Annotated in this window: 104 protein-coding genes and 1 tRNA gene (1 of these 105 running past the window's edge); 49 read left to right on the top strand and 56 right to left on the bottom strand. The window is 58.7% G+C overall.

The window, feature by feature from the left end; all coding sequences use genetic code 11:
- The 8 genes from NTD86_RS01600 to rpmE form a co-directional block, all read right to left on the bottom strand.
- A protein-coding gene (locus NTD86_RS01600; protein ID WP_262200389.1) for a lipase family protein crosses the window boundary here: on the bottom strand, positions 1-1,498 show its 5' portion. It extends 689 nt beyond the left edge of the window; 1,498 of the gene's 2,187 nt are visible here — the first part of the coding sequence; its start codon is at positions 1,496-1,498; its stop codon lies off the left edge, out of view.
- Between the two features lie 15 nt (positions 1,499-1,513).
- On the bottom strand, positions 1,514-2,290 hold the full coding sequence (locus NTD86_RS01595) for a hypothetical protein (RefSeq protein WP_262200388.1): 777 nt from the start codon (positions 2,288-2,290) through the stop codon (positions 1,514-1,516).
- The gene (locus tag NTD86_RS01590; RefSeq protein WP_262200387.1) at positions 2,287-3,141 is read right to left on the bottom strand and encodes a DUF4123 domain-containing protein; all 855 of its coding nucleotides are present in this window, start codon (positions 3,139-3,141) and stop codon (positions 2,287-2,289) included. Before NTD86_RS01590 ends, NTD86_RS01595 begins: the two co-directional genes overlap by 4 nt.
- Positions 3,138-5,207: a type VI secretion system tip protein VgrG gene (locus tag NTD86_RS01585; protein ID WP_262200386.1), complete on the bottom strand. Its 2,070-nt coding sequence runs from the start codon at positions 5,205-5,207 to the stop codon at positions 3,138-3,140. Before NTD86_RS01585 ends, NTD86_RS01590 begins: the two co-directional genes overlap by 4 nt.
- Before the next feature lie 167 nt (positions 5,208-5,374).
- On the bottom strand, positions 5,375-6,727 hold the full coding sequence (locus tag NTD86_RS01580; protein ID WP_262200385.1) for a lipase family protein: 1,353 nt from the start codon (positions 6,725-6,727) through the stop codon (positions 5,375-5,377).
- Between the two features lie 205 nt (positions 6,728-6,932).
- A complete protein-coding gene (locus tag NTD86_RS01575; RefSeq protein WP_262200384.1) occupies positions 6,933-8,201 on the bottom strand; it encodes a malic enzyme-like NAD(P)-binding protein in 1,269 nt (422 codons plus the stop codon).
- A 170-nt stretch (positions 8,202-8,371) separates the two neighbouring features.
- Positions 8,372-9,208 carry a thermonuclease family protein gene (locus NTD86_RS01570; RefSeq protein WP_262200383.1) on the bottom strand — a complete coding sequence of 279 codons (837 nt, stop codon included), beginning with the start codon at positions 9,206-9,208 and terminating at the stop codon, positions 8,372-8,374.
- 5 nt (positions 9,209-9,213) lie between these two features.
- Complete coding sequence (gene rpmE, locus NTD86_RS01565; RefSeq protein WP_262200382.1) at positions 9,214-9,438, bottom strand: 50S ribosomal protein L31; 225 nt, start codon at positions 9,436-9,438, stop codon at positions 9,214-9,216.
- A 223-nt stretch (positions 9,439-9,661) separates the two neighbouring features.
- Between rpmE and NTD86_RS01560 the strand changes: the two genes are divergently transcribed.
- From NTD86_RS01560 to NTD86_RS01535, 6 genes are all read left to right on the top strand, one after another.
- Complete coding sequence (locus NTD86_RS01560) at positions 9,662-11,881, top strand: primosomal protein N' (RefSeq protein ID WP_262200381.1); 2,220 nt, start codon at positions 9,662-9,664, stop codon at positions 11,879-11,881.
- A 181-nt stretch (positions 11,882-12,062) separates the two neighbouring features.
- Entirely contained in the window at positions 12,063-13,799 is a 1,737-nt protein-coding gene (gene argS, locus NTD86_RS01555; protein WP_262200380.1) for an arginine--tRNA ligase, read from the top strand.
- A 1-nt stretch (position 13,800) separates the two neighbouring features.
- A complete protein-coding gene (locus tag NTD86_RS01550; RefSeq protein ID WP_262200379.1) occupies positions 13,801-14,496 on the top strand; it encodes an SPOR domain-containing protein in 696 nt (231 codons plus the stop codon).
- A gap of 239 nt (positions 14,497-14,735) precedes the next feature.
- A complete protein-coding gene (gene hslV / locus NTD86_RS01545; RefSeq protein ID WP_262200378.1) occupies positions 14,736-15,266 on the top strand; it encodes an ATP-dependent protease subunit HslV in 531 nt (176 codons plus the stop codon).
- Between the two features lie 69 nt (positions 15,267-15,335).
- Positions 15,336-16,673: an ATP-dependent protease ATPase subunit HslU gene (gene hslU / locus NTD86_RS01540; protein WP_262200376.1), complete on the top strand. Its 1,338-nt coding sequence runs from the start codon at positions 15,336-15,338 to the stop codon at positions 16,671-16,673.
- Between the two features lie 90 nt (positions 16,674-16,763).
- Complete coding sequence (locus NTD86_RS01535; protein ID WP_262200375.1) at positions 16,764-17,141, top strand: DUF971 domain-containing protein; 378 nt, start codon at positions 16,764-16,766, stop codon at positions 17,139-17,141.
- A gap of 143 nt (positions 17,142-17,284) precedes the next feature.
- On the opposite strand, the gene NTD86_RS01530 is transcribed toward NTD86_RS01535, so the two are convergent.
- The 3 genes from NTD86_RS01530 to NTD86_RS01520 form a co-directional block, all read right to left on the bottom strand.
- Positions 17,285-18,172 (bottom strand): phasin family protein, encoded by an 888-nt coding sequence (locus tag NTD86_RS01530; protein ID WP_262200374.1) that lies wholly within the window; start codon positions 18,170-18,172, stop codon positions 17,285-17,287.
- A gap of 196 nt (positions 18,173-18,368) precedes the next feature.
- Complete coding sequence (locus NTD86_RS01525) at positions 18,369-18,659, bottom strand: polyhydroxyalkanoic acid system family protein (protein ID WP_262200373.1); 291 nt, start codon at positions 18,657-18,659, stop codon at positions 18,369-18,371.
- Between the two features lie 398 nt (positions 18,660-19,057).
- Positions 19,058-19,333, bottom strand: a complete 276-nt coding sequence (locus tag NTD86_RS01520; RefSeq protein ID WP_262200372.1) for a polyhydroxyalkanoic acid system family protein — start codon at positions 19,331-19,333, stop codon at positions 19,058-19,060.
- Between the two features lie 110 nt (positions 19,334-19,443).
- Here NTD86_RS01520 and ubiE point away from each other — a divergent pair, with 110 nt between their 5' ends.
- The 10 genes from ubiE (at position 19,444) to NTD86_RS01470 (ending at position 27,276) form a co-directional block, all read left to right on the top strand.
- A complete protein-coding gene (gene ubiE, locus NTD86_RS01515; protein WP_262200371.1) occupies positions 19,444-20,214 on the top strand; it encodes a bifunctional demethylmenaquinone methyltransferase/2-methoxy-6-polyprenyl-1,4-benzoquinol methylase UbiE in 771 nt (256 codons plus the stop codon).
- Entirely contained in the window at positions 20,214-20,837 is a 624-nt protein-coding gene (locus tag NTD86_RS01510; RefSeq protein WP_262200370.1) for an SCP2 domain-containing protein, read from the top strand. Before ubiE ends, NTD86_RS01510 begins: the two co-directional genes overlap by 1 nt.
- On the top strand, positions 20,834-22,441 hold the full coding sequence (gene ubiB, locus NTD86_RS01505) for a ubiquinone biosynthesis regulatory protein kinase UbiB (RefSeq protein WP_262200369.1): 1,608 nt from the start codon (positions 20,834-20,836) through the stop codon (positions 22,439-22,441). The genes NTD86_RS01510 and ubiB overlap by 4 nt, the downstream gene beginning before the upstream one ends.
- Before the next feature lie 61 nt (positions 22,442-22,502).
- Positions 22,503-22,904 (top strand): phosphoribosyl-AMP cyclohydrolase, encoded by a 402-nt coding sequence (gene hisI / locus NTD86_RS01500; RefSeq protein WP_019412272.1) that lies wholly within the window; start codon positions 22,503-22,505, stop codon positions 22,902-22,904.
- A complete protein-coding gene (locus NTD86_RS01495) occupies positions 22,897-23,229 on the top strand; it encodes a phosphoribosyl-ATP diphosphatase (protein ID WP_262200368.1) in 333 nt (110 codons plus the stop codon). Before hisI ends, NTD86_RS01495 begins: the two co-directional genes overlap by 8 nt.
- A 23-nt stretch (positions 23,230-23,252) precedes the next feature.
- Entirely contained in the window at positions 23,253-23,531 is a 279-nt protein-coding gene (locus tag NTD86_RS01490) for a twin-arginine translocase TatA/TatE family subunit (RefSeq protein ID WP_262200367.1), read from the top strand.
- A gap of 10 nt (positions 23,532-23,541) precedes the next feature.
- Positions 23,542-23,985: a Sec-independent protein translocase protein TatB gene (gene tatB / locus NTD86_RS01485; protein WP_262200366.1), complete on the top strand. Its 444-nt coding sequence runs from the start codon at positions 23,542-23,544 to the stop codon at positions 23,983-23,985.
- Positions 23,986-23,989: 4 nt separating this feature from the next.
- On the top strand, positions 23,990-24,802 hold the full coding sequence (gene tatC, locus NTD86_RS01480; RefSeq protein ID WP_262200365.1) for a twin-arginine translocase subunit TatC: 813 nt from the start codon (positions 23,990-23,992) through the stop codon (positions 24,800-24,802).
- Positions 24,799-25,509 carry a 16S rRNA (uracil(1498)-N(3))-methyltransferase gene (locus tag NTD86_RS01475; RefSeq protein ID WP_262200364.1) on the top strand — a complete coding sequence of 237 codons (711 nt, stop codon included), beginning with the start codon at positions 24,799-24,801 and terminating at the stop codon, positions 25,507-25,509. Before tatC ends, NTD86_RS01475 begins: the two co-directional genes overlap by 4 nt.
- Before the next feature lie 201 nt (positions 25,510-25,710).
- Positions 25,711-27,276: a methyl-accepting chemotaxis protein gene (locus NTD86_RS01470; protein ID WP_262200363.1), complete on the top strand. Its 1,566-nt coding sequence runs from the start codon at positions 25,711-25,713 to the stop codon at positions 27,274-27,276.
- Positions 27,277-27,358: 82 nt separating this feature from the next.
- Here the strand turns inward: NTD86_RS01470 and NTD86_RS01465 are convergent, their stop codons facing one another.
- The 18 genes from NTD86_RS01465 to hutC all read right to left on the bottom strand — a co-directional run bounded on the left by NTD86_RS01465 (position 27,359) and on the right by hutC (position 49,488).
- Positions 27,359-28,093 (bottom strand): amino acid ABC transporter ATP-binding protein, encoded by a 735-nt coding sequence (locus NTD86_RS01465; RefSeq protein ID WP_262200362.1) that lies wholly within the window; start codon positions 28,091-28,093, stop codon positions 27,359-27,361.
- On the bottom strand, positions 28,086-29,045 hold the full coding sequence (locus NTD86_RS01460; RefSeq protein WP_410016936.1) for an amino acid ABC transporter permease: 960 nt from the start codon (positions 29,043-29,045) through the stop codon (positions 28,086-28,088). The genes NTD86_RS01465 and NTD86_RS01460 overlap by 8 nt, the downstream gene beginning before the upstream one ends.
- A gap of 147 nt (positions 29,046-29,192) precedes the next feature.
- Positions 29,193-29,990: a transporter substrate-binding domain-containing protein gene (locus NTD86_RS01455; protein ID WP_262200452.1), complete on the bottom strand. Its 798-nt coding sequence runs from the start codon at positions 29,988-29,990 to the stop codon at positions 29,193-29,195.
- A 289-nt stretch (positions 29,991-30,279) separates the two neighbouring features.
- The gene (mdoH, locus tag NTD86_RS01450) at positions 30,280-32,832 is read right to left on the bottom strand and encodes a glucans biosynthesis glucosyltransferase MdoH (RefSeq protein WP_262200360.1); all 2,553 of its coding nucleotides are present in this window, start codon (positions 32,830-32,832) and stop codon (positions 30,280-30,282) included.
- Entirely contained in the window at positions 32,825-34,504 is a 1,680-nt protein-coding gene (locus NTD86_RS01445; RefSeq protein WP_410016935.1) for a glucan biosynthesis protein G, read from the bottom strand. The genes mdoH and NTD86_RS01445 overlap by 8 nt, the downstream gene beginning before the upstream one ends.
- Positions 34,505-34,792: 288 nt before the next feature.
- Positions 34,793-35,230, bottom strand: coding sequence for a D-aminoacyl-tRNA deacylase (dtd, locus tag NTD86_RS01440; RefSeq protein ID WP_262200358.1), 438 nt, complete (start codon positions 35,228-35,230; stop codon positions 34,793-34,795).
- On the bottom strand, positions 35,227-36,198 hold the full coding sequence (gene pip, locus NTD86_RS01435; RefSeq protein WP_262200357.1) for a prolyl aminopeptidase: 972 nt from the start codon (positions 36,196-36,198) through the stop codon (positions 35,227-35,229). The genes dtd and pip overlap by 4 nt, the downstream gene beginning before the upstream one ends.
- Positions 36,199-36,654: 456 nt before the next feature.
- Positions 36,655-37,461 (bottom strand): N-formylglutamate deformylase, encoded by an 807-nt coding sequence (gene hutG / locus NTD86_RS01430; protein WP_262200356.1) that lies wholly within the window; start codon positions 37,459-37,461, stop codon positions 36,655-36,657.
- 11 nt (positions 37,462-37,472) lie between these two features.
- The gene (gene hutI / locus NTD86_RS01425) at positions 37,473-38,672 is read right to left on the bottom strand and encodes an imidazolonepropionase (RefSeq protein ID WP_262200355.1); all 1,200 of its coding nucleotides are present in this window, start codon (positions 38,670-38,672) and stop codon (positions 37,473-37,475) included.
- Between the two features lie 20 nt (positions 38,673-38,692).
- Positions 38,693-40,237 carry a histidine ammonia-lyase gene (hutH, locus tag NTD86_RS01420; protein WP_262200354.1) on the bottom strand — a complete coding sequence of 515 codons (1,545 nt, stop codon included), beginning with the start codon at positions 40,235-40,237 and terminating at the stop codon, positions 38,693-38,695.
- 17 nt (positions 40,238-40,254) lie between these two features.
- On the bottom strand, positions 40,255-41,079 hold the full coding sequence (locus tag NTD86_RS01415; protein ID WP_262200451.1) for a glycine betaine/L-proline ABC transporter ATP-binding protein: 825 nt from the start codon (positions 41,077-41,079) through the stop codon (positions 40,255-40,257).
- A gap of 2 nt (positions 41,080-41,081) precedes the next feature.
- Complete coding sequence (locus tag NTD86_RS01410) at positions 41,082-41,933, bottom strand: ABC transporter permease (protein WP_262200353.1); 852 nt, start codon at positions 41,931-41,933, stop codon at positions 41,082-41,084.
- A gap of 53 nt (positions 41,934-41,986) precedes the next feature.
- Positions 41,987-42,955 (bottom strand): ABC transporter substrate-binding protein, encoded by a 969-nt coding sequence (locus tag NTD86_RS01405; RefSeq protein ID WP_262200352.1) that lies wholly within the window; start codon positions 42,953-42,955, stop codon positions 41,987-41,989.
- Positions 42,956-43,001: 46 nt separating this feature from the next.
- The gene (hutH, locus tag NTD86_RS01400; protein ID WP_262200351.1) at positions 43,002-44,534 is read right to left on the bottom strand and encodes a histidine ammonia-lyase; all 1,533 of its coding nucleotides are present in this window, start codon (positions 44,532-44,534) and stop codon (positions 43,002-43,004) included.
- Positions 44,535-44,596: 62 nt separating this feature from the next.
- Positions 44,597-46,066, bottom strand: a complete 1,470-nt coding sequence (locus NTD86_RS01395; protein ID WP_262200350.1) for a purine-cytosine permease family protein — start codon at positions 46,064-46,066, stop codon at positions 44,597-44,599.
- 136 nt (positions 46,067-46,202) lie between these two features.
- Positions 46,203-47,900, bottom strand: coding sequence for a urocanate hydratase (hutU, locus tag NTD86_RS01390; protein ID WP_262200349.1), 1,698 nt, complete (start codon positions 47,898-47,900; stop codon positions 46,203-46,205).
- Between the two features lie 305 nt (positions 47,901-48,205).
- Positions 48,206-48,781 carry a HutD family protein gene (locus NTD86_RS01385; RefSeq protein WP_262200347.1) on the bottom strand — a complete coding sequence of 192 codons (576 nt, stop codon included), beginning with the start codon at positions 48,779-48,781 and terminating at the stop codon, positions 48,206-48,208.
- Positions 48,778-49,488, bottom strand: coding sequence for a histidine utilization repressor (gene hutC / locus NTD86_RS01380; protein WP_153328128.1), 711 nt, complete (start codon positions 49,486-49,488; stop codon positions 48,778-48,780). The genes NTD86_RS01385 and hutC overlap by 4 nt, the downstream gene beginning before the upstream one ends.
- Positions 49,489-49,633: 145 nt before the next feature.
- Here hutC and NTD86_RS01375 point away from each other — a divergent pair, with 145 nt between their 5' ends.
- Positions 49,634-50,998, top strand: coding sequence for a formimidoylglutamate deiminase (locus tag NTD86_RS01375; RefSeq protein WP_262200346.1), 1,365 nt, complete (start codon positions 49,634-49,636; stop codon positions 50,996-50,998).
- Between the two features lie 75 nt (positions 50,999-51,073).
- On the opposite strand, the gene NTD86_RS01370 is transcribed toward NTD86_RS01375, so the two are convergent.
- On the bottom strand, positions 51,074-53,008 hold the full coding sequence (locus NTD86_RS01370; protein WP_262200345.1) for an ATP-dependent DNA helicase RecQ: 1,935 nt from the start codon (positions 53,006-53,008) through the stop codon (positions 51,074-51,076).
- Between the two features lie 250 nt (positions 53,009-53,258).
- Here NTD86_RS01370 and NTD86_RS01365 point away from each other — a divergent pair, with 250 nt between their 5' ends.
- The gene (locus NTD86_RS01365) at positions 53,259-53,609 is read left to right on the top strand and encodes a DUF1493 family protein (protein WP_262200344.1); all 351 of its coding nucleotides are present in this window, start codon (positions 53,259-53,261) and stop codon (positions 53,607-53,609) included.
- A 64-nt stretch (positions 53,610-53,673) separates the two neighbouring features.
- Here NTD86_RS01365 and NTD86_RS01360 read toward each other — a convergent pair whose 3' ends face one another.
- From NTD86_RS01360 to NTD86_RS01350, 3 genes are all read right to left on the bottom strand, one after another.
- Positions 53,674-55,218, bottom strand: coding sequence for a phosphoenolpyruvate carboxykinase (locus tag NTD86_RS01360; RefSeq protein ID WP_262200343.1), 1,545 nt, complete (start codon positions 55,216-55,218; stop codon positions 53,674-53,676).
- Between the two features lie 179 nt (positions 55,219-55,397).
- Positions 55,398-56,300: an Hsp33 family molecular chaperone HslO gene (gene hslO, locus NTD86_RS01355; protein WP_262200342.1), complete on the bottom strand. Its 903-nt coding sequence runs from the start codon at positions 56,298-56,300 to the stop codon at positions 55,398-55,400.
- 166 nt (positions 56,301-56,466) lie between these two features.
- Complete coding sequence (locus NTD86_RS01350; protein WP_262200341.1) at positions 56,467-56,871, bottom strand: RNA-binding S4 domain-containing protein; 405 nt, start codon at positions 56,869-56,871, stop codon at positions 56,467-56,469.
- 288 nt (positions 56,872-57,159) lie between these two features.
- On the opposite strand from NTD86_RS01350, the gene NTD86_RS01345 reads away from it, so the two are divergent.
- On the top strand, positions 57,160-57,609 hold the full coding sequence (locus NTD86_RS01345; protein WP_173430587.1) for an ATP-dependent zinc protease: 450 nt from the start codon (positions 57,160-57,162) through the stop codon (positions 57,607-57,609).
- Complete coding sequence (gene rimK / locus NTD86_RS01340; RefSeq protein ID WP_262200340.1) at positions 57,606-58,511, top strand: 30S ribosomal protein S6--L-glutamate ligase; 906 nt, start codon at positions 57,606-57,608, stop codon at positions 58,509-58,511. The genes NTD86_RS01345 and rimK overlap by 4 nt, the downstream gene beginning before the upstream one ends.
- 91 nt (positions 58,512-58,602) lie before the next feature.
- On the opposite strand, the gene NTD86_RS01335 is transcribed toward rimK, so the two are convergent.
- Both NTD86_RS01335 and ompR read right to left on the bottom strand, forming a co-directional pair.
- Entirely contained in the window at positions 58,603-59,916 is a 1,314-nt protein-coding gene (locus NTD86_RS01335; RefSeq protein ID WP_262200339.1) for an ATP-binding protein, read from the bottom strand.
- Positions 59,917-60,026: 110 nt separating this feature from the next.
- Positions 60,027-60,767: a two-component system response regulator OmpR gene (ompR, locus tag NTD86_RS01330; protein WP_048386441.1), complete on the bottom strand. Its 741-nt coding sequence runs from the start codon at positions 60,765-60,767 to the stop codon at positions 60,027-60,029.
- A gap of 359 nt (positions 60,768-61,126) precedes the next feature.
- Here ompR and NTD86_RS01325 point away from each other — a divergent pair, with 359 nt between their 5' ends.
- The 3 genes from NTD86_RS01325 (at position 61,127) to gshA (ending at position 65,613) form a co-directional block, all read left to right on the top strand.
- Entirely contained in the window at positions 61,127-63,448 is a 2,322-nt protein-coding gene (locus NTD86_RS01325) for a Tex family protein (RefSeq protein WP_262200338.1), read from the top strand.
- A complete protein-coding gene (locus tag NTD86_RS01320; protein ID WP_262200337.1) occupies positions 63,448-63,831 on the top strand; it encodes a PaaI family thioesterase in 384 nt (127 codons plus the stop codon). Before NTD86_RS01325 ends, NTD86_RS01320 begins: the two co-directional genes overlap by 1 nt.
- A gap of 198 nt (positions 63,832-64,029) precedes the next feature.
- Complete coding sequence (gshA, locus tag NTD86_RS01315) at positions 64,030-65,613, top strand: glutamate--cysteine ligase (protein ID WP_262200336.1); 1,584 nt, start codon at positions 64,030-64,032, stop codon at positions 65,611-65,613.
- Between the two features lie 133 nt (positions 65,614-65,746).
- Here gshA and argA read toward each other — a convergent pair whose 3' ends face one another.
- Positions 65,747-67,045, bottom strand: a complete 1,299-nt coding sequence (gene argA, locus NTD86_RS01310; RefSeq protein ID WP_262200335.1) for an amino-acid N-acetyltransferase — start codon at positions 67,043-67,045, stop codon at positions 65,747-65,749.
- Between the two features lie 137 nt (positions 67,046-67,182).
- Entirely contained in the window at positions 67,183-68,334 is a 1,152-nt protein-coding gene (gene argE / locus NTD86_RS01305) for an acetylornithine deacetylase (protein WP_262200334.1), read from the bottom strand.
- Positions 68,335-68,490: 156 nt separating this feature from the next.
- Between argE and NTD86_RS01300 the strand changes: the two genes are divergently transcribed.
- Positions 68,491-69,879: an inorganic triphosphatase gene (locus NTD86_RS01300; protein ID WP_262200333.1), complete on the top strand. Its 1,389-nt coding sequence runs from the start codon at positions 68,491-68,493 to the stop codon at positions 69,877-69,879.
- Between the two features lie 87 nt (positions 69,880-69,966).
- Here NTD86_RS01300 and NTD86_RS01295 read toward each other — a convergent pair whose 3' ends face one another.
- The 4 genes from NTD86_RS01295 to NTD86_RS01280 form a co-directional block, all read right to left on the bottom strand.
- The gene (locus tag NTD86_RS01295; protein WP_262200332.1) at positions 69,967-70,530 is read right to left on the bottom strand and encodes a lipocalin family protein; all 564 of its coding nucleotides are present in this window, start codon (positions 70,528-70,530) and stop codon (positions 69,967-69,969) included.
- Between the two features lie 22 nt (positions 70,531-70,552).
- Entirely contained in the window at positions 70,553-70,807 is a 255-nt protein-coding gene (gene bamE / locus NTD86_RS01290; RefSeq protein WP_262200331.1) for an outer membrane protein assembly factor BamE, read from the bottom strand.
- Positions 70,808-70,985: 178 nt separating this feature from the next.
- Positions 70,986-71,996 (bottom strand): class 1 fructose-bisphosphatase, encoded by a 1,011-nt coding sequence (locus NTD86_RS01285; protein WP_262200330.1) that lies wholly within the window; start codon positions 71,994-71,996, stop codon positions 70,986-70,988.
- Between the two features lie 221 nt (positions 71,997-72,217).
- The gene (locus NTD86_RS01280; protein WP_262200329.1) at positions 72,218-74,665 is read right to left on the bottom strand and encodes a glycogen/starch/alpha-glucan phosphorylase; all 2,448 of its coding nucleotides are present in this window, start codon (positions 74,663-74,665) and stop codon (positions 72,218-72,220) included.
- A 250-nt stretch (positions 74,666-74,915) separates the two neighbouring features.
- On the opposite strand from NTD86_RS01280, the gene NTD86_RS01275 reads away from it, so the two are divergent.
- Positions 74,916-75,353 carry a YkgJ family cysteine cluster protein gene (locus NTD86_RS01275; RefSeq protein WP_262200450.1) on the top strand — a complete coding sequence of 146 codons (438 nt, stop codon included), beginning with the start codon at positions 74,916-74,918 and terminating at the stop codon, positions 75,351-75,353.
- 209 nt (positions 75,354-75,562) lie between these two features.
- On the opposite strand, the gene typA is transcribed toward NTD86_RS01275, so the two are convergent.
- Together typA and thiI are read right to left on the bottom strand one after the other, a co-directional pair.
- On the bottom strand, positions 75,563-77,383 hold the full coding sequence (gene typA, locus NTD86_RS01270) for a translational GTPase TypA (RefSeq protein ID WP_262200328.1): 1,821 nt from the start codon (positions 77,381-77,383) through the stop codon (positions 75,563-75,565).
- A 139-nt stretch (positions 77,384-77,522) separates the two neighbouring features.
- On the bottom strand, positions 77,523-78,977 hold the full coding sequence (thiI, locus tag NTD86_RS01265) for a tRNA uracil 4-sulfurtransferase ThiI (protein WP_262200327.1): 1,455 nt from the start codon (positions 78,975-78,977) through the stop codon (positions 77,523-77,525).
- A 324-nt stretch (positions 78,978-79,301) separates the two neighbouring features.
- On the opposite strand from thiI, the gene glnA reads away from it, so the two are divergent.
- From glnA to ntrC, 5 genes are all read left to right on the top strand, one after another.
- On the top strand, positions 79,302-80,708 hold the full coding sequence (glnA, locus tag NTD86_RS01260; protein WP_262200326.1) for a type I glutamate--ammonia ligase: 1,407 nt from the start codon (positions 79,302-79,304) through the stop codon (positions 80,706-80,708).
- A 215-nt stretch (positions 80,709-80,923) separates the two neighbouring features.
- Positions 80,924-81,349 (top strand): cupin domain-containing protein, encoded by a 426-nt coding sequence (locus NTD86_RS01255; protein WP_262200325.1) that lies wholly within the window; start codon positions 80,924-80,926, stop codon positions 81,347-81,349.
- A gap of 26 nt (positions 81,350-81,375) precedes the next feature.
- Positions 81,376-81,672 carry a hypothetical protein gene (locus NTD86_RS01250; RefSeq protein WP_262200324.1) on the top strand — a complete coding sequence of 99 codons (297 nt, stop codon included), beginning with the start codon at positions 81,376-81,378 and terminating at the stop codon, positions 81,670-81,672.
- A gap of 224 nt (positions 81,673-81,896) precedes the next feature.
- Entirely contained in the window at positions 81,897-82,982 is a 1,086-nt protein-coding gene (gene glnL / locus NTD86_RS01245) for a nitrogen regulation protein NR(II) (protein WP_262200323.1), read from the top strand.
- Positions 82,979-84,412 carry a nitrogen regulation protein NR(I) gene (ntrC, locus tag NTD86_RS01240; RefSeq protein ID WP_262200322.1) on the top strand — a complete coding sequence of 478 codons (1,434 nt, stop codon included), beginning with the start codon at positions 82,979-82,981 and terminating at the stop codon, positions 84,410-84,412. Before glnL ends, ntrC begins: the two co-directional genes overlap by 4 nt.
- 615 nt (positions 84,413-85,027) lie before the next feature.
- Here the strand turns inward: ntrC and NTD86_RS01235 are convergent.
- Positions 85,028-85,465, bottom strand: coding sequence for a hypothetical protein (locus NTD86_RS01235; RefSeq protein WP_262200321.1), 438 nt, complete (start codon positions 85,463-85,465; stop codon positions 85,028-85,030).
- Between NTD86_RS01235 and trmL the strand changes: the two genes are divergently transcribed.
- The gene (gene trmL, locus NTD86_RS01230) at positions 85,464-85,919 is read left to right on the top strand and encodes a tRNA (uridine(34)/cytosine(34)/5-carboxymethylaminomethyluridine(34)-2'-O)-methyltransferase TrmL (protein WP_048366782.1); all 456 of its coding nucleotides are present in this window, start codon (positions 85,464-85,466) and stop codon (positions 85,917-85,919) included. The two genes, NTD86_RS01235 and trmL, sit on opposite strands and share 2 nt — an antisense overlap.
- A 67-nt stretch (positions 85,920-85,986) precedes the next feature.
- On the opposite strand, the gene secB is transcribed toward trmL, so the two are convergent.
- The 3 genes from secB to NTD86_RS01215 are packed head-to-tail and all read right to left on the bottom strand — an operon-like array spanning position 85,987 to position 87,183.
- Positions 85,987-86,472 (bottom strand): protein-export chaperone SecB, encoded by a 486-nt coding sequence (gene secB / locus NTD86_RS01225; protein WP_262200320.1) that lies wholly within the window; start codon positions 86,470-86,472, stop codon positions 85,987-85,989.
- A 40-nt stretch (positions 86,473-86,512) separates the two neighbouring features.
- Positions 86,513-86,767: a glutaredoxin 3 gene (gene grxC / locus NTD86_RS01220; RefSeq protein WP_262200319.1), complete on the bottom strand. Its 255-nt coding sequence runs from the start codon at positions 86,765-86,767 to the stop codon at positions 86,513-86,515.
- 2 nt (positions 86,768-86,769) lie between these two features.
- Positions 86,770-87,183 (bottom strand): rhodanese-like domain-containing protein, encoded by a 414-nt coding sequence (locus NTD86_RS01215; RefSeq protein WP_262200318.1) that lies wholly within the window; start codon positions 87,181-87,183, stop codon positions 86,770-86,772.
- A 147-nt stretch (positions 87,184-87,330) separates the two neighbouring features.
- Here NTD86_RS01215 and gpmI point away from each other — a divergent pair, with 147 nt between their 5' ends.
- From gpmI to NTD86_RS01195, 4 genes are all read left to right on the top strand, one after another.
- A complete protein-coding gene (gene gpmI / locus NTD86_RS01210) occupies positions 87,331-88,866 on the top strand; it encodes a 2,3-bisphosphoglycerate-independent phosphoglycerate mutase (RefSeq protein WP_262200317.1) in 1,536 nt (511 codons plus the stop codon).
- Between the two features lie 167 nt (positions 88,867-89,033).
- On the top strand, positions 89,034-90,320 hold the full coding sequence (locus tag NTD86_RS01205; protein ID WP_262200316.1) for a murein hydrolase activator EnvC family protein: 1,287 nt from the start codon (positions 89,034-89,036) through the stop codon (positions 90,318-90,320).
- 35 nt (positions 90,321-90,355) lie between these two features.
- On the top strand, positions 90,356-91,672 hold the full coding sequence (locus tag NTD86_RS01200) for a S41 family peptidase (protein WP_262200315.1): 1,317 nt from the start codon (positions 90,356-90,358) through the stop codon (positions 91,670-91,672).
- A 2-nt stretch (positions 91,673-91,674) separates the two neighbouring features.
- Positions 91,675-92,457 (top strand): divergent polysaccharide deacetylase family protein, encoded by a 783-nt coding sequence (locus NTD86_RS01195; protein ID WP_262200314.1) that lies wholly within the window; start codon positions 91,675-91,677, stop codon positions 92,455-92,457.
- 69 nt (positions 92,458-92,526) lie between these two features.
- On the opposite strand, the gene NTD86_RS01190 is transcribed toward NTD86_RS01195, so the two are convergent.
- The 7 genes from NTD86_RS01190 to NTD86_RS01160 form a co-directional block, all read right to left on the bottom strand.
- Positions 92,527-93,282 carry a substrate-binding periplasmic protein gene (locus tag NTD86_RS01190; RefSeq protein WP_262200313.1) on the bottom strand — a complete coding sequence of 252 codons (756 nt, stop codon included), beginning with the start codon at positions 93,280-93,282 and terminating at the stop codon, positions 92,527-92,529.
- A gap of 254 nt (positions 93,283-93,536) precedes the next feature.
- The gene (hisF, locus tag NTD86_RS01185; RefSeq protein WP_262200312.1) at positions 93,537-94,307 is read right to left on the bottom strand and encodes an imidazole glycerol phosphate synthase subunit HisF; all 771 of its coding nucleotides are present in this window, start codon (positions 94,305-94,307) and stop codon (positions 93,537-93,539) included.
- A gap of 10 nt (positions 94,308-94,317) precedes the next feature.
- A complete protein-coding gene (hisA, locus tag NTD86_RS01180; RefSeq protein WP_262200311.1) occupies positions 94,318-95,055 on the bottom strand; it encodes a 1-(5-phosphoribosyl)-5-[(5-phosphoribosylamino)methylideneamino]imidazole-4-carboxamide isomerase in 738 nt (245 codons plus the stop codon).
- Between the two features lie 111 nt (positions 95,056-95,166).
- A complete protein-coding gene (locus tag NTD86_RS01175) occupies positions 95,167-95,427 on the bottom strand; it encodes a DUF2164 domain-containing protein (protein ID WP_262200310.1) in 261 nt (86 codons plus the stop codon).
- Complete coding sequence (gene hisH / locus NTD86_RS01170) at positions 95,427-96,065, bottom strand: imidazole glycerol phosphate synthase subunit HisH (protein WP_262200309.1); 639 nt, start codon at positions 96,063-96,065, stop codon at positions 95,427-95,429. Before hisH ends, NTD86_RS01175 begins: the two co-directional genes overlap by 1 nt.
- Positions 96,065-96,658, bottom strand: a complete 594-nt coding sequence (gene hisB, locus NTD86_RS01165) for an imidazoleglycerol-phosphate dehydratase HisB (RefSeq protein ID WP_262200308.1) — start codon at positions 96,656-96,658, stop codon at positions 96,065-96,067. Before hisB ends, hisH begins: the two co-directional genes overlap by 1 nt.
- 178 nt (positions 96,659-96,836) lie before the next feature.
- Entirely contained in the window at positions 96,837-98,498 is a 1,662-nt protein-coding gene (locus NTD86_RS01160; RefSeq protein ID WP_262200307.1) for an OFA family MFS transporter, read from the bottom strand.
- 295 nt (positions 98,499-98,793) lie between these two features.
- Here NTD86_RS01160 and NTD86_RS01155 point away from each other — a divergent pair, with 295 nt between their 5' ends.
- The 7 genes from NTD86_RS01155 to NTD86_RS01125 all read left to right on the top strand — a co-directional run bounded on the left by NTD86_RS01155 (position 98,794) and on the right by NTD86_RS01125 (position 105,823).
- Positions 98,794-101,013, top strand: coding sequence for an AsmA family protein (locus NTD86_RS01155; RefSeq protein WP_262200306.1), 2,220 nt, complete (start codon positions 98,794-98,796; stop codon positions 101,011-101,013).
- The gene (gene mutY, locus NTD86_RS01150; RefSeq protein ID WP_262200305.1) at positions 101,010-102,077 is read left to right on the top strand and encodes an A/G-specific adenine glycosylase; all 1,068 of its coding nucleotides are present in this window, start codon (positions 101,010-101,012) and stop codon (positions 102,075-102,077) included. Before NTD86_RS01155 ends, mutY begins: the two co-directional genes overlap by 4 nt.
- Positions 102,074-102,346 carry an oxidative damage protection protein gene (locus tag NTD86_RS01145; protein WP_262200304.1) on the top strand — a complete coding sequence of 91 codons (273 nt, stop codon included), beginning with the start codon at positions 102,074-102,076 and terminating at the stop codon, positions 102,344-102,346. Before mutY ends, NTD86_RS01145 begins: the two co-directional genes overlap by 4 nt.
- A gap of 104 nt (positions 102,347-102,450) precedes the next feature.
- Positions 102,451-102,526 (top strand) — tRNA-Phe (locus NTD86_RS01140).
- Between the two features lie 167 nt (positions 102,527-102,693).
- On the top strand, positions 102,694-103,164 hold the full coding sequence (locus NTD86_RS01135) for a hypothetical protein (protein ID WP_262200303.1): 471 nt from the start codon (positions 102,694-102,696) through the stop codon (positions 103,162-103,164).
- 59 nt (positions 103,165-103,223) lie between these two features.
- On the top strand, positions 103,224-104,093 hold the full coding sequence (locus tag NTD86_RS01130; protein WP_262200302.1) for an alpha/beta fold hydrolase: 870 nt from the start codon (positions 103,224-103,226) through the stop codon (positions 104,091-104,093).
- A 689-nt stretch (positions 104,094-104,782) separates the two neighbouring features.
- The gene (locus NTD86_RS01125) at positions 104,783-105,823 is read left to right on the top strand and encodes a YhcG family protein (RefSeq protein ID WP_262200301.1); all 1,041 of its coding nucleotides are present in this window, start codon (positions 104,783-104,785) and stop codon (positions 105,821-105,823) included.
- A 3-nt stretch (positions 105,824-105,826) separates the two neighbouring features.
- On the opposite strand, the gene NTD86_RS01120 is transcribed toward NTD86_RS01125, so the two are convergent.
- Positions 105,827-106,072: a DUF1272 domain-containing protein gene (locus NTD86_RS01120; protein ID WP_262200300.1), complete on the bottom strand. Its 246-nt coding sequence runs from the start codon at positions 106,070-106,072 to the stop codon at positions 105,827-105,829.
- Between the two features lie 170 nt (positions 106,073-106,242).
- Between NTD86_RS01120 and NTD86_RS01115 the strand changes: the two genes are divergently transcribed.
- The gene (locus tag NTD86_RS01115; RefSeq protein ID WP_262200299.1) at positions 106,243-106,848 is read left to right on the top strand and encodes a biliverdin-producing heme oxygenase; all 606 of its coding nucleotides are present in this window, start codon (positions 106,243-106,245) and stop codon (positions 106,846-106,848) included.
- Positions 106,845-109,082, top strand: a complete 2,238-nt coding sequence (locus tag NTD86_RS01110) for an ATP-binding protein (protein ID WP_262200298.1) — start codon at positions 106,845-106,847, stop codon at positions 109,080-109,082. Before NTD86_RS01115 ends, NTD86_RS01110 begins: the two co-directional genes overlap by 4 nt.
- A gap of 81 nt (positions 109,083-109,163) precedes the next feature.
- Here NTD86_RS01110 and gabP read toward each other — a convergent pair whose 3' ends face one another.
- Positions 109,164-110,555 carry a GABA permease gene (gabP, locus tag NTD86_RS01105; protein WP_262200297.1) on the bottom strand — a complete coding sequence of 464 codons (1,392 nt, stop codon included), beginning with the start codon at positions 110,553-110,555 and terminating at the stop codon, positions 109,164-109,166.
- A gap of 548 nt (positions 110,556-111,103) precedes the next feature.
- Here gabP and NTD86_RS01100 point away from each other — a divergent pair.
- The 5 genes from NTD86_RS01100 to NTD86_RS01080 are packed head-to-tail and all read left to right on the top strand — an operon-like array spanning position 111,104 to position 115,335.
- Positions 111,104-111,877, top strand: a complete 774-nt coding sequence (locus NTD86_RS01100) for an ABC transporter ATP-binding protein (protein WP_262200296.1) — start codon at positions 111,104-111,106, stop codon at positions 111,875-111,877.
- A 13-nt stretch (positions 111,878-111,890) separates the two neighbouring features.
- Positions 111,891-112,646 carry a transporter substrate-binding domain-containing protein gene (locus NTD86_RS01095; protein ID WP_262200295.1) on the top strand — a complete coding sequence of 252 codons (756 nt, stop codon included), beginning with the start codon at positions 111,891-111,893 and terminating at the stop codon, positions 112,644-112,646.
- 58 nt (positions 112,647-112,704) lie between these two features.
- Positions 112,705-113,397 (top strand): ABC transporter permease, encoded by a 693-nt coding sequence (locus NTD86_RS01090; RefSeq protein ID WP_262200294.1) that lies wholly within the window; start codon positions 112,705-112,707, stop codon positions 113,395-113,397.
- Positions 113,397-114,089: an ABC transporter permease gene (locus NTD86_RS01085; protein WP_410016932.1), complete on the top strand. Its 693-nt coding sequence runs from the start codon at positions 113,397-113,399 to the stop codon at positions 114,087-114,089. The genes NTD86_RS01090 and NTD86_RS01085 overlap by 1 nt, the downstream gene beginning before the upstream one ends.
- Positions 114,070-115,335 carry an SAM-dependent methyltransferase gene (locus tag NTD86_RS01080; RefSeq protein WP_262200293.1) on the top strand — a complete coding sequence of 422 codons (1,266 nt, stop codon included), beginning with the start codon at positions 114,070-114,072 and terminating at the stop codon, positions 115,333-115,335. Before NTD86_RS01085 ends, NTD86_RS01080 begins: the two co-directional genes overlap by 20 nt.
- The last annotated feature ends 8 nt before the right edge of the window (positions 115,336-115,343 follow it).

Below are 115,343 nucleotides of genomic sequence, written 5' to 3'. Positions count from 1 at the left end.
CGCCGACATTGATCATGCTGGTGATATACGCCGCAAACTCGGCGGGCACTTGCCGGAAACGAATCCCGACGGCGGGCATCGGCTTGCCCGGCTTAATCTTCATCCAGGGTGCAGGCACGCTGGGAACGGGATCGTTGTGATTGACCATCCGGTGATGCACTAAAGACTCGGCGGCCTGGACAAACGTTGCATCGCCTGCGCGAGGGGCGCCGTAGGTGTAGAGCAGGATGTTGTAATCAAAACCTGGTCTGCGTCGTAGCATTTGCGACAGGATTAAAGCGATAGCCCCTCCCAGACTGTGGCCACAAATCAGGAGTTTTTGCCCAGCATGGAATTTATCGAGGTATTTGGTTGCAAAGTCATTGGCTTTCTTCGCAGCCTCATAAAAGCCGCGGTGAACCGCGCCTTTGCCTTCCTCAAACGGTACTTGAAACGCATTAATATCCCTCAGAACATCTGGCCCAATTTCATTGGTGCCGCGAACAGCGAACAATATGATTTCATCGCTATGGGTTGCAAAAGCCTGAGTATCTGTATCGACGGTTTCACCTCGGTCATCCAAAAAGTGGACTTTGACAGGGCTTTCCTGTTCAGGCCCCTTCTGAGGCTGATTCACAGGGTATAGCACAGGGTCAAAAGGCACGACTTCAAAACGCCGGGAGTACGGCACATCCTCATATAGCGGGTAATAGGCCTGAGTCTGCCCAGCATCGACGCGCCCAAGCTGTCGGTATTTGGCCAAGGCATCACCAAACCAGTTACCCGAGCTCGGCACCTCTATAAAGCTGACACTGGCATCGTAAATCGGGTGCTTCTCCGGCGCCTGGCCAAAAGGGCAGTAACTTAATGTGGCCATCAGCGCCAACTGATACAGATTCAACGCGCAAAACTGTGGGTCGGTTGAGAACATGGGGCGCAAGGCACGCAAAGGGCGAACTTGCAGGATCGTATGTCGGCTGCCGAGTATGCAGACGCCTCGAGGGCTGTGCTTGAACATCAACTGCCGGGCGCCCTCGGAAGGCGGGTAATGGCATTCAACTTCCGGCGGCAAATGCGAGACGTGCTCAACCAAATGCCGAACTTCAATTTGATAAAAGTCCGTATCAGTTAGGATAAGTGCTGGGTTGTTGCGTGGGCGACTCCCATCTTTATTGAAATAGCGTGTTTGCTCGGCTCTGACTTGGAGTTCGGTTATTTTAAGGGGGTAGTACTCGCGCTCCAACAAGCCACTATAACGATCATTTAATCCCTGATACATAGAAAGCATTGTTAACCCTATAGGGCCTGCAAAATGATTGTCTACCTCTCCCATTCCGGACGAATCTAGAAATCCGCTATATTTAAAACCCTCAAAATCAACAACTTCATAGGCCAAACCAGCGTAGAGCTTTCCACTATCAAACTCATCAACCAATTGAAAAGTTGTCCGCTTACCTTGTACTGGGCAGCTAAACATACGACCTTTCAAGTCGAGAGCTTGAGCTTTTTCAGACACCATAATCAATCACTCCTTTTATTCAGTACAACCAGGATAAATAGTGCACCGCCTACCATCTGGCATCATGAAATGACTGAATCTCTTAGTATCCCCACGACAAAAAGCATAAGGATCTTCAAAACTTCTCCCCATACATTTTTTCCATCCATTAGAAACTTCCACCCAAGTATCACCGGTCGACGGCCTCTCCTTATCAGCCAAATTAATTTTCATTTTTATTGTCTTACCCGGCAATTGACTCAAGGTATAAAGCGCTACAGGCCCACCCGGCAAGGGAGGGCGAGTTATATTGACACCCTTACAGTTAAGCAACTTTACGATCCGCCGATTCCCACCAACAGTCCGGAATGTCCACCCACACTCCCCATAAAAAGTACTTACACCCGCCCCATCGAAATACTCTCTATCTTTTTCAGTGCCCAATTTTTCTTTAAAGACCAATTGGGCTGCCGACTCACCAAAGTCCCCTCGATCTTTACCGTAGGTTGCATAAACTCTCAACTTGATGTTATACACAACCAACGGACACCCTTTACGCGTCCGACGAATTATTATTTCCGAATTCGGCTTATAGTCTTCCCGCCACCACTCGTTAAACACCGGGGCTTTATTATCTTTGGTCTGGACCGTACAGGTTTCACCCGGTGCAGGCACGTAGTACACCGCCGCTCTATATTTAAAACCCGGCGGCATATCAACACTAAACATAAATGTATTCGGCTCTTTCAAATACCAACCTATTGCCGCCACACTAAAACCAACCAATACCAAACATCCAATAAGCCGCTTCATACTGCCCCTTGCGTCGAACTCAATATCGTTATGTGACTCACGCGCTGGAAATGCTCGGCAGAGTTTTCTTCTGGATGCGGATGCCATTGCACGGGCAATTCGTAGCCGGGAGATTTCAGGCTATGGACTAACAAAAATTCCAATTGCTCTGGCGCATCCCAACCCCAGGCAGTAGCTAGTTCACATTGCTGGCTTAGCCACTGCGAAACCGGTTGTTTCTGTGCAACTAACAAGCAGGCGTGTTGATGGCGATCCATTAAAAAGCGCAGCGCATTTGCTTCGCAGATGGCCGCCCTTTGCGAGTTCGTGGCGGGCACGTTCAGCCAAGGTGCAACGATGGGCAGCGGGTATTCACCTGGCATCGGATTGTCGACGCTCGCCCACTGCTCGCCCTGCCAATAGCACACACTGATGGCTGGTCCTAGATAGGCCGGATGCAGATCCGCTGATAGATGCCCCAGGGCACGGGTGAGCACGCGGTTGTCCTGAAACCGATACAAGGCCCGATTGGGGCTCACACCCACCAGGCAGCGCGCCCGCCAGTGCGCTAGCCATACGGGCAAATCCCCCTGCGCGATACTGGCCAACCACCCCCAATTACGCTCAGGGGCGTGCAGAAGCTCGCTCATGCGCGCAATGTCGGCGCTGTCGAGCACAATCAAAAAGGGACCGGCAGCAGCCAGCTCCGTTACGGGGGTCTGGGTGTACACGCTGCAATAACGGTCGTGGGCGCGATCACTCAACAACGCTGTGCGGGCTTCGCTTTCATGTTGAGCGTCCAGCACCAGGCACACGTCACGGCCTTGGCCGCGCTGCTCATCAATCCATTGACGCGGTATGACAAGGCTCATAGCGAGACGCCCTCAGGCAGACAAGCACCGTTTTGACAGGCTTCGCACACCGGGCAAAAGTCGGTACCCAGTGCTTGCGAGGCGGCCATCAGTGCTTGTTGTGTCGGGGCTATGCCAGCGGGCAACGCTTGCGGGGGTGACAGGGGCTCAGACGCTCCCGGTAACAGCGGCACCGCGGGCAGCCCCGCTATGGGCACACCGCCGGGCAAGATCGGGCAACTGGCATAGATGCCTGCGGCGCTAATCACCAAGTGCTGTCCGCCAGCCATCAGGGTGATGTCGACCCCGCTTTGCATGACTACATTTGCGCCCCCTTTGAGGTGTACATGCACCCCGGCTTCAGCCACCAGCGCGACACCTACTCGGGTATGGCTGCTAAGCGCGACGGTCCGGTGATCGCTGGCGTTGAGCTGAACTTTTCGATCAAGGCCCACCGTGTGATGCTCTTCGGCTTCGAAGAGCGAGACGCTGTTACCCGTAATGGTTTCTTCGCGCTTGCCGTCGATTTGCAGATGGCTGTCGTTTTTGATGTGTTGCTGCAGGTCGCGCTGAGCGTGGAGGTAGATCTGCTCATGACCTTCGCGGTCTTCGATGTGCAATTCATTGTGGCCTCCACCGCCGGGGGTACTACGGCTGCGGAACACGCTTTGGGTTTTGCTGGCCGGCAGTTTGAGCGGTGCCGGGTTGAGGCTGTTGATCAGGCAGGCCGAAATAACCGGCTGATCCGGGTCGCCGTCGAGGTAGACCACCAGCACTTCCATGCCCACACGAGGAATAACCGCCGCGCCGTAATGGTCGCCCGCCCAACTCGATGACACGCGTAGCCAGCAACTGCTTTTATCGTCGTCAATACCGCTGCGATCCCAATGGAATTTAACCCGGACCCGACCGTATTCATCACAGTGGATCTCTTCGCCCGCGGGCCCCGTAACGCGAGCTGTTTGACTGCCCAAGATGCGCGGTTTGGCGAAAATTTCCTGAGGACGGTAAGTCACGTCTTCGGGAGTCACTTGGAACGTGTTGCGATACCCCTGGGTAAAATCGCCCGCCTTCAGGCCTTGCGGGCTGCCGCCCTGCTCCTCCAGCACCTGGGGCTGCTTGCCTTCGTGGTGAACGCTAGTCAGCAGCCAACGAGTATTGAGCGCTGCGTTTGGGTGCCCGACCACCGGCAATAAGTGGCCACTGCTCAGGCTCGGTTGGTCACTGCGCCCATTTGCTTGGCGTTGACCGGTTTGGTGGTGTTCCATCGCGCGCTGACTTTGCTCTTGGCCTTGGGCTAATTCAGTGAAGCGGCCGGGGTAGGTGTAATGCTCAAGGACTCGCCCGCCAAGCAGCGGGGAGCTGTCTGACTCCAGCGTGCGGCCCGCTTTCTGAAAGTCGTAATCACGACGTACCGTACGGCGGCTCCTGATATTTAGACGCAGCTCAAAGTGATTGATCGACGGCTCATCAGCCACCATGCCTGCGCCTTGCACGTACGGCGTTGGATGTTTAAGCGGGGTAAACGCTTGCTGTTTGTCGCCGAAAACCAGCTGATGACCGTCGGGCGAATGCTTAAAGTGGTAGTGAAAACCCTCTTCGAAACACAGGCGCTGAATAAAGCGTAAATCGGACTCGCCGTACTGCACGCAATATTCCCTTGGCGTGTAAGACGAGAGTGAATGGAAGGTGTAGGCATTGCCAAGAATGCCATGCTCTTCGAGGATCACTTCGATGATCTGTTGCACGGTCAAACGCTGAAAAATGCGCTGATTGGTGCGATAGGCCAAATAGGCCAACTGCGGCTCCAGCGTCAGGCGGTAGCGAGCCAGCCGCCTGTCAGCACTGCTGAGGGCAATGCTGGAAATATGCCCATGGACCCCATCCCCCAGCGAATCAAACGCTAAATAAGCAGGCCGGTGCAGCAGCGCCTCAAGGTCCAGATCAAATCGCGTGCTGACCAGCTCAAGATCGAAAGCATAAGGCGTGCTAATGGCTTCTTTGCCGGTAAAGGCAAGTACGTGAAGCTCATGTTCGGCACCGGTGATGTTCAGACTGAAACGTGATGAGCGGTCAAAAGTGGGCATCCGTGACTCCTCAGACACTGAGGGCACGCTTGCGAACACAACCCCCTAGGCAAAGGGGGGGACATTAGCGGACAGAGCTAAAAGCAGATGTAGGATGCTTCTCTAACATCGAAGGGAAATGAGTCGTTTAATTCAAGGTTATTCAAGAGCTTTACAGGGAAAGCCGTTCAGACATGGGCGTCAGCCCCTGCCCTCATCACACAGTCGCCGTAGACCTCAGCCACGTTTGGCACCTTGAACCTCAAATCGTACAAGCGCTGGCGGGTGATGTGGAGCCGGCTCAGCTCGCGCATCAACAGGTTGATCATGCGTTGTTGCTCAAGCGGGTCCGCATACACCGCACTCACCACAGCCTGATAGCAGCTACGCAGTTGCTGCGCGATATGTTCAAACGCTAGGTCAATCGCCTGCACTTCGGTTTCTGCCAACTCGGGTTGTCGAGCCTTCAGCGCAGCCTGTGAACGCTGCAATACATCCCAACTGCTCGCGACATAACTGTCCACGCCCAATGACTTCCAGGGCCCGATTAACGACTCGACCAAGCCGTCGCACTCTGGCCTGTCACGCACATGCTCATACAGCGCGAGGCTCACCGCATGCTGAGTCACAATATCGCTCGCAGGCGCCCACATCAGGTGCGAGCCCTTCTGTCCTGACGTCAGCGGCATGAAGTGGCACAAGGCCCCGTGATGCTGATACAGCTCACCGGTTAAAGCGCTGAGGCCCGCCACAAAAACTCCCAGCTCGGGCACTGCATGATTAAAGCCTAGCGTGGCGTGCCCGTGATATGCCGACAGCCGGGTGTACATCCAACTGCCCGGCAGACTGGGCAGGGGATCGTGATGGTGGACCATCCGTTCATGCACCAGTGACTGCGCCGCCCGAACAAAGGTAGCGTCGCCAGCGCGAGGGGCGCCGTAGGTATAAAGCTGCACGTCACGGTGACGCAGCATCTGGCTCAGAATCAGAGCGATGGCGCCACTCACACCGTGCCCGCACATCAGCACTTTATGGGCCGCGAAACCGTTATTCAGACAGGCACTCACACGCTCATAGATAAGCTTGGCGGCTTGGTAAAAGCCTCGGTGAACGCGGCCTGCGCCCTCCTCAAAGGGTACCGGCTCCAGACCGCCATCCGCCAAAAAGTCCATCGCCGGGCGCCGATCGCGCACGGCAATCAGCAACAGCTCATGGTTGTGGGCCATAACGAGCTGATCGCAGCCCTGCGGCATCTGCTGGAAACGCTGCGAATACTCCACGTCCTGGTACAACGGGCGATAGGCCTGTTGTCCCTGTGCAACGGGCTCAAGGATGCAGCCGCCGTGCGCAGCCACCAAGGCCATTTGGTAGCGGTTCAGGGCACATGGCTGGCCTGCGCCCGACAGCAGGAGGCTTAGGGCCCGCAATGGTTTACCAGACGGACGGCTGATTGCCCCGCGCCCTGTGGCATCCAGGTAATCGTGGTGACGTTTGCCCTGCTCATCGACCAATTGAAGGCGGGTACTCTGGGAAAAGGGCACTGGTGTATGCATATCAGAGGGCGTCATGAAGAAACGTCAAAAAAAGATACGCAGACGCTAACGGAAAGCTGCACTGATTTATGTAGGAATAATCTTGAAATACAGAGGACATGATTGAGAGTGAATCGGACCTTTCAAGAGTCCGACCCAAAACAAAAAGCCCCGACTCTTTCGAGCCGGGGCTTTGTTTTGACGCTACGCGGGCTTAGCCGTTGAAGACGTCATCCACGCTTTTGAGCGGGTAGTGTTTCGGGTACGGCAGGGTGGCCACACCGGTCTCGATGGCGGCTTTGGCCACGGCATCGGAGATCAGGGTGATCAGGCGGGCGTCCATTGGTTTCGGAATGATGTACTCACGACCGAATTCCAGCTTGATGCCGCCATAGGCGTCGCACACTTCTTGTGGTACTGGCAGTTTGGCCAGTTCACGCAGTGCGTTGGCCGCTGCGATTTTCATTTCTTCGTTGATACGCTTGGCACGCACGTCCAAGGCACCACGGAAGATGAACGGGAAGCCCAGCACGTTGTTGACCTGGTTCGGGTAGTCCGAACGGCCAGTGGCCATGATCACGTCGCTGCGTGTGGCGTGAGCCAGTTCCGGGGAGATTTCCGGATCCGGGTTGGAGCACGCAAACACGATCGGGTTGGCTGCCATGGATTTCAGGCCTTCAGCGCTCAGCAGGTTCGGGCCGGACAGGCCCACGAACACGTCGGCACCTTCCAGAGCGTCAGCCAGGGTGCGTTTTTCAGTCGCGTGGGCGAACACTGCCTTGTACTGGTTCAGGTCGTCACGGTCAGAGTGGATCACACCGGAACGGTCGATCATGTAGATGTTTTCGATCTTCGCGCCCATGCTCACCAGCAGTTTCATGCAGGAGATAGCGGCTGCACCTGCGCCCAGGCACACGATCTTGGCTTCTGGCAGGGTTTTGCCAGCGATTTCCAGGGCGTTGATCATACCGGCCGCGGTAACGATCGCGGTACCGTGCTGGTCGTCGTGGAAAACCGGAATATCGCACTGCTCGATCAGAGCACGCTCAATTTCAAAGCACTCAGGGGCCTTGATGTCTTCGAGGTTGATGCCGCCGAAGGTGATGGAAATACGCTTCACGGTGTCGATGAAGGCTTGTGGGCTTTCTGCATCGACTTCGATGTCGAACACATCCACACCGGCAAAGCGCTTGAACAGTACGCCTTTGCCTTCCATGACAGGCTTGGAAGCCAATGGGCCGAGGTTACCCAAGCCCAGAATTGCGGTGCCATCAGAAATTACGGCGACCAGGTTGCCCTTGCCGGTGTATTTGTAGGCCAGCTCAGGATCGCGGGCGATTTCGCGTACTGGCTCGGCTACACCCGGGCTGTATGCCAGCGCGAGATCGCGGGCAGTCGCAGTAGGTTTGGTGAGCTCGACGCTCAGTTTCCCTGGGCGGGGCTGGGCATGATATTCGAGAGCGGCGGTTTTCAAATCAGACATATAGGCATTCCGCTTTTTTTCTGTTGGACGACGGACCGCCGAGCATACGCGTGTCGTAAAGTCCCGACAAGACTGACCAGTCAGCAGTGTCAAGGGCTTTACCCTACGACTTTGGGCCAAGAGCTGCGCACTAGAAGGGCTGAATGTCCACAATATGAATATAAAATTGTCTACAACTTTACATTCGAAACGGTTTTCAGCATCCCAGGATGGGTCAATGACACCATCCAGCGCGCCTGCCCTGTTTTCAAACCACCCCGCCGGGCGCGATCCAGCACCCAGCCGCGCACTTCGACCTGCTGGCCCTGCAAGCGATTGAGTGCTGTCTGATCGAAGTTGTGCAGAGATTCGGGGGCAATGCGCACCACCGCACCGCCCTCCAGATCAAGCCACAGGCCGCCACGATTTCGCTGCACCCGGGTGACCTTGGCACTCAACAGGGCAAAGCCTGAACGACTGATTTGTTGCGGCGCCAACACTGGCGACTGCCGCCACAATCCAAGGCGCCCCATGCGTGCACGCTGTTCAGCGGCCTGCTGGCACGCCAGCAGTTCAACGTTAGGCGCCAGGGCGACTTGAAAACCCAAGCCATCCGCCAGTAACTGTGCTTCGAAATTGCTGCCATTGGCGCCGAAAACATGGGCCAAGGTGCGGCCATAGCGATCTTTCGGTTGCTGGCCCATTAGCAAGCCTACGCGCCCGTCACTTTGCGAAACCAGCGCCAGCAGTCGCTTGCGAGCGGCCTCAGCAAAGGGCTCGTCTGGCTGGCCCTTTTTACCGATTTCCGGGGCGTTGAGGCCGATCAAACGCACGCTGCGGCCATCTTTGAGCCGCAACGAATCACCATCGACCACGCGCTCCACCTGCGCGTAAGTGACCGCGCGCGGCGCAGGGCACAGCTCCTGCGCTTGAGCGGCGCAATACCAAATCGCAGACACAAAAAAGGCGCCCGCAAGGGACGCCTTTTTCGCTAACCCGGTCAGACCCAAAAGCCTGCCCAAGGTCATGCGCCTTACTTGGCCGCTTTTGTAGCGCCGAAAGCACCAAAACGAGTTTTGAAGCGATCAACACGACCGCCAACGTCCAGAGTTTTTTGCTTACCGGTGTAGAACGGGTGGCACTCGTTGCATACGTCAGTACCCAGTGGCTTGCACAGGTTAGAACGAGTTTCGAACTTGTTGCCGCAGCTGCAAGTTACTTCGATCACTTCGTACGCTGGATGGATATCGGCTTTCATGGGGTATTCCTCAGGCTAGCGTGCCGCCACTCAACACCATTGTTGAATACCGCACGTAAATTTAGGGCGGGAATAATACCAGACCTTTATAGAGACGCAAGCACCGGGGGTCGGGTCTTGCTGATTGTCATCCTGGCGTTTTCACCTGCCACAGACCTGCTTCCGGGCGCGTTGTCTGCTAGGCTCCCGGCCATATTGACCGTTCATCATTTGAGAGCCCCGCGTGCCCGACGCCATTTTGCGCCTTGCCCTGCCTTCCCCCCTGCGCCGCCTGTTTGATTACCGGGCGCCGGCGGGTATGCAGCGCAGTCAATTACAGCCAGGCATGCGCTTGCGGGTGCCGTTCGGGCGACGGGAAATGATCGGCATTCTGGTGGAAGTCGCCGATCACAGCGAAGTCCCGGCCGACAAACTCAAGCCGGCCATCGCCTTGCTCGACACCACTGCGCCACTGCCTGCCTCGCTCTTCAAGCTGTGCCTGTGGACATCGCAGTATTACCAGCACAGCCTGGGCGACACGCTGAGCTGGGCGCTGCCTGTGCTGCTGCGACAGGGTGAGCTGGCCGAGACCCGACAAGAACGTTTCTGGCAGATCGCCCCCGGTGCCCGGCTCAACGATCCGCGCATCGCCCGCGCCCCGCGCCAGCGTGAGGCCCTGGCGACCCTCGCGCAGCACCCGCATGGCGTGGCCCACCAGTTACTGAGCAAGTTAAAGCTGAACAAAGACAGCCTCGACCTGTTGCTGGCCAAAGAGCTGGTGACCGTCGAAATCCGCCGTCATGCGCCGACACCGCGCCATGAACATTGGCTGGCTCAGCCCGAGTTGCCGCTCAATGACGAACAACGCGCCGCTTGCGAAGCCATTCGAGCCGGGTTCGACAGCTTCCACGCTTTTTTATTGGCGGGCGTGACAGGCAGCGGCAAGACCGAAGTGTATTTGCAACTGATCCGCGCCACGCTCGAAGCTGGTAAACAGGCTTTGGTGCTGATTCCCGAGATCAACCTGGGGCCGCAAACCCTGGCTCGCTTCGAACAGCGCTTCAATGCCCGCATCGCGCTGGTGCATTCGGCGGTCAATGACCGCGAACGCCTTGAAAGCTGGCTCGCCGCCCGCGACGGCGAGGCCGACATCATTATTGGCACCCGCTCAGCCCTGTTCACCCCGATGAAAAACCCCGGGCTGATCATTATCGACGAGGAACACGACAGCTCTTATAAACAGCAGGAAGGGCTGCGCTATCACGCTCGCGACCTGGCGCTGGTGCGCGCGCGACAAGAAAACATTCCGATCGTGCTCGGCTCGGCCACGCCGTCCCTGGAAAGCCTGCATAACGCCTACACCGGTCGATACGGTTTACTGCGCCTGAACCAACGCGCAGGCGGGGCCAAACAGCCACGTTTCCTGCGTCTGGATGTAAAAAGTCGCCCGCTCGACAGCGGTATTTCCGGCCCGATGCAACAGGCCATCGGACAAACGCTAGCAGCAGGCCAGCAAGTGCTGGTGTTTCTCAACCGTCGCGGTTTCGCGCCCACCCTGCTATGCCACGACTGCGGCTGGATGTCTGAGTGCAAGCGCTGCGATGCACGGATGACCGTCCATCAGCGGTCCGGCGAATTACGCTGCCACCACTGCGGCCACGTCGAACGCGTGCCTCGCAACTGCCCGCAATGCGCCAAGGTCGACCTGCGCCCTGTTGGCGCGGGGACCGAGCGCGCCGAGGAGCGGCTGGCGATCCTGTTCCCCGACTACCCGGTGCTGCGTGTCGACCGCGATAGCACCTCACGCAAAGACGCCATGAGCCAGCTGTTCGCCACCATCCAGAAAGGCCAGCCGTGCATTCTGGTCGGCACCCAAATGCTCGCCAAGGGCCATCACTTTCCACGAGTAACCCTGGTGGCGATTCTGGACGCGGATGGCGGGCTGTTCTCGGGCGATTTCCGCGCCAGCGAACGTATGGCCCAGTTGATCGTACAGGTCGCAGGCCGTGCCGGCCGGGCTGAAGAGCCGGGCAGAGTGATTATCCAGACCCACCTGGCCGACCACCCGTTGCTGATTCAACTGACCGAGCAAGGTTACTTTGCCTTTGCCGAACAAGCCTTGAGCGAACGCCGTGCGGCCGGTTTGCCGCCCTTTGCGCACCTGGCGCTGTTACGGGCCGAAGCGCACAAGCCGGGGCAAGCCGAAGGATTCCTGGATGAAGCCTGCAGCGAGGCCGAGCGCTTGCTGGGCGAGATGAACCTGAGCGGTATCGAACTGCTGGGCCCCGTCCCGGCGCCCATGGAGCGCCGCGCCGGACGCTACCGCGCTCAACTACTTTTACAAGCCAACGCCCGCGCGCCGCTGCATCGGCTGCTGAGCCACTGGCTGCTGATCCTTGAACAAATGCCCAGCGGCAGACAAGTCCGCTGGTCGCTGGATGTCGATCCTGTGGACCTTTACTGATCCACGGCGTGTAGGCGCGAGCTTGTCTCGCGATCTTTTAAACGAAAAAGATCGCGAGACAATCGAGCGTCAACCGGCTGCGCCTACAGGCTTGCAGCTTGAAGCTCCGTTAGCGGACAATACCCAGTTTTTCCACCTGCGCACTGAAGCGCTACCGCGCTTGCGGTCGAAAGAGAAGACCATGAAAGACACCATTCGCCAGCTGATTCAACAAGCCCTCGCTCAACTCGTCACTGAAGGAGTGTTGCCTGAAGGCCTGACGCCAGCGATTCAGGTGGAAAACGCCCGTGACAAGACCCACGGCGACTTCGCCAGTAACATCGCCATGATGCTGGCCAAGCCTGCCGGTATGAAACCACGCGATCTGGCTGAAAAAATCATTGCCGCCCTGCCCGCCGACGAGCAGATCAGCAAGGTTGAAATCGCTGGCCCCGGCTTCCTGAACTTCTTCCAGAACACCCAAGCCCTGGCTGCGCGCCTGGACGCAGCACTGGCCGACCCGAAGCTGGGTGTGCGCAAGGCTGGCCCGATCCAGCGCACGGCAATCGACATGTCCGCGCCTAACCTGGCCAAGGAAATGCACGTAGGCCACCTGCGTTCGACCATTATTGGCGACGGTGTGGCACGGGTGCTGGAGTTTCTGGGTGACGAGGTGATTCGTCAGAACCACGTGGGCGACTGGGGCACGCAATTCGGCATGCTGATGGCCTACCTGGAAGAAAACCCGATCACCAGCGACGAGCTGTCGGACCTCGAGAACTTCTACCGTGCGGCCAAAAAGCGCTTCGACGAGTCCCCGGAATTTGCCGATCGCGCCCGTAGCCTGGTGGTCAAGCTGCAAGCCGGCGACCCGGACTGCCTGGCGCTGTGGACTAAGTTCAAAGACATCTCGTTGTCCCACTGTCAGAAAATCTACGAACTACTGAACGTTAAATTGACCATGGCTGACGTTATGGGCGAAAGCGCCTACAACGATGACCTGATCAACGTCGTCAACGACCTGAAGGCCAAAGGCATGCTGGTCGAAAGCAACGGCGCGCAGTGTGTGTTCCTCGATGAATTCAAGAACGCCGAAGGCGAGCCGCTGCCTGTGATTATCGTCAAGGCCGACGGCGGCTACCTGTATGCCACCACTGACTTGGCCGCCGTGCGCTACCGCAGCGGCGTGCTGAAGGCCGATCGCGCCCTGTACTTCGTGGACCAGCGTCAGGCCCTGCACTTCCAGCAAGTGTTTGCCGTGGCGCGCAAGGCCGGTTTTGTGACCCACCCGATGGAAATGGAACACATGGGCTTCGGCACCATGAACGGCGCCGACGGCCGTCCATTCAAAACCCGCGACGGTGGCACGGTAAAACTGATCGACCTGCTCACCGAAGCCCAGGAACGTGCTTACACCCTGGTGAAAGAGAAGAACCCTGAGCTGGCCGAAGAAGAATTACGCGCCATTGCCAAGGTGGTGGGTATCGACGCGGTGAAATACGCGGACTTGTCCAAGCACCGCGCCAGCGACTACAGCTTCAACTTTGACCAGATGTTGAACTTTGAAGGCAATACTGCACCTTACCTGCTCTATGCCTACACCCGTGTTGCGGGCGTGTTCCGCAAACTGGGCAAGCGCTTTGACGAAGTCCAAGGCCATATCGTCCTGTCGGCACCACAAGAGCAGGAATTGGCCGCTAAACTGGCGCAATTCGGCGAAGTACTGAACAATGTTGCTGAAAAAGGCACACCTCATACACTGTGCACCTATCTGTACGAAGTGGCCGGTCTGTTCTCCAGCTTCTATGAGAACTGCCCGATCCTGAACGCTGAAGACGAAGTCCAAAAACAAAGCCGTCTGCGCCTGGCAGCCTTGGCAGGCCTGACCCTCAAGCAAGGCCTGGAATTGCTGGGCCTGGAAACTCTGGAGCGTATGTAAGTTGGCCGCCAAGAAAAAACCTGCACCCAAGCGAGGCGCCAGCCGGTATCAGGCGCCTGCCAAAAAGCCGATTCCGGGCTGGTTATGGCTAGCCATCGGCCTGACCGTCGGCGCGTTCATCGTGTTTCTGATGAAACTGGAGCCGGGCAAGGGCGATGACGTCAAACGGGTCAAGCAAGAGCCGCAAAAGACTACGCAAGCGGCCGACGCCAACAAGACGGCGCCAAGCCCGACTCAGCCGGTCAAGCCCAAGTACGACTTCTACACGTTGCTGCCCGAGTCGGAAGTGATCGTGCCGCCTGAAGCCGTGCCGGAGAAAACACCCCCGGCACAGCCCACCGCACCTCTGGCGCCAGTGACTCCGGCTGAAGCGGCAAAAATCGACACCGTACGGGCTCAAGCAGCCCTGAACGGCCTCACGCCGCCGCCTGCACCACCGGTCGTTAAAGAAGCACCCACGACGACCCGATTCTTCCTGCAGGCAGGCTCGTTCCGTAAACAGGCCGATGCTGACAAAGTGCGCGCCCAGATCATCCTGCTCGGCCAATCTGCTTCGGTGGAATCGGGCACGGTGAAGGACGAAACCTGGTACCGCGTACTGGTTGGCCCATTCAGCAATCGTGAACAGCTAACGGTGGCTCAAAAGCAACTGGCCGGCGGCGGCTTCAACAATCTGCTGCTGCAACAGCGCCGCTAACACCCGCCGCTCCCGCAGGAACATGAACCCTGCGGGAGCGGACTTACTCGCGATGGCATCACATCGAAATACCTGTTACACCGCGCTGCCTGTATCGCGAGCAAGCCCGCTCCCACCCGCTCAACACGAAATCTCTGACTCCATTCATCTGCATTCCCTCCCTGTGGTTGAAATACTCTCCACAACCCCCATATGTATCTCCATCAGGCATTTTCGCCCCGCTGCGTGGAGATTCTCCCTTGACCACCATCGTTTCAGTTCGCCGCCACGGCAAAGTCGTAATGGCTGGCGACGGCCAGGTTTCCCTTGGCAACACCGTGATGAAAGGCAACGCGAAAAAAGTCCGTCGCCTGTACCACGGCCAGGTCATTGCCGGTTTTGCCGGTGCAACTGCTGATGCATTCACCCTGTTCGAACGTTTTGAAGGCCAACTGGAAAAACACCAGGGCCATCTGGTTCGCGCGGCTGTCGAGTTGGCCAAAGAATGGCGTACCGACCGCTCGCTGAGCCGCCTGGAAGCCATGCTGGCAGTCGCCAACAAGGATGCTTCCTTGATCATCACCGGTAACGGCGACGTAGTTGAGCCAGAAGACGGCTTGATTGCAATGGGTTCGGGCGGTGCATTCGCCCAGGCAGCAGCCCGCGCCCTGCTGCTCAAAACCGACCTGCCAGCCCGCGAGATCGTCGAAACCGCCCTGGGTATTGCTGGCGACATCTGCGTGTTCACCAACCACAACATCACTCTTGAGGAGCAGGACCTCGCTGAATAAGCCTCCTGCCGGGCCAGCCTGCTGGCCCCGTGTGTGCACCTTACTTCAGCTAGAGGAACGCCAATTATTATGTCCATGACTCCCCGCGAAATCGTCCACGAACTCAATCGCCATATCATCGGTCAGGACGACGCCAAACGCGCCGTAGCCATCGCCTTGCGTAACCGCTGGCGCCGCATGCAGCTCCCTGAAGAGCTGCGTGTTGAAGTGACTCCGAAAAACATTCTGATGATCGGCCCCACCGGTGTCGGTAAAACCGAAATCGCCCGTCGTCTGGCCAAGCTGGCCAACGCGCCGTTCATCAAGGTTGAGGCCACCAAGTTCACCGAAGTGGGCTATGTCGGCCGTGACGTTGAGTCGATCATCCGTGATCTGGCCGACGCCGCCATCAAGCTGCTGCGCGAGCAGGAAATCGTTAAAGTCCGCCACCGCGCCGAAGATGCCGCCGAAGAGCGCATCCTCGATGCACTGTTGCCACCTGCCCGCACGTTCGGCGAAGAAGCCGCCGTTTCGTCGTCGGATTCCAACACCCGCCAGCTGTTCCGCAAGCGCCTGCGCGAAGGCCAGCTGGACGACAAAGAAATCGAAATCGAAGTTGCCGACATCGCTGGCGTCGATATTTCCGCGCCACCGGGCATGGAAGAAATGACCAACCAGCTGCAAAGCCTGTTTGCCAACATGGGCAAAGGCAAACGCAAGAGCCGCAAGCTGAAAGTCAAAGAAGCCCTGAAAATGGTGCGTGACGAAGAAGCCAGCCGCCTGGTCAACGACGAAGAACTCAAGGCCAAAGCCCTGGAAGCTGTCGAGCAACACGGCATCGTGTTCATCGATGAAATCGACAAAGTGGCCAAGCGCGGCAACGTTGGCGGCGCCGATGTTTCCCGTGAAGGCGTGCAGCGCGACCTGCTGCCGCTGATCGAAGGCTGCACCGTCAACACCAAGCTGGGCATGGTCAAGACCGACCACATCCTGTTTATTGCCTCCGGTGCGTTCCACCTGAGCAAGCCAAGCGACCTGGTGCCTGAGCTGCAAGGTCGTCTGCCGATCCGTGTCGAACTCAAGGCACTGACCCCGGAAGACTTCGAGCGCATCCTCAGCGAGCCGCACGCTTCGCTGACAGAGCAATACCGCGAACTGCTGAAGACCGAAGGCCTGAACATCGAGTTCCAGCCTGAAGGCATCAAGCGTCTGGCAGAAATTGCCTGGCAGGTTAACGAGAAGACCGAGAACATCGGTGCTCGTCGCCTGCACACGCTGCTGGAGCGCCTGCTCGAAGAAGTGTCTTTCAGTGCCGGTGACATCGCCAGCGCACACGACGCAGAGCCGATTCGCATCGACGCCGAGTACGTAAACAGCCACTTGGGCGAACTGGCCAAGAACGAAGATCTCTCACGCTACATCCTGTAAGACACGCAATACCCTTAGCCGCTGCTGTAGGCTGCGAGAAATCGCAGTCTGCACCAGCGGCTAAATGGTTTGTGTGACACCCAAAAGGTTATGACCATGATCCCCAGCGCCATCAACCTGCAAAAAGCATCAAAGACCCTGACCCTCACCTACCCAAACGGCGAACAATACGTTCTGCCGGCCGAGTTGCTGCGCGTGCATTCGCCGTCCGCAGAAGTGCAGGGCCACGGCAACCCAATCCTTCAATTCGGCAAAATCAATGTCGGTTTGACCAAGGTAGAACCCGCAGGTCAGTACGCCCTGAAGCTGACCTTCGATGACGGTCACGACAGCGGCCTGTTTACCTGGGAATATCTGTATCAACTGGGGGTACGCCAGCAAGAACTGTGGGATGACTACCTGGCCGAACTGAAAAAGGCCGGCAAGTCGCGAGACCCTTCTGAGTCGGTAGTCAAGTTGATGCTCTAAAGCACGGCAACTCGTCAGACGGTTACGAAAGCGAGCTTGTCTCGCGATCTTTTGATCTTGGGCTGACCCTGTAGATCAAAAGATCGCGAGGCAATCGGGCATCGACCGGCTCTTGCTGCAGTTGCAGTGAGGGCCGGTTTAACTTACGAGGTTTTAGGCGGTGTGCCTGGGCTTGGCTCTGTTGCTGCTGCAGGAGCCTTGACCGGCTTTTTAGCCGCCGCCGGTTTTTTCGCAGCAGGTTTGGCCGCCGCAGGTTTCGCAGGGGTGGGTTTACTTGCTGGCGAAGCGTTGGCCGGTGCCTTGGCGGCAGGTTTGGCGGCTGGCTTTGCCGCGGAGCTGGCCGCAGGTTTTGCAACTGCCTTGGTCGCGGGTTTAGCTGCAGGTTTTGCAGCGGCCTTGGTCGCAGGTTTGGCCGCAGGTTTTGCTGCCGCCTTGGCCGCTGGCTGGGTCGCAGGCTTCGCCGCGGCACTTGCTGCTGGCTTGGCAGCAGGCTTGGCGGATGCCGGTTTGCTCGCCGCAGGTTTGGCAGCGGCCTTAACGGCGGGTTTGGCTGCGGTCGCTTTGGCAGGGGCAGCCTTGCTCGCAGGTGCGGTCGCGGTGGCTGTCACTTTTGCCGCTGCAGCTGTCAGCTTTTCAATGTGCTTGGTCAGCAATTCGACTTGAGCATGCAAGGTTTTAACTTCTTCACGACTCGGCACGCCCAAACGAGAGATCGCATTGCTCAGACGCTTGTCGAAAGCCTCCTCCAACTCACTCCACTTTTCCAGCGCCAGGTCTTTTACATCTTCAACGCGAGAGCGGGCAGAAGAAGTCGTTGCCTTGGCTTCGTCAACAACTTTGCTGCCGACACTCTTGGCCAGTTTTTCGGCTTTTTCGCCGTCCTTGACCAAACTGTCGAACAGCTTGCTGCCATCGGCATCAATTTTTGAGTACACGCCCAAACCTGCGAGCCAGATTTTGCGCGAATACTCTTCAACTTTGCCGACCCATGAATGGTTTTCTTGAGTTGCCGTGGTTTTTTTTACAGCCATCGTGTTCCCCTCAATGTTGAGTCGCGACGTCTGCGAACAAGAACGTCGAGTCATCAAGATGAACAAAATGCTCATCTCAATGAGGTTTAGACGTTAACGTTCCATGTTTCAAGGCGTCAATGCTCGACATACCTAAAAACCCTCAACTTAACTGTTGAGGGTTTGGTTCAATAACGCTGCATCTGTGCAGTTAAGGTCAAACACGACCTAATTCACGGTCCAGCGCCTCATGAATTTTGACTTCAATCATGCCTTTGAAAGCACTATAGAAAAAGCTCAAGTTCACATGTACCACTACAGCGTCCTTAAAAATCTCAACCCCACCCGTAACGCCCGTCAGCCCGTGCTTGATACTACCGACCGTGCCCTCCCACTCCTGAGAAAGCGAGTATTCATCGGCCAACTCAGCCACCAGTGCCTTGGCCCTCTTGAGCGCTTCATCCAGTTCCAGCGAATGATCACGCTTGATGTAAATTTCCTTAGCCATCGATGAACTTCCTGTTCAGTGTTAACAATAAATGAAAGATATAAACGGTATATAAGCACCTGCCGCTGCCTTCCTGGCACTGTGCGGTGCTTATGTAAACAGTAGCCCGTCATACACCTTTCATCCGCAACACTTGAAACTACCGAAGAATAAAAAACTTTTAAAAACAATAGCTAAGCTTTATTCGCACACAGGGGCAAAACAGTACCGATACGTTACGTTGACTATTCACACACCCGGTCTGTACGACATGTTTTCGAGCAAAAGTTAGGCAAGCCTGTTTCCAACACCCCATAACCGAGCGTAGATACATTTCGTACAGAGCCTGAACAATAACGACATTAACGCTCAGGGCGCCCGCTCGGCCGATCCGATATCGGCAGAGCGGACAAACCTGATCACGCCAGTGCTTTATCCAGCGAGCGCTCGATTTCCGACTGGATCATGCCGCTCATCGCCGACATCAACATACCCAGCTTCACATCCACCTTCACACTGCTCTCGCCTACTTCCATCACTGCTTCAACGCCGGAGCGCTTCAAGGTGACCTTGTCGCCGGACCACTCAGGGCTCAGCCCGTACTGCGACTCAAGCTTGCCCACCACTTCCCGGGCCTTGACGCGGGCCTGCTCAAGCCCCAGGGCATGGGGGCGCTCAACGCTGATGTTTGCCATTGCTGCTCTCCTTACAAATAAGTCGATCACTATACTTACATTGACCCTCGCCAAGACAAAGTCGGCCACCGGGATTAGAATGGCCAGCATTCTCTTCTGGTGACAGCGATATGACTGATCAGCGCAAAGGCAGCGATGCCGAACCCACCACTCACTTCGGCTTCAAGAACGTGCCGGAAAGCCAAAAGGCGGAAAAAGTCGCCGAGGTCTTCCACTCCGTAGCCGGTAAATATGACCTGATGAACGACGTTCTGTCGGGCGGCATGCACCGTCTGTGGAAGCGTTTCACCATTGAACTGTCGGGTGTACGCCCAGGCAACAAGGTGCTGGACATCGCTGGTGGCACTGGCGACCTGGCGCGCAAGTTCTCGCAACTGGTGGGCCCGACCGGCCACGTGGTGCTGGCCGACATCAACGCTTCGATGCTCAAGGTCGGCCGTGATCGCCTGCTGGACAAGGGCGTGGCCGGTAATATCGAGTTCGTTCAGGCCGACGCCGAGAAGCTGCCTTTCCCGGACAACCATTTCGATTGCGTCACGATTGCCTTTGGCCTGCGTAACGTCACCCACAAGGAAGACGCCCTGCGCTCCATGCTGCGCGTCCTCAAGCCGGGCGGCCGCCTGTTGGTGCTGGAGTTCTCCAAACCGACTAACGCGCTGATGTCCAAAGTGTACGACGCCTACTCGTTCGCCTTTATGCCACTGGTTGGCAAGGTGGTGCTCAACGATGCCGACAGCTATCGCTACCTGGCAGAGTCGATCCGTATGCACCCGAACCAGGAGACGCTGAAGTCGATGATGGTCGAGGCCGGTTTTGACCGTGTGACCTATCACAACATGACCTCAGGCATCGTCGCACTGCACCGCGGCATCAAGCCCTGATGTTGTTGCGCGGCCTTCTCGCCAGCGCCGAAAACGGCGTCAACCGTGTTTTACGGTTGGACAGTACCGCCATGGCGCGCTTGCGCCCTCTGACCGGCAAGGTGATCGCAGTCCATGGCACCAGCCCGACGGTACAGCTGTTTATCCTGCCCAGCGATGAAGGCCTGATGCTGGCCGCGCAGTGGGCGGCCGATGCCGATTGCACCTTGCGTGCCCCGACATCCAACCTGCTGCGCCTGGCCCTGAGCAAAGACAAAAGCGCCGTGCTGCACAGCCCGCAAGTCGAGCTCGAAGGCGACAGTGCCGCACTGATGGAACTGGCGGCCGTGCTGCAAGACCTGGAGCTGGACTGGGAGTACGAACTCTCACGCTGGCTCGGCCCGGTGCCTGCTGCCCTCATCGGCGGTCATCTACGCAGTCGTGCCAACTGGTACCAGCAAGGATTTGTCAGCCTCAATCAGAACCTGGCCGAATACCTGAGCGAAGAAGCCCGCACCTTGGTCGGAGAACGCGAAGCGCAAGCGCGCTTTGAACAAATCGACCAACTCACACTCGACCTGGACCGTCTGGAGGCCCGCGTTGAGCGCCTCAGCCGCTCCCTCAAGCCCAGCGATCACGCATGAAGCTGCTTGCCATACGCCGTTTGTTTCGCATCCAGCGCGTCGTCATTCGCTACCGACTGGATGACCTGCTGTTCGCCCTGCCTCTGCCGTGGTGGCTCTTGTCACTGCGCTATGCCCTGCCGTGGCGTTGGTTCCCGCGTAAAAAACTGGAGCTGAGCCGAGGCGCAGCCTTGCGCCTGGCCTTGCAGGACCTGGGACCGATCTTTATCAAGTTCGGGCAAATTCTCTCGACGCGTCGCGACTTGCTCCCACCGGACATCGCCGACGAGTTGATGCTGCTGCAAGACCGCGTTCCGCCCTTCGACCCGGAACTGGCCGTCAAACTGATCGAATCTCAGTTAGGCGCCAAAATCAGCGACGTCTTCAGCCGCTTTGACATTGAGCCACTGGCCTCCGCCTCGGTGGCTCAGGTTCACGCTGCCAAACTCAAGACCGGTGAAGAAGTGGTGGTCAAGGTGGTGCGCCCAGGCCTGAAGCCGATCATCGGTTCGGACATGGCGTGGCTGTTCATTCTCGCCAAGACCGCCGAACGCCTTAGCGCCGACGCCCGCCTGCTGCACCCGGTGGACGTGGTCAGCGACTACGAAAAGACCATCTACGACGAACTCGACCTGCTGCGCGAGGCGGCCAACGCCAGCCAGTTGCGCCGCAACTTCGAGGGTTCGCCGCTGCTCTACGTGCCGCAGATTTACTGGGACTGGTGCCGCCCCAAAGTGCTGGTCATGGAGCGTATCTACGGGCTGCAAGTGACTGATCTGGCGGCCCTGGCCGATCAACGCACGGACATGAAAATGCTCGCTGAGCGCGGGGTCGAGATTTTCTTCACCCAGGTGTTTCGTGACAGCTTTTTCCATGCCGACATGCACCCCGGCAACATCTTCGTCAGCACGGTCAGCCCGTGGAGCCCGCAATACATTGCCATCGACTGCGGCATCGTCGGCAGCCTGACCCCCGAAGACCAGGACTACCTGGCGCGCAACCTGTTTGCCTTCTTCAAGCGTGATTACCGGCGTGTGGCTCAACTGCACATCGACTCCGGCTGGGTCCCGGCGAACACCAAGCTCAATGAATTCGAAGCCGCCATCCGCACGGTCTGCGAGCCGATTTTCGAGAAGCCGCTCAAAGAAATTTCCTTTGGCCAGGTGCTGATGCGCCTGTTCCAGACGGCGCGACGCTTCAACATGGAAGTCCAGCCGCAATTGGTGTTACTGCAAAAAACCCTGCTCAACATTGAAGGTCTGGGGCGCCAGTTGTATCCCGACCTGGACCTGTGGAGCACTGCGCAGCCGTTCCTTGAGCGCTGGATGCGCGAGCGCGTGAGCCCTAAAACCCTGCTGCGCAACCTGCACAGCCAGGTCGAGCAAATCCCGCACCTGGCGGGCATGACCCGCGATCTGCTGGAGCGCATGTCGCAGCCTCACGCCAAAAATCAGCCGCTGGTGGTGCGCGAATCCCGAGATGGGTGGTTCTTGCGCCTGCTGGGCGCCGGGCACGTGGTGACAGGGGCTTTGCTGGCCACTGTCGGACCACTGGGCAGCATCGGTTACTGGCCAGCGGGTATCCTGCTGGTCGTGGGCCTTTATTTGATCGTGCGCCGATCGTAGGAATTCTGGTCACTCTTGAAAGAGGCTGGCAAACTGTGGCATCGCGAGTGCGGAGTCAAACATGAAAGACTGGCTGGACGAGATCAAATGGGACAACGATGGCTTGGTGCCAGCGATTGCCCAGGACCATAAAACCGGGCGTGTACTGATGATGGCCTGGATGAACCGCGAGGCCTTGAGCCTGACTGCGGCAGAAAACCGTGCCATTTACTGGTCACGCTCGCGTGGCAAACTGTGGCGCAAGGGCGAAGAATCAGGGCACGTGCAAAAACTGCATGAAATGCGTCTGGACTGCGACGCCGACGTGATCATCCTGATGGTTGAGCAAATCGGCGACATCGCCTGCCATACCGGCCGTCAAAGCTGCTTCTACCGCGTTTACGAAAACGCCGAGTGGAAGACCGTTGATCCGGTGCTCAAAGACCCGAATGCCATTTATCACGCAGGCCACTCTCATGACTGACACCCTAAGCCGCGTCGCCAAAGTGCTCGAAGAGCGCAAAGGCGCCACGCCACAAAGCTCCTATGTCGCCAGCCTGTACCACAAGGGCCTGAACAAGATTCTGGAGAAAGTCGGCGAAGAGTCGGTCGAAACCATCATCGCCGCCAAGGATGCTGCCATCAGCGGTGACTGCAGCGATGTGATTTATGAAACGGCTGATTTATGGTTCCACAGCATGATCATGCTGGCCCAACTGGGGCAGCATCCTCAGGCTGTACTGGATGAACTGGAGCGCCGCATCGGCACTTCCGGACACGTGGAAAAAGCCTCCCGGCCTTCCGCTTAAACCCTTTTTTCAAGGAGCACAGCATGGGCATTTTTGACTGGAAACACTGGATCGTCATTCTGGTAGTCGTCGTCCTCGTCTTCGGCACCAAAAAACTGAAAAATCTGGGTACCGACGTGGGCGAGTCGATCAAAGGCTTTCGCAAAGCCATGAACGACGACGAAAAGCCTGCAGAACCTGTGGTTCCTCCTGCGCAGCCAACTGCCGCACCCACACCACACACCACTTCGAACCTGAATGAGCCGCACACCATTGACGTGCAGGCCCAAAAAGTCGAAGAGCCGACCCGCAAAGACGTGTGAGCCAAAACTAATGTTCGGTATCAGCTTCAGTGAACTGCTACTCGTCGGCCTGGTTGCCCTGGTGGTGCTGGGCCCCGAGCGCCTGCCAGGTGCTGCACGCACCGCAGGCCTGTGGATCGGTCGCCTGAAACGCAGTTTCAATGCGATCAAACAGGAAGTTGAACGTGAAATCGGCGCTGACGAAATCCGTCGCCAGTTGCACAACGAACACATCTTGTCGATGGAAGAGGAAGCCAAGAAGATTTTGGCCCCGCTGCAGCCGACAGTGCCTCCCGTGGTCCCGACTGAACCAGCCCCGGTTGCACCCCCTGCCGTAGCGCCCGAAGTCGCTCCTGTCGCGCAGCCACATGCTGATGTGCCAGCACCTTCGGCACCGACCAGCCAAAGCAAGACCGAGTCCGAGCCTGCGCCGCCAGCGCCACACGACCCAACCCTGCCACCGCGAGCCCCTTAAGCGCATGAGCGACTCCTCCAAGCACGAGCAGCCAGAACACGACCAGCCAATGCCGCTGGTCTCGCACCTGACCGAGCTGCGTACTCGTTTGTTGCGCTGTATTGCGGCGATCTTTCTGATCTTCATCGCCCTGTTTGCCTTCACGCAGCAGATCTACACCCTGGTATCCACGCCGCTGCGTGAATACCTGCCAGCGGGTGCCACGATGATCGCCACCGACGTGGCCTCGCCGTTCCTCACGCCGCTCAAGCTGACCATGATGGTCTCGCTGTTCATTGCCATCCCGGTGATCCTGCATCAGGTCTGGGGGTTCATTGCGCCCGGCCTGTACAAGCATGAGAAGCGCATTGCCGTTCCGCTGCTGATCTCCAGCATCATTTTGTTCTACGCGGGTATGGCCTTCGCCTACTTCCTGGTCTTCCCGCTGGTGTTCAAGTTTTTCGCCGCCGCAACCCCCGAAGGCGTGGCGATGATGACCGACATCAGCAGTTACCTTGATTTCGTCATGACCCTGTTCTTTGCCTTTGGCGTGGCCTTTGAAATCCCCGTGGCCGTGGTGCTGCTGGTGTGGATCGGTATCGTCGACGTCAAATACCTGCGCAAGATCCGCCCTTACGTGATCATTGGTTGCTTCGTCGTGGGCATGATCCTGACCCCGCCGGACGTCTTTTCGCAGACGCTGCTGGCCGTCCCGATGTGGATGCTGTTTGAAATCGGCATTCTGTTTGGCAGCCTGATCAGTAAGAACAAGCGCGGCGACGAAGAAGAATCGGCCGACAGCGACACCAACGCCCAACCGCCAGCGCCACACGCGTGAACCTGCTGCTCCTCGAAGAGGCTGATTTCATTGCCGCCGATCGCGTGATCCTGCGTGATCGGCGCCTGACCCACATGCAGGACGTCCACCGTGCCGCGGTGGGCGACACCCTGCGCGTCGGGCGTATTGGCGGGCTGATGGGCAGCGCCGAGCTGGTGCGCCTTGAGGCCAAGGAAGCGGAGCTGGTGATCCTCAACCTCGACCAGCCACCGCCAGAAAAACTCCCGCTGACCCTGTTGCTGGCCCTGCCGCGCCCGAAGATGCTGCGCCGCGTACTGCAAACAGTCGCCTCGATGGGCGTGCCCAGGTTAGTTCTGGTCAACAGTTATCGGGTCGAGAAAAGCTTCTGGCAAACACCGTTTCTGGAGCCCGAAGCCATCCGCGAACAGTTGATCCTGGGGCTCGAGCAAGCTCGCGATAGTGTCTTGCCGCAAGTGATCATCGAAAAGCGCTTCAAGCCGTTTGTCGAAGACCGCCTGCCAGCCATGGTCGAAGGCACCTTGGGGCTGGTCGGTCATCCAGGGGACTACCCGGACTGCCCACGCGGCCTGAGCCAGGCCGTGACACTGGCGATTGGCCCGGAAGGCGGGTGGATCCCTTACGAGATCGACCTGCTGGCCAAGGCCGAGCTGCAACCGGTCCAGCTCGGCGCCCGCATCCTGCGGGTCGAAACCGCCGTCACCGCCCTTCTCGCCCGCCTGTTCTAAGCCCACCGCCTCCTGTAGGAGCGCGCCTGTCTCGCGATCTTTCAGTCATGGCAATAAGCCACTTCTTGCGACCTAGGTCACACATTCGACAAGTGCCCTACAGTTATCTCCTACAGCGCCGATGCGCTGTTAAGCCACGAGCACCGCATAGCAATGGACAACTGTGCGTCGCACGATCCGGGTCAATAAAGGAGCAGCACCATGTACCGTCGGTTAGCCCAACTACTCGGCAATATGAGCGTCAATCGTAAACTCAGCTTAGGTTTTGGCCTGGTATTGGTATTAACCGTACTGATTACAGTGGCTGGCTGGAATGGCCTGTCCTCGGTAATCGAGCGGGGTGACAAGCTGGCCAGTATTTCCAAGATCATCGAGCTGACCAAAGACCTGCGCATTGCACGTCTGGACTATCAAATCACTCACCAGTCAGATGCCCAACATGAAGTGGATGAGCGTCTACGTGAGCTGGAGAGCATTCTGGAGGCCTCGCGCAAGCAACTGAGCATGCCCGAAGACCTGGCATTGGTTGACCAGCAGCTCAGCGCAGCGGCGGAGTACAAACGCGCCTTCAATGACCTGGCTGAAAACAAAAACATCGATCAAGCCCTGGAGCGCATGCACGTGCAGGGCAATAGCCTGATCGAACTGAGCCAAAAACTCTCAGCCCTGCAAACGGCCAAGCGCGACAAAGACAGCCAGCAAGCCAGAACACTCTTAGTCAGTTGTGCGCTGCTGGCCTTTGTCATCGGGATCATTGCCGCCTGGATCATCACCCGTCAGATCGTGGTACCGCTGCAGCGCTCGCTCAAATCCGTTGAGTACATCGCCGCCGGTGACCTGTCCCACGACACCATCACTGATCGCCGCGATGAGCTGGGCCAACTGCAAAAGTCCATCCAGAAGATGACCGAGGGCCTGCGCGAGCTGATTGGCGGGATCCGTGATGGCGTCACCCAGATTGCCAGCGCTGCCGAAGAGTTGTCAGCGGTAACCGAGCAGACCAGCGCCGGGGTTAACAGCCAGAAAGTCGAGACCGACCAGGTGGCTACGGCCATGAACGAAATGGCCGCGACAGTGCAGGAAGTGGCGCGCAATGCCGAAGAAGCCTCTGAGGCGGCGGGTGCGGCCGACCAACAGGCCCATGAAGGCGATAACGTGGTGGCACAGGCCATGGCGCAGATCGAGAAGCTGGCCCTTGAGGTGGCGCATTCCACCGAGGCCATGGACCACCTCAAGCGCGAAAGCGACAAGATTGGCAGCGTGTTGGACGTGATCAAGTCCGTGGCCCAGCAAACCAACCTGCTGGCGCTCAACGCGGCCATCGAGGCGGCACGGGCCGGTGAAGCCGGGCGCGGGTTTGCGGTGGTGGCCGATGAAGTGCGCAGCCTGGCGCAGCGCACCCAGCAGTCGACCGAAGAAATCGAAGAGCTGATAGCCGGCCTGCAAAGCAGCACGCTGCAAGTCTCCAGCAGCATGGACAGCAGCCGCAGCCTGACCGACAGCAGCGTCGAGTTGACCCGTCGCGCGGGCCAGTCGCTGGGCAACATCACCCGCACCGTGTCTGCCATCCAGGGCATGAACCAGCAAATTGCAGCGGCGGCCGAGCAGCAGAGCACCGTGGCTGAAGAGATCAACCGCAGCGTACTGAACGTGCGCGATGTGTCGGATCAAACAGCCGCAGCCAGCGAAGAAACCGCCGCCTCCAGTGTTGAACTGGCGCGACTGGGCACACACCTGCAGACGTTGGTGGGACGATTTAAGGTCTGAACCGCTAGGAGCGAGCTTGTCTCGCGATCTTTTGATGGGTTAAAAGATCGCGAGGCAAGCTCGCTCCTACGGGGTTTGGGTGTTACAGGACTTGGCGCAGAAACGCTTGGGCGCGCAGGTCTTTGGGGGCGTTGAAGAAGTCTTCCGGGGCTGAGTCTTCCAGCAGCTTGCCGTGATCGAAGAACAGCACACGGTTGGCCACTTCGCGGGCAAAGCCCATTTCGTGGGTCACGCAGACCATGGTCATGCCTTCCAGGGCCAGGGTCTTCATCACGTCGAGCACCTCGCCGACCATCTCCGGGTCAAGGGCCGAGGTCGGTTCGTCAAACAACATGACTTTGGGTTCCATCGCCAGCGCCCGGGCAATGGCCACACGCTGTTGCTGGCCGCCCGACAGACGCGACGGGAACTCATTGGCTTTCTGCCCAATCCCTACCTTCTCCAGCAATGCCAAAGCCTTGGCCTCACGCTCGGCCTTGCCGCGCTTGCGCACGACTTTCTGGGCCAGGCAGAGGTTCTCAAGCACGGTCATGTGCGGGAACAGGTTGAAGTGCTGGAACACCATGCCGACTTCACGCCGGTACGCGTTAACGTCGGTTTTCGGGTTGGCCAGGTCCACGCCGTCGATGCTCACCGAACCGGAGTCAAACTGTTCCAGGCCGTTGAGGCAGCGCAAAAAGGTCGACTTGCCGGAGCCGGACGGGCCGATTACCACCAGCACTTCGCCCTTGGCCACCGTGGTGGTGACGTTATCCACTGCCCGTACGATGTGCCCACGGGTGTCGAAGACTTTTACCAGTTCGCGAACTTCAATCACTTTGCGCGAGCCTCCGCTCAAGCCGGCTGGCGAAATGCGACAGCGGCAGGTTGATCAACAAGTACAGGCCCGCCACGCAGAACAGGATTTCAAACGGCGAGAATGAGGTGGTGATGACTTCACGACCACTTTTGAGCAGCTCGGTAATCGCAATCACCGACACCAGCGAGGTGTCTTTGACCAGGCTGATAAATTGCCCGGCCAACGGCGGCAGTACCCGTTTGAACGCTTGTGGCAGCACCACGTAGCGCATCGACTGGCTGGCATTGAGGCCAAGCGAGCGGGCCGCTTCGTTTTGCCCACGGGCGATAGACTGCACGCCCGCGCGGATGATTTCAGCCACGTACGCCCCCGTGAACAGCGACAGCGCGGCAATGGCGGCAAATTCGCGGGACAGGTTGAGCACGGTGCCAATGAAGAAGTAGAAGATAAAGATCTGTACCAGCAACGGTGTACCGCGTACCAGTTCGACGTACAAGGTCGACAGATCACGCAGGGTCGGGTTATTCGACAGTCGGCACAGCCCTGTCACCAGCCCGATCAGCAAGCCCAGCACACCCGACACCAGCGACAGCCAGACGGTGGTCCAAAGCCCCAGCAGCAGCGGCCCTGCAGCCCAATGCCGGGTCACGCCGATCACATCGCCTTCGGCGACATCGTCGCCCTCAGCCAATTGCAGGCTGTTGTCAGCCACGGTCAGACGCTGCTCGGTGCCGTCGTCGCCACGCAGTACCACGTCGGCATTGGCGCCTTTGCGGACCACTTCAAGCACGGTAGAGGTTTCAGCAGCCCGCTGGGCTTCCTCCGCCTGATAGGCGAAATACTGCGGGACTCGGTTCCAGCGCCATTCGTAGGCGATACGCGATGTGGACAAATACATCGCACCCGCCAGACCGATGAGTATCAGCACGGTCAAGACGTGCCAGGGCCACTGGGCTTTCTTTTGTTTGATCACTTTCACTATTTCCGTAGAGGGCAGCACGAACACAGGTCGTAATCGCTGGCGCAGACTGCGATGAAGTCCTTGGGGATTTCAAGGGAACGGATTGCTCCGCCCCCCTTCGCAGCCTTCGGCGGCGACTACGACAGCAAAGCGTGCTTATTCCATGTCTTTGAGCCAAGCGGTGTCTTTGAACCACTTGTCATGGATGCGATCGTAAGTGCCGTCTTCGTGGATCTGGTGCAGGAAGTTATTGATGTAGTTGATGCTGTCGTAGTCGCCTTTCTTCAGGCCAAACGCCAGCGGCTCGTAGGTGAACGGCTTGTCGAGGAACTCCAGCTTGCCGTTGCCGAACTTGTTGACCGCTACAACGTTGTACGGGGCGTCGTAGATAAAGGCGTCAGCCTTGCCGTTCACCACATCCAACACGGCTTCTGGCTCGTTGTCGTAGCCGTGGTACTGGGCTTTGGACATCAGCTTGCGCGCGACGATTTCACCCGTGGTGCCGATTTTGGAGGTCAGGCGGTACTGTGGGTCGTTGAGGTCTTTGTACGATTTGATCTTGTCTGCCAGTTCCTTGCGGATCAGCAGGGTTTGACCCACAACAATGAAGGGCTCGCTGAAGTTAAGACGCAGGTTGCGTTCCTGGGTCAGGGTCATGCCGCTGCCGATCATGTCGAACTTGTCGGTCATGAGGGCCGGGATGATCCCGTCATAGGCCGTGGACACCAGTTCCAGCTTAACGCCCATGGACTTGGCCATGGCTTTGAGCAGGTCCACTTCAAAGCCAATGATCTGGCCGCGTTTGTTGGTCATCTCGAACGGCATGTACGTTGGGTCCATACCGACTTTCAACGTCCCGCGCTTGACCGCGTCGTCAATGGCGCCTGCATGGGCTGCACTCACCGCCACCAGCGCCGTCACGCCGCACAGCAGTTTCGACAGAAATTTCTTCATCATCAACCTCCCCTCAACCGACTCAATAAAGGTGTTGGCCTGCGGCGGGCTTGCTTGATAAAGCCAACAAAGCCGGGCACTCACCCATTCGGGGACGGATGCTAACTCACGGAAGGTTTTGAGACGAGTTTTGCGCGTTAAAAGCACGACGGGCGGGGCGAAGTCAGATCACTGCGTGGGAGCGGGCTTGCTCGCGATACTGGCAACGCGATACATCTGATGGGTTAGGGAAAGGCCATCGCGAGCAAGCCCGCTCCCACAAAAAGCAGGGCGGGTTGCTCGCATCAGGTCACGCCGCTGGCTGCAACGGCAGCATCGGGGCGTGGTTATCGGCCGAAACCGAATCACGCCAGGCCTTGAGCCAGTCTTGGTGGTCTTCGCCCCACACCAGAGCGTGCAGACGTGCCAGCGCCACCGGGTCGCTCAACAACGCCATACGCTCGTTGTTGTTCAGCCCGTTCGGGCCAACCTTGAGCGCTTGACGCACCCGCTCTGCCCGCAGCCATTCGATCGGCTCGGCTTCACGGTGGCGCGACGTCGCCAGGGCGCACGCCAGGGCGTTTTGCTGCGGGTCAACCACGGCCCGTACAAAGCCCTCGTTGAGCGCGTGGTAGCGGTTCTCGTGGGTGTATTCCTCAGTGGCCGACAACTCACGCGGCGGCGCGTATTCCTCAGGAATCAGGAACAGCTTCTCGTCACGCGACTTGAGGCCCGGCTTGACCCGGCTGGAGAGCACCGACACCGGAATCGACAGCATCAGCGAACCCACAATCGGTACCAGCCACCACAGGAAGCTTGGGTTCAACCACAACACCAACGCAGCCCACGCAGCACCCAGCAGGGTTTGCGGGCCATGGCGGCGCACCGCTTCGCTCCACGGCGTGGAGTCGTCGTCACGTTGTGGCGAGTTCCAGGTTGCGGCCCAGCCCAGGAACGCAGCCAGTACGAAACGGGTGTGGAAGATCATGCGCACGGGTGCCAGCAGCATCGAGAACAGCATTTCGAGCAGCATCGACACAGTGACCTTGAACTTGCCGCCGAACTCTTTGGCGCCCTTGGCCCAGATCAGGATGATGCTCAGCAGCTTAGGCAAGAACAGCAGCACGATGGTGGTCGAGAACAGCGCGACCGCCTTGTCCGGGTGCCATTGCGGCCACAGCGGGTAGAGCTGGCGCGGCTCCATGAAGTACTGCGGTTCCATCAGTGTGTTGACCGCCAGCAAGGCCGTCGACAGCAGCAGGAAGAAGAACCACAACGGCGCCGACAGGTAAGACATCACACCGGTCAGGAACACCGCACGGTGTACCGGGTGCATGCCCTTGACCAGGAACAGGCGGAAGTTCATCAGGTTGCCGTGGCACCAGCGACGGTCACGCTTGAGTTCGTCCAGCAAGTTAGGCGGCAGTTCTTCGTAGCTGCCCGGCAAGTCGTAGGCGATCCACACGCCCCAACCGGCACGGCGCATCAACGCGGCCTCAACGAAGTCGTGGGACAGAATCGCCCCCGCAAACGCGCCCTTGCCCGGCAACGGCGCCAGGGCGCAGTGCTCGATAAACGGCTTCATGCGGATGATCGCGTTGTGGCCCCAGTAGTGGGACTCACCCAACTGCCAGAAGTGCAAACCGGCGGTGAACAGCGGGCCGTATACGCGCGTTGCAAACTGCTGCATACGCGCATACAGGGTGTCCATGCCCGAGGCCCGTGGCGCGGTCTGGATGATGCCCGCGTCTGGCGTGGCTTCCATCAAGCGCACCAGGCTGGTGAGGCATTTGCCGCTCATCACGCTGTCGGCGTCGAGTACCACCATGTATTTGTAGTCACCGCCCCAGCGACGGCAAAAGTCGTCGAGGTTGCCGCTTTTACGCTTCACACGACGGCGACGACGGCGGTAGAAAATCCGCCCGAAGCCTTCTGTTTCGCGGCACACATCCAGCCAGGCCTGCTGCTCGGCGACACAAATATCGGGGTCGTTACTGTCACTGAGGACAAAGAAGTCGAAACGGTCCAGATCACCTGTGGCGGCAACCGACTCGTACGTCGCCCGCAAGCCCGCAAACACACGGCTGACGTCTTCGTTACAAATCGGCATCACCAGCGCAGTGCGGGCGTTTTCCGGGATCGGCTCATCACCGGCACTGGCGCCGGAAATGCGGTACTTGTCGTGACCGGTCAGCAGTTCCAGGAAGCCCATCAAGGCGGTCCAGAAACCTGCGGACACCCAGCAGAACAAAATCCCGAACAGAATCAGGATGCTGGTCTGCAAGGCATAGGGCAGTACTTGTTGGGCGGTTTGCAGCAACGGTTGGTGCAGCACTTCATCCAGGTCGACGAATGACCAGCCCTGGTAAGGCATGATGCCTTTCATGTACCAGCCCGCAACGATGGTCTGACCCAGCATCAGCACCAGCAGGATGTAACGACGGATCGAACCCACCGTCCGCCAGCGGGCCTTGGGCAGTACGTGCTCGTCTTTTTTCGGCAGCACAGGGTTGCTACGCCCCGTAAGGCGCCGCCAGCCGCGCACCAGAATATTGGTACGCCATGGCTCGGGCACCACTTTGGTTCGACGAATCGGTGGCGTGGCCTTGAGCATCACCCGGCCTCGGGCATCGAGGGCGAGCATTTCGGCTTCCTCGAGTTCTTCGGCCGTGCTGAGGTTCAGACGCGAGCCCACCGAGGCCTGGGCGGCCTCGGCGGTATCGATGTCAGTGCGCGCCGACAGGCGTTCATGCAACTCGGCAAACGAGGTGCAGCTCGCCAGTTCGGCGCGCTGCTCCTCGCTCAGAGGCAGATGGGCCAGGTACTCGGCAAGCGAGACTGGCTGAGTGTGAGCATTACTCATCGGCAGGCAACTGGTAGCTCCAGGTCTCGGTCAGTACTTTTTCAGTCTTCACCGGCTCTGGCGTGGCTGGGGCAGCGTCGGCAGCCGGGGCTGGAGTGCCTTTGGCGTCCTTGGCTTTTGGTTCTTTCGGCTCTTTCTTCTCGTGCACCTTGGCCGCCACTTTCTCAGCCTTGGCCACGGTGGCAGGCGCCTGCTCAACGTCCTGGACCAGCGCTGCACGCAGCTCGGTGGACTTGCTCGGGTCTTTGACCTTCAAACGCAAGGTCAGACGCCAGCCTTTGGTTTCCGGGTTGTAACGCAGGTTGTTTTCAACCAGATCGGCGTTGTCACCCACGCTCACCTGGCTGCGCACAGGCGCATCGGCAGGCAGTTTGGCCAGCGCCGGGCCTTCGAAGTCCACCAGGTAGGCCACGCTGCCGTCAGGTTGACGGATCAGGTTGGACTGCTTCACGTCACCGGTCGAACGCATGGTCTGCTTGACCCAGGCGCTGTCGGCAGGGTGCAGGGCTGCTTCGTCCAGGGTCCAGTGCAGGCGATAAGCGTAGTCAAACGGCTTGCCTGGCTCTGGCAGTGTGCCCGGGCTCCAGAACGCCACAATGTTGTCGTTGGTTTCATCAGCAGTCGGGATTTCTACCAGATCAACCGAACCCTTGCCCCAATCACCTTGTGGCTCGATCCAGGCGCTTGGACGCTTGTCATAGCGGTCATCCAGGTCTTCGTACTGGCTGAAGTCACGGCCACGTTGCAGCAAGCCAAAGCCGCGCGGGTTTTCGACCGCGAAGTTGCTCACCGACAGGTGTTTCGGGTTGTTCAGCGGGCGCCAGATCCACTCACCGTTACCGGCATGAATCGCCAGGCCCGACGAGTCGTGCAGTTCGTGGCGGTAGTTGAGGACTTTGGACGGCTGGTTCGCACCGAACAGGTACATGCTGGTCAGCGGAGCGATGCCCAGCTTGCCCACTTTGTCACGCAGGTACATTTGCGCCTTTACGTCCACCACGGTGTCGACGCCTGGGCGCAGGATGAAGCGGTAGGCGCCGGTCGCGCGCGGCGAATCCAGCAAGGCGAAGATCACCAGGTGTTTGTCATTTGGTTTTGGACGTTCGATCCAGAACTCAGTGAAGCGCGGGAACTCTTCGCCCGACGGCAGTGCGGTATCAATCGCCATGCCACGCGCCGACAAGCCGTAGGTCTGGCCCTTGCCGATCACGCGGAAGTAGCTCGCGCCCAGCATGGTCATGATTTCGTCTTGCTTGTCTGCCTTGTTGATCGGGTACAACACGCGGAAGCCGGCCCAACCGAGGTTTTCGGTGGCTTTAGGGTCGAACTTGACGTCGCCGAAATCAAAACGACTCGGGTCGTACTTGATCTCTTCAACCTTGTCGGCCGTCACTTCGTTGATTTTCACCGGCGTGTCGAAATGCATGCCCTGGTGATAGAAGGACAGCTTGAACGGGGTCTTGTCCCCCGCCCACTGGGCTTTCTCGCGCTTGAACTGAATCTTCTGATAGTCCGCGAATTTCATGTCACGGAATTCGTTTGGCAGATTGCTGCGCGGCGCTTGGTATTTCTGTTCGGCCAGGGCTTTAGCCTGAACCGCTACGTCATCCAGACTGAATGCCCACAGTTGACCCGCACCGAACAAGCAAAAGAGCGCAGAGCCCGTCACCAGTGCGTTACGTAACCGCTTGGCAGACCGTTTTGGTGCATTTAATGGACTAACAATCACGAGCAACCTCGCCGAAAACAGATGATGAAACCAACGGCCAGCGATCAAAATGCCGGGTTGGCGAGCACTGTTCCGACCGTCGAAGGGAAAAATGATTCCCCAGACGTGTCGGATTAGTGTCTATGGTAGCGCGGGATTATCTAGTAGCCCGCGTGACAACGCATCTATTGTCACTAAGTATTTCTAACGAAAAGTACATGTTTTTGGATGAAAACACGCTTTTTCAAGATTTTAGATCTGTAACAGAAATGTCACAGGGCCATCGTTGACCAAATGCACCTGCATATCGGCTCCAAAACGGCCGGATTGGACCGTCGGATGAAGCCGTTTTGCTTCGGCCAGCACGTGTTCAAACATCGCCTCGGCCATCGCCGGAGGAGCCGCTGTGGAGAAGCTGGGCCGCAGACCACTTTTGGTGTCTGCCGCCAGGGTAAATTGCGACACCAGCAGCAGACCGCCGTCGATGTCCTTGAGCGACAGGTTCATTTTGCCGTCAGCGTCGCTGAACACCCGGTAATTGAGCAGCTTGTGCAGCATCTTGGCGGCATGGGCCGGGGTGTCATCGGGTTCGACGGCCAGCAGCACCAACAAACCTTGATCGATGGAACCGACGACCTCCCCGCCTACCTCTACCCGCGCGCCTGTGACGCGCTGCAGCAAGCCTCTCATGCTTCGTCCTGTGGCAAGTTGAGCAGCCGTCGGGCCATGTCCTCGGTCGCTCGCACCAGAGCATCGGTTATCCCGACCTCAGAGGCCGCGTGGCCAGCGTCACGGATCACTTGCAGCTCGCTGCCCGGCCAGTTCTGATGCAGCTCCCAGGCGTTATCGAGCGGGCAGATCACGTCGTAGCGGCCATGCACGATCACGCCCGGCAAGTGGGCAATCTTGTGCATGTCGCGGATCAGTTGGTCCGGCTCAAGGAACGCGCTATTGGTGAAATAATGGCATTCGATCCGGGCAATCGACAGGGCCCGGTGCGGGTCGCAAAACCGGTCAACCACTTGTGGGTTGGGGCGCAACGTCGCGGTGCGGCCTTCCCAGGTCGACCAGGCCTTGGCGGCGTGCATCTGGGCGATCTGATCATTGCCGGTCAGGCGTTTATGGAAGGCGCTGAGCAGGTCACCTCGTTCCTCCGCCGGGATCGGCGCGATGTAGTCCTGCCAGTAATCCGGGAACAGGCGGCTGGCGCCTGCCTGATAGAACCATTCGATTTCTTGCGCACGGGCCAGAAAGATCCCGCGCAGGATCAGCCCATGGACACGATCCGGGTGGCTTTGCGCGTAAGCCAGCGACAGCGTGGAGCCCCACGAGCCGCCAAACAGCACCCACTTGTCGATGCCCAGGAACAGACGAATCCGCTCCATGTCTGCGACCAGGTCCCACGTGGTGTTGTTATCCAGACTGGCGTGTGGCGTCGAGCGACCGCAGCCGCGCTGGTCGAAGGTAATGATGCGGTACACGCCCGGATCAAAATAACAGCGGCTGTTGGCATCACACCCTGCCCCTGGTCCGCCGTGCACAAAGACCACCGGCAAGCCGTCGGGCGTGCCACTTTCATCGACATACAAGACATGCGGCCCATCAACAGCAAGATCGTGCCGGGCGTAGGGTTTGATCTGCGGGAACAAGGTCTGCATTACACACTCCGCGGGAGGGTTGAGGTCATCCCTGGTGGGGACTTCAAGAAATAGTGCCGTTTGGCATCATAAACCCGATTGGCGGATTGAGCATGGGGTTATAGCGAACAGGCTTTTGCCCTCACCCCAACCCTCTCCCGGAGGGAGAGGGGGCTGACCGAGGTATAATCAGATTCAACGCAAGATCTCACGACCACAAAAAACCAAAACAACCCCCAATCAATCCTCTCTCCCTCCGGGAGAGGGGGCTGACCGAGGTGTAGTCAGATTCAACGCAAGATCTCACGACCACAAAAAACCAAAACAACCCCCAGTCAGTCCCTCTCCCGGAGAGAAAAGGCTGACCGAGGTTTTTCAGATTCAGCGCAGTCACTTGCAGCGCACGTGCTATCTCCAGCAACCCCCAATCAATCCCCTCTCCCTCCGGGAGAGGGTTAGGGTGAGGGGCTTTTGACGTTAGCTCTTGGCGTAGCGCTCTTTACCCCACTCGATCACCCGCGCCAGCAATTGCTTGAGCACCACCTGCGTCGGCGCCGCCAAATCTTCGCGGTAGTTGAAAGGCTCGAACTCTTCCATGTAGGTGCTCTGGGCCAGTTCCAGTTGCACCGCGTGGATATTGTCCGCCGGCTGACCGTAATGCCGGGTGATATGCCCACCCTTGAAGCGCCCGTTCAGCACATGGCTATACGCCGGATGTTCGGCGCATATCGCTTCAAGATCACTGGCCAGCTGCGGTGCGCAGCTCGCACCGTTGAACGTCCCCAGGTTGAAGTCAGGTAAACGCCCCTCAAACAGATGCGGCACGTGCGAGCGGATCGAGTGGGCATCAAACAGCAGCGCATAGCCAAACTCGTCTTTCAGGCGCTGAAGCTCCCGTTGCAAGGTCTGGTGGTAGGGCCTCCAGATTTTTTCCAGGTACGTCGCCCGCTCTTGCGCAGTCGGGACTTGGCCTTCGCGAAATAACGGCACGCCATCAAACAAGGTGGCCGGGAACAACCCGGTCGTCGCGCCCACGTACATCGGCGCGTCGTCTTCAGGGCGATTGAGGTCGATCACGAACCGCGAATACTCGGCCGCCAAGGTGCTGGCTCCCAACTCCTCGGCAAATTGATAAAGCCTGGGGATGTGCCAGTCCGTGTCCGGCAGACTTTGCGCTTCGGGGATCAACCCGGCCTCGACCGCAGGCGTCAGTTTCAACCCCGCATGGGGCATGCTGATCAGTAACGGTACACGGCCTTGTTTGAATGTCAGAACCTTATCCACAGCCTGTTCTCCTAAAGCTCAACGCCGTTGCGCACGACGCGTTTGTCCAGATCTGCACCCAACCAGTACGCAAGGTCTGCCGGGCGATCAATGTTCCAAGCCACAAAATCGGCCACTTTGCCGGGCTCCAGCGAGCCGTGGGTGTCGCCCATGCCCAGAGCCGTCGCGGCGTGCTGGGTCACGCCTGCCAGGGCTTCTTCCGGGGTCATGCGGAACAGGGTGCAGGCCATGTTCAGCATCAGGCGCAGCGACAGCGCAGGCGAGGTGCCGGGGTTGAGGTCGCTGGCAATGGCGATTTTGACCCCGTGTTTACGCAGCGACTCCATGGGTGGCAGTTGGGTTTCGCGCAAAAAGTAGAACGCCCCCGGCAACAACACCGCCACCGTCCCGGATTGGGCCATGGCCACGGCGTCTTCTTCGGTCATGAATTCCAGGTGGTCAGCCGACAACGCCTGATAACGCGCCGCCAGGCTGGAGCCGTGCAGCGACGACAGTTGCTCGGCGTGTAATTTGACCGGCAAGCCCAGTTGCTGCGCCACCTTGAATACCCGCTCGACCTGCGCCGGTGAAAACGCCAGGTATTCGCAGAAGGCGTCAACTGCATCCACCAGCCCCTCGCCTGCCAACGCTGGCAGCATTTCGGTGCAGATGTGCTCGATGTAGTCGTCTGCCCGGTCTTTGTACTCGGGGGGCAAGGCGTGCGCCGCCAAACAAGTGCTGCGCACCGTTACGGGCAGTTCCTGGCCCAAACGGCGAATCACCCGCAAGATCTTGCGCTCGCTCTCCAGACTCAAGCCATAACCGGACTTGATCTCGACACTGGTCACACCGTCGCGCAGCAAACACAGCAAACGCTGACGGGCACTGGCGAACAATTCGTCCTCGCTGGCGGCACGGGTCGCACGCACGGTGCTGGCAATACCACCGCCTGCTGCAGCAATTTCTGCGTAACTCACGCCTTGCAGGCGCTGTTCAAACTCGCCACTGCGATTGCCGCCAAACACCGTGTGGGTGTGGCAGTCGATCAGCCCTGGCGTTACCCAGGCGCCCTCCAAGCCAATGGTCTGATCGTACTCAGCGGGCGGAAGGTGCAGACGCGGGCCGATCCATTCGATGTAGCCATCGCGGGTCACGATAGCGGCGTCCTCAATGATCGAGTACGTGCCATTGGCCATGGTCGCGGCATTGCAGTTTTGCCAAAGCGTTTTCATTGCATCACTCCCTCGATGTCTCAGGCCAGGTAAGGCGCCAGTGACTGCAACGCACGCGGGTCTTTGAGGATCGCCGCGCTCTTGGCGATTTCCGGCGCCAGCCAGCGGTCTTGATCGTAAGGCGCTACGTGTTCGCGCAGTAATTGCCAGGCCACCTGGGTACCCGCGCCAAAGTGTTTGGCCGTATGGAACTCAAAGGCCTGCGCGGCCAGCAAGTACTCGATGGCCAACACTTGCGTGCAGTTTTCCAGCACCTGCAACAGTTTGAGGGCCGCGTTAGTGCCCAGGCTCAGGTGGTCTTCTTGCAGGGCCGAGGTCACGTAGTTGTCGAGCACGGCAGGCTGGGCCAGTTGACGGTTTTGCGCGCACAGCGAGGCGGCGACGTACTGGGTGATCATCATCCCGGAATTGACGCCCGGCTGGCTGACCAAAAATGCAGGCATGTCGCTGACGTGCGGGTTGATCAGACGGTCGAGCCTGCGCTCGGCAATCGAGCCGATCTCGGCCATGGCAATCGCCAGCCCATCGGCCGCCAGCGCGACGGATTGTCCATGCGGGTTGGCCTGGCTCACCACGCGATACGCATCGGGCGTGCCCAGTACCATCGGGTTGTCGTTGACCGAGTTGAGTTCGGTTTCGATCTGCACGATGGCGTGCTTGAGCTGGTCGCGCGCGGCGCCATGCACCTGCGGGATAGAGCGCAAGCTCAGGGCATCCTGGGTGCGCACGCCCTTGCTGCTGGCGATGACTTCGCTGTCGGCCAGCAGGCGGCGTAGCGTGGTGCCCACCTGCTGCATGCCCGCATGGGGCTTGAGCGCGAGGATTTCAGGGTCGAATGCGTCGATCTGACCACGCAGCGCTTCAAAGCTCATGGCACCGGTTACGTCCGCCCAGGCCAGCAAATGCTCGGCATCGGCCAGCGCCAGACAACTGAGGCCGGTCATGCACGGCGTGCCGTTTACCAAGCACAACCCGTCTTTGGCGCCCAGTTGCACCGGGCTCAGGCCTTCGGCATCCAACGCTTGCTGCGCGGGGACGATCTGCCCGCGGTAGCTGACATTTCCCACCCCCAACAGGCCAACGCCAATGTGCGCCATGTGGGTCAAATACCCGACCGAGCCTTGGGACGGCACCTGCGGAGTGATCTGATGGTTGAGCAGCGCCAGCAGCGCTTCGACCACTTGGCGATGCAGGCCGGATTTGCCCTGGCTGTATTGAATGACCGCCGCGCAGATGATCGCGCGGGTCTGTTCATTGCTCAGCGCCGGCCCCACGCCACAGGCATGGCTGAGCAAGGTGTTACGCGACAGCGCACTCAATTGCTCGTGCTGCAGCGACACGTTGCTCAAGCCGCCCAGGCCGGTGTTGATGCCATAGGCACGTTCGCCGCTGTGCACAATGCGCTGCACGATGGCCTGCGCGTTATCGACCCGCGCCCAGGCCTGGGCCGACAACTCCAGCCGCGCGCCATGCCGGGCAACCGCCACCACGTCTTGCCAGCGCAGGCGGGCGTTGTCGATGATCACGGGATCGATCACCACTGCTTGGTTGTGTACGTTACTCATCGCTCACCTTTCTAAAGCTAAACCGCCACGGCGCGGCGTTGAACAAAACGGTCAACATAATCATCGGCCGGGGAATGAAGAATGTCTTTGGGCGTACCGACCTGAATCAGTCGCCCGTCCTTGAGAATCGCAATCCGGTTGCCGATCCGCACCGCTTCATCCAGGTCGTGGGTGATGAAGACGATGGTCTTGTGCAGGGTCTTTTGCAGCTCCAGCAACTGGTCCTGCATCTCGGCACGAATCAACGGGTCGAGGGCACTGAACGCCTCGTCCATCAGGATAATGTCGGTGTCGGCGGCCAAAGCGCGGGCCAGCCCGACACGCTGGCGCATGCCGCCCGACAGTTGGTGCGGGTATTTGTTTTCGTAGCCCTTCAGGCCCACGGTGTTGATCCAGTGCAAGGCCCGCTCGGCGCACAGGGCTTTGCTTTCGCCGCGCACTTTGAGGCCGTAGGCGACGTTGTCGAGCACGCTTTTGTGCGGCAACAAACCAAAACTCTGGAACACCATGCTGATTTTATGGCGGCGGAAGTCGCGCAAGGCTTCCATGTCGTACTGCAGGATGTCCTGGCCGTCGACCAGGATCACGCCGCTGGTGGGGTCGATCAAGCGGTTGAAGTGACGCACCAGCGTCGACTTGCCAGAGCCCGACAACCCCATGATGACGAAAATCTCGCCCGTGCCGATGCTCAGCGACAGGTCATTGACCCCCACCACGCAGCCAGTCTGGGCCAGCACCTGGTCTTTGGTTTTTTGCTGTTGGATCAAGGCCAGCGCCTCTTTGGCGCGGCTGCCAAAAATCTTGAACACGTTTTTGACTTCGATTTTTGCAGGCGTCGTCATGTTCATTTGCTCACCTCATGCCGTGGTCGGCCATACGCCTGGGTAATGCGGTCGATCACCACCGCCAGAATCACGATGGCCAGCCCGGCCTCCAGCCCTTTGCCGACGTTGAGCGTCTGGATGCCCACCAGCACGTCCTCGCCCAAGCCTCGTGCGCCAATCATCGAGGCGATCACTACCATCGACAGCGCCATCATTGTGGTCTGGTTGATACCGGCCATGATGCTCGGCATCGCCAGTGGCAGTTGCACGCCGAACAGTTGCTGCCAGCGGTTGGCACCAAAGGCATTGATGGCTTCCATGACTTCGCTGTCGACCTGGCGGATCCCCAGGTCGGTCAGGCGAATCAGCGGGGGCGCAGCGTAGATCACGGTGGCGAAAATCGCCGGCACTTTGCCCAGGCCAAACAGCATCAGCACCGGGATCAGGTACACGAAACTCGGCATGGTTTGCATGATGTCGAGCACCGGCATCAGTACCGCGCGCAAACGATTGCTACGCGCGGCCAGAATGCCCAGCGGGATGCCGATCAGCACCGAGATCAACGTGGCCACCAGCATCAATGCCAGGGTTTGCATCAGCTTGTCCCACAAGCCAACGGCCCCCACCAAAAACAGCAGGCCGACAATCACTGCCGTGGTCATGGCCTTGCGCGTTGCGTGCCAGGTAATGCCCGCGACGATGGCCAGCACCAGCCACCACGGCGCCATGCGCAGCACGGTTTCTAAATTGACGATGGCCCACAGCAACGTGTCGGAAATATGCCGGAACACATCGCCATAGTTGGCCACCAGCGAGTCAACCCAACCGTTGACCCAGTCCGCTACAGAAAATGTAAAACGCTCGGGAAACATAAAGACTCTCGATCAAATGAAAGGGACGTTATCCACAGCTACAGCGTCCGCTCTCATAGCGCCGCTTCGATTTTTTTGGCGGCGTCTTCATCGACCCAGGCGTGCCAGACTTCCGGGTGCTGCTTGAGGAACTCTTTGGCCAGTTTTGGTGAGTCGATGCGTTCTTTGCTCATGCGGGCCAGGTTCTGGTTGAGCAGATCGATCGGCAGGTTGACCTTCTCCAGCACAGCGACCAGTTCCGGGGCCTGCTCGCTGAAGGTTTTAGAGACGCCCACTTTGATGTCTACGTGCTTGTCGACACCGGGTTTTTCATCCAGCTTGACCAGGTCAACGCTGCCCAACAGCGGGGTCGGTGACCAGTAATAGAACAGGATCGGCTCGCCGCGCCGGTAGCTCGACAGCACGGCCGCATCGAGGGCCGGGCCGGTGCCTGGGCGGAAGTTGGTGTAGGTGGTGTCCAGGCCATAATCCTTGAGCATTTCGGTGTTATCCAGCTCACAGGTCCAACCCGCCGGGCAGTTGTAGAAGCGGCCCTTGCTCGGCTCTTCCTGGTCTTTGAACACCGAGGCGTACTGCGCCAGGTCGGCGATTGACTTGAGGTTCGGTGCCGAGGCTTTGATCTTGCGGCTCTCATCACCTTCGATCACGTAGCGCGGCACATACCAGCCTTCAACAGCGCCCACCACCGGCGCACCCACGCCTACCACTTTCCCGGCCTTCTCTGCCTTGATCCAGACGTTGCTGCGGCCCACCCATTCTTCGGCAAACACTTGAATGTCGTTGCTGCTCAGGGCGTTTTCCATGGCGATGGAGTTGCCCGGCAAGCTGTCGGTTTTACAGCCGTAGCCTTTTTCCAGCACAAACTGCATCAGGTCTGTGAAGAGCATGCCGCTCTCCCAGTTGAGCCCGGCAAATTTCACCGGTTTGCCTGATTCACACCAGGTGGCCGCCTGGGCAGTACCTGCAGCAACCAACACGCTGAGGGAAAGTAATGGAGTCAGTAGAGTCTTGTAGATTTTCATTGTGTGACACTCCTAATCATTAATGGCCAATGCGGGTATTCGACGCCTACACGCTCGGCAGGGTATGGCGCACGATCAGTTCATTGAGGCACCGCGACGCCAGTAGTTGCTGGGCGGCGTCGATGTCGGGCGCGAAGAAGCGGTCTTTTTCATAAAACGCCACTTTGCTGCGCAGTGTGGTGCGGGCGATTTCGAGTTTTGGGGAGGTTTTGAGGCCATTACGCAGGTCCAGGCCCTGGCACGCCGCCAGCCATTCCACGGCGAGCACGCCGCGAACGTTTTCAGCCATGTCCCACAGGCGCTTGCCCGCCGCCGGAGCCATCGACACGTGGTCTTCCTGGTTGGCCGAGGTGGGAATGCTGTCGACGCTGTGCGGGTGCGCCAGCGCCTTGTTCTCGCTGGCCAACGCGGCCGCGGTCACTTGGGCGATCATAAAGCCAGAATTGACGCCGCCGTTGGCCACCAGAAACGGCGGCAACTGCGACATGTGTTTGTCCATCATCAACGAGATACGGCGCTCGCTCAGGGCGCCGATTTCGGCTATCGCCAAGGCGATATTGTCGGCAGCCATGGCGACTGGCTCGGCGTGGAAGTTACCCCCCGAGATCACATCCCCCTGCTCGGCAAACACCAGCGGGTTGTCCGACACGGCGTTGGCTTCAATGCTCAACACCTCGGCCGCCTGACGGAACTGGGTCAGGCATGCGCCCATTACTTGTGGCTGACAACGCAAGGAATACGGGTCTTGCACCTTGTCGCAGTTTTTGTGTGACTCGGACACTTCGCTGCTCGCGCCCAGCAGGTCGCGGTACAGCGCGGCGGCATCGATTTGCCCGCGCTGGCCCCGCGCGGCATGAATACGCGCATCAAACGGTGAACGCGACCCCAACACCGCCTCAACCGTCAGGCTGCCGCAGGCAATGGCGGCGGCAAACACGTCTTCGCCTTCAAACAGCCCGCGCAACGCGAATGCGGTCGACACCTGAGTGCCATTGAGCAAGGCCAGGCCCTCTTTGGCCGCCAGCGTCAGCGGTTGCAGACCGGCATGTTTGAGCGCCGTTTTCGCGTTCAGCCACTCGCCTTTGTAGCGTGCCTTGCCTTCACCCAGCAGCACCAGCGACATATGGGCCAACGGCGCCAGATCACCCGATGCGCCCACCGACCCTTTGAGCGGAATATGCGGATACACCTGGGCATTGATCAACGCGATCAAGGCATCGATCACCACCCGCCGAATCCCCGAATAGCCGCGGCTCAGGCTGTTCACCTTGAGCACCATGATCAGGCGCACCAAGTCATCGCTGAGCGGCTCACCGACACCCGCAGCATGTGACAACACCAGCGAACGCTGGAGGTTTTCCAGGTCTTCGCTGGCGATTTTTGTCGAAGCCAGCAAACCAAACCCGGTGTTGATGCCGTAAATGGTGCGGTGCTCGGCGAGGATCTGCTCCACACACGACACACTCGCATCAATCTGTTCCGAAGCGCTGTCGTCCAGACTGAGGCTCACCGGCTGCTGATAAATGTCACGCAGTTGGGCAAGGTTCAGTTGGCCGGGTATCAGGTTTAAACGGTTCACATTGATGCTCCTTGAAAGGGTCTTGTCTGCCAGCTGTTGTTATCCGTGTTAAGCCATGCAGACTAGATCGGTGTTGGCACCGCAGGCGGTACAGTGGCCGGTGTTTCGGGCGCTGGGCGCTCATCCGGCAGGATCAAGTGGCCGGGCACCGGGCGTGGCCATTTTTTAGCCGCCCAGTAATACAAGACGGCTGGCACGACCAGGCCGATGATCCATGAAATATCCGTGCCGCCGAGGCTGTCGACCAGCGGGCCGGTGTAGAAGTGAGTTGAGAGGAAAGGCATCTGGATCAGTACACCAATCACGTAGACGCTCAGGCCGATCACGTTCCAGCGGCCATAGCGGCCTTGCGGATCTGACAGCGCCGGGATGTCGTAGCGTTCTTTGGTGATGCAGTAGAAATCCACCAGATTGATCGCGCTCCAGGGCGTGAAAAATGCCAGCAGAAACAGGATGAAGGCCGAGAAGTCCTTGAGAAACGAGTCTTTGCCCAGCAACGCCAGCGTGGTTGCGATCACCACCATCGCGAAGATGTACAACAGGCGCACGCCACTGGGGATCCGCCGGCTGCCGCGAAAGCCGCTGACGATGGTGGCCACCGACATAAAACTGCCGTAGGCATTAAGCGTAGTGATCGTCACCTTGCCGAATGCCACGGCGAAATACAGCAGCGCCGCCACAATGCCGGTGCCGCCCAGGCCCACGATAAATGACACTTCGTGATGGGCAAATTGCGAACCGGCCAAGGCTGCCGCCAATACCCCGAACACCATGGCGGTTTGCGCGCCAATCACCGAACCCAGGCCAATCGCCCAAAAGGTGTGGGTCGCAGAGGTATTGTTCGGCAGGTAGCGCGAGTAGTCCGCCACATACGGGCCGAACGCGATTTGCCATGAAGCCGACAGCGAGATCGCCAGCAAAAAGCTGCTGATCGAAAAATGTTTGTTCGCCAGCAATGCGCCAATGTCATTGCCAGCCAGCAGTTTGTAAAACAGATAGACGAAGGCCAGCACCCCCAATGCACTGGCAAGGCGGCCGATGCCGTGGATCACCCGGTAACCGAAGATGGTCAGGATCACGATAAAACCGGCGAAGACAACGATGCCCATCCAGTCATCCACGTGCAGCAACTGAGCCACCGCTTGCCCAGCCAGTAATGAACCGCTGGCCGAAAAGCCGATGTACATCAGGCACACCAGCACCAGCGGCACCACAGCGCCATACACACCAAATTGCACACGGCTGCTGATCATTTGCGGCAAGCCCAATTGCGGGCCTTGAGCACCGTGCAAGGCCATGACGGCACCACCGAGCACCTGCCCGATAAACAGGCCTATCAGTGACCAGAACACATCGCCGCCCAACACCACCGCCAGCGCCCCCGTGACAATCGCCGTGATTTGCAGGTTGGCTCCCAACCACAGCGTGAACTGGCTGAACAGCCGACCGTGCCGCTCTGACGCGGGGATGTAGTCGATCGAGCGTTTTTCGATCAAGGGTGTAGCGCCTGCACGATCATCATTAACAGCCATGGGTCCCACCTCAGATAAAGGAAAACCGGGAGTGCGCTTGCTGAAATTCCACATTCATGTGCAGGAGCGAGCTTGCCTCGCGATCTTTTTGGTCTTTTAAAAGACCGCGAGACGAGCTCGCTCCTACAGAACGGGGTTAGCCGTTAACCATCGGCAGGTTCAGGCCCTGTTCGTTGGCGCAGTCGATGGCGATCTGGTAACCCGCATCGGCATGGCGCATCACGCCAGTGGCCGGGTCGTTGTGCAAGACGCGCGCGATGCGCTCGGCCGCTTCGTCGGTGCCGTCACACACAATCACCATGCCCGAGTGCTGCGAGAAGCCCATGCCAACGCCGCCACCATGGTGCAGCGATACCCAGGTCGCGCCGCTCGCGGTGTTGAGCAAGGCGTTGAGCAGCGGCCAGTCGGAAACGGCGTCGGAGCCGTCCTGCATCGATTCGGTTTCACGGTTCGGGCTGGATACCGAGCCGGAGTCCAGGTGGTCACGACCGATCACGATTGGTGCTTTCAGCTCGCCGCTGCGCACCATTTCGTTGAACGCCAGGCCCAGCTTGGCGCGCTGGCCCAAGCCCACCCAGCAAATACGCGCCGGCAAACCCTGGAAGCTGATGCGCTCACGGGCCATGTCCAGCCAGTTGTGCAAATGGTCGTCGTCAGGGATCAGCTCCTTGACCTTGGCGTCGGTTTTGTAGATGTCTTCTGCATCCCCCGACAGCGCCGCCCAACGGAACGGACCGATACCGCGGCAGAACAACGGGCGGATGTACGCCGGGACAAACCCGGGGAAGTCGAAGGCATTTTCAACGCCCACTTCTTTGGCCATCTGACGGATGTTGTTGCCGTAATCGAAGGTTGGAATACCGGCTTTCTGGAACGCCAGCATGGCTTCAACGTGTTCGCCCATCGAAGCTTTCGCGGCTTTGACCGCGCCCGCAGGATCGGTCACGGCGCGGTCACGGTACTGCTCCCAAGTCCAGCCTTTTGGCAGGTAGCCATTGAGCGGGTCGTGGGCGCTGGTCTGGTCGGTGACCATGTCCGGGCGGATACCACGGCGCACCATTTCTGGCAGCAGTTCGGCCGCGTTGCCGCACAGGGCGATGGAAATCGCCTTGCCTTCTGCGGTGTATTTGGCGATGCGCGCCAGGGCGTCATCCAGGTCGGTGGCTTGCTCGTCGACATAACGCGTGGCCAGACGGAAATCGATACGGCTCTGTTGGCATTCGATATTCAGCGAGCACGCGCCCGCCAGGGTTGCCGCCAGCGGTTGTGCGCCGCCCATGCCGCCCAGGCCTGCAGTGAGCACCCATTTGCCGACCAGGCTACCGTTGTAATGCTGACGACCGGCCTCAACGAAGGTTTCGTATGTGCCCTGCACGATGCCTTGGCTGCCGATGTAGATCCAGCTGCCGGCGGTCATCTGGCCGTACATGGCCAGGCCTTTGGCGTCGAGTTCGTTGAAGTGTTCCCATGTGGCCCAATGCGGCACCAGGTTGGAGTTGGCGATCAATACCCGTGGCGCGTTGCTGTGGGTTTTGAACACACCCACCGGCTTGCCCGACTGCACCAGCAGCGTTTCGTCGTCGTTGAGATTGGTCAGGCTTTCAACGATTTTGTCGTAGCACTCCCAGTTACGCGCCGCTCGCCCAATACCGCCATACACCACCAGCTCAGTCGGGTTCTCGGCCACTTGCGGGTCGAGGTTGTTCATCAGCATTCGCAACGGAGCTTCAGTCATCCAGCTTTTGGCCGTGAGCTGGGTGCCACGGGCAGCGCGGATTTCACCGTCGCGATGACGGGTGAACGCAGCAGGCGATTTAGGGGTAGTTGAAGTCACGGGTAACTCCTCAGTGTTGGGCAGGTGCACACTTATGTACTTGTACATACAAGCATATGCAAGTAAGCGGCCAACGTGAGTTTGCTGTCAATTAAAACATCGCGCAGTTTTTTCAAAGGCCCGGAAATAAAGGCGTTGAGGCACGCAAGAGGTTTGCGTACGCGTGCAGCAGAGAGCGTAATGGGGTGTTACTTGAAGGGCGTTATGCTTCTTTTTGGGGCGTTAGGTAACAAGATGGGGCGCGTGGGAGCGGGCTTGCCTCGCGATCTTTTGATCGTCTAAAAGATCGCGAGACAAGCTTGCTCCTACAGATTGACGCTCAGTTCAATCACGCAGCTGCGGCCGGTGATGGCGATTTCCAGCAGTTGCTGATTGGCACTCAGTTGCAGGCAATCGTAGCGGCCCAATTGTTCGTGCCGAGTGTTACCCACGCGTACTTCAACGTGTTCATCAGCACCCAACACCAGCACAGTCTGCGCCGAAGTGAAGAGTCGACCACCCGCTTCCAGCCATTGCAGGCGGGCCCTGTAACGCTGCGGGGCGTAGATCAGGTTGAAGTCGCGGATCGGCCCGTCGATCAACGTGCAACTGACGTCACTCGCCCCGTTAAAGGCGAAGGCATCAAACGGTAACAGCGCACGGCTCTGCTCGCCGTCGACATGCAAGTGCATGCCCTCGCCTTGCAATACCGTGATGACTCGCTGGTAACCCTCAAAGCGCGAAAAACCGCCTGATTCGCCAATGTCAGCAATCGACAGGCGCCAGCCAAAACCCTCGAGGCCTTCACCGGTATCGCGGGTAATTTCTTCAGTACTGCCACCGCCGTTTTTCCAGGGCATACGAGGGTAATCGGCGGCACGTAAAACGCTGAGCTCACTCATTTGCTGAAACGTCCTTCCAGGCGATGACGGGAACCGGGGTGAATCAGACGAGCGGCAGTCACTGGTTGGCGGCCCGACCACGTGCGGCGGCGGATCAACAGGCACGGCTCGCTGGCCTCAATTTGCAGCAGCTTGCACTCTTTGGGGTCAGCCAGGATGGCTTCGACCACGTGCTCACCTTCCGTCAGCGGGGCGACCTGAGACAGATAGGCGTAAGGCGTTTGCCGAGTGAAGTCTTGCTTGAGGTAGTCCGGGGCGACGAGCGCGTTAACGAAGCGGTCCTCAATTTGCACGGGTATACCGTTTTCGTAATGCACGATGAGCGAATGAAAAACTTTTTGCCCTTCACGCATGTCGAGTACGGCGGCGCGCTCGGAACCGGCCAGTTCTTCGGCCAGGCTGATCACTTTGCAGGTGTGCTTATGACCACGGGCGGCGATTTCGTCGGCGATGTTGTTGACTTCAAACAGCGCGGATTGCGTTTTAGGCTCGGCCACGAAGGTGCCAACACCCTGCATGCGCACCAGCAAGCCGTCTGCGGTCATTTCACGCAGCGCCCGGTTGATGGTCATGCGGCTGAAGCCCAGTTGGCTGACCAGTTCGCTTTCCGAGGGCACGCGGTAATGCGGCGGCCAGTTTCCGCTCTCGATCTGCTGAGTGATCATCTGTTTGACACGGGCGTAAAGCGGGGCTGGACTATCGCCCATGTGGGCGGCCAGCGGGGGCACGACAGGCGGAGTCGACACAGGCAATCCTTGTTCATGAGTTAAGGGGCGTAGCTTGCCGGAGTTTACCGGGCAGGCAAACGTCTGTATATGTATATACAAATTTCTACGATGGGGTGCCGAACCGATGTCCGTCTTCTTCGCCGAACGTGCGCTGTTACCCACAGGCTGGGCTACCAATGTCCGCATTGAGGTCGGGGCCGACGGCTTTCTGACCCGTATTCAAGCCAATGCTGACGCTCAAGGCGCACAACGCCTGAACGGACCCGTGTTGCCAGGCATGCCGAACCTGCACTCCCATGCGTTTCAGCGGGCCATGGCCGGGCTGGCCGAAGTCGCGGGCAACCCCAACGACAGCTTCTGGACGTGGCGTGACCTGATGTACCGGCTGGTCGGTAAAATCAGCCCCGAGCAGTTAGGCATCATTGCCCGCCAGTTGTACATCGAAATGCTCAAGGCCGGGTACACCTCGGTGGCAGAGTTCCACTATGTGCATCACGACCTGTCGGGTCAGCCCTACGCCAACCCCGCCGAACTGGCGCTGCGGATCAGCGAGGCGGCCCGTTCAACCGGCATCGGCCTGACCTTGCTGCCGGTGCTCTACAGCCACTCCGGTTTTGGTGGCCAGGCCCCGAATGACGGCCAGCGCCGTTTTATCAACAGCACCGAGCAATACCTGACCTTGCAGCAGCAGTTAAAACCATTGTTGGCACAACAGCCTGCGCAACACTTGGGCCTGTGTTTTCACTCGCTGCGGGCCGTTACGCCCGAACAGATCCACGAGGTGCTAAGCGCCAGCGACACGACTTGCCCGGTGCATATTCATATCGCCGAGCAGCAAAAAGAAGTCGACGACTGCCTGGCCTGGAGTGGCAAACGCCCGATCCAGTGGCTGTATGACAACGTTGATGTCGATGCCCGCTGGTGTCTGGTACACGCCACCCACGCAACGGCAGATGAGGTGCAACTCATGGCCCAAAGCCAGGCCGTGGCCGGGCTGTGCCTGACCACGGAAGCCAACTTGGGCGATGGCATTTTCCCGGCAGTGGACTACCTCGCGCAAAACGGCCGCATGGGCATTGGTTCGGACAGCCATGTGTCATTGAGCGTGGTTGAGGAGTTGCGCTGGCTGGAATACGGCCAGCGACTGCGTGATCAGCGGCGCAACCGGATGTATCGCAGCGACCAGCCAATGGTCGGGCGTACGCTCTACGATGCGGCTGTGGCGGGTGGCGCCCAGGCGATGGGCCAACCGGTGGCCGGTTTGGCCGTGGGTCAGCGGGCCGATTGGCTGGTGCTCGACGGCAACGACCCTTATCTTGCCACCGCGCAGGACGATGCGATTCTTAACCGCTGGTTGTTTGCCGGTGGTGATCGCCAGGTCCGCGACGTGGTGGTGAATGGCCAATGGGTGGTGCGTGACGGTCGCCATGCCGATGAAGAAGCCAGCAGCCGGGATTTCATCCGCGTGTTGCGCGAACTGTTGGGGTAAGCCCCAATTACCTGTTGAAGCGAGGTAGCCCTGCGACCCTTTGATCTTGTAAAAGATCGCAAGGCAAGCTCGCTCCTACACGGGTAGATGCTGTGTAGCCCACTCTCGCACGTCGGCATACGGATAGTTTTCCAGGGCGGCAAAGCCTGGAATCGCCCGCGCCTTGATCTTGGTGAATAGCGGGACGCTGATGCCGCATAGAAACCGGGTCAGGCGCTCGGGCGGTGGATAACTTCCTGTGTACTCCTGATGCTTGTGGATAAAAGCACCGCACAACGCGTCAAAGTGTTTATCCACAAGCGGCTCCAGCGGTGGCGGTTCCGGCAGGCGCGCAACTTGCCCGGCACAGACCGAACAATGTCCGCACTGCTGCGGAGCCTGATCATCGCCAAAGTATTGCGCCAGCCGATAACTCAGGCAGGTTTCACTGGCGAACAACCCCAGCATTGCGTGGATACGTGCCATTTCGCTGCGCTCATGGGCGGTGAAGTATTGGTGTAGTTCACAGCTCAGCGCAGGTGCATCAAAATCAGCCACTAGTACGCCATAGACCTCGGTCATTTGCTTGCTTTCAAGTTCGATCCAGCCCTTCTCCTGACAATAATCCAGCGCCTTGACCACCCGATTGCGTTCCGCCTGGTGCTGCTCGTACAGGGTGTCAAAGTTCACCGTGGCCCACGTTCGGGCACGGCTGGAGGTCTGGATAATCGCCGCTACAAACTGTCGGCGCTCGCCTTCGAACTTGGCCAGCAACGCGTCAGGCTCAATGAGGCATTTGAAGCGATACTCGGCAAAAAAGGCGTAACGCGGGGCAATCAGCCCACGCAGTTCCAATTGCACCAACAGGGTTTTGAGGGGCAATTGGCGGATGTTGCTCTGATCGGACAGCGGCAACAGCATGAACTCCCACTGGCCCTCGGCAAGCGCAGCGCTTAGCTCGTGCAGCACACGCTCGATACCTTCGAGCTCTGGCGTATCGCCATACACAAAGTTTTCCAGCACGTTGAGGCTGTCGCGATTGGCCAGCACCAGGCACTCGGACGTTTCGCCATCGCGACCGGCGCGGCCGATCTCCTGGCTGTAGTTTTCTATCGACTTGGGCAGGTCGAAATGCACCACGTTGCGAATATCGCTCTTATCGATGCCCATGCCGAAGGCGATGGTGGCGACGATGCAATTGAGCTGGCCGGCCATGAACTGGCGCTGGATGCTTTCTCGTTGGTCGTGAGGCAACCCTGCGTGGTAAGCGGTGGCGCTGATTCCGTGCTGGCTGAGGTGCTGAGCGATCTGCTCGGCGGTTTTTTGCAGGGTGACGTAGACGATACTCGGCTGGCCACTGCGCTCGCCCATCCACTGCACCAATCGCTGGCGTTTGGCCGCGCCGGTAACCGGTTCGACCCACAGATCAAGGTTCGCGCGGTAAAAGCCGGTGGTGATGACATCCTCGTCGGCAATCGCAAATTTGCGCTGCATATCAACGATAACGTCAGGGGTGGCCGTGGCCGTCAGCAGCAATGCTTGTGGGATGTTGAACTGGTGCTGGTAGTCCGGCAGCTTCAAATAATCCGGACGAAAGTTATGCCCCCACTCAGAAATGCAGTGCGCCTCGTCCACCACCAGCAGCGAAATCGGGACCCGCTGCAAAAAGTTTCGAAAGCGCTCGTTCTTCAGGCGCTCGACCGACACCATCAGGATCTTCAATTCACCCGCCTTGGCCCGGGCCATGACGGCACTGGCGTCCTCACGGCTTTGCACCGAGTCGATACTGGCGGCGGCAATACCATGGCGCTGTAAAAACGCCAGCTGATCCTGCATCAGCGCCAGGAGCGGCGACACCACCAGTGTCAAATGTGGCAGCAACACGGCGGGCAACTGGTAACACAACGACTTGCCCGACCCCGTCGGAAAAATCGCTGCCGCCGAGCGCCCTGCCAGCACCGCACTGATTGCTGCCTCTTGGCCGTTGCGAAACTGTGGATAACCAAAAACCTGTTCCAGGGTGTTGTGCATCACTGTCACTCCATTGACCGCTGCAAAGGGCTGAACCGTAACCTAGGGTCTGCAGCGAATCGAGAAAAGGTCGGGGGCAAATTGAGAGGGGATGATACAGGGTTGGGCGCTGGCCGCTGGCCAGAGCATTTACGGCCACTGTCACCCTCAGGCGTCCACCGGAAGCCTGGGTACATCGATTTCTTATTTGGTTTATGGTGCTGGCGATGCACCAGAAGAACTGTCTTGACTATCCCACGGACTTTTTGTCATGAAATTCGCCGCCACCCTCCCCGACACGCCAGCCCTACGGGAGCTGATGCAGTTGCTGCATGAAGAAATCGGTTTGCCCGAGAACAAGACCATCAGCCTCAAGACCTCGATCAACCTCGACCTTGGCTGCAATGGCAGCGATGCCCAACAGTTGATGGAAACCCTTGAGGAGCGCTTCGGGCTTGAATTGGCCGATTACGATGCGTATCGCTACTTCCACCCGGCAGGCAACGATCCGCACTTCAAGCGCAGTGCCAAGGGCCGGGGCGACAAGGTGCCGTTGACCATCGGCATGCTGTATCAAGCCATCACGCTCGGGCATTGGGATACAGAAACGCTGGAAGCCTGAAGCCCGTGCATAAAAAAACCGCCCTTTCAGGCGGTTTTTTGTAGATCAATTCGCTAACCGATGCTTAGAGCTTCGGGCCAGCAGCCTTGATCGCGTCGCTGACGTCGAACTTCTTGAAGTTCTCGACGAACAGGCCAGCCAGGGCTTTGGCCGCTTCGTCGTAGGCCGCTTTGTCAGCCCAGGTGTTACGTGGGTTCAGCAGGCCAGCGTCAACACCCGGAACGGCCAATGGCACGTCGAGGTTGATGGTGTCCAGGTGCTCGGTTTCTGCGCCGATCAGAGCACCGCTCTGGATCGCTGCAATCACGCCACGGGTGGTCGGGATGTTGAAACGCTTGCCAACGCCGTAGCCGCCGCCAGTCCAGCCGGTGTTAACCAGGTAAACCTTGGAGCCGAAACCGCGGATGCGCTTGATCAGCAGCTCTGCGTATTCACCAGCAGGACGTGGGAAGAATGGCGCGCCGAAGCAGGTAGAGAAGGTCGACTTGATGCCAGCGCCCGAACCCATTTCAGTCGAACCGACCAGTGCGGTGTAGCCCGACAGGAAGTGGTAAGCCGCTTGCTCTTCGCTGAGGATCGACACTGGTGGCAGTACGCCGGTCAGGTCGCAGGTCAGGAAGATCACAGCGTTTGGCTCGCCACCGAGGTTTTTCGGTGCGCGTTTTTCGATCAGTTCACGCGGGTAAGCCGCACGGCTGTTTTGCGTCAGGCTGTCGTCTGCGTAGTCCGGTTTTTTGGTCTCTGGATCGAGAACAACGTTTTCCAGAACCGCGCCGTGCTGGATGGCTTTCCAGATCACCGGCTCGTTTTTCTCGGACAGGTCGATGCACTTGGCATAGCAACCGCCTTCGATGTTGAACACTACGCCCACGCCCCAGCCGTGTTCGTCGTCACCGATCAGGTAACGGCTTTCGTCAGCCGACAGGGTGGTTTTACCAGTGCCCGACAGGCCGAAGAACAGGGTCACGTCGCCCTCTTCGCCCATGTTGGCCGCACAGTGCATCGGCAGAACGTCAACAGCTGGCAGCAGGAAGTTCTGAACCGAGAACAGGGCTTTTTTCATTTCGCCGGCGTAACGCATGCCTGCGATCAAGACTTTCTTGGCAGCAAAGTTGATGATCACGCAACCGTCGGAGTTGGTGCCATCACGCTCTGGCTCGCACACAAAGTTAGGCGCGTTGAGGATTTGCCACTCGTCCTTGCCCGCTGGGTTGTACTGCTCAGGGTTGATGAACAGGCAACGGCCAAACAGGTTGTGCCATGCAGTTTCAGTGGTCATTTTGACCGGCAGGTAGTGCGCCGGATCAGAACCTACATGAACGTGGGAGACGAAACGCTCGCGCTCACCAACATAAGCCGAAACACGGTCCCACAGCGCGTCGAACTTGTCGGCCGGGAACTTGCGGTTGATCGGGCCCCAGGCGATTGCGTCCTGAGTGGTCGGCTCTTCAACAATGAAGCGGTCTGCTGGCGAACGTCCAGTGCGGTGGCCCGTTTTAACAACCAGTGCACCGTTGTCGGCAAGCTCGCCTTCACCACGGTTCAGGGCTTCTTTTACCAGATCGTCGATGCTCAGATCGGTGTACACGGCGTTATTAGCTTGCGTCATGAGGTTCCCCGTCGGCCATTGGCCGAGTGCGCCAAACGTTTTGTAGTAGAAAAATTTGCACTACTACCGCGAAAAAAGTGGGCCGGATTATGCCAGAAAAGCCCAAAAAGAGTAGGGCCCACCTGTCAGAACCGCGCAAGAACGGTATTTGACAGGTGTTTCACCTGCGCTGAAACGTTTTAGTGATGAGTCTTGGAAGGCGACTGAACACCGGCACCGGAGAATAATTGATCAACATCAGCAGCATCAAAAAGGTATTGAGCGTTGCAGAACTGGCAATCGATCTCGATATGCCCGCCATGCTCGGCCACCAGATTGAGCGCATCTTCATGGCCCAGGCTGGTCAGCGCATTGCCTGAACGCTCACGCGAGCAGCTGCATTTGAACTCAATGGCCAGAGGGTCGTACACGCGCACGGTCTCTTCGTGATACAGGCGATGCAAAATGGTTTCGTTATCCAGACCCAACAGCTCTTCGGTCTTGAGCGTATCGCCCAGCATCAGCAGTTTGTTCCAGCTGTCGACGCGCTCGTCTTCGTCTTCGATGACGTCGGCAGGCAGTTGCTGCAAGAACATACCGCGCGCGCGCACGCCATCAGCGCCCAACCAGAAACGGGTCGGTACTTGTTCAGACATGACGAAGTAGTTGGTGAAGCAGTCAGCCAAGGTGTCGCCATTGAGGTCGACAATGCCCTGGTAACGCTGACCCACCGTCGGATCAATGGTGATGGCCAGCACGCCGTTAGGCAGCAGGTCGGCCAAGGTGGCATCGGCTGCAATCTGGTCGGCTTCAAAACGGGCCAGGCCACGGATTTCGCGGTCGCTGGTGCACTCGATCATCAACAAAGGCACCGGGCCTTCGGAGCGCGCTTGCAGGCTGAGCAGACCATCTACTTTTTGGTTGCCCACCAACAACGCCGCCGCTGCCATCAACTCGCCCAGCAGTTGCTGGACCGGCTGAGGATAAGCATGTTTGGCCAACACATCCGCGTAGCTGTGCTCCAGCGAAGCGAGCTCGCCGCGGGCATCGCTGGTGTCAAACATGAAGCGTTGTGTGGCATCTTTTTTGAGTAAATCGGACATAAGAATAGAGTTCTGAATTGATTACTTGATATAGGTGGGGGCTTTAACAGGCCGCTGGCTAATGACCCTATATGGCGTTTCACAGGGTAAGTTACAAGTCATGCGTGTACAGACACGACGCACGGCAAATGGACGACTGGAAACGATGTGCCCCGAATGGTCGGTGCTACAAGTCGCCAACATCATGCAACTGATGCAGTTGGCGACGTTGTTTTTTGGTCGGTTTACCCTCGGTGGTGATGCCCATCGCGCCGGCCTTGCGCAACGCTGCCGCATTTTCGCGCTTGGCGATGCTGTGTTCGGTTTCAGCGTACAAGGTTTGGGCTTGCGGGGCGCCACCGCGCACCACTGATAGGGCTTTGACTTGCACAGTGCGCTCTTCGAGCCCTACCCGTATTTGCAGTTCATCCCCCACTCGCGGCTCTTTGCTGGGCTTGCAACGCTCGCCACGGCAGTGCACCTTGCCACTCTCAATGGCCGCCTTGGCCAGTGCGCGAGTTTTGTAGAAGCGTGCTGCCCATAACCACTTGTCCAAACGGACTTTGTCGTCCTCTTCTTGTTTCTGCGCCATCGGAAACCCCCGTCATTTAAATTCACAGAACTGTACTACTACTTTTGATGATCCAAGGAAGGAATACGCCCGATAGAATGCCCACCTGGCAAAACGGCTGTTGAAAACGATAGCGCGCGCCCGTAGGAAAACTGTCGCCATTTGCCAGCTATTCTGCGTGAATACCGCCTGTGGCTTTCAAATCGGCTTTCGTCGATTGTTTGACCTGCAGGGCCTTCCCTGCGGCCTGAATACGTTAATCGCTGGTTATCTATATTGAAGACATTTGATCATTTGACCGTTGTCGGTCTGCGTGAGTGGGTGGCGCTTCCCGATCTGGGCGTCGCGGGCTTGCGCGCAAAAATCGACACCGGCGCCAGTACCTCCAGCTTGCATGCCACTGAAATCGAGCCTTTTGAGCGCGATGGTGTCGAGTGGGTACGTTTCAATGCCCATTTGGGCACATTGGTACAACTGCGCCACCGCCGCTGCGAAGCGCCGCTGGTGGCTATAAAAACCATTAAAAGCTCAAACGGTCACACGCAGGTGCGTTATGTGATCCGCACGGACCTGGCCCTGGGCGATCATGTCTGGCAGGTTGAATTCACCCTCGCCTGCCGCAAATCGATGCGCTACCGCCTGTTACTGGGCTCAAAAGCGCTGGTGGACGGCCAGTTGGTCGTCAATCCTGGCCAAAAATACGTTCAAGACAAGCCGGTATTTCCGGTCACCACTACCTCCTCCAAAGGTGCTGCATGAAGATCGCTGTGCTGTCGCGCAACCCGCGTCTGTATTCCACTCGTCGCCTGGTCGAGGCCGGGACCGAACGAGGCCATCAGATGGTGGTGATCGATACCTTGCGCGCCTATATGAACATTGCCAGCCATAAGCCGCAGATCCACTACCGCGGTAAGCCATTGGAAGGCTTTGATGCGGTTATCCCGCGTATCGGTGCGTCTGTTACGTTCTATGGCTGCGCCGTGTTGCGCCAGTTCGAAATGATGGGGGTGTTCCCGCTCAATGAGTCGGTGGCCATCGCCCGCTCACGGGACAAATTACGCTCGCTGCAATTGCTGTCACGTCGCGGTCTGGGTTTGCCGGTGACCGGTTTTGCCCACTCCCCGGATGACATCCCGGACCTGATCGAGATGGTCAACGGCGCTCCGCTGGTGATCAAGGTACTCGAGGGCACCCAAGGCATCGGCGTGGTGCTGTGTGAAACCGCCACGGCGGCTGAATCGGTGATTGAAGCTTTCATGGGCCTCAAGCAAAACATCATGGTGCAGGAGTACATCAAGGAAGCCGGCGGGGCCGATATTCGCTGCTTCGTGGTGGGCGACAAGGTGATTGCCGCCATGAAGCGTCAGGCCAAACCGGGGGAATTCCGCTCCAACCTGCACCGCGGTGGCAGCGCCAGCCTGATCAAGATCACCCCAGAGGAGCGCATGACCGCCATTCGTGCGGCCAAAGTCATGGGGTTGAGCGTGGCAGGGGTCGATATTCTGCGCTCCAACCACGGTCCGCTGGTGCTGGAGGTCAACTCATCGCCGGGTCTTGAAGGGATCGAAACCACCACGGGCAAGAATGTGGCGGGGATCATCATCGAGCATCTGGAAAAAAACAGCGGCCCGAACCTGACGCGGACTAAAGGAAAAGGTTAACCGCACCCAAAACGTGTAGGAGCGGGCTTGTCTTGCGATCTTTGAAGGATCAAAAGATCGCGAGACAAGCTCGCTCCTACACGGTGTGCAGTTAAACGGCGCCGCGCGGGAGCATCAGGCCCAGCGGCAGTCGTACTCTGGCTTCCAGACCACCACCGGCACGGTTACGCAATTCGACATTGCCGCCGTGCATGGAGGCGATCCGTTTAACAATCGCCAGGCCCAGGCCAGTGCCTTTACCGCCACGGGCACGGTCCCCGCGAATGAACGGGTTGAAGATGTCTTCAAGCTCGGAAGGATCAATGCCCGCGCCACGGTCCATTACACTCAGTACCACGTAAGGCGCGCTGCTATCGCCCGACACGTAGGCCGCCACTTCAACGTCATCGCCCGCATGGTGCAAGGCGTTGCCAATCAGATTGTTGAGCAGGCGTTTCATCGATACTCGACGCAGGGCAAACGGCTGGATCGGCTGCAAGCGCAGGCGCACCTGGTCTTCGTTCTGGTTATACGGCGCCACGACTTCACGGATCAGCTCACACAAGTCCACTTCTTCGACTGGCTCATCACGACCGTCCCGGATAAAGGCCAGGAACTGATCGAGAATGGCGTCCATGTCTTCAATGTCGCGCACCATGTCGTCTGTCAGGTCGTTGTGGTTGCCCATCAACTCCAGGGACAAGCGCAAACGCGTCAGCGGGGTTCGAAGGTCATGGGACACACCGGCCAGCATCAGCTCCCGCTCACGGCCTGCCTGTTCCACGTCTTCTGCCATTTGGTTGAACGCGCTGTAAACCTCGGTCATTTCGCTCGGTGTGTCGCTGATCGGCAGCCGCACACTGCGCCCCTGCCCCAACTGCCTGGCCGCATAGACCAGGCGCTTGAGTGGCTGATTGAGTTGACTGACGAAAATCCAGGCCGACGCTGTGGATAACAAACCAATGGCCAGGAACCAGCCCAGCACACTCCAGATTTTTTGCCCACGCAGCGGGTGCGGATACAACGGCACCTTCAACCAGCCATCGCCCAGGCTCGGCGCACGAACCCAGAGCGCGGGAGGCGAGTGCATGCGCAAGCGAACTTCGGTGTCGGCGCCCAGCTCGGCCTGCATCTGACGCTCGTAGATCTCGCTGTACGGCCAGTGTTGCTCGCCTTCGGGCACGCCACCGCCAACCACACGAGTGAGCGTTGCGGCATCGGCAATCTTGGCCCGGTTCTCTTCATCTGCCGCCCAATAGGCACGCAGCACCAGGCCCACACCATGACTGTATTGACGGTCGACCAGCATGTCTTCGTTCATCAACAGATAAACCAGGGTCAATGCCTTGGAGAACAGCACAACGATGAGCACCAGCCAAAGGGTGCGCGAGAAAAAACTTTGGGGGAACCACAGTGGGGTTTTCATAGATGGCGCTTTATACGTTGCAGGAACGAGTACCAGGACCCGCAAGATAATGGATCGCGAGCCACTCAGCGGCCAAGGGCCACTGGCGACTCGCGCCTATAAAGGCTCCATCACTTGGTTGCGTTGCCATCCGGCACGAACACATAACCCACGCCCCAGACAGTCTGGATGTAGCGGGGCTTGGAAGGGTCTGGCTCGATCATGCGGCGCAGGCGGGATATCTGAACGTCGATCGAGCGCTCCAGTGCATCCCATTCACGACCACGAGCCAGGTTCATCAGCTTGTCACGGGTCAAGGGCTCACGGGCGTGCATGACCAAGGCCTTGAGTACGGCGAACTCACCGGTGGTGAGCATGTGCACTTCATCGCCACGCTTGAGTTCGCGCGTGGCCAGGGACAACTCGTAATCACCAAAAGTGACGCTTTCGTCTTCGCTGCCCGGCGCGCCCGGCACAGGCGCGGACTGACGACGCAACACGGCGCGTACGCGGGCCATGAGCTCGTCAGGGTTGAACGGTTTGGCCAGATAGTCATCAGCGCCCAGTTCCAGGCCCTTGATACGGCTCAGTTCATCGCCCTTGGCGGTCAGCATGATGATCGGCACCCGATTGCCTGCGGCTCGCAGACGACGGCACGCAGACAGCCCGTCTTCACCGGGCAGCATCAGGTCCAGAACAACAAGGTTAAATACCTCACGAGCCAGCAAACGGTCCATTTGCTCGACGTTCGGCACAGCGCGGGCGCGGTAGCCCTTGCTGACGAAGAAACGCTCCAGCAGGCTGCTCAGCCCTGGATCGTCATCAACGATGAGAATTTTTTCGCCTTCAGCCGGTTGTGCAATGCTGCTCATTAGATACTCCTGTGATCTCGGCGCGCATTATGGCTTAGCTGCTGTTATACGCATCGTGTGCATTGTTAGCAGATTTTTCCTTCGCGGCTAGTGCACCGAGTATAGCCGGTGCAGCGGGCAATCCCCTGAATCCGGGAACGCTGGTTATAATGCGCCGCCTTTTGTGTCAGGCAATCTCGGTTTTTTTAAACATTGCGCCAGGATTTATTTTTTCAATACCTGCCGTAATGTGCTGATTTCACGGGTCAACAGGCTGCCCTTTTGGCTCAGGTAGCGGCGCCCTCCGGGCCGCTCAACCAGTCTCGCAAGCCTTACAGCCCGGGCCTGCGAGCCTGCATCACAATTTGTCAGGTGGTTTTATGGACAGCATCAACAGCCGCATCGCCGAAGAACTTGGCGTGCGCCCGCAGCAGGTCGAAGCGGCCGTCGCTCTTCTGGATGAAGGCTCCACCGTACCCTTCATCTCTCGCTACCGTAAGGAAGTGACAGGCAGCCTGGATGACACCCAGTTACGTCATCTGGAAGAACGCTTGCGCTACCTGCGTGAACTCGACGAACGGCGCATCAGCATCCTGGCCAGCATCGAAGAACAAGGCAAGTTGACGCCTGAACTGGCCCGCGACATCAAACTCGCCGATACCAAGACCCGCCTCGAAGACTTGTACCTGCCCTACAAGCAAAAGCGCCGCACCAAAGGCCAGATTGCCCTGGAAGCCGGCCTCGGCGAGTTGGCTGACGGCCTGTTCAACGACCCAAGTCTGACCCCGGAAACCGAAGCGGCCCGCTTTGTCGACACCGAAAAAGGGGTGGCAGACGTCAAGGCCGCCCTTGATGGCGCCAAGTACATCCTCATGGAGCGCTTTGCCGAAGACGCCAGCCTGCTGGACAAACTGCGCAGCTTTCTGAAGCAGGAAGCCACCCTCAGCGCCCGCGTCATTGCCGGCAAAGAAGAGGAAGGCGCCAAGTTCCGCGACTACTTTGAACACGACGAACCGCTCAAGAGCATGCCGTCGCACCGCGCGCTGGCGATTTTTCGAGGGCGTAACGAAGGCATTCTCAGCTCTTCGCTCAAAGTGGGTGAAGAACTGCCCGGCACGATGCACCCCGGCGAAATGATGATTGCCCAGCGCTTCGGCCTGGAAAACCAGAACCGGCCGGCCGACAAATGGCTGGGGGAAGTGGTGCGCTGGACCTGGAAGGTCAAGCTCTATACCCACCTTGAAACCGACCTGCTGGGTGAGCTGCGCGACGCGGCCGAGACCGAAGCGATCAACGTCTTTGCCCACAACCTGCACGACCTGCTGCTGGCCGCCCCGGCCGGACCGCGCGCGACCCTGGGCCTGGACCCGGGCCTGCGTACCGGCTGCAAGATTGCCGTGGTCGACGCCACCGGCAAACTGCTGGAGCACGCCACCGTGTACCCCCACGCGCCGCACAACAAATGGGACCAGACCATCTCGGTGATGGCTGCCCTGTGCGCCAAACACTCGGTCGAGCTGATCGCCATCGGCAACGGCACCGCCAGCCGCGAAAGCGACAAGCTGGTGCTTGATCTGATCAAAAAATACCCAGCCCTGAGAGTCACTAAAGTGATGGTGTCCGAAGCCGGTGCGTCGGTGTATTCGGCCTCCGAACTGGCCGCCAAGGAGTTCCCGGACCTCGACGTGTCGATCCGTGGCGCCGTGTCGATTGCCCGCCGTCTGCAAGACCCGCTGGCCGAGCTGGTAAAAATCGATCCAAAATCTATCGGTGTCGGCCAGTACCAGCACGACGTGTCCCAGCTCAAACTGGCACGCGGCCTGGATGCTGTGGTCGAAGACTGCGTAAACGCCGTGGGCGTGGACGTGAACACCGCTTCGGTCGCGCTGCTGGCTCGCATCTCCGGCCTGAACGCCACTCTGGCGCAAAATATCGTGGCTCACCGCGATGAAAACGGCGCATTCAAAACCCGCGCGGCGCTGAAAAAAGTTAGCCGCCTGGGCGAAAAAACCTTCGAGCAAGCGGCTGGATTCTTGCGCGTGATGAACGGCGAAAACCCGCTCGATGCCTCAGCCGTTCACCCAGAGGCCTACCCGCTGGTCAAGCGCATTGCCTCGGACACCGAGCGCGATATTCGCTCGCTGATTGGCGACGCAGGCTTCCTCAAGCGTCTGGACCCGAAAAAATTCACCGATGAGACTTTCGGCCTCCCGACCGTCACCGACATCCTGCAAGAGCTGGAAAAACCCGGTCGCGACCCGCGTCCCGAGTTCAAGACCGCCGAGTTCCAGGAAGGTGTCGAAGACCTCAAGGACCTGCAACTGGGAATGATCCTGGAAGGTGTTGTCACCAACGTCACGAACTTCGGTGCTTTCGTCGATATCGGCGTGCATCAGGACGGCTTGGTGCATATCTCGGCACTTTCCGAGAAGTTCATCAAAGATCCGCGTGAAGCGGTAAAAGCCGGTGACGTGGTCAAAGTCAAAGTCATGGAAGTCGACATCCCGCGCAAACGCGTTGGTCTGTCGATGCGCATGAGCGATACCCCCGGCGAGAAAATCGACGGCGCTCGCGGTGCACGTCCGGGCTCGGCCCCACGCCAGCAATCGTCCGCGCCGCGCAAGGAGTCGGTCGCCGCAGCCCCGGCCAACAACGCAATGGCTTCGCTGTTTGCCAATGCCAAACAGCTGAAGAAACGCTGATGGCACTGCCCGAGGGCTTGACCCAGAGCGCGTTCAGCACGTTGATCGGCTGTCGTGTGGAGTCTGTGGAAGACGGCGTGGCGCACGTTGCGCTAAGCCTGGAACCGCAGTTGCGCAATCGCGGTGGCAAGATGCACGGCGGGGTCATTTTCAGCCTGGTCGACATCACCATGGGCCTGGCGTGTTCCGGCGCCCATGGTTTTGACCGCCAGAGCGTGACCATCGAGTGCAAAATCAACTATCTGCGATCTGTTTCTGACGGCGACGTGTTGTGCATCGCCAAAGTCATTCACCCCGGCCGGCGTACGCTTGTCGTCGAAGCGGACGTCATGCAAGGCGACAAACTCGTCGCTAAAGCACAAGGCACGTTCGCTGTCCTGTAGCGGTCTACCTGTAATCTGAGTTAATTTCGGCACTACGAATGTAGTGCCGAAATGCGCTCGGAGCGCCGAAATACCGAAACAGGGACGGGGCTGAGCATTACCCTACAAAGCCAGGCGACCACGCCGGTATAACTTCACCCTTGTAGACCGTCCTGACCACCCCCATATTGGGGCGACTGACGCGTGAAGGAATCTAACTTGAGCGAACTTCTTAACCGCCGCCTGAACTTGATCGGCGAGCGCACTCACCTCTCTTTGCTCGAGCAGTGCCTGCATGGTATCGAGCGCGAATGCCTGCGCGTAACAGCCGATGCCCGACTGGCGCAGACCCCGCATCCAGAAGAGCTGGGCTCGGCCCTGACCAACGACCAGATCACCACTGACTATTCCGAGTCGCTGCTGGAATTCATCACCCCGGCCCTGCCCGATCCTGCGGACACGCTGGCCAGCCTCGACAAGATTCACCGTTTTGCCTACAGCAAACTCGGCAACGAGTTCCTGTGGAGCCCTTCGATGCCGTGCCCGTTGCCGGCGGAAGAAGACATCCCGATTGCCTATTACGGCACGTCCAACATCGGCCAGCTCAAGTATGTGTACCGCAAGGGCCTGGCCCTGCGTTACGGCAAGACCATGCAATGCATCGCCGGGATCCACTACAACTTCTCCCTGCCCGAGGCCCTGTGGCCCGTGCTCAAGCAGGCTGAAGGCTTTGTCGGCACCGACCGCGATTATCAGTCAAGCGCCTACATCGCGCTGATTCGTAACTTCCGTCGCTACAGCTGGTTGCTGATGTACCTGTTCGGTGCTTCGCCGGCGCTGGATGCAGGCTTCTTGCGTGGCCGTTCGCACCAACTGGAACAACTCGACCCCGAGACCCTGTACCTGCCCTACGCCACCAGCCTGCGCATGAGCGACCTGGGTTACCAGAGCAACGCTCAAGCGGGCTTGACGCCGTGCTACAACAACCTCGACAGCTACACCGACAGCCTGCGCACGGCCGTGGCCACGCCTTACGCGCCGTATGTTGAAATCGGCACGCACAAAGATGGCGAATGGGTGCAACTGAACACCAACATTCTGCAAATCGAAAACGAGTACTACTCCAACATCCGTCCCAAGCGCGTGACCTACACCGGCGAACGTCCGATCCAGGCCTTGATCGCGCGTGGTGTGCAATACGTAGAAGTGCGACTGCTGGATATCAACCCGTTCCTGCCAGTGGGCATCGACCTGACAGAAGCCCGCTTCCTGGACGCCTTCCTGCTGTACTGCGCGCTGGAAGAAAGCCCACAGCTGGGCAACACCGAATGCGGCAACTGCACGTCCAACTTCCTGAGCGTGGTCAAGGAAGGACGTCGTCCAGGCCTGCAACTGCAGCGTCATGGCGAGGCAGTCGAGTTGAAGGAATGGGCTGCAGAACTGCTGGAGAAAATCGCACCCGTGGCGGCATTGCTGGACAAAACCCACGGCAACGACGTACACAGCAAAGCGCTGGACGATCAGTTTGCCAAGGTTGCCGACGTGTCCCTGACCCCGTCGGCCAAAGTCCTGGCCAGCATGACCGAACACAAGGAAAGCTTCGCCCAGTTCTCCATGCGCCAAAGCCTGAGCCACGCCGAGTACTTCCGCAGCCAGCCGTTGAGCGCTGAAGACCAAGCTGCATTTGAAGACAAAGCCCGCCAGTCACTGCTCGAGCAAGCCGAGACCGAGAAAATCGAAGAGGGTGATTTCGACCTGTTCGTGGCGTCGTATCAGGCAAGTATTTTGGCGATCAGTAACTAAGGCGACCGGTCCGGCGCGCAGGGTTTACGACTGCTGCGCAGCCGGACGTAGCCTCGCAAGGCTCGTCAACTGCTACGCGAGGCACACCCCTGTAGGAGCGAGCTTGCCTCGCGATCTTTTGATTTGCCGAGTTTCACAGCGCCTTTTCAAAGATCTTGGAGTTGCGCTGGAAGTTGTACAGCGAGGCTCGTGCCGCAGGCAGGCGTTCGACGCTGCTCGGCTCAAAGCCGCGCTCGCGGAACCAGTGCGCGGTACGGGTCGTGAGAACGAACAAGGTTTTCAGCCCTTGCGCCCGCGCACGGCTTTCAATGCGCTCCAGCAGTTCATCACCCCGACGACCATGGCGATACTCCGGGTTGACCGCCAGGCACGCCAGTTCACCCGCGTCCGAGTCGGCAATCTGATACAGCGCCGCGCAGGCGATGATCATGCCTTCGCGCTCAACCACGCTGAACTGCTCGATCTCACGTTCCAGCACTTCACGTGAACGGCGCACCAGGATGCCCTGTTCTTCCAGCGGGCTGATCAATTCCAGCAGGCCACCCACGTCTTCAATCGCCGCTTCACGGGTGACTTCAAATTGCTCCTGGGCCACCAAGGTGCCGCCGCCGTGGCGGGTAAACAGTTCGGTCAGCAGCGCGCCATCTTCGGCGTAGCTGACGATGTGACTGCGGGCCACGCCACCGCTGCAGGCCTCGGCAGCCGCTTCGAGCAATTCCGCCTGATAGTCGCTGCCCAGCCGTTTCATGTGCGCGGGAATTTGCTGTGGGCGCAATTCGCGCACCAGCCGCCCTTCTTCATCAAGCAAGCCGGACTCAGCGCCAAACAGCAGCAGTTTGTCCGCCCCCAGGTCGATGGCGGCGCGAGTGGCGACGTCTTCGCAGGCCAGGTTGAAGGTTTCGCCTGTGGGCGAGTAGCCCAACGGCGACAGCAACACGATGGAGCGCTCGTCCAGCAAGCGGTTGATACCCTTGCGGTCGACCCGGCGCACTTCGCCGGTATGGTGGTAGTCCACGCCATCGAGCACTCCAATTGGCCGCGCGGTGACCAGATTGCCGCTAGCGACGCGCAACCGCGAGCCCTGCATCGGTGATGAGGCCATGTCCATGGACAGGCGTGCTTCAATCGCGATCCGCAGTTGGCCCACGGCGTCGATTACGCACTCTAGTGTGGGCGCATCAGTGATGCGCATGCCCTTGTGGTAATGCGGCATCAGGCCGCGGGCTTCAAGGCGACTTTCAATTTGCGGGCGAGAGCCGTGAACCAGCACCAGACGCACGCCCAAACTGTGCAGCAGCACCAGGTCGTGGACGATGTTGCCGAAGTTGGGGTGGGCGACGCCGTCGCCAGGGAGCATGACGACAAAGGTGCAATCGCGGTGAGCATTGATGTAAGGGGAAGCATGACGCAGCCAGTTAACGTAATCGTGCATAACCAAAGCCTGTAAGAAATGAGCCGCCTAAAGAGGGCAAAAACAGCAAACGCACAGCAGGCTGATAGTTATCGTCGAAACAAACTTGGCAACACGCGTGCTCTCCTTGTGTGTATACGGGTTGGGCCTGCAGCCATTTACTGGGCCGGGGTCAGGCAATAATGTTCGATCAGTTGGCTTAATAGACGCACTGTCGGCTGCAAACGTGACATTTCAAGGTGTTCGCCCGGCTGATGCGCACAAGTAATGTCGCCCGGGCCCAGCACGATGGTCTCGCAGCCAAGTTGTTGAAGATAAGGCGCTTCGGTGCCAAACGCTACTGCTTCGGCGCGATGCCCGGTAAGACGCTCGGCCACGCGCACCAGTTCGCTGTCAGCGGCCTGCTCAAAGGGAGCGACGCCTGCAGCCAGCGGGGCGAAGTCGATCTTGACCTGATGGCGCTCGGCAAGCGGGTCCAGTTTGCTGCGGATAATCGAACGCAAGACATTCGGGTCCATGCCCGGCAACGGCCGCAGGTCGAATTCCAGCGAGCATTGACCGCAGATCCGGTTCGGATTGTCGCCGCCATGGATGCAGCCAAAGTTCAGCGTAGGTTGCGGCACGCTGAACTGCGGATTGCGGTATTCATTCAGCCATTGCTGCCGCAACCCTTTGAGCTCGGTAATCGCGTCATGCATGGCGTCCAGCGCGCTGTGGCCCAGGCTCGGGTCAGAGGAGTGACCGCTGCGCCCCAGAATGTCGATGCGTTCCATCATCACGCCCTTGTGCATGCGGATCGGCTTGAGCCCGGTGGGCTCGCCGATCACCGCTGCACGGCCCAGCGGCCGCCCAGCCTCAACCAGCGCCCGCGCGCCGGCCATAGAGGTTTCTTCATCGCACGTGGCGAGAATCAGCAACGGCTGTTTGAACGGCTGGTCCAGCAGCGGCCGCACCGCTTCGATGATCAAAGCGAAAAAGCCCTTCATGTCGCAACTGCCAAGGCCTACCCAGCGATTGTCCACTTCCGTCAGCTTGAGCGGATCGGTCTGCCACAACGCATCATCGTAAGGCACCGTGTCACTGTGCCCTGCCAGCACCAGCCCACCGGGACCACTGCCAAAACTGGCAAGCAAGTTGAACTTGCCAGGGCTGACAGGCTGAATTTCGCAGTTAAACCCCAACTCGCCGAGCCAGGTGGCCAGCAGGTCGATCACGGCACGGTTGGATTGATCCAGGTGAGGCTGAGTACAACTGACTGACGGTATGGCGATCAATGCAGCGAATTGCTCTTTGAGAGACGGTAAGGGCATGCGCTGGCTTCCTGTTGGCTGGGCGAGGCCCATCATAGAGCCATCCGCGCTACAGAATAAACCCGCGCGACGCGCCAGGGCGGCGAGTCCTGTACACTGCACGGCCTTGGCAGCCACTCTTTCCCCGGCTGCGCACCGTTCCTGGATTTTCCGGCCATGCAGAAAGAAACCGAAATCAAGCTCCGCGTCAGCCGAGAAACCCTCGCCGCCTTGCGCGAGCACCCTTTGCTGAAAAAACGCAACAAAAGTGGCTGGGAAAGCCGTGAATTGTTGAACCAGTACTTCGACACGCCTGAGCGCGATCTGGCCAAGGCCAAGGTTGCCCTGCGCCTGCGCCGCGACGGTGAAGAGGTGATTCAAACCCTCAAGACCCGTGGCCAAAGCATTGCCGGGCTGTCGGAGCGCAATGAATACGACTGGCACTTGCCCAAAGCCAAGCTCGACATCAAGAAGCTCGAAGGCGACTGCTGGCCTGAGCAACTGGCCGAGCTGGACAAAAAAACCCTGAAGCCGATCTTCACCACTGATTTCGTTCGCGAACGCGCTGAAATCTCCTGGGGCCGTGGCAAAACCAAGGTGGTGATCGAAGCCGCGCTGGACCTGGGCCATGTGATTGCCGGCAAGCAGAAAGAAGAAATCTGCGAGTTGGAACTCGAGCTGCGCGAAGGCGAGCCGGCTGCGTTGCTGGAACTGGCCGCCGAGCTGGCAGAAAAACTGCCGTTGATGCCCTGCGACATCAGCAAGGCCGAGCGCGGCTATCGCCTGTTCGACGCCAACAGCTATTCGGTCAACCTGCCCGCCCCCCAGCTGACCCCGGAAACGCCACTGGACGATGCTTTTGCCGCCCTGGCCTGGCACCTGCTGGGCAGCAGCCAGCGTCTGGCCGAGCAATATCGTTTCAATGGCCACTGGCGCTTGCTGCAAGACTGGCTGCAACAGCTGATCGACCTGCGTGCGCTGGTCAGCAGCCTTGGCCAGGCCGCCCCGCGTCAGTCGACTCACGCGTTACGTGCCGAACTGGATGCCTTGCTCGAAGACTGGCGCCCGATTGTGCAAGTCGGCCAGGACGATGAGGACGTGCGTAAGGCTGCCCCTGAGCAGTTTCTCGAAGAGCTGCAAGACCCGCGCTGGGGTCAGTTCTCACTGAACACCTCGCGCTGGCTGATGGCGCGCAGCTGGACCATCGACCGCGGCACCACCCGTGGCAACCGTCAGGGCGCTGCGCAATTGGCAAGCTGGCTGCCACGCCTGCTGTCGGACGAAGCCATTGCACTGCGTCTGAACCGTTACCAGCAACAGCCCGAAGACCTGGCCGAGCAACTGCCGCGCATCGAGCGCATTCAGGCCTGGTTGCGTCTGGCTCGCGGTGTGCTGGAGATCCCGGAAGTGGACCGTTTGTATGGCGAGATGAACAAGCTGCAGGAGTTGGCCAACTTGCCCATCACTGACGACGCCGAAAGCAACGACCTGTTGCTCAACGCACGCAAGCAGCAAACCATCGCCGTGTACCAGAACCGCGCCTGGAAGACCTTGCTGCGGGCCTAAGCCCTAGAACCCTGTAGGAGCGAGCTCGTCTCGCGATCTTTTAGGAGATCAAAAGATCGCGAGGCAAGCTCGCTCCTACGCAGGGATTTACTCTTTTGGCATGTCCGCGTCAGGCGTTCGCCAGATCAGACGCGTGGTGTCATAACCCTGCTGCTGCGCTTTGCTAAGCAGTTCGTCGCGGGTCTGCTGATCGATCTGCGGCTTGCGCGAGAGCAACCACAAGTAGCGACGATCCGGGTTGCCGACCAGCGCGGTGCTATAGCCGTCGCCCAGGTACAACACCCAGTAATCGCCCTTGGTGGCGCCCGGCAAAAGCCTGGAGAACCAGTTATCAAACTCGACCCACAGCTTGTCGGTTTTGCCCGGCACTTGCGGGCTGGCTGTTCCTTTGGCTTCTTCCCATTTGCCTTGGGCCGTTCGGCAACGGTTGAGCACCGCTACATTGCCATCGGGCTTGAGCGTGTACTCCGCCTGGGATTGCGCGCAGTTGCGCTGGAAAAACATCGGCAAGCGCGCCTGCTCATACCATGTGCCCTGATAGCGCTTTAAATCGACGCTTTCGACAGTATTCGGCGCCAGCGTGTCAGTGCTGGACGTCGAACACCCCGCCAGTACCCACGCAGCCCCGAGGCAGACTAAAAGACGTCTCATCGCAAACGCTCCTTTCTGAGTCTTATTTCAGGCCCTGGCCCGAGAACATGAGCACTTTGTCACCGGCGTATTGCACGCTGATAAAGCTGTTTTTGTCGCCCCACGTGCAACTCGACATGCCCATCGCACCGGAACAGTCAGTCGGATTACCGAGCAGTTTTTCGACTTCAGCCTTGGACATGCCCGACGAGAGTTTGGCGTAGTTTTCTTGATTGACCTTGCTGCACGCCGCCAGCAGCACACAGAACGACAACAATGCCAAAGAACGCAACTTCATGAAAAAGCTCCTGAATAAAAGAATCGGCATCGCTGCCTGCTGCAAGCTTAGAAGAGAAAAGCGCAGGCGGGTTCCCTGACCCAGAAACGACTGTAGGAGCGAGCTCACCTCGCGATCTTTTAAACAGTCAAAAGATCGCGAGACAAGCTCGCTCCTACAGTGGGGTGCGGCTATGTTTTTACGCTTTGTGGTACGAGGTGATGCGCGCCACTTCTTCTTTGGAACCCAGGAACACCGCTACACGCTGGTGCAGGCCTTCTGGCTTGATGTCGAGGATACGCTGGTGGCCGTCAGTCGACGCGCCGCCCGCCTGTTCCACCAGGAACGACATCGGGTTGGCTTCGTACATCAGGCGCAGTTTGCCCGGCTTGGACGGCTCACGGCTGTCACGCGGGTACATGAACAGACCACCGCGGGTCAGGATGCGGTGTACGTCGGCAACCATCGCGGCCACCCAACGCATGTTGTAGTTCTTGTTCAGCGGGCCTTCTTCACCTGCCAACAGTTCGTCAACATAGCGCTGTACCGGGGCTTCCCAGTGACGCTGGTTGGACATGTTGATGGCGAATTCCTGAGTGGTTTCAGGGATGCTGATGTTTTCGTGGGTCAGGACGAAGCTGCCCATTTCGCGGTCCAGGGTGAAGCCTTTTACGCCGTCGCCCAGGGTCAGTACCAGCATGGTCTGCGGGCCATAGATGGCATAACCGGCAGCGACTTGCTGAGTGCCTGGCTGCAGGAAGGCGTTTTCATTCAGCGCTTCGTTCTGGCTCAGGTATTCGTTCGGGCAACGCAGTACCGAGAAGATCGTGCCGACCGGGGCGTTGATGTCGATGTTCGACGAGCCGTCCAGCGGGTCAAAAACCAACAGGTAGGCGCCTTTCGGGTATTTGCCCGGGATCTGGTAGGCATTGTCCATTTCTTCGGACGCCATGCCGGCCAGGTGACCGCCCCACTCGTTGGCTTCGAGCAGGATTTCGTTAGAAATCACGTCGAGTTTCTTCTGCACTTCACCTTGCACGTTTTCAGTGCCCATGCTGCCCAGAACACCGCCCAGGGCGCCTTTGGACACGGCATGGCTGATCTCTTTGCAAGCACGCGCCACCACTTCGATGAGGAAACGCAAATCAGCAGGGGTGTTGTTGCTACGGGTCTGCTCGATCAGATAGCGACTCAGGGTAACGCGGGACATGTAAGGCTCCGAACAATGGGGAGGGGTCGAAAAAACCCGCGCAGTTTAACGCGTGTTGCCGTGCAAATCTTCTAATCAGACTCAGAACCGACGGAGAGAGGGTTGCTGAACCCTTAAATCAACTGAAAAACCTGGGCTCGCTACCAAACTCAACGAGCCAGGCAACCCGTAGCAGTTGCCTGGCCAAGCTCGACAACTGCTACGAGGGTTAGGTGCTGTGCCTACAACGCCTTCCAGATGTCTGTCGCGTACTCACGAATGGTCCGGTCCGATGAGAACCAGCCGGCGCGCGCGGTGTTGAGCACTGCCTTGCGCCACCATTCATCCTGGTTGTGCCACAGCTGTTCAACCCGCATCTGCGCATCCCAATAGGCATCAAAGTCGGCGCACACCAAAAAGCGATCGTACTCAATGAGGGCGTCGACAAAACCGGTGTATCGCGCCGGATCGTCATGGGAAAACACCCCGCCACGTATGGCCTGCAAGACATCATTGAGCCGGTGCGAGGCGGCCACATCGGGCGCCGCATGGAACTCGCCATTGAGCTTGCGGGCTTCGACCTGTTCGGAGGTCAGGCCGAAAATGAACATGTTTTGCGCACCGATCCGCTCACTCATCTCGACGTTCGCGCCGTCCATCGTGCCGATGGTCAACGCACCATTGAGCGCAAACTTCATGTTGCTGGTGCCGGATGCCTCGTAGCCTGCGGTGGAGATCTGCTCGGACAAGTCGGCCGCCGGGATGATGTTTTCGGCCAGGCTGACGTTGTAGTTGGGGATAAATACCACTTTGAGCAGGCCGCGCACCGTCGGGTCGCTGTTAATCGTGCGGGCAATGTCGTTGGCCAGCTTAATAATGAGTTTGGCCTGTGTATAACTGGCGGCCGCCTTGCCGGCGAAGATCTTGACCCGTGGCACCCAGTTATTACTCGGCTCCGCGCGAATCGCCTGGTACAACGCAACGGTGTGCAGCAGGTTGAGCAACTGGCGCTTGTACTCGTGAATCCGCTTGATCTGCACATCGAACATCGCCTCAGGGCTGACCACCACGCCCAGCCGCTCGTAGATCAGCGCCGCCAACGTGCATTTACTCTGCAAGCGCTGCTCGGCAAATTGCTTGCGGAAATCAGCGCGTTCGGCAAACGGCTCGAGCTTGATCAGTTTGTGCTCGGTTTCATCCAGCACATCCTCGCCCAGCGCATTGATCAGCATCGCAGTCAGCGGCGGGTTGGCCTGGAACAGCCAGCGGCGCAAGGTCACACCGTTGGTTTTGTTGTTGATACGGTCGGGGTAGAGCTTGTGCAGTTCGGCAAAAACAGTGCTGCGCATCAACTGCGTGTGCAACGCGGAAACGCCGTTGACACTGTGCGACCCCAGAAACGCCAGATTACCCATGCGCACCCGTCGGCCGTTGTCTTCTTCGATCAGCGAGACAGCGCGCAGCACGCCAAAATCATGGATGCCTTTTTCCCGGAGCTGGTCGATGTGGTACCCGTTGATCAGGTAAATGATCTGCATGTGACGGGGCAGCAAGCGCTCCATCAAGCCGACCGGCCAGGTCTCCAGCGCCTCGGGCAGCAAGGTGTGGTTGGTGTACGACAGCGTGTCGACGGTGACCTGCCACGCGGTGTGCCACTCGATGCCGTGTTCATCGACCAGGATGCGCATCAGCTCGGCCACGGCGATTGAAGGGTGAGTATCGTTGAGCTGGATCGAGACGTGCTCGGCCAGATTGAGCAGGGTGTCGTGCACATTCAGGTGGCGCCGCAACAAGTCCTGCAACGAGGCCGAGACAAAGAAAAACTCCTGACGCAAACGCAGCTCCTGACCAGCCTCGTTGCTGTCTGCCGGGTAGAGCACGCGTGAGATGCTTTCTGCGCGCACCACTTCGGCCACAGCCCCAAGGTGGTCGCCAGCGTTGAAGCGCCCCAGGTTCAAATCGTGCAGCGCCCTGGCCCTCCACAACCGCAAGGTGTTGACGCTGGCCCCGCGCCAACCCACCACCGGCGTGTCATAGGCAATGGCGCGGACCGTTTCGCTGGGCCACCAGATTTGCCGTGACAGGCCTTGGTCATCTTGCCGGGTTTCAACGGAACCGCCGAAGCCCACGGAGTACAACACCTCGGCACGCTCAAACTCCCAAGGGTTGCCGAAGTCGAGCCAGTTTTCAGTTTGCTCCTGCTGCCAGCCATCGACGATGCTCTGGCGGAACAACCCGTGCTCGTAACGGATGCCATACCCGTGAGCGGCAACGCCCAGGGTCGACATGCTTTCCATAAAGCACGCCGCCAGACGGCCCAAACCGCCGTTGCCCAGGGCCGCATCGGGCTCCAGCAGGCGGATGCGCTCCAGGTCGACGCCCAACTCGGTCAACGCCTCACGCGCGACTTCGAGCAAACCCAGGTTGCTCAGGCTGTCGTACAACAAACGACCGATCAGAAACTCCAGTGACAGGTAGTACACCCGCTTCTGGTCCTTGCGGTAAATCTGCCGGGTATGGTCCATCCAGTGCTCGACCATATGGTCGCGGGCGGCCAGTGCAATGGCTTCAAACCAGTCATGGTCAAACGCGTGATCCGGGTCTTTACCCACCGCGTAAGTCAGTTTGGCTAGTACGGCGTCACGAAAAGCCGTTACCTGCGCGTCACGAACAAGCGGTTCCTGGGGCATCGATACAACCTCTGGCGAGATGGAGCGATTAAAAGGACGAGTGGTTTGAGCCTAGTTCGACCCATGGAACGCGCGTTGATTCGGACTTTTTTTTTGCGAAAAACAGACGAAGTGAACAACGCCCCAAAACGATGCGCTGCGCAGGACCAATGCCTGAAGGCACACTTTGTACAAAAAACCGGCCAATGGTGATTCACTCTGGCATCAACCCCGGTATGATCGCGCGCCCTGATGCACGCTGGAATACACCCTGATGAAGTCCAACCTGATTGCTGCCGCGGAAATCGACCGTCTCGATACCTGGGCCAAATACTCCGCGCCCATGTGCGGCTCCTGCATTTCCAGCTGCTGCACCTTGCCCGTCGAGGTCAAGATCAAAGACTTGATCCGCATTGGTCTGGTGGATGAGTTCGAGCTGGGCGACCCGCCGAAAAACATCGCCAAGCGCCTGCAAAAAGAAGGGATCGTGGAGCGTTTCAATCAAAAGTCAGGGATCTTCACCCTGCAGCGTATGAGCAATAACGATTGCCTGTACCTGGATCGCAAATCGCGCATGTGCACCATCTACGACAAGCGCCCGGACACCTGCCGCAACCACCCACGCGTGGGCCCGCGCCCGGGTTATTGCGCGTACGTGCCCAAAGCGGTCGAGCGTAAAAACAGCAGTGAGCGGTTGATGGATTTTTAAAGCAGCCCTCACCCCAATCCTCTCCCGGAGGGCAAGGGCGCTTGACCGAGTCGCCTGCAAGATCGTTGATTGCCTGAACACCGCAAATCGGCCCCCTCTCTCTCGGTAGAGGGCTAGGTGAGGGGTCAGCCGTTACACAAAACCCGGACATAAAAAAACGCCCCCGACCGCAAGGCCGGGGGCGTTTTTGTAACCGCTAACTAAGTGACTTAGTTTTTGGCCTTTTTAGCAGCGCGGGTACGCTCGCCTTCGTCCAGGATCTTCTTGCGAAGACGGATGGACTTAGGCGTTACTTCGCACAGCTCGTCGTCCTGGATGAATTCCAGCGCTTGTTCCAGAGTGAAGCGAACAGGCGGAACCAGAGCGATGGTTTCGTCTTTACCCGAAGCACGCATGTTATCGAGCTTCTTGCCTTTGGTTGGGTTAACACCCAGGTCGTTGTCACGGCTGTTCAGACCAACGATCTGACCGTTGTAGATCTCTTGACCGTGCTCAACGAACAGCTTGCCACGTGCCTGCAGAGTCTCCAGGGAGTAGGTCAGTGCCTTGCCGGTTTCAACCGAAACCAGTACGCCGTTCTGACGGCCGGACATGTGGCCCGACTTCATTGGCGCGTAGCGGTCGAAGATCGAGGTCAGGATGCCTGCACCGTTGGTCAGGGTCAGGAACTGGTTACGGAAACCGATCAGACCACGAGCCGGGATGTTGTACTCCAGGCGTACACGGCCCTTGCCATCCGGAACCATGTTGCTCAGGTCGCCTTTACGCAGACCCATTTCTTCCATCACCTTGCCCTGGGATTCTTCAGGGATGTCGATGGTCACGTTTTCGAACGGTTCCTGCTTCACGCCGTCAACTTCACGGATGATCACTTCAGGACGGCCAACGCCCATTTCGAAACCTTCACGACGCATGGTTTCGATCAGTACCGACAGGTGCAGCTCACCACGGCCGGATACCTTGAACTTGTCAGCCGAGTCGCCTTCTTCAACGCGCAAAGCAACGTTGTACAGCAGCTCTTTGTCCAGACGCTCCTTGATGTTACGGGAGGTCACGAACTTGCCTTCTTTACCGCAGAAAGGCGAGTCGTTTACCTGGAAGGTCATGGAAACGGTTGGCTCGTCAACGGTCAGCGGCTTCATCGCTTCAACAGCGGTCGGGTCGCACAGGGTGTCGGAGATGAACAGTTCGTCGAAGCCGCTGATGCATACGATGTCGCCAGCTGCTGCTTCTTCAACGTCTACACGGTGCAGACCGTGGTGACCCATCAGTTTCAGGATACGGCCGTTGCGGCGCTTGCCGTCAACGTCGATAGCCACAACTGGAGTGTTCGGCTTGACGCGACCACGGGCGATACGGCCAACACCGATCACACCCAGGAAGCTGTTGTAGTCCAGAGCCGAGATTTGCATCTGGAACGGACCGTCACGGTCAACGCTTGGCGCTGGTACGTTGTCGACGATCGACTGGTACAGCGGGGTCATGTCTTCAGCCATGTCGGTGTGGTCCAGACCGGCAATACCGTTCAGGGCCGAGGCGTAGACGACTTTGAAGTCCAGCTGTTCTTCGGTAGCACCCAGGTTGTCGAACAGGTCGAAGATCTGGTCCAGAACCCAATCAGGACGCGCGCCCGGACGGTCAACCTTGTTGATAACCACGATTGGACGCAGGCCGGCTTCGAAGGCCTTCTTGGTCACGAAACGGGTTTGCGGCATAGGGCCGTCTTGAGCGTCAACCAGCAGCAGAACGGAGTCAACCATCGACATTACGCGTTCTACTTCGCCGCCGAAGTCGGCGTGGCCCGGGGTGTCCACGATGTTGATGTGGTAGCCGTTCCAGTTGATGGCGGTGTTTTTCGCCAGAATGGTAATGCCGCGCTCTTTTTCCTGGTCGTTGGAGTCCATCACGCGCTCGTCGTTGAGCTCGTTGCGCTCCAGAGTGCCGGATTGACGCAGGAGTTTGTCTACCAGGGTGGTTTTACCATGGTCAACGTGGGCGATGATGGCGATGTTGCGTAGATTTTCGATCACTTGTGTATCTCGATCAGAGGATTCGGTGTGCTGACAGGTCGTGGCAGCGATTAACAGTAGAGTCAGGCCTTGCCGTTACAACTTGACGATGGCGTCGGGGGGCCGGTGACGCAGGCCACAGGCAAACAGCCCCGGGCTCTTAGCTCGGTCGATAAACGCGCACATTGGCATGTCCCTCACTGAGCAAATGGTGAGCATGCAGGCGACTCATCACGCCTTTGTCGCAATACAACAGGTACTGACGGGTGTCATCCAGTTCCTTGAAGCGGCTGTTCAATGCATAGAACGGCAACGCTTGTACTTCGATGCCAGCCAGTTCCAGCGGCTGATCTTCCTGAGCATCCGGGTGACGGATGTCGATGACGATCTGGCCCGCCAGTACTTCGCTGACTTCTTCGACTTGCAAGTCCTGGCCCAATTCATCGATCACCCGATCAATCGGCACCAGTTTGGCCCGCTCGAGCGCACGCTCAAGCACGGCCATATCAAATTCTTTCTCTTCGTGCTCCACGCGGTGACGCTTGGCGTGGGTCTTGGGGTTGACCGAAATCACCCCGCAATATTCAGGCATGTGCTTGGCAAAATCGGCGGTGCCGATCTCGGTAGCCTGATCAATGATGTCTTGCTTGTGGCTGGCGATCAGCGGACGCAAGACCAGTTTTTCAGTCACGCAGTCGATGACCGAAAGGTTGGGCAACGTCTGGCTGGAAACCTGGGAGATCGCCTCACCGGTGACCAGCGCATCAATGTCGAGGCGGTCCGCAATGCGGGACGCAGCACGCAACATCATACGCTTCAAAATGACGCCCATATGACTGTTGTCGACTTTGCCGAGAATTTCACCCAGCACTTCTTCGAACGGCACGCTCACAAACAGCACGCGCTGGGAGCTGCCGTACTTCTTCCAGATGTAGTGCGCGACTTCCATCACGCCCAATTCGTGGGCACGTCCGCCCAGGTTGAAGAAGCAGAAGTGGCTCATCAGGCCGCGACGCATCACCTGGTAGGCCGCCACGGTGGAATCGAAACCGCCGGACATCAGCACCAGCGTCTGCTCCAGCGAGCCCAGCGGGAAGCCGCCGATGCTGTCGTGCTGGCTGTGAATCACAAATAACCGTTGGTCGCGAATTTCGAAACGAACTTCGATTTCCGGTTTTTTCAGGTCAATGCCGGCTGCCCCGCATTCACGGCGCAGCTTGCTGCCGACGTACTTTTCGACTTCCATCGAGGTGAACGGGTGCTTGCCGCCGCGCTTGCAGCGCACAGAAAAGATCTTCCCGGCCAACACATCGCCGTAGTGCAGCTTGCACTTCTCGACGATGTCATCGAAGTCGCCCAACGGGTACTCATCGACCTGCAGAAAATGCGCGATACCCGGCATGCAGCTCAGGCGCTCGGTCATCTCCTTCAAGGCTTTGGGGTCGCTCACACGGGTTTGCAACTCAATGTTGTCCCACACGCCTGTCACTACCACAGCCGGGTCCAGATCACGGAGCACAGCACGGATGTTTTTAGCCAATTGACGGACGAAACGCATCCGAACCGGGCGGCTCTTGATAGTGATCTCGGGGAAGACTTTAACAATTAGTTTCATGAAAACAGCGCGCGAGCAGCCTGCCAAAAAAGGGGGGCGCGGATTATAGCGGAAATTGCTCAAGGTTTAACCAGTTATCGTACAAACGGTTTTCATCGCACCAAAATGGAACATAAAGCATCTATTTCGCTTCATTTGAGTGCGATTAGCAGCGTCAATCGCTAGTCTTGAGCCCTGCCCTGCTTGAGATTGGGGCAAGTCGGGGCGCTGGCATGCAATTTGCTCCCTTGTGAGGCAGGTTGCCTTGGCAGAGTATTCGCGCCGGCATCAACCACTTTTTAAGGGCTACTCCACTACCAGCCCTAAGCCACCCCGGAGGACACTATGTCGAAGTCGGTTCAACTCATCAAAGATCATGACGTCAAATGGATTGATCTGCGCTTCACTGACACCAAGGGCACTCAACATCACGTGACCATGCCGGCCCGTGATGCGTTGGACGAAGACTTCTTCACCGACGGCAAAATGTTCGACGGTTCCTCCATTTCTGGCTGGAAAGGCATCGAAGCGTCCGACATGATCCTGCTGCCAGACGACAGCACAGCCGTTCTGGACCCGTTCACCGAGCAGCCAACTCTGATCCTGGTGTGCGACATCATCGAGCCTTCGAGCATGCAGGGCTACGACCGTGACCCACGTGCAATCGCCAAGCGCGCTGAAGAGCACCTGAAAGCCACCGGTATCGGCGACACCGTTTTCGCCGGCCCGGAGCCAGAGTTCTTCATTTTTGACTCGGTGAAATTCAAGTCGGACATTTCTGGCTCGATGTTCAAAATCTACTCCGAGCAAGGCTCCTGGATGTCCGACCAGGACGTCGAAGGCGGCAACAAAGGTCACCGTCCAGGCGTCAAAGGCGGCTACTTCCCAGTGCCACCGTTCGACCATGACCACGAAATCCGTACCTCCATGTGCAGCGCACTGGAAGAAATGGGCCTGACCGTTGAAGTTCACCATCACGAAGTGGCGACTGCTGGCCAGAACGAAATCGGCGTCAAGTTCAACACCCTGGTGAAGAAAGCCGACGAAACCCAGACCCTGAAATACGTCGTGCACAACGTTGCCGATGCCTACGGCCGCACCGCTACCTTCATGCCGAAGCCACTGTACGGCGATAACGGTTCGGGTATGCACGTACACATGTCCATCTGGAAAGATGGCAAGAACACCTTCGCAGGTGAAGGCTATGCCGGCCTGTCCGACACCGCCCTGTACTTCATCGGCGGTATCATCAAGCACGGTAAGGCCCTGAACGGCTTCACCAACCCGTCAACCAACTCCTACAAGCGTCTGGTTCCAGGCTTTGAAGCACCGGTAATGCTGGCTTACTCGGCTCGCAACCGTTCCGCTTCGATCCGTATTCCTTACGTGTCCAGCCCTAAAGCTCGCCGTATCGAAGCACGTTTCCCGGATCCGTCTTCCAACCCATACCTGTGCTTCGCAGCACTGCTGATGGCAGGCCTGGACGGTATCCAGAACAAGATCCACCCTGGCGATGCCGCTGACAAAAACCTGTATGACCTGCCGCCAGAAGAGGCCAAGCAGATCCCACAAGTGTGCGGCAGCCTGAAAGAAGCCCTGGAAGAGCTGGACAAAGGTCGTGCGTTCCTGACCAAAGGCGGCGTTTTCAGCGACGACTTCATCGACGCTTACATCGCCCTGAAAAGCGAAGAAGAAATCAAAGTACGTACCTTCGTACACCCACTGGAATACGAGCTGTACTACAGCTGCTAATCCAGATTCACCCGCGCTAGCGGCGTGATGTGAAAGGCCTCCTTCGGGAGGCCTTTTTTATTGGGCGGGCACTCCACCCTCACCGCTCGAACTTTACTTTTCACCTGCAATTTTCTTCCTTTTCGCAACGAATAAGAGGCCGCATCCGACATTAACGCTCTGGACCAGTCCGTAGGCTGCCCATTCCTACTTCTCACTAATGGTCTACTCCGATAATGCAGAAAGTATTGAGTGCCGTATTCGCCAGCCTGTTTCTCACTGGATGCGTGAACACACCTGCTGTATCCGACCCTCCCGCCCCAACGGCTATAGAAAGACACGTACTGGTGCAAAGCAGTGCATCTTGGGACGGCGCCCCCTATAAGCCCTACCCTGAAGGCGGCCCGGAACTGTCCGTGCTTAAAATCTCGCTGCCCGCCAACAGCGCATTGCCTTGGCACTCGCACCCGATCCCCAATGCGGCCTATGTCTTGAAAGGCGAAATCACCATTGAACTCGAAGGCGGGAGAAGCCAGGTGTTCAAAGAGGGTGAAGTCTTCCCCGAGGTCGTCGACACCCGCCACCGCGGTAAAACGGGCTCGCAACCTACCGAATTGCTGATTTTCTATGCCGGTAGCGAAGGCATTCCCTTGCAGCACTAACCTGAACGCTGATGGCGAAAAGACCTATGCGCACCTACTGTTTATGGCTGCTGCTTTTCGCCCATCAGACCTGCGCACAGGTCTATCGCCACACCGCGCCCAACGGCACGGTGACCTTCAGCAACACCGCCATGACAGGCTCTGACGCGACCCTGGTGCGCTCACAAACACCCAACCGGATCGACACGTTCAAACAGCCAGGCAAACCCGAGTCGACAGACCAGCTGCTGCCCGAACAAGAGCCCGCCGGCAGCTTCCCCTCTGCCACATCCCCGCCTCATCCCTCCGCAAACCCGAACACACGGGCTTTTGAGAGAAACTGAATCCATCCAACCAAGTTGCACTATATTGGTGCAAGCACTGCACGATGACTCAGATACCAGCCCACTTTGGTTCAAAACGCGTGATTGACTGAGCAACTACGCTCTCTGGACGAGCTCCAAGTCCTTATTTCAGGCAATTAGCGCTTCTTTTCGGAGCCTTGGTTTGGTTTTTGCATTTTCCTTGCACCAGCGCCTCACCCGCGCACGCAACCCGGGATCGGCCCATGACCATCAGTGATGCCCTGCACCGACTACTACTCGACAACCTGACCACCGCCACCTTGTTACTCAATGACGACCTGCGTCTTGAATACATGAACCCGGCGGCGGAAATGCTGCTGGCCATCAGTGGGCAGCGCAGCCATGGGCAATTCATCAGCGAACTGTTCACCGAAACCACCGAGGCCCTGCAATCGCTGCGTCTGGCGGTTGAGCAGGCTCACCCGTTTACCAAGCGCGAAGCGTTGTTGACCTCGGCAACCGGCCAGACCCTGACCGTGGATTACGCCGTCACACCCATCTTGAGCACAGCGGGCACCATGTTGCTGCTCGAGGTTCATCCTCGTGACCGCCTGCTGCGTATCACCAAGGAGGAAGCGCAGCTGTCCAAACAGGAAACCAGCAAGATGCTGGTTCGTGGCCTGGCTCACGAAATCAAGAACCCGCTGGGCGGTATTCGCGGTGCGGCCCAATTGCTGGCCCGCCAACTGCCCGACGAAAACCTGCGCGATTACACCAACGTCATCATCGAAGAGGCCGACCGCCTGCGTAATCTGGTCGATCGCATGCTGGGCTCGAACAAACTGCCTTCGCTGGCCATGACCAATGTGCACGAAGTGCTGGAACGCGTCTGCAACCTGGTCGACGCCGAGACTCAGGGTGACGTCACCCTGGTACGCGATTACGACCCGAGCCTGCCTGACCTGTTGATCGACCGTGAACAAATGATCCAGGCCGTACTCAATATCGTGCGCAACGCAATGCAGGCTATCAGCAGTAAGAACGAGCTTCGTCTGGGCCGCATTACCTTGCGTACCCGCGCCATGCGTCAATTCACCATTGGCCATGTGCGCCATCGATTGGTGACTAAAATTGAAATCATCGACAACGGCCCGGGGATTCCGCCTGAGTTGCAGGACACCCTATTTTTCCCGATGGTCAGCGGCCGCCCGGATGGTACCGGGCTGGGCCTTGCCATCACCCAGAACATCATCAGTCAGCACCAGGGATTGATCGAGTGTGAAAGCCAACCGGGCCACACACTCTTCTCGATCTTTCTACCACTTGAACAAGGAACCGCATCGACATGAGCCGAAGTGAAACCGTGTGGATCGTCGACGACGACCGTTCAATCCGTTGGGTCCTGGAGAAAGCCTTGCAACAAGAAGGCATGACCACGCAGAGCTTCGACAGCGCCGATGGGGTAATGAGCCGTCTGGCTCGTCAGCAGCCTGACGTGATCATTTCTGACATTCGCATGCCGGGCGCCAGCGGCCTGGACCTGCTGGCCAAGATTCGCGCGCAGCACCCACGCCTGCCTGTGATCATCATGACCGCTCATTCCGACCTGGACAGCGCTGTCGCCTCTTATCAGGGCGGCGCGTTTGAATACCTGCCCAAGCCGTTTGACGTGGATGAGGCTGTGTCGCTGGTTAAACGCGCCAACCAGCATGCCCAGGAGCAACAAGGCCTGGCCGAGGCACCCGCAGCGGCTCCCACACCCGAGATCATTGGCGAAGCGCCAGCGATGCAAGAGGTGTTTCGCGCCATTGGTCGCCTCAGTCACTCCAACATCACCGTGCTGATCAACGGCGAATCCGGGACCGGTAAAGAACTGGTTGCCCACGCCTTGCATCGCCACAGCCCGCGGGCGGCTTCGCCTTTCATTGCGCTGAACATGGCAGCGATCCCCAAGGACCTGATGGAGTCCGAGCTGTTCGGCCACGAAAAAGGTGCCTTCACCGGGGCGGCCAACCTGCGTCGCGGGCGCTTTGAACAAGCCGACGGCGGCACGTTGTTCCTCGACGAGATCGGTGACATGCCAGCCGACACCCAAACGCGCTTGCTGCGGGTGTTGGCGGACGGCGAGTTTTACCGTGTGGGCGGGCATATCCCGGTCAAGGTCGACGTACGCATCATTGCCGCGACCCACCAGAACCTCGAAACCCTGGTGCAGGCCGGTAAATTCCGTGAAGACTTGTTCCACCGCCTGAACGTGATCCGCATCCACATTCCGCGTCTGTCCGATCGTCGCGAAGACATCCCGACCCTGGCCCGGCACTTTCTCAGTAGCGCGGCGCAAGAGCTGTCTGTGGAGCCCAAACTGCTGAAAACCGAAACCGAGCAGTACCTGAGAAACCTGCCGTGGCCGGGTAACGTGCGCCAGTTGGAAAACACCTGCCGCTGGATCACCGTCATGGCGTCGGGCCGCGAAGTGCATATCAGCGACTTGCCCCCTGAGCTGCTGAACCTGCATCAAGACGCGTCTCCGGTGACGAACTGGGAGCAAGCCTTGCGTCAATGGGCCGATCAGGCGCTGGGCCGCGGCCAGACAAACCTGCTCGACAGCGCGGTGCCAACCTTTGAGCGCATCATGATCGAGACCGCGCTCAAGCATACGGCGGGCCGTCGCCGTGATGCTGCCGTGCTGCTGGGCTGGGGCCGCAACACTTTGACCCGCAAGATCAAAGAACTGGGCATGAAGATCGACGGCGACGAGGATGACGGCGACGACGCTTAACGCCGTTCTCTGTGGGAGGGACCGCGCTGTCGCGCAGCAAACAGGCCGCCGAGTGTCTTCAGCATCCCCCAATCGGTTCCCTCTCCTTCGGGAGAGGGCTCTTAGATTAAGATCAACAGCTCGCGAGGCAAGCTCCTACAGAGCATTAGGAAACGGTCACTTATTTTGGGTTTCGTCGAACGGCTGCTCCTACACGTTTTGAACCCCGCACCACGGGTATGCATCTCGCCCCACTTCTGTGCACTGAACTAACCCAAGCACCTGAGCTACTCCGCACAACACACCCGCCTCACATTCAAAAGCCCCGGATTCCGGGGCTTTTGCGTGCATGCAAAGAAAATAACAGCAAAAAAACAAAACTGGCACGCGCCCTGCAATAACCCTGATACCTAAGCAACACCGGTTTAGGGGACCTTGGTACAGGCAGGCCAAGACTCCCCACTTTTACACCGCAGCCTTGATGCCCTCTGCATCAACGCGCACAACGCTTTTAGGGATCCTGGTACAGGCAGGCCTGGACTCCCTTCTTTTACACCCTTGCCTTGATGCCTTGCGCATCAACGCAAACAACGCTTTTGGGAACCCGGTACAGGCAGGCTGGAATTCCCTCTTTTATTACTCTTGCAGGTTCACCTGCAGTCGCCAGCGCCCTTCCTGTGGCGCACCGGCCCAGTCGCCCTTGAGGGGGCGGGCCGCCACCAAGGTCAGCATCAAGCCCGCATCGGTGCGACGCACTCGCCAGTTCACATCACGCCCCTTCAACTTAAGCTGACCCTGTTGCGGTACGCCCTTGGCCGCAAACAACAAGCCCAACGTTCCGTCCACCCACTCACCGTGCAGCTGGGGTTCGTGGTTGAACCACACCACCAGACCCTGCGCTTGAACCTCGATCTGTTGCAGTTCCGTGGGCTCAGGTGCCGTCAGACGGCCAATCATCATCCCGACCATCACACCGACGATCACTAAAGAACCTAAAACCCGTGGCCATAGTTTCGGCCTTGGGTCCTCTTCAGGCGTAGAATGCTGCCCATCTTTATATTCGGAGCCGTGCATGTTTCACGTCATCCTTTTTCAACCAGAAATTCCGCCGAATACCGGCAACATTATCAGGCTCTGCGCCAACAGCGGCTGCCACCTGCACTTGATCGAGCCTATCGGTTTTGAGCTGGACGACAAGCGCTTGCGCCGCGCCGGCCTGGATTATCACGAATACGCGCCACTCAAGCGCCATGCCGACCTGGCCAGTTGCCTGGAAAGCCTGGGCCATCCGCGCCTGTTCGCGTTTACCACCAAAGGCTCGCGGCCGTTCCACGACGTGCAGTTTGCCGAAGGCGATGCCTTTATATTCGGCCCTGAAAGCCGTGGCTTGCCGCCTGAAGTGCTCGACGCACAAGACAGCGATCACCGTCTGCGCCTGCCCATGCGTGAAGGCTGCCGCAGCCTGAACCTGTCCAACACCGTGGCGGTGGCCGTTTACGAAGCCTGGCGCCAGTTGGGGTTTAAATAGCAGCGGATACAGCGTTGCCCATAAAAAAAGCGCCATTCAGGCGCTTTTTTTATAGGCGGGGCGCTGTTTACTGAACAGTCGCGCTGCCTTCTTCCTGCATGCGCTGCAGCTCTTGGGCGTACAGAGCATCGAAGTTCACCGGAGCCAGCATCAACGCCGGGAACGAACCACGAACCACCAGGCTGTCCAGGGTTTCGCGGGCATACGGGAACAGCAGGTTCGGGCAGAACGCACCCAGAGTGTGGCTCATCGAACCTTGATCAAGGTTTTTGATCAGGAAGATGCCGGCCTGTTGAACTTCAGCAATAAAGGCCACTTCTTCGCCGTTTTTCACGGTGACCGACAGGGTCAGAACCACTTCGTAGAAGTCGCCTTCCAGTGGCTTTTGACGGGTATTGAGGTCCAGAGCAACACTCGGCTCCCACTGCTGACGGAAGATGGCCGGGCTTTTCGGCGCTTCAAACGACAGGTCACGTACATAAATACGCTGCAGGGAGAATTGTGGAGCAGTGTCTTCATCGCTAGCAGCAGCGGTGTTCTGTTGGTCAGTCATCACAGGTCCTTGATAATCATGGGGCTTTAGAGAATGAGAGTCAGACGTTCAGCAGCGCATCCAATTTACCTGCGCGTTCCAGCGCAAACAGGTCATCGCACCCACCCACATGGCGGTCGCCGATCCAGATTTGCGGGACCGAGGTACGACCTGCCTTGTGAGCCATTTCGGCACGAACTTGAGGCTTGCCGTCGACCTTGATTTCCTCAAAGTCGACTTCTTTACTGGTCAGCAGCTGTTTGGCTCGAATGCAGTAAGGGCAATAGTCGCTGGAATAAACGATGACCTTGGACATAGTTACTTCACCACTGGGAGGTTATCTGCACGCCAGCTGGCAATACCACCGGACAGCTTGGCGGCGTTGTAGCCCGCTTTCAACAGTTCGCGAGCGTGAGTGCCGGAGTGCTGGCCAGCCGCATCCACCAGGATCAGGGTCTTGCCCTTGTGCTTGTCCAGCTCGGCAATGCGCGCCATCAGTTTGTCTTGCGGAATGTTCAGCGCACCCACAATGTGGCCGGCAGCAAAGTCTTTGGCCGGACGAATATCAATCACCACGCCTTCGTCGCGATTGACCAGGCCGGTCAGTTCGCCGGTGCTGATGCTGCGTCCGCCGCGGCTCACCTCGTGGGCGATCAACAACGCCAACAAGATGACAAACGCGCCAACGAGCAGATAGTGAGAAGTGGCAAATGCAATCAGGTGATCAACCATCAGAAGGTTCCAGGGCGTGAAAATGTGGGCCAGTATACACAGCCGCCATGGCCCGCCAAACCCCGCCCGGCGGTGACGCCACATGAACTTCGCTTTAAACTGCGCGTCTTCTTCATACTTCTATTAAACACGCCGCGAGTGGGATCTATGACTACCACGCCTAAACCTCTGATCCTGATCATCCTGGATGGCTTCGGTCACAGTGAAAGTCACGATTACAACGCCGTCTATTCGGCCAAGAAACCCGTCCTCGATCGTCTCTGGGCGAGTATGCCGAACGGCCTGATCTCCGGCTCAGGCATGGATGTCGGGCTGCCGGACGGCCAAATGGGCAACTCTGAGGTTGGCCACATGAACCTCGGCGCTGGCCGCGTGGTTTATCAGGATTTCACCCGCGTGACCAAGTCGATCCGCGACGGTGAGTTCTTTGAGAACCCAACCATCTGCGCAGCCGTGGATAAAGCCGTCGGTGCGGGCAAGGCCGTGCACATCATGGGCCTGCTGTCGGATGGCGGCGTTCACAGCCACCAGGATCACCTGATCGCAATGGCCGAGCTGGCCGTCAAACGCGGCGCTGAAAAAATCTACCTGCACGCCTTCCTCGATGGCCGTGACACACCGCCTAAAAGCGCGGCGTCATCGATTGAGCTGCTGGACACCACCTTCAAGACGCTGGGCAAAGGCCGCATCGCCAGCCTGATCGGCCGCTACTTCGCCATGGACCGCGACAACCGTTGGGACCGCGTGGCGCAAGCCTACAACCTGATCGTCGACGGCAAAGGCGAATTCAACGCCGCCACCGCGCAAGAAGGCCTTGAAGCCGCCTATGCCCGCGGCGAGAGCGATGAGTTTGTCAAAGCCACCACCGTTGGCGAGCCGGTCAAGGTTGAAGACGGCGACGCCGTGGTCTTCATGAACTTCCGTGCCGACCGCGCCCGTGAGCTGACCCGCGTGTTTGTGGAAGACGGTTTTAAAGAATTCGAACGTGCGCGCCAGCCGAAATTGGCCGGCTTTGTCATGCTGACCCAATACGCCGCCAGCATCCCGGCCCCTAGCGCCTTTGCACCGGGCAGCCTGGAAAACGTGCTGGGCGACTACCTGGCGAAAAACGGCAAGACCCAACTGCGCATCGCCGAAACCGAGAAATACGCCCACGTAACGTTCTTCTTCTCGGGTGGCCGCGAAGAGCCGTTCCCGGGTGAGGAGCGCATTCTGGTGCCGTCGCCAAAAGTCGCGACCTACGACCTGCAACCAGAAATGAGCGCGCCCGAAGTCACCGACAACATCGTCGATGCCATCGAAAATCAGCGCTACGACGTGATCGTGGTCAACTACGCCAACGGCGACATGGTCGGCCACAGTGGTGTGTTCGACGCCGCCGTCAAAGCCGTTGAATGTCTGGACACCTGCGTAGGGCGCATCGTTGAAGCGCTGGACAAGGTGGGAGGCGAAGCCCTGATCACCGCCGACCACGGTAACGTCGAGCAGATGGAAGACGAGTGCACCGGCCAGGCGCACACCGCTCACACCTGCGAGCCGGTTCCGTTCATCTATGTCGGCAAGCGTTCGCTCAAAGTTCGCGAAGGCGGTGTATTGGCTGACGTCGCACCGACCATGCTCAAGCTGCTGGGCTTGCCTCAGCCTGCCGAAATGACCGGCACCAGCATCCTGGTCGACGCCTAAGCAACGGCCTTGTGCAGGAGCACGCTTGCCTCGCGATCTTTTAAAAGATCAAAAGATCGCAAAGCAAGCGCGCTCCTGCAGGCCACAATTTCACCTTCATCCATTCCTTATAGACAACGTTGGCGGGCATACTAGGCCGTCTCGTTCCTCCAGGTGTCGCCCGCCCCATGCTTCGCGCCCTTACAGCCCTGACCCTCGCATGCCTGCTCCAACCGGCGTTTGCCGACGAGCGCGCACAAACTCAACAGCAGTTGGACGCCACGCGTCAGGACATCGTCGAGCTGAAAAAAATGCTCGGCCAGCTTCAGGAAGAGAAATCCGGAGCACAAAAGGACCTGCGCAGCACCGAAACTGAAATCGGCAAACTGGAAAAGCAGGTGGAGGCCCTGCAAAAAGAACTAAAAAAGAGTGAAGGCGAGCTGCTGCGCCTTGATAGTGAGAAGAAAAAACTCAACAGCGCAAAAATTGAACAGCAACGTCTGATCGCCATTCAGGCCCGTGCCGCGTATCAGGGCGGTCGTCAGGAATACCTCAAACTGTTGCTCAACCAGCAAAACCCCGAGAAGTTCGCCCGAACTCTCACGTATTACGACTACCTGAGCCAGGCCCGTCTGGCCCAACTCAAGGGGTTCAACGAAACCCTGCGCCAATTGGCCAACGTCGAAGCCGACATCAACCAGCAACAGGCGCAACTGCTGACGCAAAAAAGCAGCCTGGACAGCCAGCGCGCCGAACTCGACAAAGTCCGAGCCCAACGCCAGCAAGTCCTGACCAAGATCAACAACGACGTCAAAAATCGCGATCAAAAGTTACAAGCTCGCGAGCAGGATCAGGCAGATCTGGCTAAAGTCCTCAAGACCATTGAAGAAACCCTCGCCCGTCAGGCCCGTGAAGCCGAAGAGGCGCGGCAAAAAGCCCTGATTGCGCAGCAGGAAGCCGAGAAAAAACGCCAGCGCGAGGCTGAATCGGTCGCTACCGACGCCCCGCGCAAGCCCGTCAAGTCGACCCCAGGTGCCTTGGTTTCAAGTGCAGGCGTCTCTTATGGCGGACCTTTTTCTCAGGCACGAGGCAAACTTCCTTGGCCGGTTGATGGTCGATTGCTTGCTCGCTTCGGTGAAAGCCGTGGCGATGATGGCCGGACCAAGTGGGACGGCGTGATGATCAGCGCCAATGCGGGCACCCAGGTGCATGCGGTGCACGGCGGTCGTGTGGTGTTTGCCGACTGGCTGCGCGGTGCTGGGCAACTGGTCATTCTGGACCACGGTAATGGTTTCTTAAGCTTGTATGGCCACAATCAGACATTGCTCAAGTCGGCTGGAGACATTGTGAAAGCTGGCGATGTGATTTCCACCGTGGGCAACAGCGGCGGGCAAGCCACACCCGCGCTGTACTTTGCTATTCGTCAGCAGGGCCGCCCCAGCGACCCTGCACAATGGTGCCGCACTCAAGGATGAGTTCATCACCTTTAATACGTAGGAGTTCGTTCAACATGCCGCACTTGTCCCGCCTCAACTCGCTGGCCCTGACGATCGCTCTGGTGATTGGCTCACCACTGGCATTGGCTGCCCAGCCAGTCGCTCAGCCTGCGGCGCCCGCCGCCAGTGCCAAGGCACCGCTGCCGCTGGAAGAGCTGCGTACATTTGCCGAGGTCATGGACCGCATCAAGGCCGCGTATGTTGAACCGGTAGACGACAAGACCCTGCTGGAGAACGCCATCAAGGGCATGCTCAGCAACCTTGACCCGCACTCCGCGTATCTGGGGCCAGAAGACTTCGCTGAATTGCAGGAAAGCACCAGCGGCGAGTTCGGCGGCCTGGGCATCGAAGTCGGGTCCGAAGACGGCAATATCAAAATCGTCTCGCCCATCGATGACACTCCCGCCAGCAAGGCCGGCATTCAGGCTGGCGACTTTATCGTCAAGATCAATGGCCAGCCTACCAACGGCCTGACCATGACCGAAGCTGTGGACAAAATGCGCGGCAAGGTCGGCCAGAAGATCACCCTGACCCTGGTCCGCGGTGGCGGTGCGCCGTTCGACGTGACGCTGACCCGCGCCAACATCCAAGTCAAGAGCGTCAAGGCGCAACTGCTCGAAGACGGCTACGGCTACATCCGCATCACCCAGTTCCAGGTCAAGACCGGCGAAGAAGTCGCCGCGGCGCTGGCCAAACTGCGCAAAGAGAACGGCAACAAGAAGCTTAAGGGCATCATCCTGGACCTGCGCAACAACCCTGGCGGCGTGCTGCAATCGGCGGTTGAAGTGGTCGACCATTTCATCAAGAAAGGCCTGATCGTCTACACCAAGGGCCGCCTGCCCAACTCCGAGCTGCGCTTCTCGGCCACCGGCAAGGATTTGAGCGAGGCCGTGCCGCTGGTGGTACTGATCAACGGTGGCAGCGCCTCGGCGTCGGAAATCGTCGCCGGCGCCCTGCAGGACCAAAAACGCGGCGTGGTCATGGGTACTCCAAGCTTCGGCAAAGGCTCGGTACAAACCGTCTTGCCGCTGAACAACGACCGCGCGCTGAAGATCACCACCGCGCTCTACTACACCCCGAATGGTCGCTCCATCCAGGCCCAGGGGATCGTGCCAGACATCGAAGTGAGCCGTGCCAAGATCACCCGCGAGCAAGACAACGAGTACTACAAAGAGGCCGACCTGCAAGGTCACCTCGGCAATGGCAACGGCGGTGCCGACAAACCCACCGGTTCGGGCCCCAAAGCCAAACCAATGCCGCAGGACGATGACTATCAGTTGAGCCAGGCCTTGAGCCTGCTCAAGGGCCTGAGCATCACACGCGGCAATTGACGGTGCGTTTCTGGTCGCTCGTCGCCCTGCTCTGCTGCCTGTCCGGTGCCGCCCACGCGGCGCCTGACAGCCCGCCAGCGACTCCACGCAAGGCCTACCTCACCCTGATCATCGACGATCTGGGGCAAAACCTGCCCCGTGATCGTCGCGTACTGGCCTTCCCGGGGCCTGTCACCACGGCGATCATGCCCGATACACCGCACGCCGCCGAGTTCGCCCGCGAGGCGCACAAAGCCGGCAAAATCGTCATCCTGCACATGCCCATGGACCCGGCCACCGGACCTTTTGCCTGGCATCCCGATTTACCCCTGGACGAACTGGCCAAGCGCCTGGACGCCGCCTTCAAGGCCGTGCCCTACACCAGCGGCATCAACAACCACGAAGGCAGCCGCATGACCGCCCAGCCCCAGGCCATGGCCTGGCTGATGGGTGAACTGCAACAGCGTCACAAGTTCTTCGTCGACAGCCGCACCAGCGCGCAGACCGTCGCCGCGGCCCAAGCGCAAAAGATCGGCCTGGCCAGCGTGTCGCGTGACGTGTTCCTCGACAACGTGCGCACCGAAGAAGCCATCACCCAGCAGCTCAACACCGCGATCAGACACGCGCGCACCCACGGCTCGGTGGTCATGATCGGCCACCCCTACCCGCAAACCCTGGCTGTGCTGGAGCGCGAACTGCCCAAGCTGCAAGCCCAGGGCATCGACTGGATCGATATCAAACAAATGATCGGCGTGCGCAGCAACCAGGCGATGGATGCGCATGGCAAGAATGGGGTTTACCGCTGAGTCATCCCTGCAGGAGCGAGCTTTTAAGATCAAAAGATCGCGAGGCAAGCTCCTACAAAGGGATTGGGGTTAGAGGTAGCGGGCGCGGATCTTGTCCAGCGCACCCTCGGCCTTGAGCTGGTCCAGTGCGGTTTGCAGCTTGGTCACAACGGCGTCAGGCACTTCTTTATTCAAGGCCAGATACAACTCGGCCTGATTAAAACGCAGCACCGTCTTGAACCCTGAAATACCGACCTGCCTGGCCAAGAACTGGCCGGCTGGATCCCCCGTGGCCCAGAGGTCAATTTGCCCGGACTGCAGCCTTCTTGCGTTGTCCTGGTCGCGCAGTACGATCACCGGGGTAAACCCCTGCTTTTCCAGGGACAGGGCGATCACATCGCCCTTGTAAGCGCCTATCCGGTACGGCCGCGCCTGCTCCAGCGAGGTCAATTCGATCGGGCTATTGGCCCGTGCCAGCAGCACCCAATCGTCCGGGCCCAGTGGGCCGACCCACTTGAACAGGTGCTCACGGTCAGGCACCCGGGCGGTCACAAAAACCCCGAAGTTGGGGTTATCCAGCGCCAGGTTGTAGATACGCTGCCAAGGGAAGCGCAGGGTCATGCTGTAGTCGATATCGGCGCGCTTGAACGTCTCGCGCAGAATATCGACGGCAATGCCTTCAAGATTCTGATTCTGCGCGAAATTCTTGCCGTTTTTAGCCATGTTGTATGGCGGAAAGTTTTCAGTCAGCAACACCAGTGACGGATGTTCAGCCTGAGCTGCAAACACACTACTGGCCAGCAACATCATGCAACTGGCAAGTAAGTAACAAAGACGCTTAAACATAACGTTTACCCAAATCCATGGTGAACAAAGAGTGCCGTGGGCTTGCCACGCTGTCCAGTCGCCGTTGGCCTGATGGCTAATGGCTGCTGCCACTGCTTGCATTAACGCTTGCCAATAAACGCTGAAAATACCCGCGCAACCCAATGCCGTGGTCACGGCTTTATCAATATAAAGACGACCCGACGAAGGCATTGAGGAGGGATCAGCAGTGAAGCATTCAGCGCCCGTTGCGGGCGCTGAAAGGGGCGGCGCTGTTAACGCACCACAATCCCGCGCTCAGCCATATAGGCCTTGGCCTCTGGCACGGTGTATTCGCCAAAGTGGAAAATACTCGCGGCCAGTACGGCGCTGGCATGGCCTTCAAGGATGCCATCCGCCAGATGTTGCAGGTTGCCGACGCCACCGGACGCGATGACCGGAATGCCCAGCGCGTCGCTGATCGCACGGGTCACGCCCAGGTCAAAGCCGCTTTTCATGCCGTCCTGATCCATGCTGGTCAGCAGGATCTCACCGGCGCCCAGACCTTCCATCTTCTTCGCCCACTCGACCGCATCGAGCCCGGTCGGCTTGCGCCCGCCGTGGGTGAAGATTTCCCAGCGCGGGGTTTCACCCGGCTGTGAGACTTTCTTGGCATCAATCGCCACCACGATGCACTGCGAGCCGAAGTGCTGCGCTGCTTCACCCACAAACTCAGGGTTGAACACCGCTGCGGTATTGATGGACACCTTGTCGGCACCGGCATTGAGCAGGTTGCGGATGTCTTGAATGCAGCGCACGCCGCCGCCCACGGTCAGCGGGATAAACACCTGGCTGGCCATGCGCTCAACGGTATGCAGCGTGGTGTCGCGGCCATCGACGCTGGCAGTGATGTCGAGAAAGGTAATCTCGTCAGCACCTTGCTCGTCATACCGACGAGCGATTTCTACCGGGTCACCCGCATCGCGGATGTTCTCGAATTTAACGCCCTTCACAACCCGGCCGTTGTCCACGTCCAGGCAAGGGATGATGCGTTTGGCCAGCGCCATGCGGTTCTCCTCAGCCCTTGTAGCTGTCGCAGAAGGCTTGCGCCTCAGCCACATCCAGCGTGCCTTCATAAATGGCGCGGCCCGTGATGGCGCCCACGATGCCCGGCGCCTTGGCGTCCAGCAGGGCCTTGATATCGCCCAGGTTGTGGATACCGCCCGACGCGATCACCGGGATGCTCGTGGCCGCAGCCAGGGCGGCGGTGAACTCCACGTTGCAGCCCTGCATCATGCCGTCTTTGGCGATGTCGGTATAAACGATGGCCGACACGCCGTCTGCTTCAAAGCGCTTGGCCAGGTCGATGACCTGTACGTTGCTGACTTCAGCCCAGCCGTCAGTAGCCACAAAGCCATCTTGTGCATCCATGCCGACAATGATTTTGCCGGGGAAGGCACGGCACGCTTGCGCCACGAACTCAGGGTTCTTGACCGCTTTGGTGCCCAGAATCACGTAGCTCACGCCCGCCTTGACGTAATGTTCGATGGTTTCCAGCGAGCGAATGCCGCCACCAATCTGGATCGGCAGGTGCGGGTAACGCTTGGCGATGGCGGTCACCACCTCGCCATTGACCGGCTGGCCTTCAAAGGCGCCGTTCAGGTCAACCAGATGCAGACGACGGCAACCGCCTTCTACCCATTTGGCGGCCATGCTCACCGGGTCATCGGAGAACACCGTGGAATCTTCCATACGGCCCTGGCGCAGACGTACACAGGCACCGTCTTTAAGATCGATAGCGGGAATAATTAGCATGCTTTCTCCTACGTCGTAAGAGCTGCAAGTTTTGAGCTACAAGCGGCAAGAAAAGCGGAACGCGGTCTCGCTTCTACTGTTGCGGCTTGTTGCTTGAGGCTTTCAGCTGACTCAATTCTTTTCAAGTGCCCACAGATCGCTTTCGATGCTCTCGAACCTCTCTTTGAGGTGCGCCTGCACATCGAAAATCGCCCGGTTGTAGTAATGCGGCGCGATTTCGCGAGTGAACAGCTCAAGGATTTCGGCCGCCTCAAACGAACCCAGGTCCAGTTCGAAGCGGTCTTCCATAAAGCGTTTAATTTTGCTGGTAGCTTCGCTCTCTTGCTCTGGGGTGAGCGTGAGAATCGGCGCCTTCGGCTTACGGGCGGCCATTACCAACGCCCGTCCCAGGCCACGAAGTTTTCCAGCAACTGCAGGCCGTGGGTGTGGCTCTTCTCGGGATGGAACTGCACCGCGAAACGCGACCCTTCGGCCAGCGCGGCGGCGAAGTCGACACCGTAATGCCCGCCACCGACCACCTGGCGAGGGTTGCCCGCCTCGATGTAGTAGCTGTGCACAAAGTAGAAGCGCGCCAGGTCCGGGATGCTGTGCCACAGCGGGTGATCGACCTTCTGCTGCACTTCGTTCCAGCCCATGTGCGGCACTTTGAGGTGCTCGCCGTTTTCGTGCAGGTCCTTGCCGAAGAACTTCACCTGCCCCGGGAACAGCCCGATGCAGTCCACACCGCCGTTCTCTTCGCTGCTGTCGAGCAGGGCTTGCATGCCCACACAGATCCCGAGGAACGGACGGTCCTGGCTGACTTCACGCACCAGCGTGTCGAAACCCAGGCGACGGATTTCAGCCATGCAGTCGCGAATCGCGCCCACACCCGGAAACACCACACGGTCGGCTTCGCGAATCACGTTGGCATCGCTGGTAATCAGCACCCGACCGGCGCCAACGTGCTCCAGCGCCTTGGCCACCGAGTGCAAATTGCCCATGCCGTAATCGATAACCGCCACTGTCTGCATCAGAGCACGCCCTTGGTCGATGGCATTTGCCCGGCCATGCGCTCATCAAGCGTAATCGCCATGCGCAGCGCGCGGCCGAAAGCCTTGAATACGGTTTCGATCTGGTGGTGGGTGTTGGTGCCGCGCAGGTTGTCGATGTGCAGTGTCACGTTGGCGTGGTTCACAAAGCCCTGGAAGAACTCCTGGAACAGGTCAACGTCGAAACCGCCGACGGTGGCACGGGTGTACGGAACATGCATTTGCAGGCCAGGACGGCCCGAAAAGTCGATGACCACGCGTGACAGCGCTTCATCCAGCGGGACATAAGCGTGACCGTAGCGGGTCATGCCTTTTTTGTCGCCAACGGCCTGACTGAAGGCTTTACCCAAGGTAATGCCAACGTCCTCGACGGTATGGTGATCGTCGATATGCAGGTCGCCTTTGCACTCGATGTCCAGGTCGATCAGCCCGTGTCGGGCGATCTGGTCGAGCATGTGCTCAAGAAAAGGCACACCGATATCAAATCGGGCCTTACCGGTACCATCCAAGTTGATCGAGGCTTTGATCTGGGTTTCCAGAGTATCGCGCTCGACTGACGCCTTACGTTCGGCCATCACCAGCTCCGCAAAATCATTGGGCGAAAAAGGTGGCCATTATAGGCACGGGTCAGGCAAACAGAAACATGGAAGGGGATGAGCGTACGTAAAACACTGTAGGAGCGAGCGTGCCTCTCGATCTTTTGATCTTTAAAGATCGCAAGGCACGCTCGCACCTACAGATTAACCACGGATGTTAGTGAAACAGCACCGCCGTCTTCTGGACTGTGACCCATACGCCCCACAGCAGGGGAATGCCCACCGCCAGCCAGGCGGCAATGGTTAACGGCCGGCTGCCCGGCGCGGCTTCCCACTCCAGCGAAGTCGTGGTGCTCGTGCCTTTGTCATGCCCCAGCGCCTGCTCGGCCGCCAGTTGTGCGTCGGTCATGAAGTACTTGTCGGCCACCGGGCGCACCAGCAGGTTGCAGATAAAGCCCAACACCAGCAGGCCCGCAAGGATGTACAACGTGATGTCGTAGGCCGCCGCGCGCGGCACCCCGATGCTCAACTGATACTCACGCAGATAGTTGACCAGCACAGGCCCCAGCACGCCCGCTGCCGCCCAGGCGGTCAGCAGACGACCGTGGATTGCCCCGACCATTTGTGTCCCGAACAGGTCCGCCAGGTAAGCCGGCACCGTGGCAAAACCGCCGCCGTACATCGACAAAATGATGCAAAACGCCGCCACAAACAGCGACACGTTGCCCAGATGCCCCAGGTTGGGAACCATGGCGTACAACGCAAACCCCAGCGCGAAGAACACAAAATAGGTGTTTTTACGCCCCAGGTAATCCGAGAACGATGCCCAGAAGAACCGTCCGCCAATGTTGAACAAGCTCAGCAAGCCAGTGAACCCGGCGGCGATGATCGCAATCTGGCCCAGTTGCGCAGCGTCGAGCTGGCTGAACGACAGGTCGTTGCCCAACAACTTGCCGGCAAATACCTCCTGCAACAACGGCGAGGCCATGCCCAAAATGCCGATACCGGCCGACACGTTCAGGCACAACACCAGCCACACCAAGGCGAACTGCGGTGTTTTCCAGGCCACGCTCACGTGCACATGGCGCTTGGTGATCATCGAGTTGGCCACTTTGTTAGGCGAGGGTGTCCAGCCTGCGGGCTTCCAGCCGGTCGGCGGCACACGATACGACAAGGCACCGCCAATCATGAACACGAAGTAAATCGCCGCCATTGCCACAAAGCTTTGCCACACGCCCACACCATCCGGCCCGGCGAAATGCCCCATCAATGCGGTGGCCAGTGGTGCGCCCACCATGGCCCCGCCGCCGAAGCCCATGATCGCCATGCCAGTGGCCATGCCGCGTTTGTCCGGGAACCACTTGATCAGTGTCGACACAGGTGAAATGTAACCCAGGCCCAGGCCGATACCGCCGATCACCCCCGACCCCAGCCACATCAGCCAGATTTGGTGGGTATAGATGCCCAGTGCCGAGATCAGCAAGCCGCCGCACCAGCACAACGCCGACACAACGCCCGCTTTGCGTGGCCCGGCATGTTCCAGCCAACCGCCCCACACGGCTGCCGAACAGCCCAGAAAGATGAAGAACAAGGTATAAATCCAGCCGAGCATCGAGATCGGCCAGTCACATTGCGATGAAAACACCTGCGCGATAAAACTCATGTCCGGCGCACAAACCACCGGTTCGCTGATCCCTACCGCCTTGGACAACGGCAGCCAGAACACGGAAAAACCGTACGCCATGCCGATGCACAAGTGAATGGCCAACGCGGCAGGTGGAACCAGCCAACGATTGAAGCCAGGTTTTGCGATGATGCGTTCTTTGGACAAAAACGCAGGCTGCGAGGCAGGGCTGCCCGCCACAGTACTGGTTGTCATTGTTATCTCCCCCATGGATGAAATGTTTCCCAGGTACGCTCAACCCCCGACTTTTGGCGCGGTGAAGCACACAGCCGTTTTGAAGGGTTCAGATCAAGGCGAGACACAGCGCCTTGGAAGGCCTGGAAAACGGGCGGAGATTACCATTTGAGCGTAGGTCAAAGCCCACACTGATGCGGTCTTTAATCAGCAAACTGTTCTGACACTATCCACGCCCCAGTCAGCCTTCGCGTGGCGCTATACTCAGCGGCTAAATTTGAAACTCACCTCCCAACAGACTTACAAGGACTCGCCCATGAAAGCGTTCGGCAAAATCCTGGGTCTGGTGGTTCTCGGATTGTTGCTGATCATCGTGGCGCTGGGCTTTGCCCTGAGCCACCTGTTCGATCCCAACGATTACAAAGACGAGATCCGTCAGATAGCCCGTGACAAAGCCCACATTGAGCTGACTCTCAATGGCGACATCGGCTGGAGCCTCTTCCCGTGGCTTGGCCTGGAACTGCACGACGCCAGCGTGGCGACCCTGACAGCCCCCGATCAGCCGTTTGCCGACCTGCAAATGCTGGGTCTGTCGGTACGCGTCCTGCCGCTGCTGCGCAAAGAAGTGCAAATGAGCGACGTTCGGGTCGAAGGCCTGAACCTGCACCTGACCCGCGATAAAGACGGTCGCGGCAACTGGGAAGACATTGGCAAGCCAGCGCCAGACGCTGCCGGCAAAGGGACCGTTGCAACGGACGGTACCAAACCTGCCAGCCCCCCTTCGGAGGCTACCAGCCAGCCGATCAAGCTCGACATCGACAGCCTGACCGTGAACAACGCTCGCGTTGAATACAGCGATGAGCAAACCGGTAAGCAATTCAGCGCCGAGAGTATCCAACTGAGCACCGGCCCGGTTCACGAAGCCACCAGCATCCCGGTCAAATTGACCGCCTTTTTGGGCAGCAACCAGCCTGTGATGCGGGTCAAGACCGAGCTCGACGGCAAGCTGCGCTTTGACCGCGTGCTCAAGCGCTATCAGTTCGAAGACATGAAAATTCTGGGCGAAGCCTCGGGTGAGCCGCTGCAAGGCAAAACCGTAAACTTCTCCGCTTCGGGCCAACTGTTGGTGGATCTGGCTGCGAACGTCGCCGAATGGAGCAGCCTCAAGATTTCTGCCAACCAGCTGCGCGCCCTCGGTGAACTCAAGGCCAACAGCCTCGACAAAACCCCGCAAATCAGCGGCGGCCTGTCGATTGCCCAGCTCGACCTGGCCAAATTCCTCGACAGCATCGGCCAGACCCTGCCCGCCATGGCGCCAGGCAGCCTGAGCAAGTTCGAACTGGTCACCCAACTCACGGGCACACCCAACAGCGTGAGCTTTGACGACCTCAAGCTGAGTCTCGACGACAGCACCTTCAGCGGCCGCATCGCCGTAGAAGACTTCGCCAAGCAAGCCCTGCGTATTCAGCTCAAAGGCGACACGTTCGATGCCGATCGCTACCTGCCGCCTAAATCGGCCGAGGCCAACGGCGCCAAAGCCGCACGCCAGGCTGAAGTCAAAGGCAGCGAAGACAGTGCCCTGGCCGGATCAGGCGACAGCCCGCTGCCAGATGCGCCGACCAAAAGCGGTTGGAGCACGAGCAAGCTGATCCCCGTTGCCCACCTCAAAACCCTGGACCTGGACGCCGACATCAGCTTTGGTCAACTGACCCTCAGCAAACTGCCGATTCAGAATGCTGCGCTCAAGGCCACCAGCAAGGCCGGTGTGCTGACCCTTGAGAACCTGAGCGGCAGCCTCTTCAAAGGCACCTTTGCCGCCAACGGCAGCCTGGATGTGCAGCCGATCTTGCCGCTGGTCAAGCTGCAAACCCGCATCAGCAACGTGCCGGTTGAGAAAATCCTCCAAAGCCAGGGCCAGAACTCACCTGTGACTGGCCTGTTGACCCTCAACAGCAACATCACCGCGAGCGGCAATAGCCAGAGCGCGCTGATTCAAAGCCTCAACGGCACCGCCAGTTTCGCCCTCAACAATGGCGTGCTGCTCAACGCCAACATTGAACAGCAACTGTGCAAAGCCATCTCCACCCTCAACCGCAAAACCCTGAGCGGCGCTCCGCTGGGCAAAGACACGCCATTCAACGAGCTCAAGGGCAGCCTGGTGTTCCGTAACGGCGTGGCCAGCAACCAGGACCTGGTTGTGCGCATCCCTGGCCTGAGCGTCAAAGGCGATGGCGACATCGACCTGCGCGTACTGGGCATGGACTACCGCATCGGTATCACCATCGAAGGCGACACCCGCCCCATGCCGGACCCGGCTTGCCAGGTGGGCAAGAACTTCGTCGGCATTGCGTTGCCATTGCGCTGCCGTGGCCCGCTGGAACTGGGCGCCAAGGCCTGCCGCCTGGATAAAGAAGGCTTGGGCAAGGTCGCCGTCAAAGCCGCCGGCAACAAATTGAGCGAGAAAATTGAAGAGAAACTCGGTGACAAAGTCAGCCCTGAACTCAAGGACGCGCTCAAAGGGCTGTTCAAACGATGAGAGATGAGCAGTTCGCCAGTGCCGTGCTGGATTGGTACGACCGCCACGGCCGCCACGATTTGCCCTGGCAACAGGGCATAACCCCTTACCGGGTGTGGGTGTCGGAAATCATGTTGCAACAGACTCAGGTCAGCACCGTGCTCAACTACTTCGACCGGTTCATGGCTTCACTGCCAACGGTCGAAGCCCTGGCCGCAGCCCCTGAAGACGAAGTACTGCATTTGTGGACCGGCCTGGGTTACTACACCCGCGCCCGCAACTTGCAAAAAACCGCGAAAATCGTCGTCGAGCAGTACGGCGGCGAATTCCCGCGTGACCTAGAAAAACTGGTGGAACTGCCTGGCATCGGCCTGTCCACCGCCGGCGCGATTGCCAGCCTGAGCATGGGCCTGCGCGCACCGATCCTCGACGGCAACGTCAAACGCGTGCTGGCGCGCTTTACCGCGCAAGAAGGCTACCCGGGCGAACCTAAAGTGGCCAAACAGCTGTGGGCCACCGCAGAGCGCTTTACACCCTACGAACGCGTCAACGCCTACACCCAGGCGATGATGGACATGGGCGCCACGCTGTGTACCCGCAGCAAGCCCAGCTGTCTGTTGTGCCCGCTGGAAACCCACTGCGAAGCGCACATGCTCGGCCTGGAGACCCGCTACCCGGTCCCCAAGCCGCGCAAGACCATCCCGCAAAAGCGCACGTTGATGCCGTTGCTGACCAACGCCCAAGGCGAAATTCTGCTCTACCGCCGCCCATCGACCGGTATATGGGGCGGCCTGTGGAGCCTGCCCGAGCTAGACGACTTCACCGACATTGAGTCCCTGGCGCAGCAACATTCACTGGCAGTGGGCGCGCAACACGAACTGCCAGGTCTGATCCACACCTTCAGCCATTTCCAACTGGCCATCGAACCCTGGTTGATCCACGTCCAGGAGTCTGGCCATCACGTGGCCGAGGCTGACTGGCTCTGGTATAACCTCGCCACCCCGCCTCGCCTGGGCCTTGCTGCCCCGGTGAAGAAGCTGCTCAAACGCGCAGCCGACCTAATACACGCAGGAGAGTCCTCATGACCCGCACCATCATCTGCCGCAAATACAAAGAAGAACTGCCCGCCCTCGAACGCGCGCCCTTCCCTGGCGCCAAAGGCCAGGACATTTTTGACCACGTCTCGGCCAAAGCCTGGGCAGACTGGCAAAAACACCAGACATTGCTGATCAACGAGAAGCGTTTGAACATGATGAACGCCGACGATCGAAAATATTTGCAGGGCGAGATGGATAAGTTCTTCAGCGGTGAAGAATATGCCAAAGCAGAAGGCTACGTTCCGCCGAGCGAATAAACCCCGGTTTTAAAGGGTTTGGTCCGTAAGCGACGGTAATAATTAAAATTTTTTGAAAAAAGTGTTTGACGGATCCTCGGAAAAAGCTTCTAATGCGCCCCGTTGCCCAGATAGCTCAGTCGGTAGAGCAGGGGATTGAAAATCCCCGTGTCGGCGGTTCGATTCCGTCTCTGGGCACCACATTCAGCATTGATGTGGTGTTCACACCACCTCAAAGCAAACAAAAAACCCGCCTAGTGCGGGTTTTTTGTTGCGCGCGATTTTTATCCGTAAGCGCCACCTCTCTTGGCGATTGCAAAGAGATGAGGTTCAATCCTCTCTTCAGCCTGCAAGGACACACCCTTTCAATGTCATCGCCTAAAAAACAGCAAAAGCATGCGCAGCGGGCCAAGTCCAAAGCCAAGCAGAATCGCATCGGCAAGCCGGCCAAGACGTCGGCGACCAGCCTGATCGACCACCCGTTCGATGACGTCAAGATCGACCTGAGTACGTTCAACTTCCAGGACATCCTCGACAACGGCTTTGACCCGGCTGATTACGATGATTTGTTCCAGGTCATGAAGTCTGCCGAAGCCATCAATCTGCAAACGATGTGCACGGTGTTCTTGCAATACCCGGTGCTGGAGTTGGTGATCTCGGAAGAGGAAGAAGAGCCGGCTACGGATTTCCTGATGGGCTTGTTGATCGAGTACCGCATCGCCATCCATGGTGACGACGAGGACAGTGCCGTGGCCTGGATTGAATCCCCGGCGTTCCAGAAGGCTTATGTCGACGCCTCAGGCGTGTTGCAAGAGCGCAACGCCCGGAGCGCGCACTGACCGCAGCGCTGACTCCACCTGTCAGCCGGGCATTTTCCGAGCCCGCGGCTGACGGTTACGTGCTGGGCGGTATTGAGTGGCGCCATGCGACGCCTGACCCCGCCCGCGCGGTGGTGATCATCAACGCCGCGACGTCGGTACGCTGCAACTACTACTCACGCTTTGCCGATTATCTGTTCAGCCATGGGCTGGATGTGATGGTGTTTGACTACCGTGGCATCGGTGCGTCCCGGACCGGGTCGTTACGCGGATTCAAGGCCTCCTGGTCGGATTGGGGCACACTCGACTTTGAGGCGCTGCTCAAGCGCGCACAGCGCGAATTCCCAGGCCAGCCGATCGATGTGGTTGGGCACAGCTTTGGCGGCTGTGCAGCGGGGCTGGGAGCGTCTGGTGCGGTGATACGGCATGTGGTCACGGTGGGCGCGCAATTTGCGCACTGGCGCGACTATGCGCCTGACCAGCGCTGGCAGATGCTCGCCAAATGGCATGTGGCGATGCCGCTGCTGACGCGGCTGTGTGGCTACTTTCCGGGTAAGCGCCTGGGCTGGCTGGAAGACACGCCAGCAGGCGTGGTTAACGACTGGTGCGGCCTGGGCACGCGCTACGAACGGCTGCCCAGTGCACGCATGCTGGCAGCCCTGCCCTTTACGTTGGTAACGGCCAAAACCCTGGCCATCAGCCTCAGCGACGATCCTTTCGGCACGGTCGATGCCACTGAACGCTTGCTGAGCCATTTCAGCGCCAGCCCGCGTACGCACTTGCGCATAGACCCACAAGAAATCGGCGAAGCGGCCATTGGGCATTTCGCGTTTTTCCATAGCCGGTTTCAGGGCACGTTGTGGCCGATTGCGTTGCAATGGTTGCTGCAGGGGGAATTGGCGGCGGGGATGCCGGGGCGGGTGTGCTCCTTTAAAGCGCCCTCACCCTAGCCCTCTCCCGGAGGGAGAGGGGACTGACCGCGTTGTCTTTGGGATTCAGTGAACGACTTTCTGGCCGAAAAAGATCCACAGCAACCCCCAATCAGTTCCCTCTCACGTAGAGAGGGAATTGACCGCGTTGTCTTTGGGATTTGGCAAACGACTTTCTGGCCGAAAAAGATCCACAGCAACCCCCAATCAATTCCCTCTCACGTAGAGAGGGAATTGACCGCGTTGTCTTTGGGATTTGGCGAAGGACTTTCTGGCCGAAAAAGATCCACAGCAACCCCCAATCAGTTCCCTCTCCCTCCGGGAGAGGGTTAGGGTGAGGGGCTTTTGACTCTACCGACAGCCTGAACTATCACTTTATGGCGGCTGGGCACGGGAGGCTTCGTGCCTGCCGGGTTCCGTTTACCCCGCCGCTCACTCGACGCCCATCAAGCCTTTCTGTTGTGTCACGCCCTGCGCGCGGATAAAGCGACGATCGACTCGCTGATCCTTGACGCGTAAACACCCGCCCTGCCTCTACGAGCGAATCCCAGGATCAAAAGATCGCGAGACAAGCTCGCTCCTACAGAGGTAGTCGCCAATCTAATATTTTCACCGTCAAATCAAAGAGATATCCCACAAAAAACCAACAGCTAATACGAATTGGCAGTGACATCCTCATTGGCTCTTTAGGTCAATGCGCGGCAATAACAATGAATCCTCCGCTACCTGTCCCTTGCGACTCCGATTTAGCGCCCCTGCTGTGTTCTTTGGGTGAACTGATTCGCCAGGCACGGCAAAAGGCCCTGCGCGTTGTTGATACGCTGCAAGTGCACACCTGCTGGCACATGGGCCGGCATATCATCGAATACGAACAAGCCGGGGCTGCCCGCGCCGCCTATGGCAAGCAACTGCTACCAACGCTGGCCAAAGCCCTGACACGCGAGTTTGGAAAAGGCTTTGATACGTCCAACCTTCGCTACATGCGGCTTTTCTATCAGGCCTTTCCAAAGTGTGACGCACTGCGTCACGAATTGAGCTGGACCCATTACCGCACACTGTTACGCGTTGAAAACGACAGCGCACGCCAGTGGTACATGAACGAATGCGCCGCGCTTAATTGGTCGACCCGCGCGCTTGAGCGCCAGATCGGTACGCTTTACTACGAACGGTTGTTGGTCAGCCAGGACCGCACAGCAGTCAAGCAAGAAGCCGCTGCCAACGTGGCGCCGCTGAATAAAAGCCCACGTGAATTTGTGCGCGACCCGGTACTGCTGGAATTTTTGGGTATGCCCACCGTTACCGGGCTTTTTGAGACAGGGTTGGAGCAAGCCTTGATCGATCACCTGCAAGGCTTTTTGCTGGAGCTCGGTAAAGGCTTTGCTTTCGTTGCCCGCCAGCAGCGCATCAGCACCGAGAGCAAAGACTTTTACGTCGACCTGGTGTTCTACAACTACTTGCTCAAATGCTTTGTGATCTTTGATTTGAAACGCGGCGAGTTGACCCATCAGGACATTGGCCAGATGGATATGTACGTGCGCCTGTATGACGACCTCAAGCGCGGTGCCGAAGATTGCCCGACGGTGGGCATCATTTTGTGCGCACAAAAAGATGCCTCGGTGGTGCGCTACTCGGTACTCAATGGCAATGAGCAACTGTTTGCCAGCAAATACACGCTTATTTTGCCGACCGAGGACGAACTTCGCGCCGAGCTCGACCGCGAGCAAGCGCTGATCGAGGCCTCTAGCGCTTAAACCTCACCGGGCAAAACACCCGTCAGGCTTGTACACCCGTGCTGCTGACGGCGGGTTGTTTGTGAGTTTGCTCGCGGGGCGGCGTGGGCGCGGCAACAATTCACCCTCGCAGTTAGGGCAAATTCCACCCAGTTTCTGCTCAACACATGTCGCACAAAACGTACATTCGAACGAGCAGATCCTGGCTTGGGCGGAGTCTGCCGGCAGGTCGAAATCACAACATTCGCAACTGGGGCGTAGTTCGAGCATGAGTACCTCTCTGTCGACAAAAAAAACGTTCCTGTGTGCAGTTAAGACGCTTCTTACAAAAAACCAACTGCTAACCTGCTAGCAAATTAATTGCACTTTTTACACTCGGTGCATTCAAACAATCATGAGCGCCTATTCATAAGCGCACACAGAGAGCCCCGAAACACCGCATGCCACATGACATTTCTACCCCGCCTCTCCCTTCGGTCCTGGCCGAGCTACGTTCTGGCACTCACACCTTGCATGTCGCACTTGAAAAACGCCTGCCGTTTTTCTCGGATAGCCTTGATTTGGGGCTCTACACACGTTTACTGGCAGCCTATTACGGGTTCTATCAGGCGATAGAAGAGGCACTGAAACACAGTGCATGGATCCCGCCAGGCTTTGATCTGCACGCCAGGCTCAAGACCCCCGCGCTGGAGCAGGATCTCCAGGCCCTGAACATCGATACCCGCGCACTGGCGCGATGCGAGACCCTGCCGGCACTGACCAGCCAGGGCCGCGTGCTCGGGGTGTTGTATGTACTTGAAGGGGCGACCTTGGGCGGCAATGTGCTGCGTAAACGAATCGCCGAACACCTGGGCCTGGAAGCCCGCAACGGGTGCGCTTTTCTTTACGTGTATGGCGAAGCCACCGGCCGCAACTGGAAGTCTTTTCTGGAATATCTGAGCGGCGTTTCGCTGGATGCCCAAGGACGCACAGAAGCCGTTGACGCTGCCTGTTCCACTTTTAGCTGTTTCGAGCGCTGGCTCGAACGCCAGGAGGTGTTGTTATGAACCCGCTGGACACTGAAACCTTTGAAACGTTGCTAGCCAACTGCGCCGACGAACCAATTCGCTTTCCCGGCGCCATCCAGCCCCACGGAGTATTGCTGACGCTGTCCGAGCCGGACCTGCATATCCAGCAAATCAGTGCCAACGTCGAGTCCCTGTTCGGCCTTTCACCCGCTGCGCTGTTGAATCAGCCCCTGTCGATGCTGACCGGCCCGCAAGCAGCGGCCACTGTCGATCAAGCCGCGCGCCTGGCCGGGCACCTTGATGTCCCGCCGCTGGAGCTGCAACTGCAGGGCGTTCACTACGAAGGGTTGCTGCACCGCGACCACGACCTGCTGATTCTGGAACTTGAATTAAAACCCGGTGAGGCCGCGTTGGTGGGCACCATGGCCAAGATCCGCAATCTGAGCCGCGTGCTGCAAAGCCTGCAGGCCGCCAAGACGCTGCCTGCGCTGTACGACATTTGTGTCAAAGAGATTCAGGCACTGACCGGCTATGACCGGGTGCTGATTTACCGCTTTCAAGAAGAAGGCCACGGCCAGGTGATTGCCGAAGCGTCGTCACCGTCGATGGAGCTGTTCAAGGGCATGTTCTTCCCCGCCTCTGACATCCCGGAGCAAGCGCGAGAGCTGTATCGCACGCATTGGCTGCGCATCATCCCCAATGCCGACTACACACCGGTTGAGCTGGTGCCACGCTTACGCCCTGACACGCAGCAACCGCTGGATCTGAGCGGGGCAACGCTACGCAGCGTGTCGCCGATTCATTGCCAATACATGAAGAACATGGGCGTGCTGTCGTCCATGAGTATTTCGTTGATGGATGGCGAGCGTCTGTGGGGCTTGATCAGTTGCGGCCACCGCACGCCGCTGCATGTGCCTCACGAGTTGCGCATGGCGTGCCAGACCATTGGCCAGGTACTGTCGCTGCAAATCAGCGCCTTGCAAACCCTGGAGATCAACCGCCAGCGTGAAGCGAAAATGGAGGCATTGGTCCGCCTCAACAACGCTATGGTGCAGGGCCCCGATAACGTGTTCGATGGCTTGGCCCAAGAACACAAAGTGCTCATGGAACTGACACAAGCCAGCGGCGTGGCCATCCTGGAAGACAACGTGCTGCACCGCTATGGCCAATGCCCCAAGCCCGAGCAGATTCGTGACCTGTACCAGTGGCTCAAGCACAGCGACGCGCCGGTGTTTTCCACCCATAACCTCTCGCAGCTATATGCCCCTGCACAGGCCTACAAGGACACTGCCAGCGGCCTGTTGGCCATGAGCCTGCCCAAGCCTGTCGACAATGCCGTGCTGTGGTTTCGTACCGAGGTCAAAGAAAGCATTCCCTGGAGCGGCGACCCCAGAAAGCCGCTCAACCTGGAGCCGAGCGCATCAGGCATGCGCCTGAGCCCTCGCACCTCGTTCGAGTTGTGGAAAGTCGAGATGGACGGCATTTCGACCAAATGGAGCCACGGTGACCTGTTCGCCGCCAACGACCTGAGACGCTCAGCGCTGGAAAACGATCTGGCCCGCCAGGTGCATCGCGAGCAGCAAGCGGTGCGTGCGCGCGACGAACTGGTGGCCGTGGTGTCCCATGACTTGCGCAACCCCATGACGATCATCTCGATGCTCTGCGGGATGATGCAAAAAACCTTCAGCAGCGACGGCTCACATGCGTCCCGGCGCATCACCACGGCCATCGACACCATGCAGCAGGCCAGCAGCCGCATGAACATCCTGCTGGAAGACCTGCTCGACACATCCAAGATCGAAGCCGGCCGCTACACCATCTCGGCACAAGCCCTGGACGTGACGCAGATTTTTGAGGAAGCGCTGTCCTTGCTGATGCCACTGGCGACGGAAAAGGCCGTTGAGCTGAGCTTTCATGCAGAGCCTGACCTGCGCATCCACGCCGACCCGGAACGCTTGTTCCAGGTGCTGTCCAACTTGATCAGCAACGCGATCAAGTTCACTCCGGCGCAGGGCAAGATCGTCGTAGCGGCCCTGTCCAACGGTGATGACATTGTGTTCAGCGTGCGCGACTCGGGCAAAGGCATCCCCGCCGATCAACTGCCGCATATCTTCGATCGCTACTGGACGGCCAAAGAAGGCAACACCTCTGGCACGGGCCTCGGGCTGTATATCTCCCAAGGCATCATCAACGCCCACGGCGGCCAACTGCTGGCCGAAAGCACCGTGGGTGAAGGCAGCGAATTCCGCTTCACAGTGCCTAAAATCGACTAGCTTTCAACCACAACAAAAAAGGCCGCCCTCTGAGCAGAGGGCGGCCTTTATTTTGGACATAACTGTACGGCCGTCCTGGCCTCAGTTAAGTACCGATGCCCCCGTTTTCTCGGCGCTGCGACGACGTGTGACCAGCAGGCCCGCCGCCACGACCAGGATGCTCAGCAAGCCGGTGGCCATGATTTCGGCCTGGTGCTCTGGCTGGAACAGCATGATGGTCAAAATGGCCACGATGAACACGATCACCGCCCAGGTCAGGCCCGGGAACAGCCACATTTTGAACTCGATTTTCTCGCCCTTTTCGGTGCGTTTTTTGCGCATGCGCAATTGCGACACCGCGATCACCAGGTACACCAGCAGCGCGATGGCGCCGGAGCTGGCGAGCAGGAACTCGAACACCGCCGCGGGCGCTACATAGTTGGCGAACACCGCCACGAAGGCTGCGCCGGTGGACATCATGACCGCCCAGTAAGGGGTGCCGCTGGCATTGGTGCGCTTGGCAGCCGCCGGTGCGTCACCGCGTTTGCTCAGGGAGAAAAGCATCCGCGAAGCGGTATACAGCGCCGAGTTCAGGCAGCTGGTCACAGCGATCAACACCACGATATCCACGATCAACTTGGCATTCGGGATACCCATGCTGACGAGTGCAGTCTGGTAGGAACCGACGCTGGCCAGGCTTGGATCATTCCAAGGCACCAGAGCCACTACGATGAAGATCGACACCAGGTAGAACAAGCCAATCCGCCAGATCACCGAGTTGGTGGCCTTGGTGATTTGCTTGCTTGGGTCTTTGGATTCCGCCGCCGCGATGGTGACGATTTCAGTGCCCATGAACGAGAACATGGTGGTCAGCATGGCCGCCAACACGGCGCCGATGCCGTTGGGCATAAAGCCGACGGTGTCGACCAGATGCGAAACGCCGCTGACACCGCTGGTCGGCAGTACGCCGAAGATCGCCAGCGCGCCCAACACAATGAAGCCCACGATCGCCAGCACTTTGATCAGCGCAAACCAGAACTCGAACTCGCCGTAGTTCTTGACGCTGAACAGGTTGGTGATGGTCAGCAGCAAGGTGATGACCAGGGTAAATACCCAGATCTCCACGCCCGGGAACCAGGCATGCAGAATGGTACCTGCCGCCACCGCTTCCAGTGGGATAACCAGCACCCAGAACCACCAGTACAACCAACCGATAGTGAAACCGGCCCAGTGCCCGATGGCACGGTCGGCGTAGGTGGAAAACGAACCGGTGTCCGGCGAGGCAACGGCCATTTCGGCCAGCATGCGCATCACCAACACCACTAACGTACCCGCTGCGGCGTAGGCCAGCAGCACGGCAGGACCCGCCTGGGCGATCGCGTGCCCCGAGCCGACGAACAAGCCGGCACCGATGACCCCCGCGATAGACAGCATGGTCACATGCCGCGGCTTGAGCCCTTGCTCCAGGCCGTTAGAGGTTTGTGTATTGCTCATTGGGACTACCTTTGCAGTGAAAGCCATTCCGAGCGCCTCATTTATTACCTTCGTAAAAAGTAACCAACGGGGCGTTTAGAATTATTTACGCAATAACTGAGCCAAAATGTGACAGGTGCACGGTTTCCGCGGGCTGCAAGGCAATTGCGGAGAATTTGTAACCTGTTGAGAGTAATGGCTTTTTGCTTATTTGTTACCGTAACACTCAGTTACAGGCTACGTCGCGCACCAAAAAAAACCAAATCTACTCACGCAGCCCCAAACCGGTGCGCATGAATGACCTTTAGTAGGTTCGTGCTTCCAACAGAGGGCCAAAACTGGCAACATCGCGACCTTTTTTACGCGACACCTGTCTGGCCGAACGGCACAATACGGGGCTTGGTTGTTGTCGGCGCGACAGTCTTCTATCGCGATGCGACAAACAAACACCCTCTTGCCTTTTGTGCTGGTGGTGCGGCTGGTTGCCTTGGCAACCCTATGCTAGCTTGGCCCTCGCCAGGAAGGCCGCCCAATAGCAGGATCGCACCCGAACACAATGAGGACCGCACATGGCTTTGGCCACGCCCGCGCTTGAAATCCGCAATTTGCATAAACGCTACGGCGAGCTTGAGGTACTCAAAGGTATCTCGCTGACCGCACGCGACGGCGACGTGATCTCGATCCTGGGTTCTTCCGGTTCCGGCAAATCCACTCTGCTGCGCTGTATCAACCTGTTGGAAAATCCGCACGAGGGTCAGATCCTCGTGGCTGGCGAAGAGCTCAAACTCAAGAAAGCCAAGACCGGCGAGCTGGTTGCCGCCGATGGCAAACAGATTAATCGCATGCGCAGCGAACTGGGTTTTGTGTTTCAAAACTTTAATCTGTGGCCGCACATGACCATCCTCGATAACGTCATCGAGGCACCACGCCGCGTGCTGGGCCAGAGCAAGGCCGAAGCCATCGAAGTGGCAGAAGCGCTACTGGCCAAGGTAGGCATCGCGCAAAAGCGCCATGCCTACCCTTCGGAGTTGTCCGGTGGCCAGCAGCAACGTGCCGCCATCGCCCGCACGCTGGCCATGCAACCTAAAGTCATTCTGTTCGATGAGCCCACCTCGGCACTTGACCCAGAAATGGTCCAGGAAGTACTTAGTGTGATCCGCGCGCTCGCCGAAGAAGGCCGCACTATGCTCATGGTCACCCACGAAATGGGCTTTGCCCGTCAGGTGTCCAGTGAAGTCGTGTTTTTGCACCAAGGCCTGATCGAAGAGCAAGGATCGCCTGACCAGGTGTTCGACAACCCGGTCTCAGCGCGCTGCAAACAATTCATGTCCAGCAATCGCTAACGGAGCAATACGAATGCAGAACTATAAAAAACTTCTCCTGGCTGCTGCCGCCACCCTGGTGTTCAGTGCTAATGCCTTGGCTGTTGATAAGTACACCGTGGGGATCGAAGGGGCTTACCCTCCGTTCAACAACAAGAACGCCAGCGGTGAAGTCGTGGGTTTCGACCCTGATATCGCCATGGCCCTGTGCGCAAAAATGAAGGCTGATTGCACCATCGTGACCTCGGACTGGGACGGCATCATTCCGTCGCTGATCGCCGGCAAGTTCGACTTCGTGGTGTCGTCGCAATCGATCACCCCGGAGCGCCTGGAAGCGGTCGACTTCACCAACCCGTACTACTCCAACAAGCAGCAGTTCATCGCGCCTAAAAATGTCGATTTCAAAACCGACAAGGCTGACCTCAAGGGCAAGACCATCGGTACCCAGCGTGCCACTCAGGCTGCAACCTGGCTGGAAGACAACCTGGGCAGCGACATCACGCTCAAGCTCTATGACACTCAGGAGAACGCCTACGCTGACCTGGTTGCCGGTCGTGTCGACGCCCTGCTGGCTGACAAGTACGCCAACTTTGACTGGCTCAAGAGCAAAGACGGCCAGCCTTACGAGTTCAAGGGCGAGCCTGTAAACGATGACGACAAAGTCGGCATCTCGCTGAAAAAAGGCAACACCGTACTCAAAGACAAATTGAACGGTGCGCTTAAAGAAATCGTTGACGACGGCACCTACAAAAAGATCAACGACAAGTACTTCCCGTTCAGCATTTACTGACCTGCCTGACCGGCGCGCCGCAAGGCTGCGCCGGTCCCTAGCAAAGCCTGCCTAACCCATGACTATCGACTTATACGGATTCGGTCCGGCGCTTGCCGCTGGTGCACTGATGACCGTCAAACTGGCACTCACTGCGCTGTGTCTGGGCCTGGTGCTCGGCCTGCTTGGTGCATTGGCCAAAACTTCGCCGTACAAGCCGCTCAAATGGCTTGGCGGTACATATTCCACACTGGTTCGCGGCGTTCCCGAACTGCTATGGGTGTTGCTGATTTACTTCGGCAGCGTCAATGCGGTGCGTGCCTTGGGCGAGTTTTTTGGTATCCCCAACCTCACGCTCAGCGCCTTTGCCGCGGGCGTTATTGCGCTTGGCCTGTGCTTTGGCGCGTATGCGACCGAAGTGTTTCGTGGCGCCATCCTGGCCATCCCCAAGGGCCATCGCGAAGCGGGCCTGGCATTGGGCCTGTCCAAACCGCGTATTTTCACCAAGCTGGTGCTGCCACAAATGTGGCGGATCGCCCTCCCCGGTCTGGGCAACTTATTCATGATCCTGATGAAAGACACCGCGCTGGTCTCGGTCATCGGGCTGGAAGAAATCATGCGTCAGGCACAAAACGCCGTGACCTTCGCCAAACACCCTTTCACCTTCTACATGGTGGCAGCCGTGATGTACCTGGGCCTGACGGTATTGGCCATGGGCACGATGCATGTGCTTGAAAAACGCGCCGCACGCGGCTTCGTGAGGAGAACGTAATGCTGGTGTGGGAACTCTTCATCAAGTGGCTGCCCAAGCTGATCCAGGGCGCGACCCTGACGCTGGAACTGACGGCCCTGTCGGTACTCGCCGGCTTGATCGTGGCCATTCCGCTGGGCATCGCCCGCTCCTCCAAGCTGTGGTACGTGCGTTCATTGCCTTATGGCTACATCTTTTTCTTTCGCGGGACGCCGCTGCTGATCCAGTTGTTTCTGGTCTATTACGGGCTGGGGCAGTTTGAAACGGTACGTGAGAGCGTGTTTTGGCCGTACTTGCGCGATCCATTCTGGTGCGCGGTGCTGACCATGACGCTGCACACCGCTGCGTACATTGCCGAGATCCTGCGCGGTGCGATCCAGGCAATTCCGCCAGGTGAAATCGAAGCCGCCCGTGCCTTGGGGATGTCACGCGGCAAAACCCTGTTGCACATCATACTGCCGCGCGCCGCCCGCATCGGCCTGCCCGCCTACAGCAACGAAGTGATCCTGATGCTCAAGGCCAGCTCGCTGGCGAGTACCGTGACCTTGCTGGAACTGACCGGCATGACCCGCACCATCATTGCCCGCAACTACCAGACGGTGGACATGTTCCTGATCGCCGGGGTGATCTACCTGCTCATGTCGTTCGTGCTGATTCAGGGTTTCAAACTGCTGGAGCGCTGGTTGCGCGTCGATGCCTGCCAAGGCCGTTAACCTCAAGGGCGAGGCGCTGCTCGCCCGCTTTGAGGCGCTGGATACGTTTATACGTGAACACCAGCACCTGTGGCGCCCACGGCCGTTCACGCACCTGAACCTGCCGTGGGAAGCCCGACATCCCGAACTGTCCCACTGGTTGCGCCAGCGTTCGCTACAAGACGCCGAGGCCAGCCACAACCAGCCGCAGTGGCTGGACGCACCCGCACCTTTTACCGAATGGGCCGCCACCTCATTGGCCCTCTGTGCCCTTGAGCGCTTGCCTATACAGCCCCTTGCGCCTATCACCTCGCGCTTGCAGGTGGACGTGCCGGGACGCAAATGGCAGCAAATCGAAGCGTTTGCTCAAAGCCTGAGCTTTCAACACACACCGACGCACTGGCTGGACTGGTGCTCGGGCAAAGGGCACTTGGGCCGTCGGCTTTTGATTGCCGAGCAGCAACTGACATGTCTGGAATACGACCCGGCGCTGGTCGAGGCCGGCCAGGTGCTGAGCCAGCGTCATCACCTTAACGCCCGGCATGTGCAGCAGGACGTGTTGGCGGCTGAGGCTGCGCTTGAGTTGCAACCCGGCATGACTCCTGTGGCCTTGCATGCCTGCGGCGATTTGCATGTTCGCCTGCTGCAACTGGCCAGCGACGCGGGCTGTGCACAACTGGCGGTTTCGCCGTGCTGCTACAACCGCATCAGCGCGCCGCACTATCAAGCGTTATCCACAGCGGCTTTGGCATCGCCTTTGGTGTTATCGCGGGAAGACTTGAGCTTGCCGATGAGCGAAACCGTGACCGCGGGCAGCCGTGTGCGGCGTCAGCGTGATGAATCGATGGCGCGGCGCTTGGGGTTTGATCTGCTGCAGCGTCGATTGCGCCAGTGTGACGACTACTTATCCACACCCTCGTTGCCCAGTGCCTGGTTGAGCAAGCCATTTGCCCAGTTTTGCGAAGACTTGGCGGCGCTGAAAAACTTATCCACAACCGGCACCGAAGACTGGGAAGCGCTGGAAGCGGCGGGTTGGCAACGCTTGGCGCAGGTCCGCAACCTGGAACTGGTGCGCGGGCTTTTTCGCCGCCCGCTGGAGTTGTGGCTGGTCCTGGACCGGGCTATGTACTTGCAAGAGCGCGGTTATGAGGTGCAGGTTGGCGAGTTTTGCGACAGTCATCTGACGCCACGTAATGTCATGGTGATTGCGCAGCGCACACCCCCCCTGTTGGGGGGGGGGGGGGGGGGGGGGTTTTTTTTTTTTTAAATATAAGG

The organism is Pseudomonas sp. 7P_10.2_Bac1 (genome assembly GCF_025465935.1).
In the GTDB taxonomy this organism is placed as follows: Bacteria; Pseudomonadota; Gammaproteobacteria; order Pseudomonadales; family Pseudomonadaceae; genus Aquipseudomonas.
Note: the sequence above shows the minus strand (reverse complement) of the source record. Positions and strands in the feature narration are given on the sequence as shown.

What these genes read in the sequence shown, in the direction of transcription:
- NTD86_RS01595 (WP_262200388.1), bottom strand. Translation starts at nt 2,290, where the DNA reads ATGAAGCGGCTTATTGGATGTTTGGTATTGGTTGGTTTTAGTGTGGCG.
- NTD86_RS01590 (WP_262200387.1), bottom strand. Translation starts at nt 3,141, where the DNA reads ATGAGCCTTGTCATACCGCGTCAATGGATTGATGAGCAGCGCGGCCAA.
- NTD86_RS01585 (WP_262200386.1), bottom strand. Translation starts at nt 5,207, where the DNA reads ATGCCCACTTTTGACCGCTCATCACGTTTCAGTCTGAACATCACCGGT.
- NTD86_RS01575 (WP_262200384.1), bottom strand. Translation starts at nt 8,201, where the DNA reads ATGTCTGATTTGAAAACCGCCGCTCTCGAATATCATGCCCAGCCCCGC.
- NTD86_RS01570 (WP_262200383.1), bottom strand. Translation starts at nt 9,208, where the DNA reads ATGACCTTGGGCAGGCTTTTGGGTCTGACCGGGTTAGCGAAAAAGGCG.
- rpmE (WP_262200382.1), bottom strand. Translation starts at nt 9,438, where the DNA reads ATGAAAGCCGATATCCATCCAGCGTACGAAGTGATCGAAGTAACTTGC.
- argS (WP_262200380.1), top strand. Translation starts at nt 12,063, where the DNA reads ATGAAAGACACCATTCGCCAGCTGATTCAACAAGCCCTCGCTCAACTC.
- hslU (WP_262200376.1), top strand. Translation starts at nt 15,336, where the DNA reads ATGTCCATGACTCCCCGCGAAATCGTCCACGAACTCAATCGCCATATC.
- NTD86_RS01535 (WP_262200375.1), top strand. Translation starts at nt 16,764, where the DNA reads ATGACCATGATCCCCAGCGCCATCAACCTGCAAAAAGCATCAAAGACC.
- NTD86_RS01530 (WP_262200374.1), bottom strand. Translation starts at nt 18,172, where the DNA reads ATGGCTGTAAAAAAAACCACGGCAACTCAAGAAAACCATTCATGGGTC.
- NTD86_RS01525 (WP_262200373.1), bottom strand. Translation starts at nt 18,659, where the DNA reads ATGGCTAAGGAAATTTACATCAAGCGTGATCATTCGCTGGAACTGGAT.
- NTD86_RS01520 (WP_262200372.1), bottom strand. Translation starts at nt 19,333, where the DNA reads ATGGCAAACATCAGCGTTGAGCGCCCCCATGCCCTGGGGCTTGAGCAG.
- ubiE (WP_262200371.1), top strand. Translation starts at nt 19,444, where the DNA reads ATGACTGATCAGCGCAAAGGCAGCGATGCCGAACCCACCACTCACTTC.
- NTD86_RS01510 (WP_262200370.1), top strand. Translation starts at nt 20,214, where the DNA reads ATGTTGTTGCGCGGCCTTCTCGCCAGCGCCGAAAACGGCGTCAACCGT.
- ubiB (WP_262200369.1), top strand. Translation starts at nt 20,834, where the DNA reads ATGAAGCTGCTTGCCATACGCCGTTTGTTTCGCATCCAGCGCGTCGTC.
- hisI (WP_019412272.1), top strand. Translation starts at nt 22,503, where the DNA reads ATGAAAGACTGGCTGGACGAGATCAAATGGGACAACGATGGCTTGGTG.
- NTD86_RS01495 (WP_262200368.1), top strand. Translation starts at nt 22,897, where the DNA reads ATGACTGACACCCTAAGCCGCGTCGCCAAAGTGCTCGAAGAGCGCAAA.
- NTD86_RS01490 (WP_262200367.1), top strand. Translation starts at nt 23,253, where the DNA reads ATGGGCATTTTTGACTGGAAACACTGGATCGTCATTCTGGTAGTCGTC.
- tatB (WP_262200366.1), top strand. Translation starts at nt 23,542, where the DNA reads ATGTTCGGTATCAGCTTCAGTGAACTGCTACTCGTCGGCCTGGTTGCC.
- tatC (WP_262200365.1), top strand. Translation starts at nt 23,990, where the DNA reads ATGAGCGACTCCTCCAAGCACGAGCAGCCAGAACACGACCAGCCAATG.
- NTD86_RS01470 (WP_262200363.1), top strand. Translation starts at nt 25,711, where the DNA reads ATGTACCGTCGGTTAGCCCAACTACTCGGCAATATGAGCGTCAATCGT.
- NTD86_RS01455 (WP_262200452.1), bottom strand. Translation starts at nt 29,990, where the DNA reads ATGAAGAAATTTCTGTCGAAACTGCTGTGCGGCGTGACGGCGCTGGTG.
- mdoH (WP_262200360.1), bottom strand. Translation starts at nt 32,832, where the DNA reads ATGAGTAATGCTCACACTCAGCCAGTCTCGCTTGCCGAGTACCTGGCC.
- dtd (WP_262200358.1), bottom strand. Translation starts at nt 35,230, where the DNA reads ATGAGAGGCTTGCTGCAGCGCGTCACAGGCGCGCGGGTAGAGGTAGGC.
- pip (WP_262200357.1), bottom strand. Translation starts at nt 36,198, where the DNA reads ATGCAGACCTTGTTCCCGCAGATCAAACCCTACGCCCGGCACGATCTT.
- hutI (WP_262200355.1), bottom strand. Translation starts at nt 38,672, where the DNA reads ATGAAAACGCTTTGGCAAAACTGCAATGCCGCGACCATGGCCAATGGC.
- hutH (WP_262200354.1), bottom strand. Translation starts at nt 40,237, where the DNA reads ATGAGTAACGTACACAACCAAGCAGTGGTGATCGATCCCGTGATCATC.
- NTD86_RS01415 (WP_262200451.1), bottom strand. Translation starts at nt 41,079, where the DNA reads ATGACGACGCCTGCAAAAATCGAAGTCAAAAACGTGTTCAAGATTTTT.
- NTD86_RS01410 (WP_262200353.1), bottom strand. Translation starts at nt 41,933, where the DNA reads ATGTTTCCCGAGCGTTTTACATTTTCTGTAGCGGACTGGGTCAACGGT.
- NTD86_RS01405 (WP_262200352.1), bottom strand. Translation starts at nt 42,955, where the DNA reads ATGAAAATCTACAAGACTCTACTGACTCCATTACTTTCCCTCAGCGTG.
- NTD86_RS01395 (WP_262200350.1), bottom strand. Translation starts at nt 46,066, where the DNA reads ATGGCTGTTAATGATGATCGTGCAGGCGCTACACCCTTGATCGAAAAA.
- NTD86_RS01385 (WP_262200347.1), bottom strand. Translation starts at nt 48,781, where the DNA reads ATGAGTGAGCTCAGCGTTTTACGTGCCGCCGATTACCCTCGTATGCCC.
- hutC (WP_153328128.1), bottom strand. Translation starts at nt 49,488, where the DNA reads ATGGGCGATAGTCCAGCCCCGCTTTACGCCCGTGTCAAACAGATGATC.
- NTD86_RS01375 (WP_262200346.1), top strand. Translation starts at nt 49,634, where the DNA reads ATGTCCGTCTTCTTCGCCGAACGTGCGCTGTTACCCACAGGCTGGGCT.
- NTD86_RS01370 (WP_262200345.1), bottom strand. Translation starts at nt 53,008, where the DNA reads ATGCACAACACCCTGGAACAGGTTTTTGGTTATCCACAGTTTCGCAAC.
- NTD86_RS01365 (WP_262200344.1), top strand. Translation starts at nt 53,259, where the DNA reads ATGAAATTCGCCGCCACCCTCCCCGACACGCCAGCCCTACGGGAGCTG.
- NTD86_RS01360 (WP_262200343.1), bottom strand. Translation starts at nt 55,218, where the DNA reads ATGACGCAAGCTAATAACGCCGTGTACACCGATCTGAGCATCGACGAT.
- hslO (WP_262200342.1), bottom strand. Translation starts at nt 56,300, where the DNA reads ATGTCCGATTTACTCAAAAAAGATGCCACACAACGCTTCATGTTTGAC.
- NTD86_RS01350 (WP_262200341.1), bottom strand. Translation starts at nt 56,871, where the DNA reads ATGGCGCAGAAACAAGAAGAGGACGACAAAGTCCGTTTGGACAAGTGG.
- rimK (WP_262200340.1), top strand. Translation starts at nt 57,606, where the DNA reads ATGAAGATCGCTGTGCTGTCGCGCAACCCGCGTCTGTATTCCACTCGT.
- NTD86_RS01335 (WP_262200339.1), bottom strand. Translation starts at nt 59,916, where the DNA reads ATGAAAACCCCACTGTGGTTCCCCCAAAGTTTTTTCTCGCGCACCCTT.
- ompR (WP_048386441.1), bottom strand. Translation starts at nt 60,767, where the DNA reads ATGAGCAGCATTGCACAACCGGCTGAAGGCGAAAAAATTCTCATCGTT.
- NTD86_RS01325 (WP_262200338.1), top strand. Translation starts at nt 61,127, where the DNA reads ATGGACAGCATCAACAGCCGCATCGCCGAAGAACTTGGCGTGCGCCCG.
- NTD86_RS01320 (WP_262200337.1), top strand. Translation starts at nt 63,448, where the DNA reads ATGGCACTGCCCGAGGGCTTGACCCAGAGCGCGTTCAGCACGTTGATC.
- argA (WP_262200335.1), bottom strand. Translation starts at nt 67,045, where the DNA reads ATGCACGATTACGTTAACTGGCTGCGTCATGCTTCCCCTTACATCAAT.
- argE (WP_262200334.1), bottom strand. Translation starts at nt 68,334, where the DNA reads ATGCCCTTACCGTCTCTCAAAGAGCAATTCGCTGCATTGATCGCCATA.
- NTD86_RS01300 (WP_262200333.1), top strand. Translation starts at nt 68,491, where the DNA reads ATGCAGAAAGAAACCGAAATCAAGCTCCGCGTCAGCCGAGAAACCCTC.
- NTD86_RS01295 (WP_262200332.1), bottom strand. Translation starts at nt 70,530, where the DNA reads ATGAGACGTCTTTTAGTCTGCCTCGGGGCTGCGTGGGTACTGGCGGGG.
- bamE (WP_262200331.1), bottom strand. Translation starts at nt 70,807, where the DNA reads ATGAAGTTGCGTTCTTTGGCATTGTTGTCGTTCTGTGTGCTGCTGGCG.
- NTD86_RS01285 (WP_262200330.1), bottom strand. Translation starts at nt 71,996, where the DNA reads ATGTCCCGCGTTACCCTGAGTCGCTATCTGATCGAGCAGACCCGTAGC.
- NTD86_RS01280 (WP_262200329.1), bottom strand. Translation starts at nt 74,665, where the DNA reads ATGCCCCAGGAACCGCTTGTTCGTGACGCGCAGGTAACGGCTTTTCGT.
- thiI (WP_262200327.1), bottom strand. Translation starts at nt 78,977, where the DNA reads ATGAAACTAATTGTTAAAGTCTTCCCCGAGATCACTATCAAGAGCCGC.
- glnA (WP_262200326.1), top strand. Translation starts at nt 79,302, where the DNA reads ATGTCGAAGTCGGTTCAACTCATCAAAGATCATGACGTCAAATGGATT.
- NTD86_RS01255 (WP_262200325.1), top strand. Translation starts at nt 80,924, where the DNA reads ATGCAGAAAGTATTGAGTGCCGTATTCGCCAGCCTGTTTCTCACTGGA.
- NTD86_RS01250 (WP_262200324.1), top strand. Translation starts at nt 81,376, where the DNA reads ATGCGCACCTACTGTTTATGGCTGCTGCTTTTCGCCCATCAGACCTGC.
- glnL (WP_262200323.1), top strand. Translation starts at nt 81,897, where the DNA reads ATGACCATCAGTGATGCCCTGCACCGACTACTACTCGACAACCTGACC.
- ntrC (WP_262200322.1), top strand. Translation starts at nt 82,979, where the DNA reads ATGAGCCGAAGTGAAACCGTGTGGATCGTCGACGACGACCGTTCAATC.
- trmL (WP_048366782.1), top strand. Translation starts at nt 85,464, where the DNA reads ATGTTTCACGTCATCCTTTTTCAACCAGAAATTCCGCCGAATACCGGC.
- NTD86_RS01235 (WP_262200321.1), bottom strand. Translation starts at nt 85,465, where the DNA reads ATGCACGGCTCCGAATATAAAGATGGGCAGCATTCTACGCCTGAAGAG.
- secB (WP_262200320.1), bottom strand. Translation starts at nt 86,472, where the DNA reads ATGACTGACCAACAGAACACCGCTGCTGCTAGCGATGAAGACACTGCT.
- grxC (WP_262200319.1), bottom strand. Translation starts at nt 86,767, where the DNA reads ATGTCCAAGGTCATCGTTTATTCCAGCGACTATTGCCCTTACTGCATT.
- NTD86_RS01215 (WP_262200318.1), bottom strand. Translation starts at nt 87,183, where the DNA reads ATGGTTGATCACCTGATTGCATTTGCCACTTCTCACTATCTGCTCGTT.
- gpmI (WP_262200317.1), top strand. Translation starts at nt 87,331, where the DNA reads ATGACTACCACGCCTAAACCTCTGATCCTGATCATCCTGGATGGCTTC.
- NTD86_RS01205 (WP_262200316.1), top strand. Translation starts at nt 89,034, where the DNA reads ATGCTTCGCGCCCTTACAGCCCTGACCCTCGCATGCCTGCTCCAACCG.
- NTD86_RS01200 (WP_262200315.1), top strand. Translation starts at nt 90,356, where the DNA reads ATGCCGCACTTGTCCCGCCTCAACTCGCTGGCCCTGACGATCGCTCTG.
- NTD86_RS01190 (WP_262200313.1), bottom strand. Translation starts at nt 93,282, where the DNA reads ATGTTTAAGCGTCTTTGTTACTTACTTGCCAGTTGCATGATGTTGCTG.
- hisF (WP_262200312.1), bottom strand. Translation starts at nt 94,307, where the DNA reads ATGGCGCTGGCCAAACGCATCATCCCTTGCCTGGACGTGGACAACGGC.
- hisA (WP_262200311.1), bottom strand. Translation starts at nt 95,055, where the DNA reads ATGCTAATTATTCCCGCTATCGATCTTAAAGACGGTGCCTGTGTACGT.
- NTD86_RS01175 (WP_262200310.1), bottom strand. Translation starts at nt 95,427, where the DNA reads ATGGCCGCCCGTAAGCCGAAGGCGCCGATTCTCACGCTCACCCCAGAG.
- hisH (WP_262200309.1), bottom strand. Translation starts at nt 96,065, where the DNA reads ATGCAGACAGTGGCGGTTATCGATTACGGCATGGGCAATTTGCACTCG.
- hisB (WP_262200308.1), bottom strand. Translation starts at nt 96,658, where the DNA reads ATGGCCGAACGTAAGGCGTCAGTCGAGCGCGATACTCTGGAAACCCAG.
- NTD86_RS01160 (WP_262200307.1), bottom strand. Translation starts at nt 98,498, where the DNA reads ATGACAACCAGTACTGTGGCGGGCAGCCCTGCCTCGCAGCCTGCGTTT.
- NTD86_RS01155 (WP_262200306.1), top strand. Translation starts at nt 98,794, where the DNA reads ATGAAAGCGTTCGGCAAAATCCTGGGTCTGGTGGTTCTCGGATTGTTG.
- mutY (WP_262200305.1), top strand. Translation starts at nt 101,010, where the DNA reads ATGAGAGATGAGCAGTTCGCCAGTGCCGTGCTGGATTGGTACGACCGC.
- NTD86_RS01145 (WP_262200304.1), top strand. Translation starts at nt 102,074, where the DNA reads ATGACCCGCACCATCATCTGCCGCAAATACAAAGAAGAACTGCCCGCC.
- NTD86_RS01135 (WP_262200303.1), top strand. Translation starts at nt 102,694, where the DNA reads ATGTCATCGCCTAAAAAACAGCAAAAGCATGCGCAGCGGGCCAAGTCC.
- NTD86_RS01125 (WP_262200301.1), top strand. Translation starts at nt 104,783, where the DNA reads ATGAATCCTCCGCTACCTGTCCCTTGCGACTCCGATTTAGCGCCCCTG.
- NTD86_RS01120 (WP_262200300.1), bottom strand. Translation starts at nt 106,072, where the DNA reads ATGCTCGAACTACGCCCCAGTTGCGAATGTTGTGATTTCGACCTGCCG.
- NTD86_RS01115 (WP_262200299.1), top strand. Translation starts at nt 106,243, where the DNA reads ATGCCACATGACATTTCTACCCCGCCTCTCCCTTCGGTCCTGGCCGAG.
- NTD86_RS01110 (WP_262200298.1), top strand. Translation starts at nt 106,845, where the DNA reads ATGAACCCGCTGGACACTGAAACCTTTGAAACGTTGCTAGCCAACTGC.
- gabP (WP_262200297.1), bottom strand. Translation starts at nt 110,555, where the DNA reads ATGAGCAATACACAAACCTCTAACGGCCTGGAGCAAGGGCTCAAGCCG.
- NTD86_RS01100 (WP_262200296.1), top strand. Translation starts at nt 111,104, where the DNA reads ATGGCTTTGGCCACGCCCGCGCTTGAAATCCGCAATTTGCATAAACGC.
- NTD86_RS01095 (WP_262200295.1), top strand. Translation starts at nt 111,891, where the DNA reads ATGCAGAACTATAAAAAACTTCTCCTGGCTGCTGCCGCCACCCTGGTG.
- NTD86_RS01090 (WP_262200294.1), top strand. Translation starts at nt 112,705, where the DNA reads ATGACTATCGACTTATACGGATTCGGTCCGGCGCTTGCCGCTGGTGCA.
- NTD86_RS01085 (WP_410016932.1), top strand. Translation starts at nt 113,397, where the DNA reads ATGCTGGTGTGGGAACTCTTCATCAAGTGGCTGCCCAAGCTGATCCAG.
- NTD86_RS01080 (WP_262200293.1), top strand. Translation starts at nt 114,070, where the DNA reads ATGCCTGCCAAGGCCGTTAACCTCAAGGGCGAGGCGCTGCTCGCCCGC.